Below are 94,630 nucleotides of genomic sequence, written 5' to 3'. Positions count from 1 at the left end.
TCGACGAGCGGCGCGGTTCCGAGGTTCCAGTGAAGCTGGGCGTCGACGTCAAGTCCCTGTTTGTCGAGGCCAAAGGCGGGCGGGAGCTGAGGCACATTGTTCTCCTATACGGGTTAGACCGCAACGGGCGGCCGCCCTCCTAATGATTGGGTGCGTCGATGAGGCTCAAACTGATCGATCGAGCCTCATCCGCGCCTTTAGCTGTTTCTTTCGCGCATAGTTTCAAAGCGGCTGATCGTAAAGAGTGCGCGCGGCATAGTTGAACGCGCATAAGGGCTAGGCTAGTCAGGGTGCACAGTTTCCGGGCCATGGCGTGTAGGCCAACTTCCTTTCGGCCATTTTCTCGGGGAGGCCATCCGGTCCCATGACGCCTACCATCGCTCTGGTCGATGACGATCGCAATATCCTTACCTCGGTCTCGATCGCGCTGCAGTCCGAAGGATTCAGCGTGCGGGTCTATTCCGACGGTGAAGCCGCGCTGAAGGCCCTGCTCGACAATCCGCCGGACCTTGCCGTGCTGGATATAAAGATGCCGCGCATGGACGGCATGGAATTGCTGCGGCGGCTGCGCGAGAAGAGCAGCATCCCGACGATCTTTCTCACCTCGAAGGACGACGAACTCGATGAGGCGCTGGGTCTCGCCATGGGCGCCGACGACTATATCACCAAGCCTTTCTCGCAGCGGCTGCTGATCGCGCGTATCCGCGCGATATTACGACGCACCGAGGCCCGCGCAGTAAGCGAGGACCAGCCCGATGCGCCGCCGGCCGAGAAAATCGTGCGCGGCCGGCTCGAAATGGATCCCGCCCGGCACCGGGTCCAGTGGAACGGGCAGGACGTGACCTTGACGGTCACCGAATTCCTGATCCTGGAGGCGCTTGCGCAACGTCCTGGATTCGTCAAATCGCGCGACCAACTGATGGACACCGCCTATCAGGACGATGTCTACGTCGACGACCGCACGATCGACAGCCACATCAAGCGCCTGCGCCGTAAATTCCGACAGGTCGACGGCGAGTTCAAGGCGATCGAGACCCTCTATGGCGTGGGCTACCGCTTTGCCGAGGAATGATAGCGCGCTCGGCACGCCCGAAGCCGCCGCGCGGACGTCGCTCACGACGCGGATCCTGGCGGTCAACATTTTCGCGCTGGCCATGCTGGCCGGCGGCTTCTTCTATCTCGACAGCTACCGCTCACAGTTGATCGACGCCAGGCTCGAGGAAACGGCGACTCAGGTGCGGTTGATCGCCGAAGCCTATGCGGTGACACCCCCTGGCGGGCGGGCGGCACTGCTCGCCAAGCTCGGGACCGTCACCGATACCAGGCTGCGCGTCTACCATTACCCGTCGCGCCGTTCCCGCGCGGTCGACGTTCGCGCCACGTTCGACAGCTGGTCGATCTCCGGTCCGACTTATCAGCTGCGCGATCCGACTCTCGAGGAATGGCAGAAACGCGCGGCGCGCTTCCTCGATCGATCGATCGATGTCGTTGTTGGGGCAGATCGCCCCCGCCACTATCGCGAACCCCAGGTCGACACGCTCGCGGCTTGGCCGCAGGCCATCGACGCGGTGCGAAGCCATAACATCGTAACCGACGTGCAGCGCGCGCCCGACCGCACGCCCATGATCATCGCCGCAATCGACGTGCGCGGCCCGGACGGCGGCGGCAGCGTGCTGCTATCGACCGAGAACCAGCGGGACATCACCCGTATCGTGCGCGCGGAACGGCTGCGGCTGAGCGTCGTCTTGCTGCTCGTGGTGCTGGTGTCGGTAAGCCTGTCGCTGTTCCTTGCGCGCACCATCGTTCGCCCCTTGCGGCGTCTCGCCCTGGCGGCGCACCGTGTGCGGCTCGGCCGAGCGCGCGAAGTGCAGGTTCCCCGCCTGCCCGACCGCCGTGACGAGATCGGAACCCTCGCCCGCGCCTTATCCGACATGAGTCTCGCGATCCGGCAACGAATCGATGCAACCGAGGCGTTCGCCGCCGATGTCACACACGAGTTGAAGAACCCGCTCGCCTCACTGCGCTCGGCGGTCGACAGCCTCGGGCTTGTGCAGGATCCCAACTTGCAGAAGCAACTGATCGACGTGATCCGCGACGATGTCGGGCGGCTCGACCGGCTGATCACGGACATTGCCGAAGCGTCGCGGGTCGACGCCGAGCTGGCCCGGGCTCGATTCGAGTCGATCGACCTCGGCATCATGATCGAAGGGCTGCTGACGACGCGCGAGGAGCGCGGCCGCAACGGCAATGTTCGCGTCGCCTTCGCGCGGCCCCACCGGGGCACGGCCGTCGTGTTCGGAGACGGCTCGCGCCTTACCCGAGTCGTCGAGAATCTCGTTGAAAATGCGGTATCTTTTTCTCCACCCCAAGGGCTCGTTCAGGTTGCAGCCACGCGCGATGGCGATGATGTGGTGATCCGGGTAGAGGATGAGGGCCCGGGCGTGCCGCCCGAGGCTCGCGAGGCGATCTTCAACCGGTTTCATAGCGATCGTCCGGACGGCGAGGAGTTCGGCCGGCATAGCGGCCTCGGCCTCGCTATCGCAAAGGCAATAGTCGAGGGGCATAATGGCACGATCATGGCTACCGACCGGGACAATGCACCCACCGGCGCGCGTTTCGTGATCCGCCTGCCCGCCTGGAGCCGATGACCGTGCCGCACGCCAATCCTCTGCATGCGACCAGCGTGCTGATAAGGGGTCGAGTGCTGCTGCTGTCCGGCCAGTCGGGCAGCGGCAAATCCGACCTGGCGCTGCGCCTGATCGACCGGGGGGCGCTGCTGATCTCCGACGACTATACCGGGCTGGAGGCCCGCGCCGGCATTCTTTATGCAAGCGCACCGCCGCGGATCGCCGGCCGGATCGAAGTTCGCGGCATCGGGCTCGTCGATATAGGTTGCGGCGGGGAGGGACCGGTAGCGCTGATGCTTGACCTCGATACCGTGCCCGCACGCATGACGGACGAGACGCTGCCAACGGAGAGGCTTTGCGGCATCCCGGTCCCGGTCCTCGCCTTCGCCGCGTTGGAGGCATCGGCACCGATCAAGGCCGAGCAGGCGCTTCGCATGTTCGGACTGGAAACGAGGCCATGAGTGCGCCATCGGGTCCGCGCCGGATCCTGTTCGTCACGGGGATGTCGGGGGCCGGCAAGAAGACCGCGCTCAAGGCGCTGGAGGACATGGGCTGGGAAACGGTCGACAATCTTCCCGTGTCGCTGCTCGACAGGCTGCTTGCCGCCAGCCCGCCCGAGGGGAGCGTCGACAATCATCGCCCGCTGGCTGTCGGGATCGACAGCCGTACCCGCGATTTCGATAGTCACCGGATCGTGCGGCAGGCACAGTCGCTGCGCGACGACGGACGCGATACCTCGATTCTTTTCCTGGACTGTTCGGGCGCCGAGCTTAGCCGCCGATATTCCGAAACCCGCAGCCGCCACCCGCTCGCGCAGGACCGCCCGGTCGAAGATGGGATCACCTATGAACGCGAGCTGCTCGCACCGCTGCGGGAAGCCGCCGACGAGCTGGTCGAGACGACCGGCCGCTCGACCAACGACCTGCAGGCCCTGTTGCGGCAGCGCTTCGGCAATTCCGGCCAGGGCAGCGCGACGCTGACGGTGATGTCCTTCGCCTTTTCGCGCGGCGTTCCCCGCGATGCAGACCTCATGTTCGACATGCGGTTCCTGCGCAATCCGCATTGGGTCGCGGCGCTCAGGCCTCGCACCGGGCTCGATCCGGAAGTCGCAGCCTATATCGCTGGGGATCCTGTCTATCCCGAGGCCAAGGCGCGGATAGAGGAGCTGATCCTGCTACTGCTGCCGCGCTACGAGGCCGAGGGCAAAAATTACATCACCGTCGCAATAGGCTGCACCGGCGGGAAGCACCGATCGGTGCATTTCGCGGAATCGCTCGCAATGCGGTTGCGCGAGGCAGGATTTTCGCCCACGGTTCGCCACCGCGATCTGGCTCAGCCGAAGCTGGACGTCCGGGAGAGCACCTTGCCAGGCTTAGGATCGTGACCATTGGGTTGTTAGTCGAATGATCGGATTGGTGCTCGTTACTCACGGCCGTCTTGCGGCCGAATTCGTGACCGCGATGGAACATGTCGTGGGGCCGCAGACCGCCATAGAGGCGATCTGCATCGGTCCCGACGACGACATGGAAGGCCGGCGGGCCGACATTGCACGCGCGGTCAAGTCCGTCGACGACGGATCCGGCGTCATCCTGCTCACCGACCTGTTCGGCGGCACCCCGTCGAATCTAGCCATTTCGCTGATGGAGCCTGGGAGGATCGAGGTGATCGCGGGAATCAACCTGCCGATGCTGATTCGTCTTGAAGGCGCGCGAAAGATGATGAACATCAAAGCCGCGATCGCAGCGGCACGCGACGCAGGGCGTAAATATATATCGGTTGCATCCGAAGTGCTGGGGGAAGCTGCTGCATGACGCTGATTCAGCGGGAGGTTCAGATTACCAACATTCGCGGCCTGCATGCCCGCGCAAGCGCCAAGTTCGTCACGCTGGCGAGTTCGCACAGCGCTGACGTCGAGGTCGAGAAGGACGGTTCCAAGGTCGCGGGTACCTCGATCATGGGTCTGATGATGCTGGGCGCGGCGAAGGGCGACAGCGTCATCATCTCGGCTCGTGGCGACGGTGCGGAAAAGGCGCTGAGCGCGCTGGTCGAACTCGTCGAGGGCAAATTCGGCGAGGAATAGCATAGTAGGTTGCGCTCATGTCGAGCGCAGTCGAGACATGTTTCACCAAAACAGCGCTCCTCGACTTTGCTCGGGACGCGTGGAACACCAGACGAGAGTCTTCACCCTGCCCCGCCAGATCACCGCCTTTTCCAATCCGCTGATCAAACGCGTGCGTTCGCTGCGCGAGAAGCGGCATCGTCGCGAGGAGGGCCTGTTCTTAGCCGAGGGATTACGCATCCTGACCGAGGCCGCCGACAGCGGAACCCTTCCGGAGATGATCTTCTATGCGAAGGACGGCGCCGAACATCCGCTGACGCAACGGCTGGTCGGCCTGGTCGAACAGGCCGGCGGCGACGTGATCGAAACCGATCGCGACATTCTCGCAAAGCTGTCGGGCAAGGATAATCCGCAGACGGTCATCGGCGTGTATCGTGAGTTCGATACCACCCTGGACCAACTCGACCGTAACGTCGCTGATATCTGGATCGTCGCCCAGTCGCTTCGCGATCCCGGCAACCTCGGAACGATCCTGCGCACCGGCGATGCCGTGGGAGCCGGCGGCCTCATCCTTGTGGACGATTGCGTCGATCCCTTCTCGGTCGAGGCGGTGCGGGCGACGATGGGGGCACTGTTCACCCAGCGGATCGCGACCGCACGATGGCCGGAATTCGTGGCGTGGCTGCGCGCCGGCGCGGGGCAGCTCGTTGGCACCAGCCTAAAGGCCGTCCAGGATTATCAGGCGCCCTGCTATGCAGCCCCGACCTTCATCCTCGTCGGCAACGAAGCGCAGGGACTGCCGGCCGATTACGAGGGGGAATGCGATCTGCTGGTAAAGATGCCGATGCTGGGTAAGGCCGATAGCCTCAACGCCGCCGTGGCAACCGCGGTCATGGCCTATGAGGTGCTCAATCAGCGGCGCGGGCGGTGACCGAGGAACGCGTCAACTATATCACGCCGGCGGGCTTCGCCGCGATGCGCACACGGTATGAGCTGCTGTTCGGGACCGAGCGCCCAGCCCTGGTCGAAGTGATTAGCTGGGCCGCCGGCAACGGCGATCGATCCGAAAACGGGGATTATATCTACGGCCGCAAGAAGCTGCGCGAAATCGATCGTGAGCTCGGCCATCTCTCGCGGCGGATGAAATCGGCCAGGGTCGTCGATCCCGCGCGCCAGACCGACCGCAGCAGGGTCTTCTTCGGCGCGACGGTGACCATCGTCGACGACGACGACGTCGAGCGCGTGCTCACCCTGGTCGGCGAGGACGAGGCCGATGCGAGCCATGGCCGCATCAGCTGGCGCTCCCCGCTCGCCCATGCGTTGAAGGGTGCCGCCGTTGGAGACGTCCGCCGCGTGGCGCTGCCGGGCGGCACAAAAGAACATGAAGTACTCGCAATCAGCTATCCCGGCGCCTGAACAGAGCGGGTCAGACGTGCCGATTCGCGGCATGGCGTCCCTCCCCGGATCACCCGAAAGCATGTCGCTGTTCAGATTCGCATCGACTTGGCCGGCCGATCGGGTAAATTCAGCGCATGGGACATGAGGCCATCACCAAGTTGACCGCGCGGCAGCGCGACTGTCTGCGCCTAGTCCTCCAGCACAAGCAGTCGAAGGAGATCGGCCGCGAACTCGGCATCTCGCCGATGACGGTCGACAATCATTTTCGCAGCGCGATCCAGACTCTGGGCGTGAGCAATCGTCTCGAAGCCGCGCGCTTGCTCGATTCTTTCGAGCGCGAGGAGCCTAGTCAGCGGTTGACTAGTCAACCGTACTCCGTTGCCTCACGTTCCGAAACGCTCATCATGCAGTCACCGGCTTCGGTCGGTGACGGGCATCGAGATGCGATGAGCGCGCTTCGTGAAGACCAGGTTCCCTACAGAACCTACGGCGAAGCAACCTTCATAGATTTCCCGCTGCCCGTGCCTACCAGAGGGAAACCACGCAACGATCTGACGATCGCCCAACGCCTGTTCTGGATCGCGGTACTGATCATCGGAATTGGCATGGGAACCGGCGCGCTACTCTCTGGCTTCGCTGCTCTGTCGAATATTGTCCTGGCGCTGAAGCGCTAGACATCCCGCCAATCGATCTGACGCGCCCTATCCGGCGCATGGGGAGAGTTATGTCCAAGAACCGTGATGATGCGACACTGCGTGTCTATGCCGCTCTCGAAGAATATGAGCGCGCCCTAGATATCGCGGCCAACCGGGGTGCCATGCTCGCGGCGGAACTGCCGATAGCGCGGCTTGATGGCAATTTTGCCATGGAGGTGGCGCAGGGCGCCTTCACCAACTTTTTCGGATCGCTCTCGACCATCATCGCGGCGCGGGGACAGGTTGTAGAAGGTCATCGCCAGCTGGCCGTCGTCCAGCGCAAGTTCAAGCTGCCTGTGGTCGCCGGCGGCGACAAGATTCCGCCCCCGCCGGTGATCGACGATCGCGAGATCACGCCGCTACGCGCAGCATGAGGTGACGGGTCACCCCTTGACGTCAGGCCCCTGGCCGTGATGGGCTCAGCGGGTGACCCGGCAACTAATCTATGGCGCCCTGATGTGGGCCGTTTGCGTTTACGCCTTGCTTCGAGGAGGCACGGCTGAGCGGATCGCGGCGGTCGGCATCATAGCTATGACCTATCTGAGCTTACTCGTCGTGAGTTCGGTGACCTTGCGGTTTCGCCACATGGAATTGTCGGTCTTCATGGTCGACTTTTCGTTTTTTGTGGTTCTGCTCTGTCTCTCGATGACAACGGAAAAATATTGGCCTCTATGGCTCACGGCAATGCAGGGACTAACGGCCCTCACTCATTTCGCGCCCTACGTACCCCATGTGATTCCATGGGCATACGCGAACGCGACAGCCATGTGGGTCTATCCGATGCTCACCACATTGGCCTTCGCGACGTGGCGCCATCATCGGCGCAGGAGGGACGGAACCTTCTTCGCAGGTTGATCTATACGGTCGAGCGCGTTGGGGCCACGCGACTGGCCGATCGGCTCATCGCCGAATTCGGCACATCATCCTCCGCCCTGTCTGCGAGTCCGGACCGACTGAACCGAGCGCTGCCGAACGCAACCCACGTCGTCGAGCTGTTATTGGCCGCCCGCCACCTTCTGCTCCATTCGCTTGGCCAGGAGATTCAGGAGCGGCCGATCCTCGCGGATGACCGCGCAGTTCAACAATATCTCTTTGCACATATGGCCTACATGCCCGTCGAGCAGGCGCGCATACTCCACCTCGACGCCAAGAACAGGCTGATGCGCGACGATGTCGTCGCCTATGGCACCGTCGACAGAGTCAGCCTGACGCCCCGCGAACTCGTGCGCCAGGCGCTGGATATCGGTGCCACAGGCATGATCCTGGCACATAACCATCCTTCTGGAGACTCCACGCCCAGCAACAGTGACATGGTGATCACTCGCGCGATCTTCGAGGCGGCGAAGCTCTTCGATATCCGCCTGCTCGACCATATCATCGTCAGCCGATCAGGCTTTTACAGCTTCCGGGCGAAGGGGCATTTGTGACCCGGCCCGGTGAAGCGGCACGGTCATTCCACCGATAGCCGCTTCACCGCCGCGTCAGTGTCGGACGGCGACTTCGGTGCCGTCGGGGCTCGTCGCGCCGCGCAGGGTGAGCGCCAGTTCATCGGCCTCGGTCCAGTCGATCGCCGTGAGATCACCGGCCAGAGCCAGCGCGAGCACCTCGTCGACATGGCTCACCGGGATGATGGTCAGTCCCTCCCGGATGTTGGCCGGGATCTCGACAAGATCCTTTTCATTCTCCTTGGGGATCAGGACGGTGGTGATGCCGCCGCGCAGCGCCGCCAGCAGCTTCTCCTTGAGACCGCCGATCGGCAAGACTCGACCGCGAAGCGTTACTTCGCCGGTCATCGCGATCTCCTTGCGAACCGGAATACCGGTCAAGGTCGAGATGATGGCGGTGGTAATGCCGATGCCCGCCGAAGGGCCATCCTTGGGAACCGCACCCTCGGGCAGATGGATATGGATGTCCTTGCGTCCGATCAGGCTCGGCTTGATGCCATAAGCGGGCGCACGCGCCTTGACGAAGCTGAACGCCGCCTGGACGCTCTCCTTCATCACGTCGCCGAGCTTGCCGGTCGTGTTGATTGCGCCCTTCCCGGTTACGGTCACCGCCTCTATCGTCAGCAGCTCGCCCCCGACCTCCGTCCAGGCGAGCCCGGTGACGGCGCCGACCTGATCCTCCTCCTCGCCGATGCCAAAGCGGAACTTCCGCACGCCGGCGAAATCGGACAGGTTGTCCGGCGTGATCACCACCCGGCTATCCTTGCCCTCGAGGATCCGGCGCAGGCTCTTGCGGGCAAGCTTGGCGATCTCACGCTCCAGCGTGCGAACACCGGCTTCCCGGGTGTAATAGCGGATCAGGTCGCGCAGCCCCTCGTTGGTGAGTTCGAACTCGGTGGTTTTGAGACCATGCGCCTCGATCTGCTTGTCGAGCAGATGCGCCTTGGCGATCTCGACCTTCTCGTCCTCGGTATAGCCTTCGAGCCGGATGATCTCCATGCGATCGAGCAATGGCTGCGGCAGATTGAGGCTGTTCGCGGTGCAAACGAACATCACGTCGGAGAGGTCGATATCGATCTCCAGATAGTGATCCTGGAAGCGGCTGTTCTGCTCCGGATCGAGCACCTCGAGCAGCGCCGAGGCCGGATCGCCCCGGAAATCCTGACCGAGCTTATCGATCTCATCGAGCAGGAACAGCGGGTTTGAGGCCCCGGCCTTCTTCAGATTGGTGACGATCTTGCCCGGCAGCGAGCCAATATAGGTGCGGCGATGGCCGCGGATTTCGGCCTCGTCGCGCACGCCGCCGAGCGACTGGCGGACGAATTCGCGGCCAGTGGCCTTGGCGATCGAGCGGCCCAGCGAGGTCTTGCCGACGCCGGGGGGGCCGACGAGGCACAGGATCGGTCCCTTGAGTTTGTTGGTGCGCGCCTGCACGGCAAGATACTCGACGATGCGATCCTTGACCTTTTCAAGGCCATGATGATCCGCATCGAGAACCGCCTGCGCCGCCGCGATGTCCTTCTTGAGCTTCGACTTCTTGCCCCATGGCAGGCCGAGCAGGACATCGAGATAGTTGCGCACGACCGTCGCTTCTGCCGACATCGGCGCCATTGTCCGCAGCTTCTTGAGCTCGGCATTGGCCTTGCCGCGAGCCTCTTTCGACAGCTTGAGCTTCGCGATCTTGCCGGCGAGTTCGGCCAGCTCGTCGCCGGCGTCCTCGCCCTCGCCATTGCCGAGCTCGCGCTGGATCGCCTTGAGTTGCTCGTTGAGATAATATTCCCGCTGGGTCTTTTCCATCTGCCGCTTCACGCGGCTGCGGATCTTCTTCTCGACCTGGAGCACGCCCAGTTCGCCCTCCATCAGCGCGAACGCCATTTCGAGCCGCTTGGCGGGATCGAGTTCGACAAGCAGCGCCTGCTTGTCCGCCACCTTGATCGAAATGTTCGCGGCAATCGCATCTGCGAGCTTGGCGGCGTCCTCGATCTGGCCGAGCTGAACCGAAGTCTCAGCCGGCAGCTTCTTGTTGAGGCGCGCGTAATTCTCGAACTGGTCGATCACCGACCGCATCAGCGCGGATACTTCGGCACCCTCCGCCTCGGCTTCCTCGATCAGCTCGACAGCCGCGGTGAGGTGCGTCTCCCCACTCGACAGTTCGTCCAGGCGAGCGCGTTGCTTGCCCTCGACCAGCACGCGCACCGTGCCGTCCGGTAGCTTGAGGAGCTGGAGCACGGTCGCCACCACGCCCAGATCGTACAGCGCATCCCGATCGGGATCGTCCTCCGCCGGATCAAGCTGGGCGACCAGGAAAATGGACTTGTCAGCGGCCATCGCGCTTTCGAGCGCTGCCACGGATTTCTCTCGCCCGACGAATAGCGGCACGATCATGTGGGGGAAAACGACGATATCGCGCAACGGCAATACGGGCAGATTCTCAGTCATGTAGTCTCCGATCGGAGCGCCGTCAGGCGCATCGCTTGCCACCTATATGGGCTGGGCTATCTTCAGGATCAATGAACAGCCGCATGGCAGGCGCTCCACATTGTATTTTTTCGCGTGCACGGTAAGCCCCCGGCGTGACCTCCACCGATTCCAGCCAGACCGGCGGGCCGCGCCCGAACCAGCGCGACTCCAGTATCGACATATTGCGCGGACTCGCGTTGATCACCATTACGATCAACCACATAACCGGGTTCACCGACCGGATGCACATGGTCGGGATGCAGTTCCCTACCCTGACGCTGTGGGGCTTTTCGAGCGCGGCCGAGGTGTTCTTCCTGCTTTCGGGCTATCTTGTCGGCGCCGTTTATCTGCGGGCTGACCGGAATGTGACGCTCGGCGGATTCGCCGCGAAGGTATGGCCCCGGGCCGGCAAGCTCTATCTCTATAACCTCGGCTTGTTCATGGTCCTGCTGCCGCTGTGCATCGAGTCCGCGGATTTGGCTCGGTTGAGCTTCTACAGCTGGTTCATACAGCGCGGCCCGGCTTCGCTGATCGACTTCCTGATCCTCTACATCCAGCCTTACTGCCTGGAGATCCTCGTCACCTATATGGTGCTGCTCGCCACCGCACCGATCTTCGCCCTGCTGCTGCGGATTCATGTGCTGCTCGGCCTCCTCGCGTCGGTCGGGCTCTACTGGTTCGCGCATGAGAATGCCTGGTTCAACATCGTCGGCGGCTCGCCGGTCGGCGATTGGCTGTGGAACTTCAACCCGGCGTCGTGGCAGCTGCTGTTCTTCGGCGCGATGGCAGCCGGCCGCTACCGGCTGCTCGCAAGGATGGAACGCCGCGCAGAGGGCGACTGGCGATGGCTGGTGCCGCCAGTGCTGATCTTCGCCGGGCTCACCATATTGTTCCTGGCTCAGGGCTGGTTCTCGTTCGAGGTCCTCTACCAGAGCAAGATCCGGATCGGGCCGATCCGCGTGGCGCACGCCATGTCGGTCTGCTGGCTGATCATGAGCATATTGTGGATGTGGCCGGGCCTGCAGCGGCTGTGGCTGATGCGGCAGTTCGCGGTGATCGGGTCTAATTCGCTGCAGACCTTCGTCGTGTGCGTAGCGCTCAGCTATGCGGCGGGATTTCTCTGGATCGAATATATGCCCACCCATGCCGCCTATATCGCCCTCTGCATCGGCAGCGCGGTTCTGCTCGGCATTTTCGCTAATCTCTATATGCGCTGGAAGGTTCGGCACCGCTGAGCTCCTACGGCGCCATTCCGCCACGAGTTAATCTTGCGCCGCCCCAATCCACCCTGCGCTTGCCTTTCACGGCCCCCGCGCGCATTGGGAGCGCCCTAAAAGGAAGTGGGACTGGGAATGGCGACGAACTGGACGCCCCAAAGCTGGCGTCAACAAAAAGCGGTGCAGATGCCGGATTATCCGGACGCCACTGCATTGGCCGCGGCCGAGAACGAGCTGTCGAACTATCCGCCGCTGGTGTTCGCGGGCGAAGCGCGCGAGCTGACCGCAACGCTGGCCGAGGTCGCGGCCGGCAAGGCCTTCCTGCTGCAGGGCGGCGATTGCGCCGAGAGCTTCGCCGAGTTCCACCCGAACAACATCCGCGACACCTTCCGCGTCATCCTCCAGATGGCGGTGGTGCTGACCTATGCGTCGAAGATGCCGATCGTTAAGGTCGGCCGCATGGCAGGCCAGTTTGCCAAGCCGCGGTCGACGCCGACCGAGGAACAGGGCGACGTGTCGCTGCCCAGCTATCGCGGCGACATCATTAACGACATCGCGTTCGAAGAGGCGGGCCGCACTCCAGATCCGCGGCGCATGATCCGCGCCTACAGCCAGTCTGCCGCAACGCTCAACCTGCTGCGCGCCTTCGCCCAGGGCGGCTATGCCAACCTTCACCAAGTCCATGCCTGGACGCTCGATTTCATGGGCCGGAGCCCCTGGGCCGCGCAATATGGCGAGGTGGCGAGCCGCATCGGCGACGCGCTCGACTTCATGGCGGCGTGCGGGATCAATCCGGAGACGGTGCCCCAGCTCAAGGGCACTCAGTTCTACACCAGCCACGAGGCGTTGCTGCTCCCTTATGAGCAGGCGCTGACCCGCGAAGACAGCCTGACCGGCGACTATTTCGATTGCTCGGCCCATTTCCTGTGGATCGGTGATCGCACCCGCTTCGAGGGCTCCGCACATGTCGAGTTCCTGCGCGGCGTCGGCAATCCGATTGGCCTGAAATGTGGCCCCAGCCTCGAGCCGGACGCGTTGCTGCGCCTGCTGGACACGCTCGATCCGGGCCGCCAGCCGGGCCGGATCACGCTGATCACCCGCTATGGCCATGACAAGATCGAGAAGCACCTGCCCACGCTTGTCCGCGCCGTGAAGCGGGAAGGCCGCCAGGTGGTCTGGTCGTGCGACCCAATGCACGGCAACGTCGTCAAGGCGGGCAACGGCTACAAGACCCGGCCGTTCGACCGTATCCTGGCGGAGGTGCGCGGCTTCTTCGCGGTGCATCGCGCCGAGGGCACCCACGGCGGCGGCATCCATGCCGAGATGACCGGTCAGAATGTCACCGAATGCACCGGCGGCGCGATGGCGGTGACCGACGAAAATCTCGCCGATCGCTATCACACCCATTGCGATCCTCGCCTCAATGCCGGCCAGAGCATCGAGCTGGCGTTCCTGCTCGCCGAGATGCTCAACCAGGAGATGAAGGAGCGCGATCGGGCAGCCGCCTGATCGCGCCGCGCGCCCATTCTTTATCGGAGTGCTAGCGAACCGATCCGGCGGCGGGGAAACGCCAGGGTTCCTCGAATCGCGCCTCGACGAGTTGCAGGACCAAATCCAGGTTGCGGACCGCCTGGTCATCACACTGCCGGACCGCATCGGCAATGCGACCGACCAGTGTGCCGATCGCATCAGCGCCGTGTAAGGCTATGAGGTTTTCGGCCTCGTCCCGCCAACTGATATCAGCCTGCATCAACCTATGTTAGTCGTCACGATCGATTTAGGCTAGTCTGTAGTTTCCCGGTAAGCCGGGGGAGGTGCTGGCGCCGGCGCCAGCATATGCTGTCGGCCGATATCCGATCCGCCTTGACTTGCCCCATCCCGCCCCATAATGACGCCGCTCCGCTCGCACGGCCCCTTCGTCTAGCGGTCTAGGACGTCGCCCTCTCACGGCGAAAACACGGGTTCGAGTCCCGTAGGGGTCACCATTGCAGACGATTTATCACGTTACTTTCGCGTGGTAAAATAGCGCTCTGCCCAAGTCGGCTCTACATTTAATCCCGCAGTTTGACGCGAACGTAAGCGGTTGCCAGCACGGCGCCGGTCATGGCGATGCCTCAAGCCGAATCGTCGGCAAGGATGAAACCGCTCCCAGCGACGATGCTCATTCGGACCTGCTGCGTACTATCGTCCAATGCGCCATGATGAGCGCGAGAACTCTTCTGGCTGCCATGATTGTCTCTAGCCGATGGGCTCGGCGTGTGATCCGGCAGAGAGCGGCGGCGGCCCGCTAATCGCCCGATTCCGCTAGCCTTCATAACCAGCGCGGATCGGAGGACCGCATTCGCCGATCAGGCATGACCCTTCATGAAGATCGATGCCAACTCCCGCTCGTTCAAGGGTTCGATGAACTTGCAGCCGGCTTCGAAATCCTTCGACCAGATCACGCTTGCACGCACGATGTCGCAGTTGGGGAGCCTCAGCGTGATCTTCGTGCCGCGGGGAAGGTCGCAAAATACTTCGAGCCTGGCGCCGCGCGTCGTCACGTCGAGTACCCGGCACAGCGCACGCTCGGGGCGGCCGCCGGTCCCGTAGCGCGCCCGCACATCGGCAGGGAGCCGCTCCTCCCCCCGGCGATGCTCCAGCACGGTAACTTCTGATGAGAACATCCGCATTCCTTCCGCGATGGAAGCATGCCTAACACGGTGTTTATTACTGTGGGGTAAAACGTTGCCGGAACAACCGCCGGTTGTGCCTGATCATGGCAGCGCCAGCAAAGCGCGGACACCCAAGCTGTCTATGCCACGATTTTGCCTGCTGAAAATCGTCGCGTGGCTGAGATGGACCCACGACGCCTCGAGCGACACGCGCCCGCCGGCCCGCCAGCCCAGCGCCAGTTCCGGTTCGAACGTGACGGGTGAACCAAGATCGACCCGCCGCCCCTCGCGATAGGCCCGCGATGGCCCATCGTTAACCGAAAGGCCGACGCCGGGCCGAACATAAAGCCGGGTTCCGAAGGTCCAGTTGAGTCCTGCGGCAACATAGTTGGTCCCGCCGTTCAAGCTTTTCGAGACCAGCAGGTGCGGCGCCGGCCGGCCGATCGACCGGAACGACTGGATGGGATCCCCGATCCATCCGGCCTTGATGTCCTGCCCGGTTTCGAACCGGGTCTCGGACATGGTAACATCGTGCTGATATGCGCCTATCCACAGTTGGTCCGCGCGCGCCGAGGACACGGAGGTAAAGGCAGCGATCGCCAGCGCGGCGCGAATTGCTTTCATCGCGGGACAACGCGCGTCGCAAGCGACCGATCCGCAACGGACGAAAGCCAGGAAAAAGCCCCGATGGTGATCAGTGGCAGCGCGGCGTCGGCAGAGTCGGGCGGCTTTCCGGCGATCTGATTCTCCTGTACGATTCCGCTGAAGGTTGGCGGTAAACATTTGGCCGTAAACACGGGGTTGCGGCCTCATCCATGTTCGAGCCGCCATGCGCTTTCGCCACACCGGTATTGGATCGTGTCGAGCCGAAGGCGCATATTGCGGATGCTGGCCGGCGACCGCTCCCATCGTGCGTTTCTGGAGAGACAGCAGAGGCATCATCCGCATGAAGCAGTTGACCGAGGAGCATCTGTCCGTCCTTCGCCGCCATATGGTCGAGGTGATCGAGATCGAATATGACCTGATGAGCGAAGAGATCGGACATCCGCGCCCTGCCCCGCAGGTGCGCGCCGCCCTGCTCAAGATCCCCCGTCACCGTTTCGTGCCGCTTCAGTTCGCCCTCATGGCCTATCAGGACCGTCCGCTGCCGATCGGCTTCGACAAGACGATCTCACAACCCTTCATGTCGGCACTGATGGTCGACATGCTCGAACTCACCCCAGCCTCGAGGGTGCTCGAAGTGGGCACTGGACTGGGCTACCAGACCGCTCTGCTCGCCGAACTGGCCGAAGAGGTCTGGAGCGTCGATGTGGTGGAGGAATTCATCGCCGCGGCGGCATCGCTCCTGCAGCAGCTCGACTATGCCAATGTCAGCCTTCGGGTCGGCGACGGAACGCGCGGCTGGGCGGATGCGGCTCCGTTCGATGCCATATTGGTCAGCGCCGCGGCGCGTGAAATCCCCGAAGCGCTAATCCGCCAGCTCAAGCCCGGTGGGCGTCTGGTGCTGCCCGTCGGAGACGAAACCGGGCAACGGCTCGCCCAGATCCGCTGGGACGGCGGCACCGAAGCTACCGTCCGCGAGATCATGAGCGTGATGTTCACGCAGCTGGAAACCGTGTGACGCCCACCCCGTGATCCCCGAAGAAGATGGTGATGATCGAGACCCTCGGTCTCCGCCATGCGCCGCATTCTGGTTGCCAAGGCGGCGGGCGGTTGCCTTGCCGTCATCCTGTTTCCGGTTGCCGACATCCTCCTTGTCGTTTTGCTGAAATCTCCTTTCTTCTCGTGGTCGGCCATTCATTAAACTTGGATCAGAGTGATCTTGCCTCCAGGCTCGGAATCGATCGGAACCGGCTCGGCGCAGTACCGTTGAATCGTTCGAACTCATGGAGGTATTTATGACGGGCAAGCAGCCGATCCAGGCTGACGGACAAGGCAGCCCCAAACGCCATGCCGATGGCGTCAGCGAGGGGGTATCCGGAAAGGCGCCGCAAGGCGAGAGCGGCGGCGGCGCTTATCCGAATGCGCATCGCGGCAAGAAACCCAAAAACTCTCCAGCCGACTTCATGGGTCATGGTGGCCAGACCGAGATTAACTATTATGGCTCCGGCCAGCTGGGCGAGAAGAAGGTCGATAATCAAAGCGGCGCGCGTAAGGCCGCAGCGCGCAAGGAACCATAGCGCGCGCTTTCGACTTACCCATGTTGTTGCGGATATATCACGGATAAAAGCTAGTTTTGTCTGATCGAAACCGGCTTCCGGCGCGATGGTTTTCCGTCTCGCCAGCGCAATGGCGCGGCGCAACATCCACGTCAGGGAACGGAGAAGCTCCATGCGACTTCCACTTATACTGGCCGCGCTTGCGGCATCGATGAGCCATGCCGGCTTTGCACAGGCGCCGACCGAGACTTCGCCGGACCGCAGCGAGCCAGCGGTGAGTTTCGAGCCATATGTCGGCGTGATGGGCGGCTATCATAATTTCGACCGCCGCAGCGAGTTTGGTACCAACGGCAACCGCGGCAAGATGGACGGTGCGCTGATCGAAGGGGTAGCCGGCGTGAACGTGCCTTTTGGGCCGATCTTCGTGGGTGCCGAGGGTAATGCGGCCAAGGGCTTCAAGGATATCGATTGGGAATATGGCGTTCGGGGCCGGGTAGGCGCGCGTGCAGGCCAGAGCGGGATGATCTATGCCTCGGCAGGATATCAATGGGTCAACGGCCGTCGCGGCTTCGCCGACCATAATGACTGGATGTATGGGCTTGGCGTAGAGGTAGGCCCGTCTGACATCGGCCTGGGTGGCGTCCTCGGCGAGGCGGGGCCGCGCCTTCGCTTCCATGCCGACACCTATGATTTCGATAGCATCCGGCCGATGGCAGGTCTGATCCTGGCATTCTGACACCGCAATGCTTCCGTGGACGAGCGCGGGCACCGCTGCCCGTCCACGGGTAGCTTTAATGTGTCAAATCATCGCGGGTCCAACAACCTCCGACGACTGTTTCTCGTAAGCGGACCGCTCCAGGAGCCGTGCACGCGCTCACTCGTCATCATCCTCCAGTTCCGTGGAACCAAATGAGCCCTCTTCATCATCGTGGATGGGCTCGCCGGCAAAGGCATCGAAGTCGAGGCGCCCGCTGGTGACCATCTCGTTCATCTTTTCCACAAGGTCGGGGACATCCTCCGGGATGAGTGAGGCGGGATTGGACGGGCCGCCGCGCTCGCTATCCTCGACCGCGATATGTGCGATGTCGAGCGCATCCGACGCGACGTCCTGTGCCTGGCCCTCATCGCGCTGTTCGTTGTTTGGTTCGATGTCTGCGGGCTCGCGTGGCGTCATCATGCGAAATTCCTCCTTGCCCGCTAAACCCGCGACCAGTTTCCGCGGTTCCGATGGAGCAAGCAGGAAGCCGGATAGGAAAATGCTGCTCACGGTAGAGCGGATGGTGCGATCGGGCTGACCTCTGCGGGTTAGGAGGAAGGCCCCGACGCGATGGACGTCAGCCTCACCGGGGAGGCGCTGTCGCGTTCATAGATGTCCCGGCGGAAAGTTACGCCACCACGATCCGGCATCGCCGTCAGGTAAAGGATATAGACCGGCACCGGCGCCGGCAGGTCGACCCGCCGCTCGCGACCGGACCCGGCACGGGGCACGCCGCTTCCGAACAACCAGCGGGCGAGGCGATCCGGATCCTGGAGCCTGACGCAGCCGGAGCTAAGCCGTCGGTCGGCGCCGGCGAAGAGATCCTTGTGGGGCGTATCGTGGAGGTAGATGCCGAGCGGATTCGGCATCATGAACTTGATCTTGCCCATCATGTTTTGCGGTCCCGGCAGCTGCCGCATGCGCAGTTTCTGCTTCCCGGCGGCGACAGCCGCCCAACCCACCTCGTTGGGCTCAAGGATACGGGCATCATCGCTCCACCCCGACAACATCTCGAGACGCTCGGTTTTCAGGAATGCGGCTCCCTCTTCCAATACCCTTCTCGCGCGCTTGGCGGCCAGATCCGGCGGGACGTTCCAATAGGGGTTGAGCATGACGAAGCTGAGCTGGGCCGCCATATCGGGCGTCTGCTGATCGGCCTTGCCGATGATCACGCGCATCCTGTCGCTGACCTTGCCATCCTCCATCATCAGAAGCCGCGCCGCCGCGGTATCCACCACCAGATAGCGGCTATGCAGGGAAGGCAGTGCGCGCGTCCTGTGCATATTGAGGAGCAGGGTTTTTTCCACATCAGCGCCTCCTACCTTCGCCGCCGCGAGCTTTAGCCTGGGCTCACCGTTCCGGTAGGCGACGAGTGCAGCACGCAAAGCCTGGTAGAATGGGTGAGGCGAATCGATCGCTGCGAGTGAATGCCGGAGCGACGTTTCCCGGGGAATCGATGCGAAAATAGCGCCCAGATCGATCCGCCGCCGTGGCACATGATCGTCAACGAAGAAGATCGTTCCGGACGGTGGATCCACCAGGTCCTGCAGATAGGTCGCGAGTGCTCGCGAAAAAGACAGTTCCGCAATCGCCGATGCCCGCTTGTCCAAGATTTCGGTGGCCGGCAGGCGAAGCTGCGCAAGATAACGTTGCGGCTCAAGTCCTTCGCCGTCGGCGGAGCGCAGCAGCGCGATCAGTTCATGCGTCCGCGGCAGCAATGCGCCATTTTTCACCCAGATGGGCTGGTAGCCCAGCTCGGCGTAAAAGGCTTGGACCTGCGGCGGAAGTCCGGATCTGCGCAGCGTCGCCCGCAGCGCGCGACCAATATCGCTTCCCGATGCAGCTTGCCATCCCGCCGGATGGGAGCAGCCCGGCAAGCCGGTGGCCATCAGTGCAATGCCGACGGCGAAGCCAAGCGACTTCGCCGTCGGTAGAGCGACATAGCGCATCATATAGAGGCCGAGATGCCGATCACAGGATCAGCCACGTTCTCCAGCCTGCGCGTAGCTGCCGGAGCCAGTGGTGCCGCCATAGCTGCCGGCTCCGCTCGTTCCCGACCCAGAGCTCATGCTGCGGGAGGAGGTGGTTCCAGTGCCCGAGCCCGCATAGGTTCCGGAGCCAGTCGTGCCCGTGCCAGTGCTGGCCCCGCCATAGGACGGAGAGGTGCTGCCTGCGCTGCCATAGGTACCGGAACCGGTTGCGCCTGCACTGCCGCTAGTACCGGTCGTCCCAGTAGTATCCGCGGTGGTTCCGCTGCCGGACGTCGTTCCTGTGCCGGTAGCCATGCCGCTGGAGGTGCCTCCGCCAGTGGAAATGTCACCCGACGTGCCCATCGAGCCGCCGCTGCCGGTAGAACTTCCAGTGCCGGAGCTCGATGTGCCAGTGGTTGAGGCGGTCGTTCCGGTGCCGCCGCTGCCGGTCGATGAAGAGCTTGTGCTCTGCGCGTAGGCAACGGCGCCGACCGCGAGGAGAGCGACAGCGCTTACTGTTGCGAGGGGCCTAAACATAGTATATTCTCCAATGACTTAACTGGGGCGCGCCAAAACGTGCCCCTCGATTGAGGGTTCCTTCGGCGGGCTCGTTCAGGGGCTTTTTGGCTGCCAGCCGGGAGCTAATTCCGCTCGCCGGCCTTCGCGGGCAGGCATTTCTCTCAACGGCGGCGCTCGCCGCCTCTTTCGCCGGTCGTGACCGGTGCCGTAGGACCATGCGCTTCAAATCAATCCTGCTTACCATCGCCTGCCTGATCTCCATCGCCTCACCCAGCACCGCCGCAACAGCCATCCCGCTCGTGGCGGTCATCGATAGCGGCGTCGCTCGCACCCCGGAATTGCGCGATCTCGTCATTGCCGAATATGATCTTGCATCTGCCATTGCCCGGCCCTCATTCCGCCCTCGTTACGATCACGGCACGATGGTCGCGACGATCCTGGCGCGCGAACTGAACCGTGAGGTCAGGATGATCTCGTTCCGCATCGACGATCCTTCCGGTTGTCCGCTCGGGCGCAATCCTCCATGCCAGTCCTCGCCGCAGCCCGTAGCCGCAGCCATCGAGCAAGCGGCCGCACTTGGCGTCGACGCCATCAACATCTCGCTCGCCCTGGCCAATGACGAGGAGATCGTGGCCGCTATCGCCAAGGCAGCCGCAAGGGGCATCCCGGTGATATTGGCAGCGGGCAATGACGGGCAGAACCATCCTGGCAATCTCCCCATGGCGCTGGCCGGATATCCCAAGGCAGTGCTGGTTGGAGCGCTCGATATGACTGGACGCCCCTGGCCGAGCAGCAATCGCCCTGACGAGCAGGCCGGGCAGCGCTACCGCTATGCCTGGCAGCGCGGCGTCGACGTACCGACCAACCTAGCTAGCGGTCAGGCGGTGCTGGGAACCGGAACATCCTTCGCCGCTCCGATCGAAACCGCGCGCCTCCTCGCCGGTACCGCGATGTCGAAAAGCGTCGGCGCCTCTCCACCATGAGCCATGCCGCCGACGGCAATATTCTTGCTTAAAGCCCGGCTTGCCGGGCAACGCTGTTTTGTGGGCTTCACTCGGCGAGCTAGATATGTATAGCACCCCCGCGAAGGCCCGCCGGTACGGGTCGACGGGGAGCTTGATCGCGGGATGACCTATCCGCCGAACCAGGGTTTGTACGACTTCCGCAATGAACATGACGCGTGCGGCGTCGGGTTCATTGCCAACATCCGTGGCGCCAAGTCCAACACGGTCGTACAGCGCGGCCTCGAGATCCTTCTCAAGATCGACCATCGCGGTGCCGTAGGCGCCGATCCGCTGCTCGGCGACGGCGCTGGCATCCTGATCCAGATCCCTGATGCGCTGCTGCGCGACTGGGCGGCCGGCGCCGGCCTCACCCTCCCACCCGTCGGCGATTACGCGGTGGCGATGTGCTTCCTGCCGCAAAATGATTCCGCGCGCGAATTCGGCATCGCTCATTTCGAGAATCTGATTGTCAAGGAAGGCCAAAGCCTGATCGGCTGGCGCGACGTGCCCGTCGACACCACGGGCCTCGGCCAGGCCGTTCTCGACGAGATGCCGGTGATCCGGCAAGCCATCATCGGCCGCGGCCCGGACTGCGCCGACCAGGATGCTTTCGAGCGCAAGCTGCTCGTCATCCGCAAGCAGACCCAGAATCCGCTCGCCGAACTCGAAGCGGCGCACGGACTTCCCGGCCTCGCCGAATTCTATATGCCGTCCTTTTCGAGCCGCACACTCGTCTACAAGGGGCTGCTGCTGGCAGGCCAGGTCGGCAGCTTCTACCGCGACCTGGGCGATCCGCTAACCACCTCGGCGATCGCACTGGTCCACCAGCGTTTTTCGACCAATACCTTCCCCAGCTGGAAGCTGGCGCACCCCTATCGCTTCATCGCCCACAACGGCGAGATCAATACGGTGCGCGGCAACGTCAATTGGATGAATGCGCGCCGCCGCACCATGGAATCGGAGCTGCTCGGCGCCGATCTCGACAAGATGTGGCCAATCATCCCGCACGGCCAATCGGACACCGCCTGCCTCGACAATGCGCTAGATCTGCTCGTCGCCGGCGGCTATTCGCTCGCCCATGCCGTGATGATGCTCATCCCGGAAGCCTGGGCGGGCAATCCGATGATGGATCCCGCGCGCAAGGCCTTCTACGAATATCATGCCGCTCTGATGGAGCCATGGGACGGCCCCGCCGCAGTTGCCTTCACCGACGGCCGCCAGATCGGCGCCACGCTCGATCGCAACGGTCTGCGCCCTGCGCGGTTCTGCGTCACCGACGACGATCATGTGGTGATGGCATCGGAGTCGGGCGTGCTGCCGATTGCCGAGGAGAATATCGTCCGCAAATGGCGGCTGCAGCCGGGCAAGATGCTGCTGATCGATATGGAGCAGGGCCGGATCATCGAAGATGAGGAGATCAAGGCCAGCCTTGCCAGCGCCAAGCCCTATGCCAAATGGCTGGAGGCGGCGCAGTACAAGCTGAAGGATCTCGAGGCGCTGGAAACGGCGGAGGCCCCCGCCCTGCCCAATGATCCGCAGACCCTGCTCGATCGCCAGCAGGCGTTCGGCTACACCCAGGAGGACATCGCCAAGTTCCTCGAGCCGATGGCCCGCAACGGCGAGGACCCGATCGGATCGATGGGGACCGACACGCCGATCGCGGTGCTCTCGAGCAAGTCGCGGCTGCTCTACGATTATTTCAAGCAGAACTTCGCGCAGGTCACCAACCCGCCGATTGATCCGATCCGCGAGGAACTGGTCATGTCGCTGGTGTCGATGATCGGCCCACGTCCGAACCTGCTGGGCCGCCAGGCCGGTACCCACAAGCGTCTTGAGGTCGATCAGCCGATCCTCACCAACGCCGACCTCGCCAAGATCCGCTCGGCCGAGGCCCAGCTCGACGGCGCTTTCCGCACTCAGACGATCGATATCACCTGGGAGGCTGCAGCCGGCGCCGCCGGCCTTGCGGCTGCGATCAAGGAAATGTGCTGGGCGGCCACCGAAGCCGTCCTGGCCGACAAGAATATCCTGATCCTGTCCGATCGCGCGCAGGATGCGCACCGCATTGCGATGCCGTCGCTGCTGGCGACTGCGGCCGTCCACCATCATCTCGTCAAGCAGGGCCTGCGCATGCAGACCGGCTTGGTCGTCGAGAGCGGTGAAGCGCGCGAAGTCCACCATTTCTGCGTCCTCGCCGGCTATGGCGCGGAGGCGGTGAACCCGTATCTCGCCTTCGACACGCTGGAAGAGATTCGCGTTCGACAGGCGCTGCCGCTGTCCAGCTCCGAGGTTCGGAAGAACTATATCAAGGCTGTCGGCAAGGGCATCCTCAAAGTCATGTCGAAGATGGGCATCTCGACCTATCAGAGCTATTGCGGCGCTCAGATCTTTGACGCGATCGGATTGTCCTCGTCGTTCGTCGAACGTTATTTCACGGGCACCGCGACGACGATCGAGGGCATCGGCCTTGCCGAGGTCGCCGTGGAAACCGTCCGCCGCCACGCCACCGCCTATGGCGACAATCCGATCTATCGCAACATGCTCGATGTTGGTGGCGTCTATGGCTATCGCGTCCGCGGTGAGGACCATGCCTGGACGCCGGAAAACGTAGCCTCGCTCCAGCATGCCGTGCGCGGCAACAGCCAGGATCGTTATGCCGAGTTCGCCCGCTCGATCAATGAGCAGAGCGAGCGGCTGCTGACGATCCGCGGCCTGATGAGGCTGAAGCCCGCCGATCGCCCGATCGATATCAGCGAAGTCGAGCCGGCGTCGGAAATCGTCAAGCGCTTCGCCACGGGCGCGATGAGCTTCGGCTCGATCTCACGCGAGGCGCACACCACGCTGGCGGTGGCGATGAACCGCATCGGCGGCCGTTCCAACACTGGCGAAGGCGGCGAGGAACCGGACCGCTTCGTGCCGCTGCCCAACGGCGATTCGATGCGCTCGGCGATCAAGCAGGTCGCCTCGGGCCGGTTCGGCGTCACCGCCGAATATCTGGTCAACGCCGATGACATCCAGATAAAGATGGCACAGGGCGCCAAGCCAGGCGAAGGCGGCCAGCTGCCGGGCGACAAGGTCGACAAGAACATCGCCAAGGTGCGCCACTCGACCCCCGGCGTCGGGCTCATATCGCCCCCGCCGCACCACGACATCTATTCGATCGAGGATCTGGCGCAGCTGATCCATGACCTCAAGAACGTCAACACGCGCGCCCGGATCTCGGTGAAGCTCGTCTCCGAAGTCGGCGTCGGTACGGTCGCCGCCGGCGTCTCGAAGGCGCGCGCCGACCATGTGACGATCTCCGGCTATGAAGGCGGCACCGGCGCCTCGCCGCTCACTTCGCTGACCCATGCCGGCAGCCCTTGGGAAATCGGCCTGGCCGAAACCCAGCAGACCTTGCTGCTCAATGGCCTGCGCAGCCGCATCGCGGTGCAGGTCGACGGCGGCATCCGCACCGGCCGCGACGTGGCAATCGGTGCGCTGCTTGGCGCCGACGAGTTCGGCTTCGCGACCGCGCCGCTGATCGCAGCCGGCTGCATCATGATGCGCAAATGCCATCTCAACACCTGCCCGGTCGGCGTCGCCACGCAGGATCCGGTGCTGCGCGCCCGCTTCACCGGCCAGCCCGAGCATGTCATCAACTATTTCTTCTTCGTCGCCGAGGAACTGCGGGCGATCATGGCCGAGATGGGCTTCCGTACCATCCAGGAGATGATCGGCCGGGTCGATCGGCTCGAAACCCGCCACGCGCTCGACCATTGGAAGGCGCACGGCATCGATCTCAGCCGCTTGCTGCACCAGGCCACGCCGGCGATGGGCAATAGCCTGCATCACTCGAAGTTCCAGGATCATGGCCTCGACGGCGCACTCGACAACGACCTGATCGCCGCTGCGGCGCCGGCGCTGGAGCGCGGCGAGCATGTCGTGATCGAGCGGCCGGTGCTGAACGTCAATCGGACCGTCGGCGCGATGCTGTCGGGCGAAGTGGCGCGGCGCTACGGCCATGCCGGCCTCCCGGAGAACAGCATCACCGTGCGCCTGATCGGTGTCGCCGGCCAGAGCTTCGGCGCCTTCCTTGCGCATGGCGTGACGCTCGAACTGACCGGCGACGGCAACGATTATGTCGGCAAGGGCCTGTCGGGCGGTCGCGTCGTCGTGCGCCAGCCCGGCCAGGTCAGCCGCAATCCGCTCGAGAACATCATCGTCGGCAATACGGTGTTGTACGGCGCCATTGCCGGTGAAGCCTATTTCCAGGGCGTGGCAGGCGAGCGCTTCGCCGTCCGCAACTCGGGCGCAATCGCGGTCGTCGAGGGCACCGGCGACCATGGCTGCGAATATATGACCGGCGGGGTGGTCGCCGTGCTCGGCCAGACCGGGCGCAACTTCGCGGCCGGCATGTCGGGCGGCATCGCCTATGTCTATGATGCCGACGGCCGTTTCCGCGACCGCTGCAACCCGGCGATGGTCGACGTCGATCCGATCAGCGGCACGTCCGACGGCGACGAAGGAACGGGCCGGCCGCAGCAACGCCCTTCGAACGTCCAGGACTATGGCATGGGTGACATGCTTCGCCACGATGCCGAGCGGCTGCGCATCCTGCTCGAGCGGCATCATCTGCACACCGGGAGCGCCCAGGCGCGCGCCCTCCTCGACGACTGGCAGACCACCCTCACCCGTTTCGTGAAGGTAATGCCGCGAGACTATCGCCGCGCGCTGCAGCAGCTGGAGGCCGAGCGCCTCGCTGCCGCCAATATCGCTGCGGAATGACCGGAGAATAACGATGGGCAAGGCAACCGGATTTCTCGAGATCGAGCGCAAGGAGCGCAGCTATCTGAAGCCTGCGGAGCGGCTGAAGACCTGGAACGAATTCGTCCTGCCGATGCCGGACAAGGAGCTGCGGGACCAGGCGGCGCGCTGCATGAACTGCGGCATCCCCTTCTGCCATACCGGCTGTCCGGTGAACAACATCATCCCGGACTGGAACCATCTGGTCTATGAGTCCGATTGGAAGAATGCACTCGAAGTACTTCATTCCACGAATAATTTTCCTGAGTTCACCGGCCGCATCTGTCCTGCGCCTTGCGAAGCCGCCTGCACGCTGAACATCCAGGACACGCCGGTCGCGATCAAGTCGATCGAGTGCGCGATCGTCGACCGCGGATGGGAAGAAGGCTGGATCGCGCCGCAGCCGCCGGCGCACAAGACCGGCAAGTCGGTGGCCGTGGTCGGTTCGGGCCCGGCTGGCATGGCCTGCGCCCAGCAACTCGCCCGGGTTGGTCATAGTGTCACCCTTTTCGAGAAGAACGACCGGATGGGCGGCCTGCTCCGCTACGGCATCCCCGATTTCAAGATGGAAAAGCACCTCATCAACCGCCGCCTGGTGCAGATGGAGGCCGAAGGCATTACCTTCCGCACCAGCACCGAAGTCGGCGTGCAGGTTTCCATCGACTCGCTCCGTGAAAATTTCGATGCGGTGGTGCTGTCTGGCGGCGCGGAAAAGCCGCGCCCGCTGGAGATTCCTGGCTTCGAGTTGCCGGGGGTCCGTTATGCGATGGAGTTCCTGACCCAGCAGAACAAGCGCAACGCCGGAGACGAGGAACTCCGCGCCGCCCCGCGCGGCACCCTGACCGCGACCGGCAAGCATGTCGTCGTGATCGGCGGCGGCGACACCGGATCGGATTGCGTCGGCACCTCCAACCGCCACGGTGCCGCGTCGGTCACCCAGCTCGAGATCATGCCGCGGCCGCCCGAGAAGGAGGCAAAGGCACTCTCATGGCCGCATTGGCCGCTAAGGCTGCGCACCTCATCGAGCCATGAAGAAGGCTGTGAGCGCGATTGGTCGGTGGTGACGAAGCGCGCCGTTGGAACCAACGGCCAGCTGACCGCGCTCGAATGCGTCCGCGTGGAATGGGTCGATGGCCAGATGCAGGAAATCCCAGGCAGCGAGTTTACGCTCAAGGCCGACCTGGTGTTGCTGGCGATGGGCTTCGTCGGCCCCAACATAGCGGGCCTGATCGAGCAAGCAGGAGTCGAACTCGATGCGCGCGGCAATGTGAAGGCAGATACCAGCGGCTATGCGACGAGCAAGGACGCCATCTTCACCTGCGGCGACATGCGCCGCGGTCAGAGCCTGGTCGTATGGGCAATCCGCGAAGGCCGGCAATGCGCGCGCGCAGTCGACCTCCACCTGATGGGCAAGAGCGATCTGCCGAGCTGAACTGCAATTCAGGGTGTAACGCCCATCCGCGGAGGCGAGATCTGCGCCGATGAGCGAAGCCTCTCAACTCGTCATTCCCGCGAAGGCGGGAATCCATGGATGGCGGAACATCCACCATGTAGCGTCCCGTTCCCGTGGATTTCCCGCTTTCGCGGGAATGACGGCCTTAAGTAAAGGTCTCGACTGCGCTGGAGCTTGAAAGCCCTTGCCCGCCCAAGCTTCAGACCTATCTTACCGTTGCGGGCCGGGCCCCTCTGGCGATCCCTGCGGATCGTGATGTCGGACCGCATCGAGCAATGCTCGGTGCCACGGGGTCCGTTCTTCCTCACGCGCCGGGCGCTTTCGAGGGAGACGTGAACATGACCCATCCGAATATGAACTGTCCCGTCTGCGCAGTGCCGCTGACGATGAGCGAACGCCAGAATGTCGAAATCGACTATTGTCCGCAGTGCCGCGGCGTCTGGCTGGATCGCGGCGAACTCGACAAGATCATCGAACGAACGGCCGCAGAAGCGGCTCCGCCACCGCCGCGCGGGCAAAGCTATGCGCCGACACCGCAGCAGCATTACGGCCATGACGACCGCTACAAATATAGGCGAAAGAAGTCGTTCCTCGAGGAGCTGTTCGACTGACGCCCTTGTGATGGCATCGGGACAAAAGAAATGGGGCGCCGGATCACTCCGGCACCCCATTTTATGCCTTAAGCCGCCTGCTTCGCCCGGCTCGCGCGCTTGCGCTCGTGCGGGTCGAGGTGGCGCTTGCGCAGCCGGATCGACTTTGGCGTCACTTCGACCAGTTCGTCGTCGTCGACATAGGCGATCGCCTGTTCCAGCGTCATCCGCTTCGGCGGCGTCAGCCGGATCGCATCGTCCTTGCCGCCCGAGGCGCGGAAGTTGGTGAGCTGCTTCGCCTTCATGGGATTGACTTCGAGATCGTCATTCTTGGCGTTCTCACCGATGATCATGCCCTCATAGAGGGCCTCGCCATGCGCCACGAACAATATGCCGCGCTCTTCGAGCGGACCAAGCGCATAGCTGTTCGCCTCGCCAGCGCCGTTCGAGATCAGCACGCCGTTCTTGCGGCCTTCGATATTGCCCTTGTGGGGGCCATATTTCTCGAACAGCCGGTTCATGATGCCGGTGCCGCGGGTGTCCGACAGGAACTCGCCATGATAGCCGATCAGGCCCCGCGACGGCGCCGAGAAGGTGATGCGGGTCTTGCCGCCACCCGAGGGGCGCATATCGAGCAACTCGGCCTTGCGGATCGCCATCTTCTCGACAACGGTGCCCGAATATTCCTCGTCCACGTCGATGACGACGGTCTCATAGGGCTCTTCCTTGCCGCCCTGCTCATTCTCGCGGAACAGCACGCGCGGGCGCGAAATACCGAGCTCGAAACCCTCGCGGCGCATCGTCTCGATCAGCACGCCGAGTTGGAGCTCGCCGCGGCCGGCAACTTCGTAGCTGTCCTTGTCGGCGCTCTCGGTCACCTTGATCGCGACGTTCGATTCGGCTTCCCGGAACAGGCGATCGCGGATCATCCGGCTCGTTACCTTGGTGCCTTCGCGACCAGCCATAGGGCTGTCGTTGACGGCGAAGCGCATCGACAGCGTCGGCGGATCGATCGGCTGCGCGTGCAGCGGCTCGGAAACCGTGGGATCGGCAATGGTGTTCGCCACCGTCGCAACGGTAAGGCCGGCAATCGAGATGATGTCGCCGGCATTGGCCTCTTCGACCGGGACCCGCTCCAAGCCACGAAACGCCATGATCTTGGAGGCGCGACCGGTTTCGACGACCTTGCCGTCCGGATCGAGCGCGTGAATCGCCTGGTTGGTCTTCACCGAACCCGAGAAGACCAGGCCGGTGAGAATCCGGCCGAGAAAGTTGTCGCGGTCGAGCAGGGTCACCAGGAACTTGAAGGGCCCATCCGGATCGGCGGCCGGCGCGGGCACATGGTCGACGATCTTCTGGAACAGCGGCTTGAGGGTGCCCTCGCGCGCCTGCGGGTTCTCGCTGGCATAACCATTGCGGCCGCTCGCGAACAGCACCGGGAAGTCGAGCTGCTCGTCGGTGGCGTCGAGTGAGACGAACAGGTCGAACACCTCGTCCAGCACTTCCTGGGTCCGCTCGTCGGGCCGGTCGATCTTGTTGACGACGACGATCGGACGCAGGCCCAGCGCCAGCGCCTTGCCGGTCACGAACTTGGTCTGCGGCATCGCGCCTTCGGACGAATCGACCAGCAGGATCACGCCGTCCACCATCGACAGGATGCGCTCGACCTCGCCGCCGAAATCGGCGTGGCCGGGCGTATCGACGATGTTGATACGGGTACCTTCCCACTCGACCGAAGTGCACTTGGCCAGAATGGTGATCCCGCGCTCCTTCTCGAGATCGTTCGAATCCATCGCGCGTTCTTCGATGCGCTGGTTGTCGCGGAAGGTGCCCGACTGACGGAATAGCTGATCGACGAGCGTGGTCTTGCCATGATCGACGTGCGCAATGATCGCCACGTTGCGGAGGCTCATGATTCTGATGATCCTGACTGGAGGTAATTTGCCGGCCGCATAGCTGAATTGGCGCAACGCAACAAGGGGCGGAACCGGAGCGACTATGCGGCGGCGTCCATCTCGCAAGTGCGATATGAATAGCGGCAGACAAAAAAAGGGGCCGGTTCGTTGGAACCGACCCTTTAGTTGTTAGGAGAGGATGCCTGAAAGGCCCGTTCCTTCTGCGGTGCAGCGTGTGATTCGACAACTGCTCATGCAACAACGGTGGATGCAAATTTTGCAATCGTTGCGTTTTTAGCAAGTGGCGCGAGCCTGCCGGAGCGCGCTGCAGACCGTATCGCTTGAATAATGCACCTCTTGCCGCCATCTTCCGCCTCGTAAAACATAGGGAGATGCCGGCAATGGCCAGCACGACGATGACCGAAGAACCTGATCTCGTCCTGCAGGCGCCGGCACCGGTCAAGGTGCTCGCCCCGGAGAAGGCCGCTGGTCTCGTCCCTCTCAAGGACGAGCAGCGCAGCCAGCTCGATGAGAAGGTCGACAGCTTCGTCGAAGAACTGGTGGCGCAGGACGTGAACAGCCCCGAATTCGGAAAGCGCGTCGACTCGATCAGCAACATGGGCCGGCGCGAGATTGCCGAAGCGGCGGGCCAGTCAAACCGCTTCCTCGACCGCCCGGTGCGGGCGATGGACGCCGATACAGGCGTCGGCGCGGATCTCGCCCAGCTACGGCGCACGATCGAGGACCTGGATCCTGGCAGCAAGGGCGACCTGTTCACCCGTAAGAAGCTGTTCGGCATCTTCCCGTTCGGCAACCGGATGCGCGACTATTTCGATAGTTATAAGTCGGCGCAAAGCCATATCTCCTCCATCCTGCGCAGCCTGGCGTCGGGCAAGGACGAGCTGATCAAGGACAATGCCGCCATCGATGTCGAACGGCAGAATTTGTGGGCGGCGATGGGCCGGCTCGAACAGATGATCCATCTGTCGAAGACGCTGGACGAGCGGCTCGAGGCCACGGCACTCGAACTCGACAGCAGCGACCCGGAGAAGGCGAAGGCGATCCGCGAGACCGCGCTTTTCTACGTCCGCCAGCGCAGCCAGGACCTGCTGACCCAGATGGCGGTGACGGTCCAGGGCTATCTGGCGCTCGATCTGGTCAAGAAGAACAATGTCGAACTGGTCAAGGGCGTGGACCGCGCCTCGACCACCACCGTCGCCGCGCTACGCACGGCAGTAACCGTGGCGCAGGCGTTGACCAATCAGAGGCTGGTGCTCGATCAGATCACCGCGCTCAACACCACCACCGCGAACATGATCGATTCCACCGGGGAAATGCTCAAGAACCAGACCGGCGAGATCCACAAGCAGGCCGCCGCCTCGACCATTCCGGTCGAAACTCTCCAGCGCGCGTTCCAGAACATCTACGACACGATGGACGCGATCGATCGCTTCAAGATCGAAGCGCTGTCTTCGATGAAGCAGACCGTCGGCACGTTAACGACGGAGGTCGAGAAGTCGCGTGGCTATATCGCGCGGGCCGAAGGCGCGGCGCAAGGCCAGGCCGAACCGTTCCGGGCGCTGGAATAGAAGGCTATGGTCGACAGCCGCGGCACCATCGAACGCGCCGAGGAAATCCTCGAACGAGTCCGCGCGCGCGCTTCTCCTCGGCAGATCAAGGCACATCGGCGGCGCGTGGCCGGCTTTTTCCGGCGATTGAAATATGCGTTCTTCGCGTTGCTTGGCGTGATGCTCGCCGCCGGGCTCATTGGTACCTTCATCACTCCGCTAGGGATCGGCGGCTTCTTTCTGATGCTCGTGGCGATGGCGATCGTCTTCTTCGGTATCCTGGGCTGGCCGCAGGCGGCCGAGCCTACCCCCGAGCAGATTGCAAAGAGCGATCTGCCGCTGCTGCCCTCGCAGACCGAGCGCTGGCTCGAAGCCCAGCGGCCCGCCCTCCCCGCCCCGGCGCAACGGCTTGCGGACGAGATCGGCATCAAGCTCGAGGCAATCGGCCCGCAGCTTGCGACGCTCGATGCCCGTGGGCCCGCAGCCTATGAACTGCGCAAGCTGATGGCAGAAGAGCTGCCGGAGCTGATCGACGGCTACCGGCGCGTGCCCGAAGCGATGCGTCGCGCCGACCGCAACGGCAGCTCGCCCGACAAGCAGCTTGTCGAAGGCCTGCGGGTCGTCGACGAGCAGCTTGTGCGGATGACCGAGCAGCTGGCGAGCGGCGATCTCGACAAGCTCGCGACGCAGGGACGCTATCTGGAACTCAAATATCGCGGCAAGGACGGCGAGACGCTGTAACCAGTTCCATCCGCCCGCCTGATCGCCGCCACCAGCCTGTCGATCGCATCCGGATAGGATGGCCCGCCGCAGGTCGTCAGCGCCTCGGGGATATCGATCCGCCGTGCTTTCGGGATCGCCCGCGACAGTAGGGGATGCTCGAGCATCTCCGTACCCTTGTCGGTCACGCGCCCACCATTGTCGACGATGAGGAAGTCGGGCCGGGCCATCGCCATCTCCTCGATCGACAAATAAGACAGCATGGGCCGGTTCAGCTGCGAGGAAAGGTTCACGAGCCCGACGCGGCGCATCATCTCGTCGATCAGCGTGCCCTGCCCGGTCAGAAAGCCACGGCGCTGATAATAAGCCGCGATCCGGCCCCTGCCCGGCGGATTGCCCAGCTTCGCCAGACGGCCGCGCATCGACGCGATCAGCGCCTCGCCGCGCTGCGGGTGGCCGATCGCCGCGGCGACCATCCTCGTGGTGCTTTCGATGCTCTCGAAACGATCGTTCCGCGGCAGGTCGATCATCTTGACCTTATGGCTTCTAAGTACTGCCAGCGCCGCCGGCGTGCCGAAACCTGACGTAAACACCAGATCGGGCTTCAGCGTCAGCATCTCCTCGGCGCTGCCGCGGATTGCCGCGAAGCGGCGCGCCTTCGCCACGCCCCACGACATTGTTGGATCGTGCGAGAAGCGATTGAGCGCGACGATCTGCGAAGGATCGGCAAGCGCGAGGAGATACTGATCGGCGCACAGGCTCAGCGAGACGATTCGTTTGGGAGCGGCCGCCGCGGCGGGCATCGCGCAGAGCAGCGCTCCGGCCAACAGGAACCAGCGATGATTTCGGAACCGCATCGCCTTCTCAATCGAAGATTGGGCCGCTAGGGTCAAGCAAGCGCGATGACCATCAGCACCCCTATCCGACGTATGTTGCTGATCGCCATCCTCGCGCTGGCGGCGATGCTGCTTGGCATCGGATCGCTGCTAACCGGCCCGACCCGCTTCGGCTCCCGCGAGATCATCGAGATATTCTCCGGCAGCGGCGATCCTATGCTGCGCGCGGTGCTGCTGGAACTGCGCCTGCCGCGCGCGTTGCTGGGGCTATTGGTGGGAGCGATGCTCGGGCTCGGTGGTGCAGTGCTCCAGGGCTATCTCCGCAATCCGCTGGCCGAGCCCTCCGTGCTGGGCACCTCCAATGCGGCCGCGCTCGGCGCCGTGGTTGCGCTCTATTTCGGGCTGACCCAGACCCATCCGCTGAGCCTGCCGCTGCTGGCCATCGGCGGCGCGCTGATCGGACTGGCGCCGCTGATGCTGCTCGCCGGCCGTGCCGAGAGCCCGCTGTCGCTGATCCTGGCCGGCATAGCGGTCGGCACGCTGGCCGGGGCCGGAATCAGCCTTGCGCTGAACCTCGCTCCGAACCCGTTCGCAGCGATGGAGATCATGAGTTGGCTGATGGGCTCGCTGGAGGATCGCTCCTTCGCGCACCTCTGGCTCGCACTGCCGTGCATCGCCATCGGCGCGGTGTTGTTGCTGTGGAACGGCCGGGCGCTCGACGCGCTCACCCTTGGCGAGGACGCGGCGCAGACCCTCGGCGTAGACTTGCGAGCCCTGCGCTGGCGGATCCTTGGCGGCATCGCGATCGGCGTCGGCGGAGCGGTGGCGGTATCGGGGGCGATCGGCTTCGTCGGGCTGATTGTGCCCCATCTGCTACGGCCGCTTGGCGATCGTTCGCCATCGGCGCTGCTGCTCCCCTCCGCACTTGGCGGAGCGGCGCTGCTCAGCGCGGCCGATATCGCTGTCCGGCTGATCCCGACGGACAGCGAACTCCGCCTCGGCGTGCTGACCGCGCTGCTCGGCGTTCCGGTGTTCCTCTATCACCTGGTCCGCGAGCGACGGCTATGGTGAGTCTGGCCATTTCGGCGCTGCAGGTGGCGCTTGGCAAGCGCACCGTACTCCACGGCATCGATGCCCGGATCGAACCCGGTGCGTTGGTGGGGGTGATCGGGCCCAACGGTGCGGGCAAATCGACGCTGGCACGTGCGATCACCGGCTTGATACCGCCCTCTGCAGGACAGGTACTGCTCGACGGATTGGACGTGCAGCGCGTGCCTCGCGCGCGGCTGGCGCGTCGCATCGCCTATCTGCCGCAAGGGCAGATGGTCCACTGGCCGCTGACCGTGGAGCGGCTGGTGTCGCTAGGCCGGCTGCCGCACCTGGCGCCGTTCTCGGCAATCGGCAGCGAAGACCGGGCGGCGGTGGAGCGCGCGATGGAGCGCGCCGAAATCGTCGGGCTACGCGATCGCGTGGTAACCGAATTGTCGGGCGGCGAGCGCGCCCGCGCGCTGATTGCGCGAGCGCTTGCCGTCGAGGCGCCCGCGCTTATCGCCGACGAGCCGCTCGCCGCGCTCGATCCAGGCCATCAGTTGCAGATGATGGAGCTTCTGAAGGCTGAGGCTGCCGGCGGGGCGCTGGTGATCGCGGTGCTCCATGACCTGGCGATGGCAGCGCGCTACTGCGACCGGCTGATCCTGATTCACGAAGGCCGGCTGATCGCGGATGGTCCGTCATCGATGGTGCTGACCGCCGAGCATCTGAGCCGCTGCTATAATATCCGGGCATGGACCGGGACGATCGAGGATCAGGCGGTTGTGCTACCCTTGTCGCGATCCTGACCACCGGGCGCCGCAAAACTCAGATAGGCAAGCCGCCGCACCTCGCGCCGTCCGCGCACCACCGTCGCCAGGATCAGGCCGCAGAAGAAATTGAGCACGGCCAGGATGATCAGGCCGGTAGCCAGCAAGGCCGTCGGCAGCCGCGGCACCAGTCCGGTCTGCAGATAGGTGATACCCAGCGGTATCGCGAGGATGACCGCGAGCAGCGCCAGCAGCCCCCCGATCGCGCCGAAGAACAACACCGGCTTCTCGATCCGGAACAGCGTGCCGATGGTCGACAGGATCCGCCAGCCATCGCGATAGGTCGACAATTTGGAGGTCGAACCCTCCGGCCGGGCGCCATAATGCGTGACGAGTTCGCCGACCGGCATCTGCAGTTCCAGTGCGTGGATGCTGATCTCGGTCTCGATTTCGAAGCCGGCCGACAGCACCGGGAAGCTCTTCACGAACCGTCGCGAAAAGACTCTATAACCTGATAATATGTCAGAAAAAGTCCGCCCGAACAGCCGCGCCAGAAGGCCAGTCAGCATCGCATTCCCGAAGCGGTGGCCGCGGCGATACGCGGCCTCGACCTCGGATCGCCGTGCGCCCACCACCATGTCGAGGCGCTCGTCGAGCATCATCCGGATCATCCCCGGCGCTGCCGATGCGTCATAGGTCGCGTCGCCATCGGCCATCACGTAGATGTCGGCCTCGACATCGGAGAACATGCGCCGGACGACGTTGCCCTTTCCCTGCATCCGCTCCGTGCGGACGATAGCCCCCGCCGCCCGGGCGACCTCGACGGTGCGGTCCTTGCTGTTGTTGTCGAAGACGTAGATCCGCGCGTCAGGCAACGCCGCCCTGAAGCTGGCGATCGTTGTGCCGATCGCGGCCTCTTCGTTGTAGCAAGGCAGGATCACTGCGATATCGGCTGGCATGACGGCGGTGATAGGGCTCATTTCGGCTGTTGTCATCGATCCTCAGGCGGTTGCCAGTTTGGCACGTGATCCCGGCCGCCGGTGAAGGCGCCGCGATAATGGTTTTTCGACGAACAGATACAGCAGGCAGCCCGCTAACACGCTGACTGCAATCGACAGCAGCGTGTATAGCGCCAGCGCCCACAGGTCCGTGGCGAGGCCAAGCGCGCGCCATAGCTGGCTCGTCGCCGAAAGCGTGATCATGTGCGACAGGTAGATCGAATAGGAGGCGTCGCCCAGTCCATGCAGCAGCGCCGATCGAAACAGCCCGTGATGCATTTCGACCACGAGGAGGCCCGCCAGCAGCAACGCCGATGGCACGCCGCTGGCGAGCAGGCGTGGGATGGCGACGGTTTGCGGCAGCAGCATGACGCCCGCGGCGCCGATGGTCAGCATCGTCCAACCGGTGGCGGAGGATAGCCGCGCCAGTCCCTCGCCCCGGGTCGCGATCACGCCGATCGCGATACCCAGTCCGAACTCGAGCAGCATGCCCGATGTGTAGAAGCCACCGACGCTGTCGGGCGCCTGGCCGCTGATCGAGCCGAGCAGTACCAGCAGCGCCAGCGTCGAGATCATGCCTGCGAAACGCCATGAGGTCGGCGCCAGCAGGAACAGTCCGAACAGCAGATAGAAGAACATCTCGTGATTGAGCGTCCAGCCGGGGATGACCACCGGCTCGACCATATGCGTGAGCGGGTGGCCGTAGCCGATGAACAGGAAGGATGCCGCGACATGGGCAGGATCGAAGCGCGAGGATTGTAGCAGGCCAGGCGAGACCAGCATTACCGCGATGACGAAGCCAGTGACGGCCCAGTAGAGCGGGACGATGCGGAGGATGCGGCGGCGCCAGAAGGTCAGTGGCGTATCCTGCGGACGCCCTATCGTGGTCACCCACATGATGAATCCGCTGATGACGTAGAAGATGTCGACGCCGCCCGACAATCCTGCCGGCCAAGGCCCGGCATAGCCCATCCGGCCGAGCTGTACGGGAACATGATAGATGAGCACCATGATCGCGGCGACGCCACGCAGATACTGAATCCCGGCCAGTTCGCCGACATCCCGCAACGCCAAGCGGCTTCGGTCGCCCTGGTCCACGGTGGCTTTCAAAGATTCACCCGCGTCGGGGCCTCCCGCCTGTCATGGCAGGCAAATCGGCGCACGGCGCATGCTGCGCTACCCCCGTCTGTTGCCCGCCAACCCTGCGCCGTCATCAGGGATTAGCGATGGCTTTGCAACGGGTGATCGGGTTAGCACTCTGCCATGCACGAAGATTATGCGCTGTTCGTAGCCATCGTCGAAGCAGGCAGTCTCTCGGCCGCCGGGCGACGGCTGCGCATCTCTCCGGCGATGGCGTCCAAGCGGCTCGCGCGCCTTGAAGCCCGTCTCGGCGCTACGCTCGTCCACCGCACCACCCGGCGACTGATGCTGACCGACGTCGGCCAAGGCTTCTACGAGGATGTCCGTCGTATCCTTGAGGAGACACGCGCAGCGGAGGCACGCGTTGCCGGCCGGATTGGCCAGCCCGGCGGTCGGCTGCTGATATCGGCGCCGACCTCCTTCGGCCGACTGCATATCGCGCCTCACCTCAAGAACTTTCTCGATCTACACCCTCGCATCGAACTGTCGCTGGAACTGGATGACGGATTTACCGACCTTCTCGCCGAGCGGGTTGATATCGCCATACGCATCTCAACGGAGCCGGCGGGTTCGCTGGTGGCGCACCGGCTTGCCGACAACCACCGCATTCTATGCGCCGCACCCGTCTATCTGGCCGAGCATGGTGCACCCGCCAGCATTGCCGATCTTGCCAGGCACCGGTTGCTCGCCGCCGCCCATCAGCTCCCCTGGCGGCTCGAGGGCCCTGCCGGTTCGGCCACTGTCGAGGGCGCCAGCGCGGTGTGCACCAATTCCAGCGAGGTCGCTCGCGAATTGACCATCGCCGGTCTCGGCATCGCGCTGCGCTCGACCTGGGACATCGGCCCGGCCCTGCGCGACGACACACTGGTCCGGGTTCTTCCCGACGTCTGTGGCGCGACCGATGTCGCGATCTATGCGGTTCACCCGCGCGGCGCCGAAACCGCCCCGAACGTGCGGGCATTCGTCGACTATTTCCTGGCACTCTTCTCGCCGCCACCACCCTGGGATAGGTGACCGACATGATCGAACGACTCCGCGACATCATGGCGCGGCTGCGCCATCCCGAAGCAGGCTGCCCATGGGACGTCCAACAGGATTTCCGGACGATCGCCCCCTATACGATCGAAGAGGCCTATGAAGTCGCAGACGCCATCGAGCGCGACGACATGCCTGCGCTGTGCGACGAACTCGGCGATCTCCAGCTCCAGGTCGTCTTCCATGCGCGTATAGCCGAGGAGAAGGGCGCTTTCAGCCTGCAGGATGTACTCGACGGCATCAGCGACAAGATGATCCGGCGCCACCCGCATGTCTTCGGAGAGGGCGCGAGCCCCGGCTGGGAGGAGATAAAGGCCGCGGAGCGAGCCGGCAAATCCGGCGACGAAAGCGCTTTGGCCGGCGTTGCATCGGCTCTGCCGGCGCTGCTGCGCGCCGAAAAGCTCCAGAAACGGGCGGCGCGGACCGGTTTCGACTGGCCCGATCCGGCGGGCGCGCTCGCCAAGATCGAAGAGGAGATTGCGGAGGTCTCCGAAGCGCAATCCGACGAACATCGCGCCGAAGAGATGGGTGACCTGCTGTTCGCGGTGGTCAACTGGTCGCGCAAGCTGGGCATCGACCCGGAATCGGCGCTACGCGGAGCGAATGCCAAGTTCGAGAAGCGCTTCCGGGCAATAGAGGCAATGGCTGGCGATGCCTTCGTGGGGCTTTCGCTGGACGAGAAGGAAGCGCTCTGGGTGGAGGCTAAGCGGGCATAAGAGCGAGCTTACGGACCGACGCCAAGGCTATCGTGCCTCGAAGCGGGCCAGATCGCTATCCGAGAGCCGCACCTCGACGGCCATGTGGTCGCCATCGACCTCCTGCCCGAGCACCTCGCCATTCTGATGCAGCCAGGCCAGCGCCGAGCCGTCCTGTAGCGACACCGACAAGGTCCGCACCCGGTTGCCCGTCGACAGCCGTTCGGAGACCACCCGACGCAGGTTATCGACGCCCTCGCCCGATAGCGCCGACAGGGTAACCACATCCTCCCGTCGCATGGCTTCGGCCTCGATCGCGGCCCGCGATTCCGCATCGAGCATGTCGATCTTGTTCCAGATCTCGATGATCGGCGCGCCCTCTGCGGCATCATGGTCCGGCGCGCGGGGGCCAACACCGATCTCCCCGAGCACGCCGAGCACATCGGCGGCCTGGGGGTCGCTGTCAGGATGGGCGATGTCGCGGACGTGGAGGATGAGATCGGCGCCAGTCACCTCCTCCAGCGTCGCGCGGAAGGCTGCGACAAGCTGCGTCGGAAGGTCCGAGACGAACCCCACGGTGTCCGACAATATCGCCTTGTCGATACCTGGAAGGCTGATCTGGCGCATGGTTGGATCGAGCGTGGCGAACAGCAGGTCCTCGGCCATCACCTTGGCGCCGGTCATGCGGTTGAACAGGGTCGACTTGCCGGCATTGGTATAGCCGACCAACGCGATCACCGGCCAGGGCGCGCGCTGCCGCCGAGCACGGTGGAGGCCGCGGGTACGGCGAACCTGCTCCAGTTCGCGGCGCAGCTTGGCCATGCGGTCGCGAATCAGCCGGCGATCGGCCTCGATCTGGGTTTCGCCCGGGCCGCCGAGAAAGCCGAAGCCACCGCGCTGGCGTTCGAGGTGAGTCCAACTGCGGACGAGCCGGCCAGCCTGATAATCCAGATGGGCCAGTTCAACCTGCAGCCGGCCTTCCGCCGTCGCCGCGCGTTCGCCGAATATTTCCAGGATCAGCCCGGTCCGGTCGATCACCTTGGCCTCGGTCGCCTTTTCGAGGTTGCGCTGCTGGATAGGGGTAAGCGCAGCGTCGACGATGATCAGCTCGGCCTCGCCCATGCGAGCCGCCGTTGCGATCTGCTCGACCTGGCCCGAACCGAACAAAGTGGCGGGCTTGGGATCCCGCAGCCGAAAGGCGAGCTTCTCCACGACGTCCACGCCGATCGCGGCAGCGAGGCCCGCCGCTTCGTCGAGCCGCGCCTCGGCACTGCGCTGGCTGTCGCCCGCACGCTCGGGCAGAGCCACCAGCGCTCGCGCGCCGCGGCTCAGCCCGTCGTCGTCTTCACGGTTGAATACGCTCAATCGTCCTGATCTTCATCGTCGTCATCATCGACCTCGGCGAGGTTGATAGGATGCGCCGGCTGTACCGTCGATATAGCATGTTTATAGACCAGCTGGCTCAGGCCGTCGCGCCGCAGCAGCATGCAGAACAGGTCATAGGCGGCGATCTCGCCCTGGAGCATGACGCCGTTCACCAGGAACATCGTCACCGGCTCACGCGCCTTTCGCACCGCCGACAGGAACACTTCCTGCAGCAGGTGGGACTTCTTCTCCTCGAAGCTCTTGTCGATCTCGCTCATGTCGATCGGATGCGCGGGCATGACCGTCGATATCGCGTGCTTGTAGATCAGCTGGGACTGGCCATCGCGGCGCAGCAGAACCGAGAAATTGTCGAACCAGGTAATGATGCCCTGGAGCTTCACGCCCTTGACGAGGAACATGGTGACGGGAGTTTTGGTCTTACGGACCGAGTTCAGGAAGATATCCTGGAGATTATTGACCTTGTCGGCCATTGCCGGTCTCCGGTCTTGGCGGGTCATGGCCCGCTGGTTGCGCCGTGCTTAGCGTCGTGCAGCCACGCCTTATGCGGGGCTGGGAGGATGATAGCGAAGCTAATCGCCGGCGTCTATCTCGCAGTTGCAGCATTCAATTCGTCGTGCCGCTGGTAGGAAACTGTCGGCCTATTCGACCTCATCCTCGCGAGGATCGACCAGTCCCAGCGTCTTCAGCTTGCGGTGGAGGGCAGACCTCTCCATCCCGATGAACGACGCCGTTCGCGAAATATTCCCCGAAAAACGCCTGATCTGGACACGCAGATATTCGCGCTCGAAGGTTTCGCGGGCTTCCCGCAAGGGCGTTCCCATGATCGATCGAGCGGCTTCTCCCGGCGCGAGGCGCGCTTGGTCGCTCAACACCTCCGGCGGCAGCATATCGAGCTCGATCCGGCCGATGCGGTCGCCAGGCGCCAGGATTATCGTGCGCTCGACAATGTTGCGCAGCTGGCGGACATTGCCCGGCCAGTCATAGGTCTGCAGCGCGCCGACCGCGTCGTCGGTGACCATAGGAGTCGGCACGCGCCGCTCGGATGCGAATCGGGCGAGGAAATGCTCAACCAGGGCAGGAATGTCCTCCCGGCGCTCGTTGAGCGCGGGGATATGCACCGGCACGACATTGAGCCGGTAATAAAGATCCTCCCGGAATCGTCCCGCCTCGATCTCGTCGGCAAGGTTCCGCGCCGTAGCGGACACGACCCGCACATCGACCTTGACGATGCGCTGGCCGCCGACGCGATTGAAGGCCTGCTCGGTCAGCACCCGCAGGATCTTGGCCTGGGTGGTGAGCGGCATATCGGCGATCTCGTCGAGGAACAGCGTGCCGCCATGCGCCTGTTCGAGCAGGCCCGGCCGGAGCAGCTCGCCATTCGCCTCGACACCGAACAGCTCCTCCTCGACCCGCTCGGGTTCCATACGCGCCGCGCTGACGACGATGAACGGCGCCTGGGCGCGGTTGCTCCACAGATGGAGCAGGCGCGCAGCGACTTCCTTGCCCACGCCGGCGGGGCCACTGACGAGCACACGGCTGCCGGTCGCCGCGACGCGCTTGAGGGTGGCGCGGATCGCATTGATGGCACCGGAATTGCCGGTAAGCTCCTCCTCCTGGCCGATCTGGGCCTTCAGCGTCGCATTCTCCCGGCGCAGGCGATCCGTCTCGGTCGCTCGGCCGACGAGCAACAGCAGCTGCTCGGCTTCGAACGGCTTCTCGATGAAGTCGGTCGCGCCGCGGCGGATCGCCGCCACTGCGGTGTCCAGATTGCCATGTCCCGAGATCATCAGCACCGGCAAGGTGGGGTCGCGCCGCTTGATCTCGTCGAGCAGATCCAGCCCGTCGAGCCGCGATCCCTGCAGCCAGACGTCCAGCAACACCAGTGACGGGCGACGCTCATCGAGCGCAGCCAGCGCGGTATCGCTGTCGGCCGCGGTGCGCGCGGCATAGCCCTCGTCCTCGAGGACACCGGCCACCAGGTCGCGAATGTCCGCTTCGTCGTCCACGATCAAGATTTCCAGGGCCATGCCTCAACCAGTTCCACTTCGCGTAAGTTCAGGAAATTTCGCGTCTTCATGATCGTGCGTGGCGTCATCGGATACGCCGAGCCCGCGAAGCGACTCGAGGTCGAAATCCAACTCGACCAGCGTACCGCCGCCGGGCCGGTCGCGCAGCGCGAGCGTCCCGAGATGGTCCTCGACAATCTTGCGGACGATCGCCAGGCCGAGGCCGGTGCCGCGTTTGCGCGTCGTCATATAGGGCTCGGTAAGGCGATTGCGCTCGGCCGGCAGGCCGGGGCCGTTGTCGGCCAGCAGGATACGCAATCGCCGGTCATCGGCGCGGATCGTCATGGCGATGACTCCCGGCGCCTGCTGGGCGGGATTTTCCTCGATCGCCTCGACAGCATTCTTGACGAGATTGGTGAGCGCCTGCCCCAGCTGTCGGCGATCGCACACCATCATCGGCGCAAGCCCCTCGCTGTCCAGGCTGAAGCTGATAGATGGATGCGCAACCTCGTGCAGGAACAGCGACTGGCGCGCGATATCGACCACTGCCTCCGCCCGGAAAGCCGGCTTCGGCATCCGCGCGAAGGACGAGAATTCATCGACGATGCGGCGCATGTCGCCGACCTGTCGGATGATTGTCGCGGTGAGTCGCTCGAACACGCCAGGGTCCGACTGCACTTCCTTGCCATAGCGGCGCTGCAGTCGTTCGGCGGCAAGCTGGATCGGGGTCAGCGGATTCTTGATCTCGTGCGCGATGCGGCGCGCGACGTCCGCCCAGGCAGCCCGGCGCTGGTCGGCGAGACGCTGGGTGATATCGTCGAACGTCAGCACATGCGCGCCCTCCGCTGCCACGCAGCGCACCGCCAGCGTCCGCGGCTCGCCGTCGACAACGACCTGGACGACCACCTCGCGGTCGCCGCTGTCGATGACATGATCCAGTTCGGCCGAGACATCGGCGAGCGCCACCCCCTCGACCATATGCTCGAGGTTGAGCAAGGCGACGGCCGACGGATTGACCAGGGTGATGTGGCGCGCACGATCGACCGAGATGACGCCCGCCGTAACGCCCGAAAGCACCGCCTCGATGAACGCACTGCGGCTTTCGAGCTGGCTGTTCGCTGCGACCAGCGCGCCGGTCTGCTCGCCCAGCTTGCGCGTCATCCGGTTGAACGCGCTGCCGAGCGTGCCGATCTCATCCGGCGTCGGGGCGCTGTGCACCCGCGCGGAGAGATCACCGGCGGCAACGCGCCGAGCCGCGGCGACCAGCTCGTTGACGGGCCGTACCAACCTGTCCGCGACCGTCATCGCCACCCAGATCGCGATGCCGAAGATCAACAGCGACATGATCATCAGCAGGATGTTGAAGCGCAGCTGGAGCGCGCGGGCGCGGTCGACCGTCGCGATATAGTCGCCAAGTGCGGAACGCGCTCGTGCCGCCTGGGACAGCACATCGCGATTGGATTGGCGCGAGATATAGAGATAGGTCCGACTCGCCGAATCGAGCAGGATCGTCCCCTCGATCCGGTCACCGGATTCGGCGGTGACCCGCGGCTGCCCTCCTTGCAGGAAAGGCAGCGTTGCCGGCGGCAGGCGCTTGTCGAGCGGCCGCTTGTCGAGGTTGGCAAGCGCGATCAGCTGGGGCGTGCCGTCACGGTCGATGGTTATGATCGCCGACTCGGAAAGGCCGCGATATGCCACCTGCCGCGCAAAGAATGGCGCAAAACGTGGATCGTCGACCGTCGTGGCCGTCAACGCCCCGCGGAGATCTCCGGACATCGCCAATATGTCGCCGAGCAGCCGTTCCTTGCTTTCCGTGACATAGGCGCGGGCGACACTTTCCGAGCTTTTCAGCACGACGCGCGCTTTGTCCGAGAACCAGAACTGGGTGCCGACCTGGAACAGCAAGGATGCGAAGATGACGACGAGCAGCGTCGGCACGGTGGCGATCAATGAGAAGAAGGCGACGAGCCGGACATGCAACCGCGCCTTGCCGCCGAGTTCCGACCGCGCGGCCCTATGCTGGGCGACGCGGCGGGCGGCCAGCACCATCAGGCCCATGAACGCGACGAGGTTGGCACCCAGCAGCGATGCCGCCACCGATGGCGAGATCGGCACCTCGGGCTTGTCGCTGGCTGTGACGATGCGATAGCTGGCGACGAAGATGAGCAGCGCCGCGACAGGCACCGCAATTTCGAGGAGAGGGATCAGGCGGCGAGGTCGCAACGCTGCCGCCGCACGCCGCTGCAAACGCTTATATGCGAGACCTAAAGCCGCCATCGTTGCCCGAATACCACAAGAGCGTGGCTTCTGGAACACAGTAAACCCGCGACTGGCCGCCTCGGCATGTCGCTTCGACCGAGCTAAGTCAGTCCCCCCGGCGCGCTGCCACCGCGTCTATCGAGAGATCCGTCAGCTTCTTGCGCAAGGTGTTGCGGTTGATCCCGAGCAGCCGCGCCGCGCGCAGCTGATTGCCTTTCGAGGCCGCCATGCTCAGTTCGAGCAACGGCCGCTCCACCTCCGCCAGCACGCGATCATATAATCCGTCGGGCGGCAGATCGCGGCCGAAGGTGGCGAAATAACGGGCAAGATGCTGCTCGACGGCATCCGCCAGTCCGCCGCCATTGCCGCTGGCGATCGGACCGGTGTCGATCATCGCCGGCTGCTGGAACTGCTGCTCGACGAGGGCCGCCGTGATTACGTCCTCGCGGCTCAGGACCGCCAGGCGGCGCATGAGATTTTCGAGTTCGCGAACGTTCCCCGGCCACCCATGCTGCATGAGACGGGTGATCGCGCCCGGATCGAGCGCCTTGCGCGGCAGCCCGTCGGCCGCGGCCCGCTCCAGGAAATAGCGCGCCAGTTCACCGATGTCCTCGCCGCGCTGGCGCAGCGCCGGCAATCGGATCGGCACGACGTTGAGCCGATAGTAGAGATCTTCACGAAAGCCGCCATCGGCGATCAGTCGCGGCAGATCCTTGTGGGTTGCGGCGATGATGCGGACATCGGCGCGTATCGAGCGGGTGCCGCCGACCGTCGTGAACTCGCCGGCCTGGAGCACGCGCAGCAGCCTGGTCTGCGCCTCCATCGGCATGTCGCCGATCTCGTCGAGAAACAGCGTGCCGCCCTGGGCCTGCTCGAACCGGCCGGAAGTGCGCGCCTGGGCGCCGGTGAAGGCGCCGCGCTCATGTCCGAAAAGCTCGGACTCGATCAGTTCGCGCGGGATCGCCGCCATGTTGATCGCCACGAACGGCGCCGCACTGCGCGGTCCGAAATCGTGGATCGCGCGGGCCACCAGCTCCTTGCCCGTGCCTGATTCGCCGAGCACGAGGACGGTCAGGTCATTGGCGACGACACGGGCAATCGTGCGGTAAACCTCCTGCATAGGCGGCGAGCGACCGATCAGCGGCAGATCCTCGGCAGCCTCGGTTTCGCGCAGCGCGCTACCGCTGCTCATCCGCGCGGCGAGCGCATCGGCCACCGCGCGGGTCAGTTCGCCGAGATCGAACGGCTTCGGAAGATAGTCGAACGCGCCCTGCTCGGTCGCGCGCAACGCCGTGGTGAAGGTGTTCTGCGCCGACAGCACGATGATCGGCAGGCCGGGATTTTTTTCGAGCACCTCGGGGATCACGTCGAGGCCATTGCCGTCTGGAAGGACGACGTCGGTGACGAGCACCTGCGGATCGAAACTCGCGAACAGGCGGCGCTGCTCGGCGACCGAGGCCGCCGTTTCAACGACATAGCCGGCGCGGCGCAGAGCCTCCCGAACGACAGTGCGGATCGCGGCGTCATCGTCGACGACGAGCACCCTGCCTCCGAGCGTCGTCATGCCGTCACCCGTGCGCGCGGCAGCAGCAGGCGGAACACCGTCTTTGGCGGTGTGCCTTCGCGCGCATATTCGATGATGCCGCCCTGATCGGACACCAGCTTCTCGACTAGCGCCAGTCCGAGCCCGCTGCCGGTCCGCTTGGTCGTGACGAACGGATCGAACAGATGGCCTTCGATCTCCTCCGGCGCGCCCGGGCCGTCGTCGATCACGCAAAGCTCGATCGGCAGCGGCTGGCGCGCGTCGCCGTCCGCGCGGCGCATCGACACGCCGTGGCGGTAGGCAGTGGTCAGGGTGATCGTCCCTTCACTGTCGGTCATCGCCTCGGCCGCGTTCTTGAGCAGGTTGATGAGGATCTGGACTAGCGAATCGCGGTGGCCGAGCACCGCCGGCAAGGACGGGTCATAGACTTCGCGGATCGTGCGGCCATGGGCAAAGCCCTTGAGCGCAACCTCGCGGGCGTGGCCGAGGATCGCGTGGATGTTCTGCGGAGCCATCTCGATGGGACGGGTATCCGTAAAACCCTGCATGCGGTCGATCAGCGCGGCGACGCGGTCCACCTCCTCGCGAATCAGCCGGGTGAGCCCGCGCGAATCTTCATCGCAGGTGGTTTCGAGCAGCTGCGCAGCACCGCGGACGGCAGATAGCGGGTTCTTGACCTCATGCGCGAGCATCGCCGCGGCCGCCACGGCGGTGCGGGTGCCGCCCTCACGGTCGATCGACCGGGCTCCGAGCGCGCTGCGGGCGTGACCGTGAATCGAGACGGCGCGCCAGCCAAGCCGGTCGGGCAGCGGCGCAACCATAAGATCGACCCGCATCCGCCGCCGATCCGGCAGGGTGATATCGATATCATAGGCGGCAAACGGTGCATCGCTGGGCATGGTGGTCAGCGGATGGCCGATTGCATCGAAGATCGCACGGCCCACGATTTGGGAACGGCTGAGGTTGAACAGCGACTCGCAGGCGGCGTTGATCTCGATCACGCGGCCCTCGGGATCGATGACCAGCACCGCCGTCGCCATCGCCGCCATGATCTCTGCGGGCGACGGAGAGTCGGTCGGCCGTTCGGCCGCGGGTCCCCGCCAGGCGAAGCGGATCAGGCTGCCGCCCGGGAGAGCCATGGCGCATAATATTCGCGGAGCATCGCAAGAACGGTCTCGGCCTGCGGCTCCTGGTTCACCTTGTTGCGGAAATCGGCCGATCCGGGCAGGCCCTTGGTGTACCAACCGATATGCTTGCGCGCCATGTTGACGCCGACATCCTTGCCGTAGAGTTCGAGCATTTCGTGATAATGCGCTGTAATCAAGTGATATTGCTCTTCAAGCAAAGGATCGGGTCGAACCTCGCCGCTTTGCAGATAATGCATCACCTGTGACAACAGCCATGGCCGGCCATAGGCCCCACGGCCGATCATCAGGCCGTCGGCACCCGACTGGTCCAGCGCCGTCACGGCATCATCGATCGAGCATATGTCGCCGTTGACGATCACCGGGATCGACACCGCATCCTTCACCTTCCGGACGAACGCCCAGTCGGCCGAGCCCTTGTACATCTGGCAACGGGTGCGGCCATGGACGGTGATCATCCGCACGCCGACATCCTCGGCGATCCGAGCCAATTCGGGGGCATTGAGGCTGTCATGGTCCCAGCCCATTCGCATCTTCAGCGTCACCGGCACGTCGACCGCCCTGACCGTCGCCTTGACGATCTCGACGGCGAGCCCAGGTGTCCGCATCAGCGCCGAGCCAGCATCGCCATTGACGACCTTGCGCACCGGGCAGCCCATGTTGATGTCGATGATTGCGGCGCCGCGGTCCTGGCTGAGCCGCGCGGCCTCGCCCATTTCTTTCGGCGTGCAGCCGACGAGCTGCATCGACACCGGCTCCTCGGCCGGGTCCCACAGCGCCTTCTGCACCGACTGACGAGTTTCGCGGATCGCGGCTTGGCTGGCGATCATCTCTGTGACGTTCAGGCCCGAACCATAGCGCCGCACGACCTTGCGGAACGGCAGGTCGCTCACGCCGGTCATGGGCGCGAGAATGACGGGCGTATCGATCCGCACGGAACCGATATCGATGGGGCGAAGTCTCGGGGTCATCAGAGCCATATTGCCTAAAAAAGCGGCACCGCCTCTAGCCGCAAAGCGGCTGGCGGGCAAGCACGGCGTCGGCTAAGCCCCGCGGCCATGACGGGGAAAAATCGCATCGCCGGGCTGATAGTCGCCGCCGGCCAAGGCATGCGCGTCGGCGGAGCCGTCCCGAAGCAATATATCGCTGTCGCCGGCCAATCGGTGCTGGCCCACGCGATCGACGCATTGGCTGGCCATCCCGCGATCGACAGCGTGCAGGTGGTAATCGGGGATGGCCAGCGCGCCCTGTATGACGATGCGATCGGCAGCCGCGTTCTTCCGGAGCCGGTCATCGGCGGCAGTGTGCGACGCGACTCGGTCATCGCGGGGCTCGAGTCGATCGAGGCCGACATCGTCCTCATCCATGACGCCGCCCGCCCCTTCCTGTCCGCCACGGTCATCGATCGCCTGCTCGACGCGCTGAACCGGGCCGACGGCGCGGTGCCGGCGCTGCCGGTCGTTGATACCCTGGCTCGAGGGGATGGAATGCTGGGCGACGCCGTCGCTCGCGCCGAGCTTAACCGTATCCAAACCCCCCAAGCCTTTCGCCGCGACGCGATCCTCGCTGCGCACCATGCGTGGGATGCCAACCGGGAGGCGACCGACGACGCGCAGGTCGCGCGTGCTCACGGCCTTGAAGTCGCTTTGGTCGAGGGTGATCCCATGCTGGAAAAACTCACCCTGCCTGCCGACTTTCTTCATGCCGAACGCGCGAGGATGGTCAGCCGCACCGGACTGGGCTTCGATGTCCATGGCTTCGCCCCCGGCGACGCTGTGCACCTCGGCGGCATCACGATCGCGCATGACCACGCCCTCGCCGGGCACAGCGACGCCGATGTCGCGATTCATGCCTTGGTGGACGCATTGCTCGGTACCATCGCAGCGGGCGACATCGGCAGCCATTTTCCGCCATCGGATCCGCAATGGCGCGGCGCGGCATCCGAGATTTTCCTGACCCATGCGCGCGACCTGATCGCCCATCGCCACGCGATCATCGACCATGTCGACCTGACGATCATCTGCGAAGCTCCGAAGATCGGCCCGCACCGGGAAGCAATGCGCAACCGGATCGCGGAGCTCCTCAGGCTGACGGTCGGCCAGGTCAGCGTCAAGGCGACGACCACCGAGCAGCTGGGCTTCACCGGCCGGCGCGAGGGCATTGCCGCACAGGCGATTGCGACCGTGCGCGTGCCGCAAATCTAGAGTATCAGGGACATATTGTGCCACAGCATCAAGACACCATCCTGCCCGCCGAGCTTCTCGATGCGGCCCGCCGCGTGATCGATGCCAATCGCGCCGAGGGCCGGAAGATCGCGCTCGCGGAAAGCTGCACGGGCGGGCTGGTCGCGGCGGCGCTCACCGAGATCCCGGGTTCGTCGGACGTGCTGGGCGCATCGCTGGTGACCTATTCGAACGAGGCCAAGGTCTCGATGCTGGGCGTGTCGGTCGAGCTGATCGAGACCTTCGGCGCCGTATCGATCGCAGTCGCCTGGGCGATGGCGCGCGGAGCGCTCGAACAGAGCGGCGCCGATATTGCCGTGGCGATTACCGGGGTGGCCGGCCCCGGCGGAGGCAGCGACAAGAAGCCCGTCGGCACGGTGGTGTTCGGGCAGGCCCGCAAGGGCGGAGATGCCGAGGATATCGTCGCCGACAAGCGCCACTTCGGCGATCTCGGCCGTGGCGGCGTGCGGCTTCAGGCGGCGCTGTGTGCGCTCGAACTGCTGATGCCGGGGGCGACCCTCGCCGAAGACGCGTAAAGCTTGGCGGCGCGCTCCTCGAACGCGCCGATCATCATCCTGAGCGTGCGATCGAATACCTGCCCGGCGACCATTTCGAACAGGCGCGACTTGAATTCGAACTCGATCGCGAAATCGACGATCGTGCCGCCATGGCCGTCGCTGGTGAATTTCCAGTCGTTTCGAAGATATTTGAGCGGCCCATCGACATAATCGACATGGATTGCCGTCGGCCTGTGCTTGGTTACCTTGGAGGTGAACTTCTCGCGCAGCGCCTTGAAGCCCACCATCAGGTCGGCCACCATCTCGCTCTCGCTGTTCGAACGAATACGCACCGCCGATATCCACGGCAGGAACTTGTCGTAGGACGACACGTCAGCGACCAGATCGTACATCTGCTCCGGCGTGTAGGGCAGCGTGCGAGTCTCGCTGTGACGCGGCATGTCAGGCGACCGAGACGGGTGCCTTGCGCGCCAGTTCGGCATTGCGCGCATCGCGCAGCTTCACGAAATCGTCACCGGCATGATAGCTCGACCGGGTGAGCGGGGACGCAGCGACCAGCAGGAAACCCTTCGCACGTGCAATCGCAGCATAAGCGTCGAATGTCTTGGGCGGCACGAAGTCGATCACCTTGGCGTGCTTGGGAGTAGGCTGGAGATATTGGCCCATCGTCAGGAAGTCGATCCCGGCCGAACGCATGTCGTCCATCACCTGATGGACCTCGAGCCGCTCCTCACCGAGACCGACCATGATCCCGGATTTGGTGAAGATCGTCGGATCGAGCCGCTTGACCGTCTCCAGCAGGCGCAGCGACGCATAATAGCGCGCACCGGGACGAATCGTCGGATAAAGCCTCGGTACCGTCTCCAGGTTGTGGTTGTAGACGTCGGGGCGTGCGGCAACGATGGCTTCGATTGCCGCATCCGCCTTGTTGCGAAAATCAGGCGTCAGGATCTCGATCGTGGTGGTCGGCGTCGTGCGGCGCAGCGCCTCTATCACCTTGACGAACTGCGATGCGCCACCATCGGCCAGATCGTCGCGATCCACCGACGTGACGACGATATGTTCGAGGCCAAGTTCGGCGGCCGCATCTGCGACATGCTGCGGTTCGGACAGGTCGACCGCCCGCGGCATGCCGGTCTTGACGTTGCAGAAGGCGCAGGCCCGGGTGCACGTGTCCCCCAGGATCATCACCGTCGCGTGCTTCTTGGTCCAGCATTCGCCGATATTGGGGCACGCCGCCTCCTCGCATACGGTCGCGAGATTGAGGCGGCGCATCAGCGCCTTGGTATCGTTGAAGGTCTTGCCCATTGGCGCCTTCACGCGGATCCAATCGGGCTTGCGGGGCCGCAGCGCGGCTGGGTTCGGGAGGGCGTCGCTCATGGCAAGCCAGATAAGCCATGTGCCGCCCACTTGCCAGCCCCCGCGACCATCATTAGGGCGCAGCCCATGACCGACTTTGCAGCACTCATCGATGGTTACCGCCGCTTCAAGGAAAATGGCTGGCAGCAGCAGCGCGCGCGCTGGAGCGAACTGGCCGAGGCGCAGAACCCCAAGCTGATGGTAATCGCCTGCTCGGATAGCCGGGTCGATCCGGCGATCATTTTCGACACTTCACCGGGCGAGCTGTTCATGGTGCGCAATGTCGCCAACATGGTGCCGCCGTTCGAAACCACGCCCGGACGCCACGGCGTCTCCGCAGCCCTGGAGTTCGCGGTGACGCAGCTCGAAATCCCGGAGATCGTCGTGCTGGGCCACCAGAGCTGCGGCGGCTGCGCGGCGGCGCTCACCCAGCGGTTCGAGCATAGTGCCCCCGGCGAAGGCGGCTTCATCGCCGAATGGATGTCGCTGCTCGACGAAGCTCGCGAGCGCGTCGTCGCCGAACATGGGCATGGCGAGGAAGCCGTCCGCGCGATGGAGTTCGAGTCCGTCAAGGTATCGATCGCGAATCTTCGCACTTTCCCTTGCGTCCCGATCCGCGAACGCGCCGGCAAACTGCGCATCCACGGCGCCTATTTCGCCGTCGCCACTGGGCAGTTGCACCTCCTCGACGAGCAGCGCGGCACTTTCTCGCCGGCATAGGGCGGCCGCCTTCGGGAACGCGCCCGGGCATCGATCGTTTTGGCTCCGTAGTATCAAAGGAGCTTAGCATGTTCGCCCGTTCCATCCTCGCCATCACTGCGCTGATCGCGGTCGCTCCGCTCGGCGCGCAGTTGAGTAACAAGAGTGATGCGGCCCATCAGGCTGCCGACGCCCGCGAAGTTCCCCAGACCAAGGCGTTGAACAATCAGGTCGGCACCGCGGTGACGCAGGCCCAGTCGGCTGTGGCGGCGCAGAACGATGCCAATCAGGCGCAATATGAGGCCGACAAGGCGGCTTATCAGCAGGCGCTGCGGGACCATCATCGCGAGGTTCTCTCGACCGATGCGACCTTTATCCGCCAGCAGGAAGCCTATGCGATGGCGATGCGCGACTGGCGAGCGCAAGTTGCCGAATGCAAGAAGGGCTACAAAAGCGCGTGCGACCTGCCCACGCCCGACCCAATGAAGTATATGTAAGCTGGACGACTTAACCGTCATTCCGGCGGAGGCCGGAACGACGGTTAGGGCAACAAACCGACGCAGGGCACGGTGCCCGCGCGGCGGACGTTTACCGGGTCAGTTTCTTGTAGGTGCCCGCGCTCGCACGATCGGCGGCGTCGCCGAGGCGGCGACGCTTGTCTTCCTCATAGCTCTCGAAATTGCCTTCGAACCACTCGACATGGCCGTTGCCCTCGAACGCCAGGATGTGCGTCGCAAGCCGATCGAGGAAGAAGCGATCGTGGCTGATCACCACCGCGCAGCCCGCGAAATTCTCGAGGGCATCCTCGAGGGCGCGCAGCGTCTCGACGTCGAGATCGTTGGTCGGTTCGTCGAGCAGCAGCACGTTGCCGCCCTTGCGGAGCATCTTCGCCATGTGGACGCGATTGCGTTCGCCGCCCGAGAGCTGGCCGACCTTCTTCTGCTGGTCGGGGCCCTTGAAATTGAACGCCCCGACATAGGCGCGCGTCGACATCTCGAACTTGCCGACCGTCATGATGTCATGGCCCTCCGAGACTTCCTCCCAGACGTTCTTCTTGGGATCGAGCGCGTCGCGGCTCTGGTCGACGAAGCCGAGTTTGACGGTCGGTCCGATGTCGATGGAGCCCGAATCAGGGGTTTCCTGCCCGGTAATCATACGGAACAGCGTGGTTTTGCCCGCGCCGTTGGGGCCGATCACGCCGACGATGCCGCCGGGTGGCAGGGTGAAGTCGAGCCCCTTGATCAGTTCCTTGTCGCCGTAACTCTTGGTCAGGCCCTGGGCCTCGATAACCTTGCCGCCGAGCCGCTCGGGGGTTTGAATCACGATCTGCGACTTGCCGGGTGCGCGGTTGTTCTGCTTTTCGACCAGTTCGTCGAACGCACGGATACGCGCCTTGGACTTGGTCTGGCGCGCCTTGGGGCTCTGCCGGATCCACTCCAGCTCTTCCTTGATCGCCTTCTGGCGGCCGGCGTCCTCGCGCTCCTCCTGCTCCATCCGCTTCGACTTCGAGTCGAGCCAGGAGGAATAATTGCCTTCATAGGGAATGCCGCGCCCGCGATCGAGCTCGAGCACCCAGCCCACGACATTGTCGAGGAAGTATCGGTCGTGGGTGACGAGGATGACGTTGCCGGCATAATCGATCAGATGCTGTTCGAGCCAGGCGACGCTCTCGGCGTCGAGATGGTTGGTCGGCTCGTCGAGCAGCAGGATATCGGGCTTTTCGAGCAGCAGGCGGCACAGCGCCACGCGGCGCCTCTCACCACCCGACAGATCGGTCACCGGCAGATCGCCGGGCGGGCAGCGTAGCGCTTCCATCGCGATTTCGAGCTGGTTGTCGAGCGTCCAGCCATCGGCCGCGTCGATCTTTTCCTGAAGGACGCCCATTTCCTCCATCAGCGCGTCGAAATCGGTGTCGTCCTTGGGATCGCCCATTTCGGCCGAAATCGCATTGAAGCGATCGATCATGTCGGCGACCGGACGAACGCCGTCCATCACGTTCTGCTTGACCGTCTTGGACGGGTCGAGTTGCGGCTCCTGCGCCAGATAGCCCACCGTCAGGCCCTCGGCAGCCCACGCCTCGCCGACATATTCGGTGTCCATGCCGGCCATGACCTTCATCAAGGTCGACTTGCCGGCACCGTTGACGCCAATGATCGCGATCTTGGTACCTGGCAGGAACTGCAGGTGGATGTTGTTGAATAGCGGCTTGTTCGCACCGGGGAAGGTCTTGGTGAGACCCTTCATGACGAAACTATATTGCACGGCCATCGGGCGCGGACCTCATGGGATGATCAAAGCTGGAAATGTGCCGCCGCCACTAACCGACGGCTGGGCAATTGGCAAATGGCGAGCCGCTGGCTAGCTTCAAGATCATGACGCAATTATCCAAGATCGCGGGCCTTGCCCTGGGCGCCGCCTCCATCACCCTCGCTTTACCTCTTTCCGCGGAGACAACCCCGGAGCAGACCGCCCAACTCCGCGACGCCGCGCTTGGCGACAGTCTGGCGTGGGAGATCACCGAGGGCCTCACGACCGAGATCGGCCAGCGCAAGGCCGGCAGCGAAGCCGAAGCTCGCGCCCGTGACTGGGCGGTGGCGAAGCTCAAGGCGCTGGGCTTCTCCAATGTGCGGATCGAAGGGTTCGAGGTTCCTTATTGGGAGCGCGGCGAGGCGAGCGCGGAAATCGTCGCGCCATACCCTCAATCGCTGACTCTCGCGGCACTCGGCAACAGCGCCGCGACGCCCCCCAAGGGGTTGAGAGCCGAGGTGATCGGCTTCGACAGCCTCGCCGCGCTGGAGGCCGCCGATCCGGCAAGCGTAAAAGGCAAGATCGTGTTCGTTACCCATCGGATGGCGCCGGCGCAGGACGGCTCGCCTTATGGACCGGTGGGTGCGATCCGCCGCACCGGCCCGTCGATCGCTTCCAAGCTCGGCGCTGCAGCGATCCTGATCCGCTCGATCGGCACCGACAAGCACCGCAACCCGCATGTCGGCACGCAGGACTGGGCTGACGGCGCGAGGCCCATCCCGGCGCTGGCGCTCGCGAACCCAGATGCCGATCAACTCGAACGCATCCTTCGACGCGGCAAGCCGGTCTCGATCCTGCTGAAGGCCACGTCGAAAATGGATGGCAAGCGCGCGTCAGGCAATGTCATCGCGGAAATCCCCGGCCGCGATCCTGCCGCCGGCATCGTGGTGGTCGGCGGCCATCTCGATAGCTGGGATCTCGGCACCGGCGCAATCGACGATGCCTCGGGCGTCGCGATTACCACCGCCGCGGCCAAGCGGATCATGGACGCAGGACAGCCGCTGCGGACGATCAGGCTTGTCTGGTTCGGCTCGGAAGAGATCGGCATATTCGGCGGTATCGACTATCGCACCAGGCATATGGGCGAGAAGCACCATGTCCTCGCCGAATCGGATTTCGGCGCCGATCGCGTGTGGCGCTTCCAGACCTCGATCGCGGACGCCGCGCTGCCGCGGATGAAGCCGCTCGCCGAAGCCCTCGCGCCGCTCGGCATCGTCCAGGGTGGCAAGAATGGCGACGCCGGCGGGTCGGACATTTCCGCGATCCAGAAGGACGGCATGCCGGTGATCGCGATGGGCCAGGACGGCACGCGCTACTTCGACATCCACCACACGCCCGACGACACGCTCGACAAGATCGATCCCGTCCAGTTGCGCCAGAATGTCGCGGCATGGACGGCGCTGCTCGACGTGGTGGCGAACGATCCGGTGGATTATGGACCGGTGACGAAGCGGTAGTAGGCATAGCCGCTCATCGTCATCCCGGTCCTCTTACGGTCATCCCGGCGGAGGCCGGGATCTCGATCGCGGTTCGCGACGTCAACTCCGTCCCTGACGACCGAGACCCCGGCCTCCGCCGGGGTGACGGATCAAACAAATCCTTAAATCGCCAGGCTCTTCCCCGCCGCTTCCGGCGCGACCAACATCTCCACCACCGGCTCGCTCGCACGCGTTTCGACCGCGGGCAACTCGTCGATCTCCTTGCCGCCGGTCTCGATGTTGAGGTCGCGGAACTTGCGGCCGGTTACCAGCACGCGTCCCTCGAAGCTCGACACGAATTTGTTGTAGTTCTCGACAGCGCTGTTGAGGCCGCCGCCGACGCGCTTAAGGTGGGTCGCCGCGACCGATAGCCGCTCGAACATCTCCTTGCCGAGCTGGCCGATCTGCCGGGCTTCGTCGGCCATCTTCTCCTGCCGCCAGACGCTCGCCACGGTTCGAGCCAGCGCGACCAGGTTGATCGGCGTCGCGATCAGCACGCGGCGTTCATGCGCCCAGTCCCACAGTTCGGCATCCTGCTCCATCGCCGCCGACAGGAAATGCTCGCCCGGGATATACATGACGACATAATCGGCGGCGTCGCCGAAGCGGTCCCAATAGCTTTTCTGGCCAAGCTGGGTCGCGTGCGTCCGCAAGGCCGCCGCATGCGCCTTCAGGAAGGTCAGGCGAAGCGCCTCGTCGACCTGTTCGCTGGCATCCATATAGGCGTTGAACGAGCATTTCGCGTCGATGATCAGCTTGCGCCCGCCCGGCAGGCGCACAACCACGTCCGGCCGCAACCGCCCGTCCTCGGTGTCCACCGAAACCTCGGTCGCGAAGTCGGCATAAGGCGAAAGCCCGGCCTGTTCGAGCACGTTGCGCAGCGACTGCTCGCCCCAGCGTCCACGCGCCTTGGGGCTGGCGCGCAGCGCGTTGACCAGCTTGGCGGCCTCGTCGCGGACCTGCCCCTGCCCGACCCGGACCTGATCGACCGCCTCGCGCAGGCCTGCATAGCTGTCGACGCGATCCTTCTCGACCCGCTGCAATCCCTCCTCATAGCGCTTGAGCGTCGATTCGACCGGCGTCAGCAACGCCTTGAGCTGAGCTTCGCTCTTCTCGCCGGCCTGATGGAAGCGCTGGTCGGCGCGTTCGAGGAACTGGCGCTGGGCCGCATCGAGCAGTTTTCCGCCGACTTCGGCAAACTGGGCCGACAGTTGCTCCTTCGCCTCCTGGAGTGCACGCAACTGCGCCTCGAATGCCTCGGTCCGCGCCTGCCGCTCGGCGACGAGCCCGGATCGCTCGTTTTCGGAGCGGTTGAGCGCATCGCGCGCCGTTTCGAGCATCCTGCGCAGGTCTGCGGCTTCGGCGGTGCCGCCGGCCTGCATCCGCCCGCGCGCCAACCATCCCAGCGCGAGCCCCAGGAGCAGACAGAGTGGAAGTGCGAGCGCAGCTATCGATGACATCGAGTAAATCCCTGGAACAGATAGCGAACCGTGCCGTGCCTCAGCTGCGAATGCAAGCGCAACTCGGCGCTTCCCATATCCGGCGCAGCCTCTAATATCGAGCCGGGGTTGCGTCAGGGGGATGGGGATGCCGGACAGCGTCGGGGGTGCGTCAATGGCGGCGCGCTGGCACAGGTTTTGGCCGGCGCTGCGCAAGCTGCTCAAGCAGATTGGCACGACCCGCCTCGTCGTCACCGCCATCTTCCTGATCCTTGGCCTGGCGTTCGCGCGCTATAGCTGGAACATGATATTGGCCAAGGACGCCGAACGCGCGCTGTTCGACGTTCGCCTGCTGCTCGCGTCGCCGCGCGTCGAAACCGACCCGCGCATCGCGATGGTGACCTTCACCGAAGACACGCTCCGCCTGACCGGACGTCGTTCGCCGCTCGACCGCTCCATGCTCGCCAAGGGCCTGCTCGCACTCGACAAGATGGAGCCCAAGGCGATCGGCATCGATATTCTCGTCGATCAACCGACGCCCGAGGACCAGGTGCTGATCGACGCCTTCAGGACGATGAAAACGCCCACCTATCTGGGCTTCGCATCGAACGCGACCAACAAGACCTTCATGACGCTCGATCAGGAAACCTTCCTGCGCGACTTCCTGAAGCAGACGAAGCCCGGCAACGTCCACCCAACCAGCATCCGCCTGCTCGCCGATGATGACGGAGTGATGCGCAGCTGGCCGAACCAGCCCCGCGAACTGCCGCCGCTGATGGCCAATTCGCTGACCGGCGGCTTCGAACGCTTCCGCGACTATACCGGATCGATCCGCTACCGATTGCCGAAGTTCGAGGATCGGCCGGTGTTCGACAAGTTCCCGATCGAGGTGATCGCCAATCCCGATCTGCTCGAGGCTTTCAAGCCGCAGATCCAGGGCCGCTACATCATGATCGGCGGCGACATTCCCGATGTCGACCAGTTCATCACTCCCGCCTCGCGCATCCAGAAGGGCGAGACGACGATAGGCCTGGAAATTCACGCCACACTGCTGGCGCAGATGCTCGACAATATCACGCCGAACAAGATCCCGGCGTGGGGCATCTGGCTGATCGCGATTGGCGTGGTGATGCTGGGCGCGCTGACCGCAGTCTCCAACATGAAGATCTGGAAGCTGAGCCTGGTGCTGCTCATCCAGGCGGCGGGCGTGGTTGCGGTGCCGTTCATATGGCAGTTCAACAATGTCGACACCCAGGGGTTGCCGGTGTTCGGCTGGCTGATCGGCTGGGTCTTCGCCTATTCCGCGGTGGGCACGGCGGCCCGCGGCATAGGCTCGGAGCAGCGCAACTTCGCGGCGTCGGCGCTCGGCAAATATCTGCCGCGCGACATCGCCGCCGACATCATGAAAAATCCCGAACGGCTCCAGCTCCATGGCGAGAAGCGCGAGATTTTCGCCCTGTTCAGCGATCTCGAGGGCTTCACCAAGCTCAGCCACCAGATCGAGCCGGAAATGGTCGCCTTCCTGCTCAACCGGTATCTCGACGTGCTGTCGGAGACAGTCCTGGAATATGGCGGAACGATCGACAAGTTCGTCGGCGATGCGATCGTCGCCTTCTGGGGCGCGCCGATCAGCCGGCCAGACGACGCCGACCGGGCCGTTAAATGCGCGATTGCGATGTATGAGGCGGGCGAGCAGTTCCGCCGCGATGCGCCTGAAGGCGTACCGCCGATCGGCGTCACGCGAGTCGGTGTCCATCGCGGAGAAGCGATCGTCGGCAATTTCGGCGGCGAAGGCCGTATCCAGTACACCGCACTTGGCGACTCGATGAACACCGCGTCACGGCTGGAAGGTGCGAACAAGTATCTCAAGACCAAGACCCTGGTCAGCGACACCGTGGTCGAGAAGTCGACAATGGCGTATTTCAGGCCGATGGGGCGCATCGCGGTGTCGGGTCGGTCGACGCCGATGATCATATTCGAACCGGTTCCGCATTTTTCCGAGGAAGCTGTGCAACAGTTCACAGATGCGCTGCGTAGATTCGACGATGGTGATGTCACCGTATTGGCCGAGTTCGAGCAAATGGCCGCGATGAATCCGGATGATAATGCGCTCACCAATCTGGTAGAGCGGCTTCGTAAGGTTGGACCGGGAGGTTATAGTGCTCTGGATAAATAAAAATCGGCCGCACGCTGCAGTCGCGGCACTGATGGGCCTGATGCTGGCTGGAACCGCCGTCGCGGCGCCGCTGGTGGTGCGATCGGCGGGGCCGTCCGCCAAGCTGTACCCGGCGGGCAAGGCGATCCCGGACAGTGCCAAGATCGTGCTGAAGGCCGGCGATTCGATCGTCCTGCTCGACGGCAAGGGCACGCGCACGCTGAGTGGCCCCGGCACTTTCAGCGCAACCGCAACTGCAACGGCGGCGGCTACCACCGGCTCCACGCTCAATGCGCTGGTCTCCGGCGGCGGCGAGCGGCGCGCCCGGATCGGGGCCGTGCGCAGCGTCAGCGGCGCCGACAAGACCGGCGGTCGCAACCCGAACGTCTGGTATGTGGATCTCACGCGCAGTTCGAATATGTGCGTCGCCGATACTTCGACCGTGACGGTTTGGCGGCACGATGCCGAGAAGCCGGCGACCATAACCGTCTCGGGCGCAGGCGCGTCCGGCACGATCGATCTCGCTGCCGGCCAGTCGGCAGCACTGTGGCCAACGAGCGTCCCTGTTACCGACGGCGGCCAGTACAAGCTGAGTTGGGAGGGCGCGAAAGCGCCGACATCGCTCAAGTTCGTCGTGGTGAAGCCGACCACCGCCGGGCTCGAGGATATGGCCCAGTCGCTGATCAAGGCCGGCTGCAACGCACAGCTGGATCTGCTGATCCAGACCGTTGCCTTGCCGGATGGCAATCCGAAGGGCTGATCCACCCCGCAGTGGAGGAGATGAAAACCGGCGGGGCAACCTGCCGGTTTTCCGTGAAATCGCCGAGCGAGCTGTTTATGCAGGGTTACGGAATCGGCGACATAGCCAAGCCTTCGTAATCAACGGATGTCCCGAGCCCCATGCCGACCGAAAAGCGTTTCTTCCTTACAATGACGGTGATTGTTAAGGACGAAGGCCCTTACCTCGCGGAGTGGATCGAATATCATCTCCTGCAGGGAGTCGAGCACGTCTATGTGTACGACAATGGCAGCAATGACAGGCCTTGGGAACTGCTCGCCGACTATCTGACTCAAGGCCGTGCGACGTTGATCCATTGGCCAGAGCATCCGGGGCAATTATCGGCCTATAATCACGCCATCCGTATCTTCGGCCGCGACAGTGAATGGATGGCGGTCATCGACGTCGACGAATTCATCCAACCCCCCGCCAACTGTAACATCCCTGATGTACTCCGTGCACTCGAGCCCGACGTCGATCAGTTGCTGTTGCCGTGGGTCCATTTCGGAAGCTCTGGCCATGAGACCAAGCCTGAAGGTCTGGTCATTGAGAATTTTGTCCACCGCAGTGCGGAGCCCCATACTCAGACGAAGTTCGTGGTCCGACCAGAGGCGACGCGCTTCGTCGGCGTTCACCATTGCCAGACGCGTGCCGGACGCACCGTTGACAGCGCCGGACAACCTGCGTTCGAACGGTGGATCCAGCCCCAGCCAATCGCCGCCACCATGAGGATCAACCATTACTTCACCAAGTCGCGTGCCGAATTCGCGACAAAAATCGCGCGAGGCCAGTCCGATGGCGGCAGTGGCAAGAGTCTTGCGGACTTCGATCGGTTCGAAACACCGGTCCATGATGACAGCCTCGCTGCCATGGGAACCAGGGTCCGGCAGGCGCTGACCGTCACGGCCGCCCGACGCGGTCGCTTATCCGTTCATGCGCCATGGTCCGCGCAGTCCGAACTGACACCGAGCGATGTCTGGCAGAAGACAACCAGCCGGTTGTGGACAACCGCGCGCAAGGCACTGCTCGCCGAGGACGGCCATCTTGACATTGGACCAAGCCACGCGGCGTTGAACGGCGTAGCCTGTACTGCAGAACTCGCAAAACAGACGGTGGAAGAGCTTTGCCGTGGAATCACGGTAACACCGATTGCCGATCTGACTCGCTGGGGAATACCATTCGAACGCAGTCTCGAGTGTCCCTACGCACTGGGTCGGCCGTTCATAATCTGGCACGGACAGAGCGCGCAGAATACAACGCTGATCATTGTAGTCGATGGCACCGATGCAGGTGGCAAGCCTTGGCGAGCAGAACGTCGTCTGGCGATTGACCCCGGCGGGAGCTTCGCCGCCCTCGTCCTCTCCGAGCGAACGATGATCGTCGAGCAGATCGAGATAGAGCAAGCCGAACCAGCCGCGATCGAATGCCAATTCGCAGCGATTTTCAGTTTCGTCTGACCACTTGTCCTTTGCGCCACACTTCGGGATAGGAGCCGCATGACCGACACCGCTCCCTCCGGCGCCCCGCTGATGCTGTTCGACAGCCTGACCCGCGCGGTGCGCGCGTTCGAGCCGATCGATCCCGCCATGGTCCGGCTCTACAGCTGCGGGCCGACCGTCTATAACTTCGCGCATCTCGGCAATCTGCGCGCCTATGTGTTCACCGACACCCTGCGCCGCACGCTCAACTGGAAGGGCTGGCCGGTCAATCATGTCATCAACATCACCGATGTCGGCCATCTGACCTCGGATGCCGACGAAGGCGATGACAAGATGGAGGCCGCCGCCGCGCGCGCGGCCAAGACGATCTGGGAAATCGCGGCCTTCTATACCGATGCATTCAAGGCGGATCTGAAGGCGCTCAACATCATGGCGCCGACGCTGTGGAGCGTGGCCACCGATCATATCCAGGACATGATCGCCTTCGCCCGCGATATCGAGGACGCCGGAGCGAGCTATGAACTCGACAGCGGTCTCTACTTCGACACCTCCAAGGTGCCAGATTACGGCCGCCTCGCCGGCGCCCGTCCCGACGAAACCATCGGTCGCATCGTCGAGGTCGAGGGCAAGCGCAATTCGGCCGATTTCGCGCTGTGGCGGCGATCGGCGCAGGGCGAGCAGCGCCAGATGGAATGGCTGTCGCCCTGGGGCCCCGGCGCGCCGGGCTGGCATCTCGAATGCTCGGTTATGAGCATGAAATATCTGGGCACCCAGTTCGATATCCACACTGGCGGCATCGATCACCGCGAGATCCATCATTGCAACGAGATCGCCCAGAACCAGGCGTTCACCGGCACCGACCGGAGCGGCGCTAATTTCTGGATGCACAACAACTTCCTGGTGGATCGCGGCGGCAAGATGTCGAAATCCAAGGGTGGCTTCGCGACGCTTGCCAGCGTCGTCGAGAAGGGCGTGCATCCCCTCGCCTATCGGCTGCTCTGCCTGTCCGCGCATTATCGGTCGGAACTGGAGTTCTCGGCAGAAGCGCTGGCGGCGGCGTTGACCCGGCTGACCCGGCTGATCATCGCGACCGAGCAGTTGCGTAGCCAGGCAGGCACGCCCGACTGGCTAAGGCTGATCGACGAGGCCGGCGCGAGCAAGGGCGCTTCGGCGACCTATCAGCGCTCGGTCATAGAAGCCGGACTCGGTGCACAGGCACAGGCGCTGCTGGCGCAGTTCGACACGGCGCTTTCGAACGACCTGATGGTGCCGCAGGCCCTGCCACTGCTCGAGCAGGCGCTCGCCGACAAGAGCATCGCGGTGGACGAGAAGCTGCGCGTCATCGCGAGCATGGACATGGCGTTGGGGCTGGCGCTGCTAACCACCGCGCGAATCGACCTCCGGCTGCGCCCGGCGGATGCGAAAATCGACGAAGCCGCCATCGAACTCCGCATCGCGGCGCGGCAGCAGGCGCGTGCTGCGAAGGACTATGCTGCATCGGACAGGATCCGCGACGAGCTGGCAGAATGTGGCGTTGCAGTAATGGATGGGGCCGGTGCGATGCACTGGGACTGGATTCTCGATCTCTGAAACAATCGTGCGGAATCAATCCGCAACAGATTGTAAAAAACCCTGTTCCCCGTCGCCGAAATGACATAGCAATCGCCGATCTTGCGGAACCGCAACAGGGGCGCGGCGCAAAATGGGGGAGCATAGCATGGCGACCAAAGCATCCGATTTGTTCATCCAGTGCCTGGAGGAAGAAGGCTGCGAATATATCTTCGGCGTTCCCGGCGAAGAAAACCTCGACATGCTCGACAGCTTGTCCCGATCCAACAAGATCAAGCTGATCCTGACCCGCCACGAGCAGGGCGCCGGCTTCATGGCTGCCACCTACGGCCGCCATACCGGCAAGACCGGCGTCTGCATGGCGACGCTCGGCCCAGGCGCCACCAATTTCGTCACTGCGGCCGCCTATGCCTTCCTGGGTGGCATGCCGATCCTGATGGTGACCGGGCAGAAGCCGATCAAGAAATCCAAGCAGGGCCGCTTCCAGATCCTCGACGTCGTCGACATGATGCGCCCGATAACCAAATACACCCACCAGCTGGCCTCGTCGGATAACATCCCGAGCCGCGTGCGCGAAGCCTTCCGCCTCGCCGAGGAAGAGAAGCCGGGTGCGACGCATATCGAGTTCCCCGAGGACATTGCCGACGAGCACACCGACAGCGTCCCGCTGAAGCGCAGCCTGGTCCGCCGCCCGACGGCGGACCCCAAATCGGTTCGCGCTGCGGTCAAGAAGATCGAAGCCGCCAAGTCACCGGTCCTCGTGATCGGCGCCGGCGCCAACCGCACGATGACGAGCCGCATGCTGCTCCAGTTCATCGAGAAGACCGGCATCCCCTTCGTCACCACCCAGCTGGGCAAGGGCACGATCGACGAGACTCATCCGAAGTTCCTCGGCTGCGCCGCGTTGTCGGCCGGCGACTTCGTCCACCGCTCGATCGAGCATGCCGACCTGATCATCAATGTCGGCCATGATGTGATCGAAAAGCCGCCTTTCTTCATGAAGCAGGGCGGCTGCGAGGTAATCCACGTCAGCACCAACACCGCGTCGGTCGATCCGGTATATTTCCCGCACATCGAGGTGATCGGCGACATCGCGAATGCGGTCTGGCAGATCAAGGAAGACATCGTGCCATCGGGCGCGTGGAACTTCGACTTCATGACCAAGGCGCGTCAGGCCGAGGTCGACCATACCGCATCGCTCGATAAGGATGCGCGCTTCCCGATCTTCCCGCCCTTCCTGGTCCGTGAGATCCGCGAAGCAATGCCGCCGAGCGGGATCATCTGCCTCGACAACGGCGTCTACAAGATCTGGTTCGCGCGCAACTACCCGGCGCGTCAGGCGAACACCGTCCTGCTCGACAATGCGCTCGCGACGATGGGCGCCGGCCTGCCGTCGGCGATGGCGTCATCGATGGTATACCCCGATCGCAAGGTCATGGCGATCTGCGGCGATGGCGGCTTCATGATGAACAGCCAGGAGATGGAGACAGCGGTTCGCCTCAAGCTCAACATCACTGTGCTGATCCTCAACGACTCGTCCTACGGCATGATCCGCTGGAAGCAGGCGAACATGGGCTTCGCCGATTGGGGTCTGACCTACGACAACCCCGATTTCGTCAAATATGCCGAAAGCTATGGCGCGATCGGCCATCGGGTCGAGAGTTCGGAGCATCTGACCAAGCTGCTCAAGCATTGCCTCGACACACCGGGCGTTCACCTGATCGACTGCCCTGTCGATTATTCCGAGAACGACCAGATCCTGAACAAGGATATCAAGGATCTCAGCAAGAAGGTTTAGGTCTCTCGTCATCCCCGCGAAGGCGGGGATCCATAACCTCTGGCTTTCGAGCATATGGATCCCCACCATTGCGGGGACGAACAATTGGACGACCCAGCCATGAAACTCCAGGATACCTACCCGCTCTACCTCGCGAACGAGGCGCAGCAGCCGAACACCGACCTGAAGGTGACAGACAAGTTCACCGGCGAGGTGGCTACGCTTGTCGCGCTGGCCGATGCCAAGACGATCGACAAGGGCATCGAATGGGCGGTCAAGGCTGCCGAGCCGATGGCAAAGATGGCGAGCTACGAGCGCCAGGCGGTGCTGCAGCACTGCGTCGATCGCTTCACCGAGCGCAAGGACGAACTGGCCTATGCCCTGTGCATCGAGGCCGGCAAGCCGATCAACGATTCCCGCGGCGAAGTCGGCCGGCTGATCGATACCTTCAGGATCGCAGCCGAGGAATCGGTGCGGATGACCGGTGAGGTTCAGCCGCTCGACATCTCTCCGCGGGCCAAGGGCTATCAGGGCATGTGGAAGCGGGTGCCGATCGGCCCCTGCTCGTTCATTTCGCCGTTCAACTTCCCGCTTAATCTCGCTGCGCACAAGATTGCGCCTGCGATTGCGGTCGGCTGCCCATTCGTGATGAAGCCGGCGAGCCGCACGCCGCTGGGCGCTATCATCATGGGCGAGGTGCTGGCGGAGACGAACCTGCCGAAGGGCGCCTTCTCCATCCTGCCCGCCGCGCGTGACGGCGCGGATCTGTTCACCACCGACGATCGCCTCAAGCTCCTGTCGTTCACCGGCTCCCCCGATGTGGGCTGGGACCTGAAGGCGCGCGCCGGCAAGAAGAAGGTCGTGCTCGAACTCGGCGGCAATGCCGCGGTGGTGATCGACGCCGATGCCGATCTGGACGATGCCGTGGAGCGCACCGTGTTCGGCGCCTTCTATCAATCGGGCCAGTCCTGCATCGGCGTGCAGCGCATCCTCGTCCATGAAGCGGTGTACGACGCTTTCAAGGCGAAGCTGGTCGCGAAGACAAGGACGCTGATCGCGGGCAATCCGCATGACGAAAAGACGTTCGTCGGGCCGATGATCGACGTGAAGGAGGCCCAGCGCCTCGACAACTGGATCCAGGAGGCCGTCGGCAAGGGCGCGACGCTGCTGTGCGGCGGCAATCGCGAGGGCGCCATGCTCGAGGCGACGCTGCTCGAAAATGTCGATCCCGAAACCAAGCTGAACCGCGAAGAGGCTTTCGGGCCCGCGGCCTTCCTGGTCAAGTTCAGCGACTGGCACCAGGCCTTGCGGATCGTGAACGACTCCAAATTCGGTTTGCAGGCCGGCATTTTCACGCGCGACATCTTCAAGATCCTGGATGCGTGGGATGATCTCGATGTGGGCGGCGTCGTCGTCAACGACGTGCCAAGCTACCGGGTCGACAACATGCCTTATGGCGGCGTGAAGGACTCGGGCCTCGGCCGCGAAGGCGTCAAGTTCGCGATGGAAGACATGACCGAGATTCGCAATCTGGTGATTCGCCGCCGAAGCGCTTGATAAGCTTTTGAATGATTGCACTTGCGACGCTAAAGAGAGATACAAAGTCATGATAGCGATGACGCCGGGGCAAGCGTGACGTCGCGAACAGGGGTCGGCATTTAGGGAGCGCCGAATTGGGGGGAAAAGTCTCGGGCGGGCTGTCCTTTGTCTGCGGCATCGTCGGTGCCGCACTCGTCGGCTGTGCCCTCTTCATCCTCGCTTTGACGAGCACTGCCGACCGCGCAGCTGCGTCGTCGGCCTCGGCTGCGTCCGCGAATGCCCATGTCGGGGTCGCCTCCTGTTCTGGTTCGACCTGCCACGGCCGCAGCGAGCCCACCGGCAAGGTCGTCCGCCAGGACGAGATCCTGCATTGGCAGGACGCCTCCAGCCAGGGTGGCGCGCATAGCCGCGCCTTCGCGGTGCTCGGATCGGCGCGCGGCCAGTCGATCGCTGCCAAGCTGGGCCTCGGTTCCGCCACCTCTGCCGGCGAATGCCTGGGCTGCCACGCCGATCCCGCTTATGCTGGCAAGGGTCCCCGCTGGCATGTCGAAGACGGTGTGGGCTGCGAAGGCTGCCACGGTGGTGCGCAGAAGTGGCTGTCGAGTCATTATGCGGTCGGGCAGACACATGCGGCCAATGTCGCCAGAGGCATGTATCCGCTCGATCAGCCGCGCGCGCGCGCCGAGAAATGTCTCGACTGCCACTTCGGCAGCGATCGTCCCGGCCAGTTCGTCTCGCACCGGATCATGGCCGCCGGCCATCCGCGCGTCTCGTTCGAACTCGATCTTTTCTCGGCGCTTCAGCAGCACCATGACGAGGACGCCGACTATATCCAGCGCAAGCGCCGCACCAACAATGTCCAGCTGTGGGCTATGGGGCAGGCAACGGCGGTGAGCCGAGCGACGACCCTGTTCGCTAACCCGCGGCTCGGCACAGAAGGCGTGTTTCCGGAGATCTACTTCTTCGACTGCCAGACCTGCCATCGCCAGATCGTCGACGGACCGGCTGGTCGCGCCACCTGGGTCGCCAATCCAGGCCGACCGATCCCGTCGGGCATGCCTGCGTTCAACGACGAGAATATGATCATGCTCTCGGCCGCGGCGAAGGTCGCCGCGCCGGGTATGGCGGCACGTTTCGACACAGACTCGCGCGCCTTCCACGCTGCACTCGCCAAGGACCGCTCCACTGCGGTGGCCGCGGCCCGCAAGCTGGGCGCGTCCGCGAATGCCCTGGCCGACGCGATCGGCAGCAGCGCGCTGGGCCGAACCGAAACCTTCGCGATCATCGACAGCATCGCCGGCAGCGCGATCTCGCCGCGCTTCACCGATTATGAAGGATCGGCGCAGGCCGTGATGGCGATCGATACCCTGCTCAACGCCCTCGTCCACCAGGGCTATGTCAGCGAAGACAGCGCGCGCAGCGCACGCGGCGCCATCGATCGGGCTTACAAGGCGGTCGGCAACAGCAATGCCTATCGTCCCGCAGAATTCCGGACGGCGCTGAGCCAGGCAGCGGCGTCGATAAGGGCTCTCAAATGACCTTCGCTTCGCGTGCTGTAGCAGTTCTTACCACGATCTCCTTCGTCCTCACCTCCTGCGGTGGCGGTGGGAGCTCGACGCCCTCCACGCCCTCTACACCGTCACAGACTCCTGTTTACGCGGTGCCGGCGCAGGAGTCGCTGACGACCGCCGACGTCCAGAAGATCCTGTCGCAGGCGATCGAGGAAGCTTCTGCGCGCAACAAGCCGGCAGTCATCTCCATCGTCGATCGGGTCGGCAATGTGCTGGCGGTGTTCCAGATGAACGGCGCGCCGACCACGCTGACGATCAAGACGACCAATCGCGCAGTAACGCCGACCGACGTCGAAGGGCTGGTCGTACCGGGCAGTGCGAGCAGCAATCCGCTCGTGGCCGCCGCCATCGCGAAGGCAATTACCGGCGACTATCTGTCCTCGACGGGGAATGCCTTCTCGACGCGCACGGCCAGCTTCATCGTCCAGGAACATTATCCGCCGGGCAACAACATGCTGCCCGGTGGGCCACTGTTCGGCGTGCAGTTCAGCCAGTTGCCCTGTTCGGATTTCAACCAGCGTTACACCACGGCCGGCGGCCCGGCGGCGCTCATCGGGCCAAAGCGCTCGCCCTTGGGCCTCTCGGCCGATCCCGGCGGCTTTCCGATTTACAAGAATGGCGTCGCCGTCGGCGGCATCGGCGTGATGTCCGACGGGCTCTATGGCTTCGACGCCAATGTCGATGATTTTGACAAGGACGACGACGAGATCATCGCGACGGCGGCGCTGAGCGGTTTCGAAGCGCCGGAGGCGATCCGCGGCAACAATATCCAGGCGGTCGTCCAGCTGCGCTACAGCGACGCGTCGCCGAGCGACGTGAAGTCGACCCCGGCCAATGCCCGATCCTTCTCGGCACTGAACGGCACGGTCGGATCGCTCGTCTCGGTCAACGGCTATTATGCCCAAGGCACGACGCCGACGATCCTGGCCGGTACGCCCTACGGCACCGAGGCTTCGGGCGTGAGGGCCGCGACGGCCGCCGAACGTGCATCTGGCGTCGTGATCGACAATGTCGACGCCTTCATCTTCACCGATGGCTCCGGCAAGCCGCGCTACCCGATCCGCGCCGGCACCGACGGCGGCGACAATCCGTCGCCGCTGACAGCGGCCGAAGTCAAAGCGGTGCTGGAGGAAGCCTTCAAGATCATGAGCCGCGCGCGCGCGCAGATCCGGAAGCCGCTGGACAGCCCCGCGCAGGTGACGATGAGCGTCGTGGATACCCATGGCTCGATCCTCGGACAGGACCGGTCGCCCGACGCGCCTATTTTCGGCAGCGATGTGTCGATCCAGAAGGCGCGCACCGCGACCTTCTTCTCGGGATCGCATGCCGCCGCCGATCTGCTCGGCAACCCCTCACCCGATGTCCAGTCCTTCGTCCAGAAGGTCCGCACCTTCCTCAACGATCCGACCGCGCTGACCGGCAAGTTTGCGTTTGCCGACCGATCCGGCGGCAATTTGTCGCGACCGTTCTTCCCGGACGGCCAGACCGACCAGCCCAACGGGCCGCTGTCGCGACCGTTCAGCCAGTGGAGCCCCTTCTCGACCGGCCTGCAGAGCGCCCTGATCCTCAACAATCTCGCCGAGCATCTCGGCTTTGTGCTGGGCGCATCGGCCAACGACACCCGCCAACGCTGCACCTTCACCCCGGACGTCGCGGGCAAGGCGCAGAACCGCCTGCAGAACGGCATTCAGATCTTCCCCGGATCCGTGCCGATCTATCGTGGAAACACGCTCGTCGGCGGCTTGGGCGTTTCCGGTGACGGCATCGACCAGGACGACATGATCTCGTTCCTCGGCCTTTACAATGGCGGCGTCCGGGTCGGATCGATCGCCCACGCGCCGGCGGCGATACGCGCCGATCAGATCGTTGTGCCGGTCGGTCCGCAAGGAACGAGGCTGCGCTTTGTAAACTGCCCGTTCGCGCCGTTCCTCGATACGTCCGAACAAGTCGTCTGCGACGGCAAATAATGGCAGCCGCGCTCTCCTCCCTGCTCCTGCACGCGGTTGCCCTCGCATCCGCCGCGCCGGACGATGCTGCGGCGCCTGCGCCGGAGCCGGTAGCGATCGACGCCGCAAGCGATCCGAGTGTGCTGGCCGTGCCCGCCACGGCGCCCGCCGCCACCGTCGAGGATAGTTCGATCGATGGCCGTCGCCGACCCGGCTATGTCGAGAAGCTGCCGGCACCGGTGGTGCAGAACAATGTCGGTGCTGTCTCCGCACCGCCGCCGGAGGCCTTCCCGACCGACGAGTTCCCGATCCCCGATCGCTGGCGGCTCGCCAAGGCGCTGTGCCCGGACAAGAATTTCGTCGGCCTGCAGAATGTCTGCCACTCGCAGTTCGATCCCTATCACCAGAACAGCCTGAAGGCCGATCGGCCGATCCAACTCGACAAGAAGCCGTTCTTCCTGCCCATCACGGGTGACGACTGGTTCTTCGCGCTGAACGCGATTTCGGACACGATCCTGGAGCCGCGCTCCTTCCCGACACCCGTGGCGGACCAGACCAGCGACTATCCCGGCGCGATCGGCCAGTTCGGCCGCGAGCGCAGCCTTGTCGCCGCGCAGACCTTCATTCTCGGCGCGGGACTGACCAAGGGCTCGACCGCCTACAAGCCGCCGGATGTCGAGTACAAGATCGCGCTGGCTTATAACGTGAACTATGTAAACGTGGAGGAACGTCGTGTCCTCAACGTTCGCTCGACCAAACCAAGCCATCGCACCGATGCCTTCCTGGGCGTACAGGAATTCTTCGTCGACAAGCATATGGGCAACCGCTCGGATCGCTTCGATTTCGACTCGTTGCGTATCGGCATCCAGCCTTTTCAGGCCGATTTTCGTGGTTTTCTCTTCCAGGATAATCAGCTGGGCATCCGCTGGTTCGGCAACCGCGACAATAATCGTTACCAATATAATATCGAGCTGATTTGGCGCCTCGATAAGGACACCAACAGCGGGCTGAACGACGTCACCCGAAAGCCGCGCGACGATTATATCTTCCACACAAATGTGTTCGTACAGGATTTCCCGCTACCGGGCCTGACGTCGCTCGCCTCCTTCACCGCGAACATCAATCGTGAGAAGGAGCGCGAGTTCGACCATAATGGCTTCCCGGTGCGCCCTGCCCTGCTGGGCGACCAGCGGCCTCGCGAATATGACGCCTTCTATCTCGGCTACAGCCTCGATGGACGCATCAAGCGCTTCAACATCTCGTCGAGCTTCTATGGTGTGTTCGGGGAGGACCGGAACAGCTTCTTCACGTCCAAACCCGCCAAGATCCGCGCATTTTTTGGTGCGGCTGAACTCAGCTATGACATCGACTGGGTACGGGTGAAGCTGTCCGGCCTCTATGCCAGCGGGGACAGCAAGGCGAAGGACAACAAGGAAACCGGCTTCGACGCCATTTTCGAGAACCCCATCTTCGCCGGCGCCGACACCAGCTACTATATCCGCCAGGGGGTTCCCTTCGCAGGTGGCGGCGTCAACGTCGCGCTCAGCCAGCGCAACGGCATATTAAACGATCTGCGCACGTCGAAGGAGGAGGGCCAGTCCAACTTCAACAATCCGGGCACGATGCTGCTCGGCGTCGGCGCCGACTTCGACATCCTGCCGCAACTGCGCCTGTCGACCAACATCAACCATCTCTGGTTCGCGAATACCGCGGTGCTGCGCGAACTGCGCAACGAGGGCAGCATTCCCAAGTCGCTGGGTTGGGACCTGTCGAGCGCGCTGATCTGGCGGCCGAGCATGGTGCAGAACGCCATCGTCCGGCTGTCGGGCGCGGTGCTCGATCCCGGCAAGGGCTTTGCCGATCTTGTTACGAATTCTCGCGGTGACGACCGATATTATTCGGTGCTGTTCAACGTGATCTTGACCTACTGAGGATGTCGATGGGGGCTTTGGGATCGATGCGGACGATGAGGTGGGCGGCCCGCGGCGCGATGGCGCTGGCGGCGGCGATCACCTTCCTCGTCTCGGCGCCCTCGCCTGCCCCTGCGTCCGAAGGCGAAAAGCCCGTGGCGCGCACCTATGCCAAGGTAGCCGATGCGCCGCGCACCCAGGAATGGACCGACGCCGACAGCAAGAGCATCGGCTGCATCTCCTGTCACACCGCATCCGACCGCAAGACGATGCACAGCACCGAAGCGGTCGTGCTCGGTTGCGTCGATTGCCATGGCGGCGATGCCACCGTCAGCGTCGATGCTGGCCTGAAGGCTAGCGACGCCGCCTATGTCCGCACCCGCGACAGGGCGCATGTCCTGCCGAAATATCCCCACGCCTGGAACTGGCCATCGTCGGCCAATCCCAAGCGCAGCTACACCTTGCTCAACAAGGAAGCGCCCGAATATATCCGCTTCGTCAACCCGTCCGACTATCGTGTCGCGCGGCAGGCCTGCGGCGCCTGCCACCTGGAGATCATCCAGGCGTCAGAGCGGTCGCTGATGGCGACAGGCGCGATGCTCTGGGGCGGCGGCGCCTATAATAACGGCATCGTCCCGTACAAGAACTATGTGTTCGGCGAAGCCTATACCGCGAAGGGTGAGCCGGCACAGATCAAGTCGCCGGGCAGCCCTCCCGGGACAGTTACGCCCGAGCAGAAGGCGCGCGGCGCGCTGCCAGTCATGTACCCACTGCCGACCTGGCACGTGATCCCGCCCGGCGACGTCTTCCGCGTGTTCGAACGCGGCGGCCGCACCATCAACAGCAGCTTCGCCGAGATCGGCCTGCCCAACTCAACGGGCAGCATCCAGCGCCTCGAGGAGCCGGGCCGCCCCGACCTAAAGCAGTCGAACCGCGGCCCCGGCACCGGCCTGCGCGTTGCGATCCCGGTGCTCAACATCCACAAGACCCGCCTGAACGACCCGTTCACCTGGTTCATGGGGACCAACGACCAGCCCGGCGATTATCGCAATTCGGGCTGCGCATCCTGTCACGTCGTCTATGCCAATGACCGGGAACCGACCCACAGCCTGGGCTATGCGCAATATGGCCGCGACGGGCAGACGGCGACGGTTGACCCGACCATCAAGGACAAGCTGGAGCCCAAGGACGGTGGTCACGGCGGCGGGCATGGCGACGCCGATGCGCATGCCGACAAGGCCGAGCATGGCGCCGAGGGCGTGCCGCAGCATCCGATCGGCACGATGAAGGAGAAGGGTCACCCGATCCAGCACGCCTTCACCAAGGCGATCCCGACCGCGCAGTGCATGAACTGCCATATGCACCAGCCCAACATCTTCCTGAATTCCTACCTCGGCTACACGATGTGGGACTATGAGTCCGACGCGCCGCTGATGTGGCCCGAACATCAGAAGAATCCGACCATCAAGGAGCGCTTCGAGGTCCAGCAGCGCAATCCCGAGGCTGCTGCTGCGATCGGCAAATGGTCGGACCTCGATTTCCTGCGTAATGTCTATGACGACATAAATCCGAAGGCGAAGGACACCCAGTTCGCCGACTATCACGGCCATGGCTGGAACTTCCGGGCGATCTACAAGCGCGACCGCGAGGGCAATCTGCTCGACGCCAATGGCAAGATCGTCTCGCCCGATGATCCCGAAAAATTCCGCAAGAACGGTATGGGCGAGTTCGCTCCGGTCGGCGAACAGAAGGGCAAGGCGGTCCACATGATGGACATCCATGCCGAAAAAGGCCTGCAATGCGCCGACTGCCACTTCGCGCAGGACAGCCATGGCAATGGCCTGATCTATGGCGAGGTCGCCAACGCCGTCGAGATCGGATGCAAGGACTGCCACGGCACCCCCGACGCATTCCCCACCCTGCGCACATCCGGCCCGGCGGCACGGCCCGGCGGCACCGACCTGTCGCTGCTGCGCAATTCCGATGGCCGCCGCCGCTTCGAGTGGACGGTGGACGCCAATGGCGAGCGCGCGCTTATTCAGCGCTCGATCGTCGATCCCAAGATCGAGTGGAAGGTTTCGCTCGTGAAGGAGTCGGTCGACCGCAGCAGCGCGCACTTCAATCCGCTCGCGGCGCGTTCCAAGCTGATGGGCAAGGTCGGCGTCGAAACCGGCAAGTTCGATTGGGGACCCGGCATCGCGCCGGAGGACCGCGCCCATAATGTCGACAAGATGGCCTGCTTCACCTGCCACTTGTCGTGGACGACATCGTGCGGCGGCTGCCATCTGCCGATCGAGGCGAACTGGAAGACCAGCAGCCACAAATATGACGGCATCGAGACGCGCAACTTCGCCACCTACAACCCACAGGTGGCGCGCGACGACATGTTCCAGCTCGGCATCCACCAGACCACCAAGGGCAACATCATCGCTCCAGTCCGCTCGACATCGGCGCTGGTGCTGTCGTCGACCAACCTGAACCGCGAGCGCATCTACATCCAGCAGCCGCCGCTCTCGTCGGCGGGCTTCTCGAGCCAGGCATTCGCGCCGCACTTCCCCCATACGGTGCGGAAGACCGAAACCAAGAAGTGCACCGACTGCCACCTGTCGGCGGACGACGACAACAATGCGATCATGGCGCAGCTCAACCTGCTCGGCACCAACTTCGTGAACTTCGTCGGCATGAACGCCTGGACGGGCCTGGAGAAGGGCATCGAGGCGATCCGGGTCACCGAGTGGAGCGAACCACAGGCGGTGATCGGCTCCTATCTCCACAAATATGCCTATCCCGACTGGTACAAGCAGCATCTCGACCATGGCCGCGAGCTGATCGAATGGGTACGCGGCACGCGCTTCGGCAAGAAGCTGTCGGGCGAGCCGGACTCGCTCGAAGAGTTCGCCAACACCCATCATCCGACCGACGGCGCGGCCCGCTGCGTGCAGCTGCGCGGCGAGTATTTCTTCGTTGCCGAGGGCAAGGGCGGCTTCCGCGTCTATGACGTCGCGTCGATCGCCAACAAGGGGACCTCGCAGCGGATCCTCACCGCGCCCTTCTCACCGCTCGGCCAGGACGATCATGTCGGCAGCACCAACGCGACCTGCATGGCGATTCCGACCGACCAGAACATCTCGACCGAGCGCAACGATCACATCATCAAATATTACCCCGAAAACGAAGAGCAGAAGATGGGCGAGATCTATCGCTATGCCTTCGTCACGGACTCGGTCGAAGGCCTGATCGTCGTCAACGTCGAGACGCTGAGCGATGGCGAGCCGCGCAACAATTTCCTGAAGCGCACCGTCACCTGGAACGAGAACAACATCCTCGCCGGCGCGCGCCACATCACGCTGGGCGGTAACTACGCCTATATCGCCGCCGATGTCGGCCTGGTGGTGGTCGACATCAGCGATCCCAAGCATCCGAAGCTCGCTGCCACGGTTCCGCTGCGCGATGCCCGCGCCTCGGCTCTGCAGTTCCGCTATCTGTGGGTGACCACCGCCGAGGGGCTCCAGCTGCTCGACGTGACCCATCTCGACCGGCCGGTGCTGATCCCCTCGGCGACGGTGCCGATCGCCAATGCCCAGCGCGTCTATGTCGCGCGAACCTACGCCTATGTGGCAGCGAAGCAGGACGGTCTGGTGATCGTCAATGTCACGCGGCCGTTGAAGCCGGTGATCTACCAGAAGGTGACGTTCGACGGCAGGCTCAACGATGCCGAGGACGTGATCGTCGGCACCACCAATGCGTCGCTGTTCGCTTATGTCGCCGATGGCCGCAACGGCCTTAAGGTGATCCAGCTCACCTCGCCCGCCAGCCAGCCCAATTTCTACGGCTTCGCACCGGCGCCCAAGCCCGAGCTGATCGCCTGGGCAAGGACCCCCTCGCCGGCGCTCGCGCTGTCGAAGGGGCTGGATCGCGACCGCGCGGTCGACGAGAGTGGCAACCAGATCGCTATCTTCGGCCGGGTCGGATCGCGGCCGTTCAAGCGCAGCGAGATGGAGCGCCTGTTCCTGAACTCGAAGGGCGAGCCCTGGAAGGTCAGCGACACCGCGACGTTTGCGGATTGGGTCGCAGCGCGGAAGTAGGCGGTTAGAACCTGTCCTATCGGCTATGGGCAGGTATAGAGCGGAATGACTTTACCTTGATCCGTTCGTCCCGAGCGAAGTCCAGGGACGTCCGCACGCGGTACGGGCGATGTCTCGACTTCATCCATTGGATGAAGTTCATCCTGAGCGCCTGCCTTGCAGGCAGTCGAAGGGCTCACACGAACGGGTCGAGAGTGTGGGTCAAATCGACGTCATCCCCATCTAGACGTCGAGCGCCTTCTCCAGCACCACCATCTCGAGCGGCGGATCCATCTCGATCGGGAAGGGTCGCCGCTCGCCGGTGAGCCCGTATCCGCGCCGCTCATAATAGGCGATCAGCTCGGAGCGTTGGGAGATGACGGTCAATTCCATCAGATGCGCCTCGAACGCTGCGACGGCGACGGCTTCCGCCGCTTCGATCAGCCTCCTGCCAAGCCCTCCGGCCTGCAGCTGCGGATCGACCGTCAGTAGCCCAAGATAGGCAGTGCCATATTCCCGGTCGCTGATCTGGACGCTGCCGATGATGCGATCACCATCGACCGCAATCAGCAGCCGCTCATTGTCGTCATCGATACTGGCGGCGAGGATATCGTGGCTGGTGCGCTGCCCTTCGCGGATAATGTCGGCTTCATGCGTCCACCCAGCCTTCGCCTCCTTGCCGCGATAGGCGCGCTCGATCAGCGCATGGAGGTCTGCCAGGTCCGCGTGACTGGCTCGCCTTATCGTCAAGGTCCGCTCCATTGCTTCAGGCCCTCGGATGCGCATTGCGATAGACGTCCATCAGATGGGCGGCATCGACACCCGTATAGACCTGAGTGGACGACAGGCTGGCATGGCCAAGCAGTTCCTGCAGCGATCGCAGGTCGGCACCCCGCCCCAGCAAATGGGTCGCGAAACTGTGCCGCAGTGCGTGGGGGGTCGTTCGCTCGCCGAGGCCTAGCCGCACCCGAGCCGCCTGTACCGCGCGGCGGATAAGCTCGGGCGCCAGCGGCCCACCGCGTGCGCCACGAAACAATATCTCGCCACGCGCTGCGCCATAGGGCGACAGAGCCACATAGCGCTCGATCGCGAGCCGGACCGGTTCGAGCATCGGCACGACCCGAGTCTTGGCCCGCTTGCCCGTGACCATCAGCGTGTCGCCCAGCGGCAATATGTCTCCGGTCAGGGCCATCGCCTCGCCGATCCGCAGGCCCGCTCCATACAGCAGCAGCAGCACCGCCTCGTCACGCGCGGCTATCCAGGGTTCGGTCGCGGAGTCCGCAGCATCCTCAGCGATTGCGCTGACATCGTCGGGTGAGATCGGCCGCGGCACGCCCCGTTTGATGCGCGGGCCCTTCACCTTGACCGGTTTGGCCGCACCTTCGCGATCGGCGACATAGTCGAGGAAGGTACGGACTGCCGACAATTCTCTCGCTGCAGAGACATTGGCCAGCCCTTCCGCACGCCGTTCCGCGAGATAGCCGCGGATGTCGCCACGCTCGAGATGCGCCAACAGCCTGCCATCGACCGGCGCGCCGCGGTGGCGGCCGATGAAGGCGATCAGCCGATGCGCGGTGGCGAGATAAGCTCTTATGGTATGTTCGGAGCGCCGCCGGTCGCGACGCAGATGATCCGCCCAGTCCACGGCCAGCGTGCGGGCGGGATGATCATCCAATGTCAGGGCAGCAACCACCGCCCTATCATGCGCGAAAGCATCGCGCCTAGGAAGCCCAGCAGTTCGGAACCCGCGCGGGTGTCGAAACCCTGCGGGCGACGCTGCCCCAGCGCGACCACGCCGCCCGGCAAGGGCGGCTCGGAGGGAAGGCGCACCAGAGCCTCAGCGCGAATGAGCTCTGAAGCCGGTCCGAACAGCGGATGGCCGCGCTCCACGCCGCGCATCACCACGCCCTGGATGTCGGCGATCGACCGCTCGATGATCCGCCGCTCGACGAACTGCATGCCCGACGCATCCGCCCGCAGGCCCTTGTCCCCGACGAACAGGGCGACCGAAACCGCATCCAGCCCGAGCAGATCGGGCCACAATTGGGTGACGATATGGATCAGATGGTCGAGGCCGTCGGCCTCGGTCGCGGCGAGCACTGCGGAATGGATCGAGGAGACAGCGCCGGAATGGCCGCGTGCAAAAGCGATCAGGTCCTGATTGGCCTCCTCGACTTCGGCCATGCGCCGCCTCAGCGAGGCCATCGCACCGCCTTCGAAATCGATCACGCTTCCCATGGACGGCAGTTTAGCGTCCAATGGTTAACGCACAATTCGTTTGTTCGCCCTCACAGGATGCTTTGCCCGGTCTTCGCCCAGTCGGCCATGAAGCCGGCGATGCCTTTCTCCGTCAGCGGATGATTGAACAGCGAGCGGATCACGGCCGGCGGGGCGGTCATCACGTCAGCGCCGATCTTTGCCGATTCGAGGACGTGAACCGGATGGCGCACGCTCGCGACCAGGATCTCGGTACCGAAATCGTAATTGTCGTAGATCTGGCGGATGTCGGCGATCAGGCCCATGCCGTCGAAGCCGATATCGTCGTGCCGGCCGACGAACGGCGAGATGAACGAAGCGCCGGCCTTGCCGGCGAGCAGCGCCTGGTTCGCCGAGAAGCACAGGGTGACGTTCACCATCGTGCCGTCGTCGGACAGCGCCTTGCAGGTCTTGAGGCCGTCTATCGTCAACGGCACCTTGATGCAGACATTGTCCGCGATCTTCCGCAGCAACTCGGCTTCGCGCATCATCGTGGCGTGGTCGAGCGCGACGACCTCGGCTGACACCGGACCCTCTACGAGACCGCAGATCTCGGCGATCACCTCCACGAATTTGCGACCCGATTTCGCGATCAATGAAGGATTGGTTGTGACGCCGTCGACCAGACCGGTCGCGGCCATATCGGCGATTTCGGCAGTGTCGGCGGTATCGACGAAGAATTTCATGGGACGCCCCTTGGCTATATCGATGTTTGCGCCCGCCTATAACGGCGGCTGGCGCATCCGCCTAGGGACTGTCCCGTAAGCACGGAACAAAAGCGGCCGCACGAGTGTTGCGCCCGGTTCTATTGAAACTCAAACCCGGGTTCACCCAAGTTAGCCGATGGCCTGACAATGGAATCTCAGCACCCACAAGCGTCGCTTGCAGCCGAGCATGATGTGGTGATGTTGTTCCTCGGTGGCGCGCATCAGCTGTTTCATCTCGCGCCCGTCGCCGCCATGCTCAGCCGGATCCTCCCCGGCACGCCCATTACCTGCATCGCGGCCGACCCCCATATCGCGCAACTGCTGGGGGAAGTCCGCAGGCGGTTGAATTCCCCCGACATGGCCATTGAGGTGGTCGAACCTCCCCGGTGGGGCCGTCGCCTCGCCGCACTGTTCAGGCGCCATAGCATCAAGAAGCTCGCGCTGCTCTTCGCCCTTGCGCGCCGGCTCTCGTCGGCAGCCGCCATCGTAACGCCGGAGCGGACCTCTGCCTGGCTGCGTATCCTGCACATGACGCGCGCCAGCATGATCCACTTCCGCCATGGTGCCGGTGACCGCGCGCCGTCGTCGGAGCGGAGGCTGAAGGCGTTCGACCTGATCGTCGTCCCGGGCGAGAAGGATGTCGAACGCGCGATAAAGCGGCGCCATGTCGATCCGTCGCGCGTGAGGGTAGGTGGATATGTGAAGCTCGATTATCTGCGCCACCATGCTCATTTCGGTGCTCGCCTGTTCGACAATGACCGGCGGACGATCGTTTATAATCCCCACTTCGATCGCTCCATATCATCGATCGACGTTGCCAGAATGGTGGTAGAGACGATCCGGAAGGATGGCCGCTACAATCTGGTCTTCGCACCGCACATTCGCCTCGCGGAGGATATGAGCACAGACGATCGCGCCGGCTGGTACGCGTTGGCCGAGTCAGGTCATGTCATCGTCGACCTCGAATCGGATCGGCTGATCGACATGAGCTATGTCCGCATGGCGGACATCTATCTGGGCGACATGTCGAGCCAGCTCTATGAGTTTCTGGCGGAACCGAGGCCCGCGGCGTTCGTCAACGCGCATGGCGTCGATTGGAAAGACGATCCTCGCTATGCCGGATGGCATCTGGGCAAGGTCGCCGAGTCGCCGCAAGATCTGATGCAGGCGATCGACAGCGCGATCGCCGAACATCACGAAGTGGTCGAGCGCCAGCGAGAAGCGGTGCGGCGAGCGTTTGGCGAGATCGAGGGCGCCTGCGAGCGCGCCGCGCACATAGTGGCCGAAGCGATAGCCGAATCCTCGTCGAAACCGTTCCCGCTTCGGCGGCCGGCGGGGGGAAGAGTTGCAGCCCTGAGCCCCTCCCCCTAAGCACGGCCGCATGGCTCGTGCCCATGTGCTTCTCCTCAATCCTGCCCTTGGCCCGCTCGATTATCGTGTCGATCGGGAGCATGTAGTTGCGCCCGGCAGCATCGTCCTTGCGCCGCTGGGGCCGCGCCAGATGGTCGGCGTCGTCTGGGAAGAGGAGACGTTGCCGTCGGCCGATCAGGTCGGCGACAATCGGCTGCGGCCGCTGCTCGGCGTTTATGACGTGCCGCCGATCGCAGCGCCGCTGCGCCGGCTGATCGAATGGACCGCCGACTATTATCTGGCGCCGCCCGCGGCGGTGCTGCGGATGGCCCTGCCCTCGTCCAGCGCACTCGACGGCGCGCACACGATCACCGAATATCGGGCGACCGGCGAGCGGCCCGGCAGGATGACTCCGCAGCGTGAACAGGCGCTCGACCGGATCGGCCAGCGCCAAGGGCTGATCCGCGAACTGACCACTATCGCCGATGTCTCCGAAGCGGTGATCCGCGGGCTCGTCAAATCGGGGGCGATCGAAGCGGTGACGGTATCGATCGACACGCCCTGGCCGTCGCCGGATCCCGATCATGACGTGCCCATATTGTCCGACGAACAGCAGCTTGCCGCCGGCCTGCTTGCCGATGCGGTACGAGCAGCCGATTTTCATCCGTTCCTGCTCGACGGGGTGACCGGATCCGGCAAGACGGAAGTCTATTTCGAGGCAATCGCGGAGGCGCTTCGTCTGGGGCGTCAAACGCTGATCCTGCTCCCCGAAATTGCGCTGACCGAGCCCTTTCTGAAGCGGTTCGAGGCACGCTTCGGCCACTTGCCGATCGCCTGGCACAGCGAGCTCCGCCAGTCGCAGCGGCGGCGCGCGTGGCGCGGCATCGCGAATGGCGAGGCGCGCGTGGTGGTCGGCGCGCGCTCGGCGCTGTTCCTGCCCTACCGCAATCTCGGCCTGATCGTCGTCGACGAGGCGCATGAAACGAGCTTCAAGCAGGAGGATGGCGTCCTCTATCATGCCCGCGACGTTGCGGTGATGCGCGCCAAGCTGGAAACCATCCCGATCGTTCTCGCCTCGGCCACTCCAGCCATCGAGACCCGGCAACAGGCGGCGATCGGGCGCTACACCGAACTCAAACTGACCTCACGCCACGGCAGCGCCGAGATGCCTCAGATAGAGGCAATCGATCTGCTCGCCGAGCCGCCGCCCCGCGGCCGCTGGCTGGCGCCCTCGCTCGTGCGCGCGCTGCAGGACCGGCTCGACAAGCGCGAGCAGAGCCTGCTCTTCCTCAACCGCCGCGGCTACGCGCCGCTGACGCTGTGCCGAACCTGCGGACATCGTTTCCAATGTCCGAACTGCACCGCCTGGATGGTCGAGCATCGCCTGCTCAGCCGGCTGCAATGCCATCATTGCGGACACAATATGCCGCCGCCCGCGCATTGCCCCGAATGCAAGGACGAGGACAGCCTCGTGGCGTGCGGCCCCGGCGTCGAGCGCATCGCCGATGAGGTGACGGCGCTGTTCCCCGACGCGCGCATCGCCATCGCTACGTCGGATACCTTGTCGACGCCGGTGCGCGCCGCCGAGTTCGTCGAGCGAATGGAGGCGGGCGATATCGACGTGGTCGTCGGCACCCAGCTCGTCACCAAGGGCTATCACTTCCCGGAGCTGACGCTGGTCGGGGTGATCGACGCCGACCTCGGCCTTTCCGGTGGAGACCTTCGCGCCGCCGAGCGCAGCTTCCAGCAGATCGCCCAGGTGGCGGGTCGCGCGGGGCGAGGTGCGAAGCCCGGCCATGTCTATATCCAGACGCATGCCCCCAAGGCGCCGGTGATCCAGGCGCTGTTGTCCGGCGACGCACATAGCTTCTATGCCGCCGAAACCGAGGCGCGGAAGATGGCGGAGGCGCCACCGTTCGGCCGCTATGCCGCGATCATCGTCTCTTCGGAAAAGCTCGACGAAGCCGCCGTCACCGCGCGTCTGATCGGCCGCACCTCGCCCGCGGTCGAGGGCATGCACGTCTATGGCCCCGCCCCCGCGCCGTTGGCGATGCTACGCGGACGGCATCGGCACAGGCTGCTGGTCCACGCGCGGCGATCGCTCGATGTTCAGCAGGTCATACGGGACTGGCTCGGCCCGCTGGAATGGCCGCGTGGGGTACGTGTGGCGGTTGATGTCGATCCATACAGCTTCCTTTGATTTTTCATCGTCATCCCAGCGGAAGCTGGGATCTCGCTGCCTTTCTCGTCCGCACAAGGGAACTGAGATTCCAGCTTTCGCGGGAATGACGAAGGGAAGAGGACGAAGCGCTTGAAGTTAACCTGTCCAAGTGCTGAAACCGCAGGATGACAGGGGCGCGCCGTATCACCATCCGATCGATTCTGGCCATCGCAGCACTGCTGTTCACCGCTCTCCTGATCGCCGATCCCGCCTTCGCCTCCAACGCCGGGCCTGCTCAGACCGGCGCGCTCGACCGGGCGATGACGACGATTTCGGGCGACGGCAAACCGCTGTCGCTGTCGCTGCAGATCCTCGTGCTGATGAGCCTGCTGACGGTGCTGCCGTCGCTGGTGCTGATGATGACCAGCTTCACTCGGATCATCATCGTGCTGTCGCTGCTGCGCCAGGCGCTCGGGCTGCAGCAGACCCCCCCGAACCAGGTCCTGGTCGGCCTCGCCCTCTTCCTGTCGCTGTTCGTGATGCGGCCCTCGATCGACCAGATCAACGCCAACGCCTTCAAGCCCTATGGCGCCGGGCAGATCACGATGGAGGAGGCGATCACCCGCAGCGGCACCGTGCTCCACCGCTTCATGGTCCTCCAGACCCGCCAGACGGACCTGAAGCTGTTCGCCGACCTCGCCAAGGCGCCGCGCTTCGCCCGGGCCGCGGACATTCCGTTTTCGATCCTGCTGCCGGCTTATGTGACGAGCGAACTCAAGACGGCGTTCCAGATCGGTTTCCTGATATTTCTGCCATTCCTGGTGATCGATCTGGTGGTCGCGTCGACCTTGATGTCGCTCGGTATGATGATGCTATCTCCGTCGATAATTTCCATGCCATTCAAACTATTACTGTTCGTTCTTGTCGACGGGTGGGCACTGACGATGGGCTCCCTGGCAGGGAGTTTCGCGACGTGAGCGGCGCCCAATCTCTACTCGTCACCCCGGCGAAGGCCGGGGTCTCGGGAGAATCACGCGCGCCCTCGCCTCATGAGATTCCGGCCTCCGCCGAAATGACGTGTGGGGTTGGAGCGGCCAATGGATAGCGCCGGCTCGCCCGACTATTTCATCGGCATCGCTCAGCAGGCGATGTGGATCCTCGCGCTGGCTTCGGCGCCGATCCTGATACCCGCGCTCGTCGCCGGCATCATCCTGGGCATGATCCAGGCGGCTACCTCGATCAACGAGCAGACGCTGAGCTTCGTGCCCAAGCTGATAATCGTCGGCATCGCACTCGCCCTGTTCGGTGGCGCGATCATGATGCTGCTCGCCGATTTCACCCGCGAGATGTTCGCGCGGATTCCGGACATGCTCAGATGATACCGCAGGGCCTGGCGGGGCTGGAGACCCAGCTCTGGCTCTGGATGATCGCGATGATCCGGCCTGGCGCCGCTTTCGTCGCCGCCCCGGTGTTCGGCGCACCGCAGGTTCCGCTGCAGCTTCGCGCCGTCGTAGCACTGGCGATCGGCGTGCCGGCGCTGGCCAACACGCCGTTTGTGCTGCCCCTGGGCGGGGTCGTCTCCGTCGCCGGCTTCGTGCTTGTCGCCGGCGAGGTGCTGGCCGGGCTGGCGCTGGGTTTCGCGGTCCAGATCGGCTTTTCCGCCGCGCTGGTCGCGGGCGAAGTGGTCAGCAACGCCATGGGCTTGGGCTTTGCTGCGATGGTCGATCCCGCGAGCGGAGCCCCCACCCCTGCGGTGAGCCAGTTCCTGTCGCTTATGGCAGTCTTCCTGTTCCTATCGACCGGCGGCCATCTCCAACTCGCCGCGATCATCGTCGAAAGCTATCGCGCGCTGCCGCCGGGCGAGGCGTGGCTCGGCGCGAAAAGCATACAGGGACTGGTGCTGTTCGGGGGCGACCTGTTCGCCGCCGGGCTCGCTATCGCCCTGCCGGTGGGTTTCGCGATCATTCTCGTCCAGCTGGTGATGGCCATGCTGGCGCGATCGGCGCCGCAAATGAATATCTTCTCGGTCGGTCTGCCGGCCACGCTCATGGCCGGACTGGTGCTGATGGCGATCGCCGCACCGGTCATGGCCGACGGCATCACCGCCGCGATCCAGCGAGGCCTGGCCGAGGCTCGCCTGTTGGCAGCGGGGAAATAGCCCGTGGCCGACGGTCCCGAGGACGACGAAAAGACCGAAGCGCCAACCGCGAAGCGCCGGCAGGATGCATCCGACAAGGGCGATGTCCTTCAATCCAAGGAGCTTGGCACCGCGCTGGTGATGATTGTCGGCGCCGCATGGGTCGCGATGGCGGGCCCCTGGCTGATCGCGGCGCTCAAGCAGATGCTGTCGAACGCGCTCTCGTTCGACAGCAGTGCCATCCAGAATTTCGATCCGCTCGGCGCGGTGTTGTCCACCGTGACTACCGTCGCCATGCCGATCGTCCTGTTGTTCGGGCTTACCATGGCCGCGGCGATCGCGGCGCCTGCGATGCTCGGCTCGCTCGGCTTCCGCTGGTCGGCGATCAACTTCAATCCAGGCAAGCTCAACCCGGGCGCCGGGCTCAAGCGCATCTTCGGCATGCAGGGGCTGATCGAGCTCGGCAAGTCGCTGCTCAAGATCATCGCCCTCGGGGCGGTCGGCTATTGGCTGCTGATGGACCAGGTCGCGGCGATCGTGACCATGGGGCAGCAGGATATGCGCACCGCGCTCGATCATCTCGGATCGACCTTCATCTTCGCCGTCCTGGTAATGACCATGGCGCTCGCGATCGTCGCCGGCGCCGACGTTCCGGCTCAGATCTTCCAGCGGGCCAAGAGGCTCCGCATGTCCAAACAGGAGATCAAGGACGAGAGCAAACAGACCGAGGGCTCCCCAGAATTGAAGGCGGCGATCCGCCAGAAGCAGATGCAGATGGCAAAGGGCTCGGCGCGCAAGGCCGTGACCGAGGCGACGGTGGTTCTCACAAATCCAACCCATTTTGCCGTCGCCCTGCGCTATAAGCCCGGATATGACGCGGCGCCGATCGTCCTTGCGCGCGGCCGCGGCGCCACTGCCGAAGCGATCCGCGAGCTTGCCGCCGAGCTCGAAGTGCCGCTGCTGCAATATCCGCAGCTCACGCGCGCGATCTATTATACCAGCCGCTCGGGCCAGATGATCCGCGACGACCTGTTCATCGCGGTCGCATCGATCCTCGCCTTCGTGTTCAATCTCGACCGGGCGATGGCGGAGGGGATCGTCCAGCCCGACATCGAGGTGCCGACGGGCGCCCGGTTCGATGAGGATGGGCGGGCCGCTGTTTGATCCTTGAGCTGACACACAGGGTTAGTGCCCGTTAGGGAAATGAAAGGACTTGTCCCGCTAAATACGCCTTCGGGTGCGCCGTTATCGGCAGCAGCAGGATGGTATTTCAGATGGTCACGTCGGTCGGCTCTTCGATTCTCACGGCGCTGGGTGCGTCCAGCATCGATACGGGTTCGCTTGTCGACCAGCTCGCGACGGCCGCGATCGCCGACAAGCAGAAGGCGCTGACCACGCGCGAAAGCGTGAACACCAGCAAGATCTCCGACCTTGCGACGGCGGTCAATTCGATCGGTTCCTTCTCGTCATCGCTGTCGAGCCTGGTGTCGGGCGGCACGCTGTTCACCCAGCCCACCAGCTCCAACAGTGCGATCGTCAATGTCAGCGCCATCGCCGGGGCTCGGCTCAACGGGCTGTCCGCGACGATCAAGGTCGGCAAGCTCGCCGCCGCGCAGACCATGACCGCCGCGCCGCTTCTTAGCGCTGCGACACCCGTCGGGCTCGGTACGCTCAGCCTTAAGGTCGGCAGCCAGACCAAGACCATCACCATCGATGCGACCAATAATTCGCTGGCCGGCCTGGCCAAGGCGATCAAGGATTCCGGCCTGAGCGTGACCGCCAGCACCGTCACCGATGCGTCGGGTGCGCGGCTTGTCGTCAAAGGCACAACCGGAACGGCCAATGCCTTTTCGCTGACCATGACGAGCGGCAACGCCGCCGAACTGGGCCGCTTCGTCTACGATCCGACCACCTATGATCCCGACAACATCACCGGTCTTACACTCCAGCAGGAGGCGGGAAACGCCGAGCTGACCGTGGATGGGGTCGCCGTCACCAAGGGCAGCAACAGCTTCACCGACGTGATCGAGGGGGTGAAGGTCGATCTGGTCTCGGCCGCGCCGGGAACCAGCATCTCGATCGGATCCACCCAGCCTGTCGATGCGATCAAGCAGGCGGTCGGCGATTTCGTCGCCGCCTATAACGAGATGAAGACGACATTGACCGGAATGACCGGCACCACCGGATCGCTCCGCGGCGATGCCGGCCTGCGCGCACTCGTCCAGCGCCTCGGGACGCTGACCTCGACAAAGCTCACCTACGCCACCGACGGCAGCCCCACCACCCTGGCCGAAATCGGCGTCTCGACCAGCCGCGACGGAAGCCTGGTGCTCGACAGCGCGAAGCTGTCGACGGCGATGACGGCGAACCCGAGCGCGATCGAGGCAATGTTCAACCCCGGCCAGCGCAGCGACAATGCGCTGATCAAGATCACCAATGCGGTCGGCAAGGTGAAGGGCGGCATCTACACGGTCACCAATGCGACGCCCGGCAATGGCAGCACCAATGCCTCCGCAACGCTCGATGGCGGCTATACCCTGCCGCTCGGCCCGACGGGCGTCACGGCCTCCTTCGTGTCCGGCGCGAACGGCCTATCATTTGACGTGCTCGGCCCGGTCGCCAGCGCCAAGATCACCATCGATATGGGCCTGCAGGGCGCGCTCGACGCGATCAAGAGCGAAATGACCGCCAGTTCCGGCCAGCTCACCACGTCGCAGAAGAAGCTCGAGAACGAGAAGGCGGCGATCACCGACTCCAAGGAGAAGCTGACCACCAAGGATACCGCCTATCGCGATCAGCTGACCAAGCAGTTCACCCGAATGCAATCGGCGCTGCTCGCCTACAGCTCGACCCAGAGCTACCTCACCCAGCAGGTGAAGCTGTGGACCAACGGCAGCAATTGATCTCGAACCCGACCAAGAAGAGAGAATAAGGCATGTTCACGAACAACGGCTATGGCGCAATGGGCGGTGCGAAGCTGCGCTACCAGGCCGTCGATATCGAGAGCCAGGTCGAGGGCGCGTCGCCGCACCGGCTGATCGGCATATTGTTCGAGGAGCTGATGAAGGCGATCGAGATCATGCTGGCCGCGCAGCGGGCCGGCAATCGCACCAAGATGATCGACAAGCAGGCCCGCAGCTCGACGATCCTCCTCGCGCTCGAAACCAGCCTCGACTTTCGCAATGGCGGCGAGATCGCCCTCAACCTCGCGCGGGTCTATCGCGAGGCGCGCCGGCTGATCCAGGTAGGAGGACGCGGCAACGATGCCGCCATGGTGGAGCGCGCCCGCGATCTGCTGGCCGGGATCGTCGATGCCTGGGAACAGATCGGCTGATCTTTAGGGACTGTTAACGCTGCCGGCTGCATCATGCGGTTGCAGGAGACGATCATGGCGCTGTTCAATCACAAGTCCGCAGGCGAGAGCGCTCCGTTCAGGGAACGGCGCACGCGAGGCCGAGTCGTGGCGTTCAGCGCCGATATCGTAGCCGAACATGTCCCCTCCCCCGCCCACGCGCTCCAGCAGATGCTGGCGGACCGCGCCGTCGACAGCTTCATCGCCGATCCCGCGGAGCGCCGCCGCGCGCTGATCCGCTTCGTCGGCGTCGCCGTCCTGCTGTGGGGCGGCAGCGCCACGGCGCTCGCCACGATGATGATGCTGGCGCGGTAGGACTCAATCCCTCTCCAGCTTGGCGCCATCAAGCAGCCTGGTCGCTCTTTTCGCTTCCGCTTTATCCCTGTCCTTCTCGGCCTTCATCCGCCCGAATTTGACGCGATTCGCGTCCGCCGCCACGCGTGCGTCGAGCTTGCCCTTCGCCTTGCGCGCCTTGTTGAGATTGACCAGATCACCCATTGCTGGATTCTGCCCGCGCGCCGCAGGTGACGCAATCCCCTCGATCCGCTAGGAGCGCGCCGATGAACGACGACGCTCTCCGCGCCTGGATCGAATCCACCCTTGGTCACAGCCCCCGGGACGTGGCAATGTTCAGGCGTGCGCTGACCCATGGCAGCCATGGTCCGGTGCACTATGAGCGGCTCGAGTTCCTGGGTGATCGCGTGCTCGGGCTGATCGCGGCCGACTGGCTATATGCACTGTTCCCCGACGAACCCGAAGGCAAGCTGTCGCGCCGGCTCAACGCGATCGTCAGCCGAGAGGCCTGTGCCGAGATCGGCCGTGAAATCGGCGTCGCAACTCACCTCAAGCTCGGCAAGCAGGCCCGCGACGATGGCGCAGTCGAGAGCGACAACGTGCTCGGCGACGTGGTCGAGGCGCTGATTGGCGCGCTCTTCCTTGAAGGCGGCCTGGCCGCGCCGCAGATATTCGTCCGCCGCGCCTGGGCCGAGCGGGTGACCAGCCAGGACCAGGCCCCCAAGCACCCCAAGTCGGCGCTCCAGGAATGGGCCGCCGCCAACCGTTGCCGCCCGCCGGTCTACACCACCGGCGCGCGCACCGGGCCGCATCATGCCCCGCGCTTCACCGTCACCGTCGCGATCCCCGGCAAAGCCGAGGCCAGCGCCGAGGGCGCGTCGAAGCAGGAAGCTGAAACCGCCGCTGCCCAAGCCTTGCTGGAGAAACTGTCATGACCGAACGTTGCGGCTTTGTCGCCGTCGTCGGCGCCCCTAACGCCGGCAAGTCCACCCTCGTCAATGCGTTGGTCGGCCAGAAGGTCGCGATCGTCAGCGCCAAGGCGCAGACTACCCGCACCCGGCTGATCGGCGTCGCCATCGCCGGCGAGAGCCAGATATTGCTGGTCGACACCCCCGGCATCTTCGCGCCGCGCCGCCGCCTCGATCGCGCGATGGTGGCGGCCGCCTGGAGCGGCGCGCAGGATGCCGACCTGATCGCGCTGGTGATCGACGCCAAGACCGGCATCACCCACAAGATCGCCGAGCTGCTCGACACGCTGGCGGCGCGGCGCGAACCCAAGCTGCTGGTGCTCAACAAGGTCGATATCGCCGACAAGGGCAAGCTGCTCGAAATCGCGACAAAGCTGCAGGAAAAGCTGTCGCCTGAAGCGATCTTCATGATCTCCGCCAGTACCGGCGACGGCGTCGAGGACCTGCGCAAGGCGCTGGCCGAGCGGATGCCCGAGGGGCCATGGCACTTCCCCGAGGAACAGGTTTCCGACGCGACCGACCGGATGCTGGCCGCCGAGGTCACCCGCGAACAACTCTATCACCAGCTCCATGCCGAACTGCCTTATGCATCGGCGGTCGAGACCGAGAAATATGACGAACGCAAGGACGGCTCGGTGGCCATCCACCAGCAGATCCTGGTTGCACGCGATACACAGAAGGCCATCGTGCTCGGCAAGCGCGGCGCCCGGCTGAAGGAAATCGGCTCACGCTCACGCGCCGAACTCGAACGGCTGCTCGATCGCAAGGTCCACCTGTTCCTGCACGTCAAGGTGTCGGAGAAGTGGGAAGAAGATCGCGGTCTGTATCGCGAAATCGGGCTCGACTGGGTGGAATGACGCGAGCGGCCCGGCAAATCAGGCGCCTAGCAGCTCGTCCACCCATTGCGGCACCAGCAAGCTCGCTGGCCCCATCCGGCTCTCATGGAAGAAACAGCTTCCTGCCGACGGATCGAGGTTGAGCTCGAGCGTGTGGGCTCCGACATGCCGCGCCGACTGGACGAAGCCCGCTGCAGGATAGACCGCACCTGAGGTGCCGATCGATACGAACAGATCCGCACGCCGGAGCTCGCGATCGATCAGGTCCATTTCGTAGGGCATCTCACCGAAGAAGACGATGTCGGGCCGTAGCGCATCGATGGCCCCACAGGCGCCGCATTCGGTGCCGTCGAGCATCGCACCGCCATAGGCCGCGCGTACCCCGCATGCTCCGCACAGAGCGGACATCAGTTCGCCATGCATGTGCAGAAGGCGCTTCGCGCCGGCCCGCTCATGCAGATCGTCGACATTCTGGGTAACGATCAGCAGACCGCCAGGCCATTCGCGATCGAGCCGCGCCAGCGCCTGATGGGCCGGATTTGGCGCAACCGAACCGAGCGCCGAACGCCGCTGATCGTAGAAGTCGAGCACCAGGTCACGGTTCCGCACCAGCGCCTCGGGCGTGCAGATATCCTCGACACGATGGCCTTCCCACAGCCCACCGGGCCCTCGGAACGTGCCTAATCCGCTCTCGGCGGAAACCCCCGCGCCGGTGAGGACCACGATGTTTCGGATATTGTTCATGCCGGCATGATAGCGGGCATGTGCGTGCGCCGACAGCGGGCGTTAGGGAGCAGCGGCGGGAATTTGCTTCATGCCGTGGCGGGTGTCGCGATCATAGACTTCCTGCAGCGCGGCGATGCGCGCCTGGGTTCGCTCCGCCAACCTTTTGATCGAGTCACAACTTGCACCGCGCGCCGCCATGTTGAAGTCGTCGCGATGTTGATAAGCGATGCGCGCATGGCCGGCTTCGTGGATCTCGAGGCCATGTCGGGTACGGCGCCAGAAATCGCGCCCCTGGGCTGTGACGTCCTTGGTCACGAGCCTCGGCAGTAATATCGTGATCGACAGACTGGTCTGCGGATCGGCAACGGAGCACCGCGATCCGTAGCGCGATTCTCGCCAGCCAACCTTGATGCTCCAGGCAGTCCGCGCCATGCCATCCCCGCCGCCATTCCGCGGAGCACGTGCCCGCATCGACGCGTAGATTTCAGCGGGCGCCCGGCCCTCCACATCATAATATTCGAATTTGAGCCGCGGAATGCCTTCGAACGGCGACGGTTCAGCAGCAGTCAGGGGCGATGCAAGCGCAAGCCCGATCCCGACCATGAACAAACCCATGCGCACCATCATCGCCCTCCAGCCACAGGGTCGCGCCGCCGGCTCCCCATGTGAAGCGCTTGCGTCGCCCTGCCTCCACGGCCATGAAGCGCGCGACAGAGTGAACGGGGCATGGACATGGCGATCATCGGCATCTTGGGGGCAAATGGGCGCATGGGCCGCGCGATCGCCGATGTCGCGGCCGACCTCGGCGCAACCGTGGCCGGCGGCGTGGATCTGCAGGGCGCCGTCCATGGTCCCTATCGCGACACAGCCTCGCTCGCGGCGGCCAGCGATGTTCTCGTCGATTTCTCGGCGCCGGCCGCGCTCGCCGGCCATCTCGAAGCCGCGCTCGCCGCGAAGGTGCCGCTGGTCGTCGGCACCACCGGGCTGCAACCCGAACATCACAAGCTGATCGACGAAGCCGCTGCGCGCGGTCTGTCGGTCCTGCAGTCGGCGAACACTTCGCTCGGGATCAATCTGCTGGCCCATCTCGTCAAGGAAGCGGCCACCCGGCTGGGCAGCGACTGGGACATCGAAATCGTCGAGATGCACCATCGCCACAAGGTCGACGCACCGTCGGGCACGGCGCTGTTGCTGGGCGCGGCGGCGGCGGAAGGCCGGGGGTCGACCCTGGCCGATCTCAGCCGCTACGACCGTATCGGCCATGGCAACGACAAGCCTCGCGAGCAGGGCACGATCGGCTATGCCTCGTTGCGCGGCGGATCGGTCGCGGGCGATCATATGGTGGTGTTCGCCGGTGAGAGCGAGCGGATCGAACTCGGCCACCGCGCGGAGAACCGCGCGATCTTTGCGCGCGGCGCAGTCAAGGCGTGCCTGTGGATGAAGGGCCGGCCAGCCGGGCGATACGCCATGGGCGATGTCCTCGGCCTATGAAGAAGGCCGACGTCTTCGAATTCTATCGCCGCCTCGCCGAGAGCGATCCGGCGCCGGAGACCGAGCTCAATTATGTGAACCCCTATACGCTGCTGGTCGCAGTGGCGCTGTCCGCGCAGGCGACCGACATCGGGGTCAACAAGGCGACCGGCCCGCTCTTCGCCAAGGTCACGACGCCACAGCAGATGCTCGATCTCGGCGAGGCTGGACTCAAGGAGCACATCAAGACGATCGGCCTGTTCAATACCAAGGCCAAGAACGTTATCGCGCTGTCGCAGATCCTGATCGATCGCCATGGCGGCGAAGTGCCGCAGACCCGCGAGGCGCTGGAGCAGCTGCCAGGCGTTGGACGCAAGACCGCCAATGTGGTGATGAACGTCGCCTTCGGTGCCGAGACCATCGCGGTGGACACCCACATCTTCCGAGTTTCGAACCACACCGGGCTGGCGCCGGGCAAGAACGTCCTCCAGGTCGAGCTCAAGCTCGAAAAAGTCACCCCCCAGCCCTTCCGATCGCATGCCCACCACTGGCTGATCCTGCACGGCCGGTACATCTGCAAGGCCCGGAAACCCGAATGCTGGCGCTGCCCGGTGATCGATCTCTGCGCCTACAAGCCAAAGACGCCGCCGCCTGCGCAAAATGGCAACCAAAAGCTCGCACAAAGCGTATAAGGCGAAGCCGGATCGCGGCCCCCGAAGATGGCCGACTCCGGCAATAGGAGAAGGCGATGACCAGGAACATGGCAGGCGCAATCGCGCTGGTGGCAGCGGCAATCACTATGTCGGCGGACGCCCGGCCGCTCAAACCCGAACAGGAAGCCAGGATCAAACCAGTCGGGAAAGCGCTCGACTGCATCCCCCTGCGGTCGATCAGGAACACCCGCGTGCGTGATGACCGGACGATCGATTTCTATATGAACGGCAACAAGGTGTACCGGAACACCCTTCCATACCGCTGCCCGGAGTTGGGCTTCGAAGAGAAGTTCAGCTATGCCACCTCGCAGTCGCAACTCTGCTCGGTCGACATCATCACCGTGCTGCACAGCCCGCCGGTAATGCGCGGCGCAAGCTGCGGCCTCGGCAAGTTCCAGCCGATCAGCGGCGCGCCCAAATAAGCCTAGCGGCGGCCAGATCGCTTTGCTAAGCGCACCAGCGACGCACCCGTAGCTCAGCTGGATAGAGCGCTGCCCTCCGAAGGCAGAGGCCAGGGGTTCGAATCCCTTCGGGTGCGCCAATCGGACCAAGCAGCTTGAGAGCTCGACTTCGCAAGCCTGCTCGGCTGCCTTGGCGAAGCGCAGCCAGCATTGGCCGGCACGCCGGCACTCGCTCAGCAGGACCACAGATGAAACTCTATCGAAACGGATCGCAGCCAGCGCAGAAGGGCGCGGCGGAATGGTTTACCGGGTCGGTTCGCGTCGATCACCTGACCGTCGCGCCAGCGCCTTCCCGGGTTGGCGTCGCAAGCATCACCTTCGAGCCCGGCGCGCGCACGGCCTGGCACACTCATCCGCTAGGCCAGACTCTTGTCGTGACCGCGGGCATGGGCTGGACCCAGTGCGAAGGCGAGCCGATCGTCGAGATCCGGGCGGGCGACGTCATCTGGTGCCCTCCGGGCCACCGGCACTGGCACGGCGCGTCGCCCACCACGGCAATGACGCATATCGCTATCCAGGAGGCACTGGACGGCAGGATGGTCGATTGGATGGAACATGTCAGCGACGAGCATTATCTCGTCGGCCCGCCTCAAGGCTGAACGGAGACGTTGATCGCAAGCCGCATTCACGTTTGCAGCACGATCTTGCCGCTTGCCGAGTTCACTGCATATCTCCATGAGTCGGGGACGACCGGCATGTGGGGGAGATGTCATGCGCGGACTTGTTACAGTCACTTCGATGGCCCGGAAGGCTCCGCGCAAGCTGATCGTCTGGAGCGCCGTCGCCCTTGTCGTCGGGGCCGCTGCGATCGAGTTGGCCGCAGAGAGCCTCCTTCGTCTGAAGCGCGGCCGGCCGCGCAATTAAGCGGGCTGTCGGCGCCACTCGCTACCGGCTGGTGCCGTTATCGGCATCGCGCTGACCGGATGGTTTTGCGCCGAGCGCACGGCCGATCCCTTTTAACACACGCCCTACGCTGAAACGGCGCGCCTTGGCTTCCGGGGAGCGGCCCCGCTCGATGTCGTGGATCTCGTCCATCCTGCCGCGGTAGATGTCTCCAACGCATTCGGCATCACGACAGCGATCGCGATCCTTGATGAACTCCTCCCGCGACCGCTGCAGCTTGCGCTTCCCCTTGGCATCGACCGCGGCATGCGCGTCGTCATATTGCGATGCCATCCGCCGATCCAATCTGGCCAACTCGGGGGTGGTACAGATCATTTTCTCGACATCCGAACGGGCATAGCGGCAAGGGAAGCTCGGCTTGACCTGTACCGCCATGTCCTTCGCCGTATCCTTTTCTCTGTCCTTTTCCTGTTTCTTCTCTTTCCTTTTCTCTGTCTGCTTGTCCTCGGACTCCTTCCGGCCTGTCGGCTGCTTGGCGGCGACCTTGCTGTCGGATTCCGCCGGTAGCCGCTCGACCCGATTAATGGCTGGCGCGGGTTCAGGAGCGGAGCCGCGCGGCGACAATGGCGGCGCGCTTGTGGCGGGGGCCGCTGTCGGCTCGGCAAGATCGGCCCTGGCCAGCAGATCGATGACCGTCCCGGCCCCCGCCACGCGGTCGATGAGCCCGCTGCCATCGGGCGCGGCGCGCGCCGCATAGTTGATGTCGGCG

At 64.1% G+C, this 94,630-nt stretch carries 89 protein-coding genes and 2 tRNA genes (1 of these 91 only partly in view); 61 read left to right on the top strand and 30 right to left on the bottom strand.

Features of this window, described 5'->3' with window-relative positions; translation table 11 throughout:
- The first annotated feature begins 364 nt into the window (after positions 1-364).
- The 12 genes from AAC645_RS01555 to AAC645_RS01500 all read left to right on the top strand — a co-directional run bounded on the left by AAC645_RS01555 (position 365) and on the right by AAC645_RS01500 (position 8,206).
- The gene (locus tag AAC645_RS01555; RefSeq protein WP_340313312.1) at positions 365-1,072 is read left to right on the top strand and encodes a response regulator transcription factor; all 708 of its coding nucleotides are present in this window, start codon (positions 365-367) and stop codon (positions 1,070-1,072) included.
- On the top strand, positions 1,041-2,648 hold the full coding sequence (locus AAC645_RS01550) for a sensor histidine kinase (RefSeq protein WP_340313311.1): 1,608 nt from the start codon (positions 1,041-1,043) through the stop codon (positions 2,646-2,648). The genes AAC645_RS01555 and AAC645_RS01550 overlap by 32 nt, the downstream gene beginning before the upstream one ends.
- Complete coding sequence (locus AAC645_RS01545; protein WP_340313309.1) at positions 2,645-3,088, top strand: HPr kinase/phosphorylase; 444 nt, start codon at positions 2,645-2,647, stop codon at positions 3,086-3,088. Before AAC645_RS01550 ends, AAC645_RS01545 begins: the two co-directional genes overlap by 4 nt.
- Positions 3,085-4,011 carry an RNase adapter RapZ gene (gene rapZ / locus AAC645_RS01540; protein WP_340313307.1) on the top strand — a complete coding sequence of 309 codons (927 nt, stop codon included), beginning with the start codon at positions 3,085-3,087 and terminating at the stop codon, positions 4,009-4,011. Before AAC645_RS01545 ends, rapZ begins: the two co-directional genes overlap by 4 nt.
- A gap of 19 nt (positions 4,012-4,030) precedes the next feature.
- Entirely contained in the window at positions 4,031-4,438 is a 408-nt protein-coding gene (locus tag AAC645_RS01535) for a PTS sugar transporter subunit IIA (protein WP_340313306.1), read from the top strand.
- Positions 4,435-4,707, top strand: a complete 273-nt coding sequence (locus tag AAC645_RS01530) for an HPr family phosphocarrier protein (protein WP_340313305.1) — start codon at positions 4,435-4,437, stop codon at positions 4,705-4,707. The genes AAC645_RS01535 and AAC645_RS01530 overlap by 4 nt, the downstream gene beginning before the upstream one ends.
- A 106-nt stretch (positions 4,708-4,813) precedes the next feature.
- Positions 4,814-5,617: a TrmH family RNA methyltransferase gene (locus AAC645_RS01525; protein ID WP_340313331.1), complete on the top strand. Its 804-nt coding sequence runs from the start codon at positions 4,814-4,816 to the stop codon at positions 5,615-5,617.
- The gene (locus AAC645_RS01520; protein ID WP_340313303.1) at positions 5,614-6,102 is read left to right on the top strand and encodes a GreA/GreB family elongation factor; all 489 of its coding nucleotides are present in this window, start codon (positions 5,614-5,616) and stop codon (positions 6,100-6,102) included. Before AAC645_RS01525 ends, AAC645_RS01520 begins: the two co-directional genes overlap by 4 nt.
- Positions 6,103-6,218: 116 nt before the next feature.
- The gene (locus tag AAC645_RS01515) at positions 6,219-6,758 is read left to right on the top strand and encodes a helix-turn-helix transcriptional regulator (RefSeq protein ID WP_340313302.1); all 540 of its coding nucleotides are present in this window, start codon (positions 6,219-6,221) and stop codon (positions 6,756-6,758) included.
- A gap of 50 nt (positions 6,759-6,808) precedes the next feature.
- The gene (locus AAC645_RS01510; RefSeq protein ID WP_340313301.1) at positions 6,809-7,153 is read left to right on the top strand and encodes a hypothetical protein; all 345 of its coding nucleotides are present in this window, start codon (positions 6,809-6,811) and stop codon (positions 7,151-7,153) included.
- A 52-nt stretch (positions 7,154-7,205) separates the two neighbouring features.
- The gene (locus tag AAC645_RS01505) at positions 7,206-7,634 is read left to right on the top strand and encodes a hypothetical protein (protein ID WP_340313300.1); all 429 of its coding nucleotides are present in this window, start codon (positions 7,206-7,208) and stop codon (positions 7,632-7,634) included.
- Complete coding sequence (locus tag AAC645_RS01500; RefSeq protein WP_340313299.1) at positions 7,631-8,206, top strand: JAB domain-containing protein; 576 nt, start codon at positions 7,631-7,633, stop codon at positions 8,204-8,206. Before AAC645_RS01505 ends, AAC645_RS01500 begins: the two co-directional genes overlap by 4 nt.
- 54 nt (positions 8,207-8,260) lie before the next feature.
- Here AAC645_RS01500 and lon read toward each other — a convergent pair whose 3' ends face one another.
- A complete protein-coding gene (lon, locus tag AAC645_RS01495; protein WP_340313298.1) occupies positions 8,261-10,663 on the bottom strand; it encodes an endopeptidase La in 2,403 nt (800 codons plus the stop codon).
- A 134-nt stretch (positions 10,664-10,797) separates the two neighbouring features.
- Between lon and opgC the strand changes: the two genes are divergently transcribed.
- Positions 10,798-11,919 carry an OpgC domain-containing protein gene (gene opgC, locus AAC645_RS01490; RefSeq protein WP_340313297.1) on the top strand — a complete coding sequence of 374 codons (1,122 nt, stop codon included), beginning with the start codon at positions 10,798-10,800 and terminating at the stop codon, positions 11,917-11,919.
- Positions 11,920-12,036: 117 nt separating this feature from the next.
- Complete coding sequence (locus AAC645_RS01485) at positions 12,037-13,410, top strand: class II 3-deoxy-7-phosphoheptulonate synthase (RefSeq protein WP_340313296.1); 1,374 nt, start codon at positions 12,037-12,039, stop codon at positions 13,408-13,410.
- Positions 13,411-13,441: 31 nt separating this feature from the next.
- Here the strand turns inward: AAC645_RS01485 and AAC645_RS01480 are convergent, their stop codons facing one another.
- Positions 13,442-13,651, bottom strand: coding sequence for a hypothetical protein (locus AAC645_RS01480; RefSeq protein WP_340313295.1), 210 nt, complete (start codon positions 13,649-13,651; stop codon positions 13,442-13,444).
- Between the two features lie 159 nt (positions 13,652-13,810).
- On the opposite strand from AAC645_RS01480, the gene AAC645_RS01475 reads away from it, so the two are divergent.
- Positions 13,811-13,886 (top strand) — tRNA-Glu (locus AAC645_RS01475).
- A gap of 363 nt (positions 13,887-14,249) precedes the next feature.
- Here the strand turns inward: AAC645_RS01475 and AAC645_RS01470 are convergent.
- Together AAC645_RS01470 and AAC645_RS01465 are read right to left on the bottom strand one after the other, a co-directional pair.
- On the bottom strand, positions 14,250-14,567 hold the full coding sequence (locus AAC645_RS01470; RefSeq protein WP_340313293.1) for a PilZ domain-containing protein: 318 nt from the start codon (positions 14,565-14,567) through the stop codon (positions 14,250-14,252).
- Positions 14,568-14,657: 90 nt separating this feature from the next.
- The gene (locus AAC645_RS01465; protein WP_340313292.1) at positions 14,658-15,077 is read right to left on the bottom strand and encodes an acyloxyacyl hydrolase; all 420 of its coding nucleotides are present in this window, start codon (positions 15,075-15,077) and stop codon (positions 14,658-14,660) included.
- 424 nt (positions 15,078-15,501) lie between these two features.
- Between AAC645_RS01465 and AAC645_RS01460 the strand changes: the two genes are divergently transcribed.
- Together AAC645_RS01460 and AAC645_RS01455 are read left to right on the top strand one after the other, a co-directional pair.
- Positions 15,502-16,176: a protein-L-isoaspartate(D-aspartate) O-methyltransferase gene (locus tag AAC645_RS01460; protein WP_340313291.1), complete on the top strand. Its 675-nt coding sequence runs from the start codon at positions 15,502-15,504 to the stop codon at positions 16,174-16,176.
- Between the two features lie 57 nt (positions 16,177-16,233).
- Positions 16,234-16,359: a hypothetical protein gene (locus AAC645_RS01455; protein ID WP_340313290.1), complete on the top strand. Its 126-nt coding sequence runs from the start codon at positions 16,234-16,236 to the stop codon at positions 16,357-16,359.
- Between the two features lie 7 nt (positions 16,360-16,366).
- Here AAC645_RS01455 and AAC645_RS01450 read toward each other — a convergent pair whose 3' ends face one another.
- Entirely contained in the window at positions 16,367-16,888 is a 522-nt protein-coding gene (locus AAC645_RS01450) for a hypothetical protein (protein WP_340313289.1), read from the bottom strand.
- Here AAC645_RS01450 and AAC645_RS01445 point away from each other — a divergent pair.
- A complete protein-coding gene (locus AAC645_RS01445; RefSeq protein WP_340313288.1) occupies positions 16,887-17,450 on the top strand; it encodes an opacity protein in 564 nt (187 codons plus the stop codon). The genes AAC645_RS01450 and AAC645_RS01445 overlap by 2 nt on opposite strands.
- A 138-nt stretch (positions 17,451-17,588) precedes the next feature.
- On the opposite strand, the gene AAC645_RS01440 is transcribed toward AAC645_RS01445, so the two are convergent.
- Together AAC645_RS01440 and AAC645_RS01435 are read right to left on the bottom strand one after the other, a co-directional pair.
- Complete coding sequence (locus AAC645_RS01440) at positions 17,589-17,891, bottom strand: hypothetical protein (protein ID WP_340313287.1); 303 nt, start codon at positions 17,889-17,891, stop codon at positions 17,589-17,591.
- 128 nt (positions 17,892-18,019) lie between these two features.
- Positions 18,020-19,423, bottom strand: coding sequence for a L,D-transpeptidase scaffold domain-containing protein (locus AAC645_RS01435; RefSeq protein WP_340313286.1), 1,404 nt, complete (start codon positions 19,421-19,423; stop codon positions 18,020-18,022).
- A gap of 292 nt (positions 19,424-19,715) precedes the next feature.
- Here AAC645_RS01435 and AAC645_RS01430 point away from each other — a divergent pair, with 292 nt between their 5' ends.
- The 5 genes from AAC645_RS01430 (at position 19,716) to AAC645_RS01410 (ending at position 27,813) form a co-directional block, all read left to right on the top strand.
- A complete protein-coding gene (locus tag AAC645_RS01430; protein WP_340313284.1) occupies positions 19,716-19,919 on the top strand; it encodes a hypothetical protein in 204 nt (67 codons plus the stop codon).
- A 256-nt stretch (positions 19,920-20,175) separates the two neighbouring features.
- Positions 20,176-20,943: a S8/S53 family peptidase gene (locus AAC645_RS01425; protein ID WP_340313283.1), complete on the top strand. Its 768-nt coding sequence runs from the start codon at positions 20,176-20,178 to the stop codon at positions 20,941-20,943.
- Between the two features lie 144 nt (positions 20,944-21,087).
- Positions 21,088-25,731 carry a glutamate synthase large subunit gene (gene gltB / locus AAC645_RS01420; RefSeq protein WP_340313282.1) on the top strand — a complete coding sequence of 1,548 codons (4,644 nt, stop codon included), beginning with the start codon at positions 21,088-21,090 and terminating at the stop codon, positions 25,729-25,731.
- Positions 25,732-25,744: 13 nt separating this feature from the next.
- Positions 25,745-27,181: a glutamate synthase subunit beta gene (locus tag AAC645_RS01415; protein ID WP_340313281.1), complete on the top strand. Its 1,437-nt coding sequence runs from the start codon at positions 25,745-25,747 to the stop codon at positions 27,179-27,181.
- Between the two features lie 359 nt (positions 27,182-27,540).
- Complete coding sequence (locus AAC645_RS01410; protein ID WP_340313280.1) at positions 27,541-27,813, top strand: TFIIB-type zinc ribbon-containing protein; 273 nt, start codon at positions 27,541-27,543, stop codon at positions 27,811-27,813.
- 68 nt (positions 27,814-27,881) lie between these two features.
- Here AAC645_RS01410 and typA read toward each other — a convergent pair whose 3' ends face one another.
- Entirely contained in the window at positions 27,882-29,705 is a 1,824-nt protein-coding gene (gene typA, locus AAC645_RS01405; protein ID WP_340313278.1) for a translational GTPase TypA, read from the bottom strand.
- A 383-nt stretch (positions 29,706-30,088) separates the two neighbouring features.
- Here typA and AAC645_RS01400 point away from each other — a divergent pair, with 383 nt between their 5' ends.
- Both AAC645_RS01400 and AAC645_RS01395 read left to right on the top strand, forming a co-directional pair.
- On the top strand, positions 30,089-31,276 hold the full coding sequence (locus AAC645_RS01400) for a toxic anion resistance protein (RefSeq protein ID WP_340313276.1): 1,188 nt from the start codon (positions 30,089-30,091) through the stop codon (positions 31,274-31,276).
- Positions 31,277-31,282: 6 nt separating this feature from the next.
- Positions 31,283-31,996, top strand: a complete 714-nt coding sequence (locus tag AAC645_RS01395) for a hypothetical protein (RefSeq protein WP_340313274.1) — start codon at positions 31,283-31,285, stop codon at positions 31,994-31,996.
- Here AAC645_RS01395 and AAC645_RS01390 read toward each other — a convergent pair.
- Complete coding sequence (locus AAC645_RS01390) at positions 31,951-32,832, bottom strand: ABC transporter substrate-binding protein (protein ID WP_340313272.1); 882 nt, start codon at positions 32,830-32,832, stop codon at positions 31,951-31,953. The two genes, AAC645_RS01395 and AAC645_RS01390, sit on opposite strands and share 46 nt — an antisense overlap.
- Positions 32,833-32,877: 45 nt before the next feature.
- Between AAC645_RS01390 and AAC645_RS01385 the strand changes: the two genes are divergently transcribed.
- Entirely contained in the window at positions 32,878-33,882 is a 1,005-nt protein-coding gene (locus AAC645_RS01385; RefSeq protein ID WP_340313270.1) for a FecCD family ABC transporter permease, read from the top strand.
- Positions 33,876-34,649, top strand: a complete 774-nt coding sequence (locus AAC645_RS01380) for an ABC transporter ATP-binding protein (protein ID WP_340313269.1) — start codon at positions 33,876-33,878, stop codon at positions 34,647-34,649. The genes AAC645_RS01385 and AAC645_RS01380 overlap by 7 nt, the downstream gene beginning before the upstream one ends.
- On the opposite strand, the gene AAC645_RS01375 is transcribed toward AAC645_RS01380, so the two are convergent.
- Positions 34,616-35,605 (bottom strand): glycosyltransferase family 2 protein, encoded by a 990-nt coding sequence (locus AAC645_RS01375; protein WP_340313268.1) that lies wholly within the window; start codon positions 35,603-35,605, stop codon positions 34,616-34,618. The genes AAC645_RS01380 and AAC645_RS01375 overlap by 34 nt on opposite strands.
- Before the next feature lie 6 nt (positions 35,606-35,611).
- A complete protein-coding gene (locus tag AAC645_RS01370) occupies positions 35,612-36,706 on the bottom strand; it encodes an acyltransferase family protein (protein ID WP_340313267.1) in 1,095 nt (364 codons plus the stop codon).
- A gap of 165 nt (positions 36,707-36,871) precedes the next feature.
- On the opposite strand from AAC645_RS01370, the gene AAC645_RS01365 reads away from it, so the two are divergent.
- Together AAC645_RS01365 and mazG are read left to right on the top strand one after the other, a co-directional pair.
- Positions 36,872-37,762, top strand: a complete 891-nt coding sequence (locus AAC645_RS01365; RefSeq protein ID WP_340313266.1) for a LysR family transcriptional regulator — start codon at positions 36,872-36,874, stop codon at positions 37,760-37,762.
- Positions 37,763-37,767: 5 nt separating this feature from the next.
- The gene (gene mazG, locus AAC645_RS01360) at positions 37,768-38,499 is read left to right on the top strand and encodes a nucleoside triphosphate pyrophosphohydrolase (RefSeq protein ID WP_340313264.1); all 732 of its coding nucleotides are present in this window, start codon (positions 37,768-37,770) and stop codon (positions 38,497-38,499) included.
- A 27-nt stretch (positions 38,500-38,526) separates the two neighbouring features.
- Here mazG and hflX read toward each other — a convergent pair whose 3' ends face one another.
- The 7 genes from hflX to dusB form a co-directional block, all read right to left on the bottom strand.
- Positions 38,527-39,843 carry a GTPase HflX gene (gene hflX / locus AAC645_RS01355; RefSeq protein WP_340313263.1) on the bottom strand — a complete coding sequence of 439 codons (1,317 nt, stop codon included), beginning with the start codon at positions 39,841-39,843 and terminating at the stop codon, positions 38,527-38,529.
- A complete protein-coding gene (gene hfq / locus AAC645_RS01350; RefSeq protein WP_340313262.1) occupies positions 39,840-40,361 on the bottom strand; it encodes an RNA chaperone Hfq in 522 nt (173 codons plus the stop codon). Before hfq ends, hflX begins: the two co-directional genes overlap by 4 nt.
- A 141-nt stretch (positions 40,362-40,502) precedes the next feature.
- On the bottom strand, positions 40,503-41,891 hold the full coding sequence (gene ntrX / locus AAC645_RS01345; protein ID WP_340313260.1) for a nitrogen assimilation response regulator NtrX: 1,389 nt from the start codon (positions 41,889-41,891) through the stop codon (positions 40,503-40,505).
- 3 nt (positions 41,892-41,894) lie between these two features.
- Positions 41,895-44,147: a sensor histidine kinase gene (locus tag AAC645_RS01340; protein ID WP_422785773.1), complete on the bottom strand. Its 2,253-nt coding sequence runs from the start codon at positions 44,145-44,147 to the stop codon at positions 41,895-41,897.
- An 88-nt stretch (positions 44,148-44,235) separates the two neighbouring features.
- A complete protein-coding gene (ntrC, locus tag AAC645_RS01335; protein ID WP_340313256.1) occupies positions 44,236-45,693 on the bottom strand; it encodes a nitrogen regulation protein NR(I) in 1,458 nt (485 codons plus the stop codon).
- A complete protein-coding gene (locus AAC645_RS01330; protein ID WP_340313255.1) occupies positions 45,690-46,811 on the bottom strand; it encodes a two-component system sensor histidine kinase NtrB in 1,122 nt (373 codons plus the stop codon). The genes ntrC and AAC645_RS01330 overlap by 4 nt, the downstream gene beginning before the upstream one ends.
- On the bottom strand, positions 46,787-47,788 hold the full coding sequence (dusB, locus tag AAC645_RS01325; protein WP_340313254.1) for a tRNA dihydrouridine synthase DusB: 1,002 nt from the start codon (positions 47,786-47,788) through the stop codon (positions 46,787-46,789). The genes AAC645_RS01330 and dusB overlap by 25 nt, the downstream gene beginning before the upstream one ends.
- An 87-nt stretch (positions 47,789-47,875) precedes the next feature.
- Between dusB and AAC645_RS01320 the strand changes: the two genes are divergently transcribed.
- Positions 47,876-49,021, top strand: a complete 1,146-nt coding sequence (locus AAC645_RS01320) for a bifunctional 2-C-methyl-D-erythritol 4-phosphate cytidylyltransferase/2-C-methyl-D-erythritol 2,4-cyclodiphosphate synthase (RefSeq protein WP_340313252.1) — start codon at positions 47,876-47,878, stop codon at positions 49,019-49,021.
- Positions 49,022-49,038: 17 nt separating this feature from the next.
- Positions 49,039-49,575 carry a CinA family protein gene (locus tag AAC645_RS01315; protein ID WP_340313251.1) on the top strand — a complete coding sequence of 179 codons (537 nt, stop codon included), beginning with the start codon at positions 49,039-49,041 and terminating at the stop codon, positions 49,573-49,575.
- On the opposite strand, the gene AAC645_RS01310 is transcribed toward AAC645_RS01315, so the two are convergent.
- The gene (locus AAC645_RS01310) at positions 49,512-49,997 is read right to left on the bottom strand and encodes a type II toxin-antitoxin system RatA family toxin (protein WP_340313250.1); all 486 of its coding nucleotides are present in this window, start codon (positions 49,995-49,997) and stop codon (positions 49,512-49,514) included. The two genes, AAC645_RS01315 and AAC645_RS01310, sit on opposite strands and share 64 nt — an antisense overlap.
- A gap of 1 nt (position 49,998) precedes the next feature.
- Positions 49,999-50,937, bottom strand: a complete 939-nt coding sequence (gene lipA / locus AAC645_RS01305; protein ID WP_340313249.1) for a lipoyl synthase — start codon at positions 50,935-50,937, stop codon at positions 49,999-50,001.
- Positions 50,938-51,003: 66 nt separating this feature from the next.
- On the opposite strand from lipA, the gene AAC645_RS01300 reads away from it, so the two are divergent.
- Complete coding sequence (locus AAC645_RS01300) at positions 51,004-51,636, top strand: carbonic anhydrase (protein WP_340313248.1); 633 nt, start codon at positions 51,004-51,006, stop codon at positions 51,634-51,636.
- A gap of 68 nt (positions 51,637-51,704) precedes the next feature.
- Complete coding sequence (locus tag AAC645_RS01295; RefSeq protein ID WP_340313246.1) at positions 51,705-52,112, top strand: hypothetical protein; 408 nt, start codon at positions 51,705-51,707, stop codon at positions 52,110-52,112.
- A 91-nt stretch (positions 52,113-52,203) separates the two neighbouring features.
- Here the strand turns inward: AAC645_RS01295 and ettA are convergent, their stop codons facing one another.
- The gene (ettA, locus tag AAC645_RS01290; RefSeq protein ID WP_340313244.1) at positions 52,204-53,883 is read right to left on the bottom strand and encodes an energy-dependent translational throttle protein EttA; all 1,680 of its coding nucleotides are present in this window, start codon (positions 53,881-53,883) and stop codon (positions 52,204-52,206) included.
- A 104-nt stretch (positions 53,884-53,987) separates the two neighbouring features.
- Here ettA and AAC645_RS01285 point away from each other — a divergent pair, with 104 nt between their 5' ends.
- Entirely contained in the window at positions 53,988-55,379 is a 1,392-nt protein-coding gene (locus AAC645_RS01285; protein WP_340313243.1) for a M28 family peptidase, read from the top strand.
- A gap of 143 nt (positions 55,380-55,522) precedes the next feature.
- Here AAC645_RS01285 and AAC645_RS01280 read toward each other — a convergent pair whose 3' ends face one another.
- A complete protein-coding gene (locus tag AAC645_RS01280) occupies positions 55,523-56,860 on the bottom strand; it encodes a DNA recombination protein RmuC (protein WP_340313242.1) in 1,338 nt (445 codons plus the stop codon).
- 127 nt (positions 56,861-56,987) lie between these two features.
- Here AAC645_RS01280 and AAC645_RS01275 point away from each other — a divergent pair, with 127 nt between their 5' ends.
- The 10 genes from AAC645_RS01275 (at position 56,988) to AAC645_RS01230 (ending at position 75,608) form a co-directional block, all read left to right on the top strand.
- On the top strand, positions 56,988-59,015 hold the full coding sequence (locus AAC645_RS01275; protein WP_340313241.1) for an adenylate/guanylate cyclase domain-containing protein: 2,028 nt from the start codon (positions 56,988-56,990) through the stop codon (positions 59,013-59,015).
- Positions 58,999-59,754: a hypothetical protein gene (locus AAC645_RS01270; protein WP_340313240.1), complete on the top strand. Its 756-nt coding sequence runs from the start codon at positions 58,999-59,001 to the stop codon at positions 59,752-59,754. Before AAC645_RS01275 ends, AAC645_RS01270 begins: the two co-directional genes overlap by 17 nt.
- Before the next feature lie 140 nt (positions 59,755-59,894).
- Entirely contained in the window at positions 59,895-61,229 is a 1,335-nt protein-coding gene (locus AAC645_RS01265) for a glycosyltransferase family 92 protein (protein ID WP_340313239.1), read from the top strand.
- 39 nt (positions 61,230-61,268) lie between these two features.
- Positions 61,269-62,801, top strand: a complete 1,533-nt coding sequence (gene cysS / locus AAC645_RS01260; protein ID WP_340313238.1) for a cysteine--tRNA ligase — start codon at positions 61,269-61,271, stop codon at positions 62,799-62,801.
- A 127-nt stretch (positions 62,802-62,928) separates the two neighbouring features.
- A complete protein-coding gene (locus tag AAC645_RS01255; protein WP_340313237.1) occupies positions 62,929-64,578 on the top strand; it encodes an acetolactate synthase large subunit in 1,650 nt (549 codons plus the stop codon).
- A gap of 99 nt (positions 64,579-64,677) precedes the next feature.
- Positions 64,678-66,114, top strand: a complete 1,437-nt coding sequence (locus AAC645_RS01250) for an aldehyde dehydrogenase family protein (protein WP_340313236.1) — start codon at positions 64,678-64,680, stop codon at positions 66,112-66,114.
- 116 nt (positions 66,115-66,230) lie between these two features.
- On the top strand, positions 66,231-67,634 hold the full coding sequence (locus AAC645_RS01245; protein ID WP_340313234.1) for a multiheme c-type cytochrome: 1,404 nt from the start codon (positions 66,231-66,233) through the stop codon (positions 67,632-67,634).
- The gene (locus AAC645_RS01240) at positions 67,631-69,634 is read left to right on the top strand and encodes a GlcG/HbpS family heme-binding protein (RefSeq protein ID WP_340313233.1); all 2,004 of its coding nucleotides are present in this window, start codon (positions 67,631-67,633) and stop codon (positions 69,632-69,634) included. The genes AAC645_RS01245 and AAC645_RS01240 overlap by 4 nt, the downstream gene beginning before the upstream one ends.
- Complete coding sequence (locus AAC645_RS01235; RefSeq protein ID WP_340313232.1) at positions 69,634-71,544, top strand: hypothetical protein; 1,911 nt, start codon at positions 69,634-69,636, stop codon at positions 71,542-71,544. The genes AAC645_RS01240 and AAC645_RS01235 overlap by 1 nt, the downstream gene beginning before the upstream one ends.
- A gap of 35 nt (positions 71,545-71,579) precedes the next feature.
- Complete coding sequence (locus tag AAC645_RS01230; RefSeq protein WP_340313330.1) at positions 71,580-75,608, top strand: multiheme c-type cytochrome; 4,029 nt, start codon at positions 71,580-71,582, stop codon at positions 75,606-75,608.
- 222 nt (positions 75,609-75,830) lie between these two features.
- Here the strand turns inward: AAC645_RS01230 and AAC645_RS01225 are convergent, their stop codons facing one another.
- From AAC645_RS01225 to fsa, 4 genes are read right to left on the bottom strand one after another with little or no spacing between them, the layout of a single operon-like run.
- Positions 75,831-76,337, bottom strand: a complete 507-nt coding sequence (locus AAC645_RS01225; protein ID WP_340313231.1) for a GNAT family N-acetyltransferase — start codon at positions 76,335-76,337, stop codon at positions 75,831-75,833.
- Between the two features lie 16 nt (positions 76,338-76,353).
- Positions 76,354-77,280: a tyrosine recombinase XerC gene (locus AAC645_RS01220; RefSeq protein ID WP_340313230.1), complete on the bottom strand. Its 927-nt coding sequence runs from the start codon at positions 77,278-77,280 to the stop codon at positions 76,354-76,356.
- The gene (locus AAC645_RS01215; protein WP_340313229.1) at positions 77,265-77,825 is read right to left on the bottom strand and encodes a DUF484 family protein; all 561 of its coding nucleotides are present in this window, start codon (positions 77,823-77,825) and stop codon (positions 77,265-77,267) included. Before AAC645_RS01215 ends, AAC645_RS01220 begins: the two co-directional genes overlap by 16 nt.
- Before the next feature lie 50 nt (positions 77,826-77,875).
- The gene (fsa, locus tag AAC645_RS01210; RefSeq protein ID WP_340313227.1) at positions 77,876-78,529 is read right to left on the bottom strand and encodes a fructose-6-phosphate aldolase; all 654 of its coding nucleotides are present in this window, start codon (positions 78,527-78,529) and stop codon (positions 77,876-77,878) included.
- A 168-nt stretch (positions 78,530-78,697) separates the two neighbouring features.
- On the opposite strand from fsa, the gene AAC645_RS01205 reads away from it, so the two are divergent.
- The 9 genes from AAC645_RS01205 (at position 78,698) to AAC645_RS01165 (ending at position 87,865) form a co-directional block, all read left to right on the top strand.
- A complete protein-coding gene (locus AAC645_RS01205) occupies positions 78,698-79,921 on the top strand; it encodes a hypothetical protein (RefSeq protein ID WP_340313226.1) in 1,224 nt (407 codons plus the stop codon).
- 10 nt (positions 79,922-79,931) lie between these two features.
- Positions 79,932-82,100: a primosomal protein N' gene (locus AAC645_RS01200; RefSeq protein WP_340313225.1), complete on the top strand. Its 2,169-nt coding sequence runs from the start codon at positions 79,932-79,934 to the stop codon at positions 82,098-82,100.
- 146 nt (positions 82,101-82,246) lie between these two features.
- Positions 82,247-83,038 (top strand): flagellar type III secretion system pore protein FliP, encoded by a 792-nt coding sequence (fliP, locus tag AAC645_RS01195; protein ID WP_340313224.1) that lies wholly within the window; start codon positions 82,247-82,249, stop codon positions 83,036-83,038.
- 120 nt (positions 83,039-83,158) lie between these two features.
- Positions 83,159-83,440 carry a flagellar biosynthesis protein FliQ gene (fliQ, locus tag AAC645_RS01190; protein WP_340313223.1) on the top strand — a complete coding sequence of 94 codons (282 nt, stop codon included), beginning with the start codon at positions 83,159-83,161 and terminating at the stop codon, positions 83,438-83,440.
- On the top strand, positions 83,437-84,219 hold the full coding sequence (gene fliR, locus AAC645_RS01185) for a flagellar biosynthetic protein FliR (RefSeq protein ID WP_340313222.1): 783 nt from the start codon (positions 83,437-83,439) through the stop codon (positions 84,217-84,219). The genes fliQ and fliR overlap by 4 nt, the downstream gene beginning before the upstream one ends.
- 3 nt (positions 84,220-84,222) lie before the next feature.
- The gene (gene flhB, locus AAC645_RS01180) at positions 84,223-85,362 is read left to right on the top strand and encodes a flagellar type III secretion system protein FlhB (RefSeq protein ID WP_340313220.1); all 1,140 of its coding nucleotides are present in this window, start codon (positions 84,223-84,225) and stop codon (positions 85,360-85,362) included.
- Between the two features lie 110 nt (positions 85,363-85,472).
- Positions 85,473-87,101: a flagellar filament capping protein FliD gene (gene fliD / locus AAC645_RS01175; protein ID WP_340313218.1), complete on the top strand. Its 1,629-nt coding sequence runs from the start codon at positions 85,473-85,475 to the stop codon at positions 87,099-87,101.
- A gap of 32 nt (positions 87,102-87,133) precedes the next feature.
- Positions 87,134-87,532: a flagellar export chaperone FliS gene (locus AAC645_RS01170; RefSeq protein ID WP_340313216.1), complete on the top strand. Its 399-nt coding sequence runs from the start codon at positions 87,134-87,136 to the stop codon at positions 87,530-87,532.
- A gap of 54 nt (positions 87,533-87,586) precedes the next feature.
- Positions 87,587-87,865, top strand: coding sequence for a hypothetical protein (locus AAC645_RS01165; protein ID WP_340313215.1), 279 nt, complete (start codon positions 87,587-87,589; stop codon positions 87,863-87,865).
- 3 nt (positions 87,866-87,868) lie between these two features.
- Here AAC645_RS01165 and AAC645_RS01160 read toward each other — a convergent pair whose 3' ends face one another.
- On the bottom strand, positions 87,869-88,048 hold the full coding sequence (locus AAC645_RS01160; RefSeq protein WP_340313213.1) for a DUF4169 family protein: 180 nt from the start codon (positions 88,046-88,048) through the stop codon (positions 87,869-87,871).
- Between the two features lie 62 nt (positions 88,049-88,110).
- On the opposite strand from AAC645_RS01160, the gene rnc reads away from it, so the two are divergent.
- Positions 88,111-88,779, top strand: coding sequence for a ribonuclease III (gene rnc, locus AAC645_RS01155; protein WP_340313212.1), 669 nt, complete (start codon positions 88,111-88,113; stop codon positions 88,777-88,779).
- Positions 88,776-89,669, top strand: coding sequence for a GTPase Era (gene era / locus AAC645_RS01150; RefSeq protein WP_340313211.1), 894 nt, complete (start codon positions 88,776-88,778; stop codon positions 89,667-89,669). Before rnc ends, era begins: the two co-directional genes overlap by 4 nt.
- An 18-nt stretch (positions 89,670-89,687) precedes the next feature.
- Here era and AAC645_RS01145 read toward each other — a convergent pair whose 3' ends face one another.
- A complete protein-coding gene (locus AAC645_RS01145; RefSeq protein ID WP_340313209.1) occupies positions 89,688-90,392 on the bottom strand; it encodes an NAD-dependent deacylase in 705 nt (234 codons plus the stop codon).
- 42 nt (positions 90,393-90,434) lie between these two features.
- Entirely contained in the window at positions 90,435-90,989 is a 555-nt protein-coding gene (locus AAC645_RS01140) for a DUF922 domain-containing protein (RefSeq protein ID WP_340313207.1), read from the bottom strand.
- A 117-nt stretch (positions 90,990-91,106) separates the two neighbouring features.
- Between AAC645_RS01140 and dapB the strand changes: the two genes are divergently transcribed.
- From dapB to AAC645_RS01110, 6 genes are all read left to right on the top strand, one after another.
- A complete protein-coding gene (gene dapB / locus AAC645_RS01135; RefSeq protein ID WP_340313205.1) occupies positions 91,107-91,865 on the top strand; it encodes a 4-hydroxy-tetrahydrodipicolinate reductase in 759 nt (252 codons plus the stop codon).
- Positions 91,862-92,536 carry an endonuclease III gene (gene nth, locus AAC645_RS01130; RefSeq protein WP_340313204.1) on the top strand — a complete coding sequence of 225 codons (675 nt, stop codon included), beginning with the start codon at positions 91,862-91,864 and terminating at the stop codon, positions 92,534-92,536. The genes dapB and nth overlap by 4 nt, the downstream gene beginning before the upstream one ends.
- A 56-nt stretch (positions 92,537-92,592) precedes the next feature.
- Positions 92,593-92,979, top strand: coding sequence for a hypothetical protein (locus AAC645_RS01125; protein WP_340313203.1), 387 nt, complete (start codon positions 92,593-92,595; stop codon positions 92,977-92,979).
- A 42-nt stretch (positions 92,980-93,021) separates the two neighbouring features.
- A tRNA-Arg gene (locus AAC645_RS01120) sits at positions 93,022-93,098 on the top strand.
- A 108-nt stretch (positions 93,099-93,206) separates the two neighbouring features.
- Positions 93,207-93,617, top strand: a complete 411-nt coding sequence (locus tag AAC645_RS01115) for a (R)-mandelonitrile lyase (RefSeq protein ID WP_340313202.1) — start codon at positions 93,207-93,209, stop codon at positions 93,615-93,617.
- Between the two features lie 112 nt (positions 93,618-93,729).
- Positions 93,730-93,882, top strand: a complete 153-nt coding sequence (locus AAC645_RS01110; protein ID WP_340313200.1) for a hypothetical protein — start codon at positions 93,730-93,732, stop codon at positions 93,880-93,882.
- Positions 93,883-93,903: 21 nt separating this feature from the next.
- On the opposite strand, the gene AAC645_RS01105 is transcribed toward AAC645_RS01110, so the two are convergent.
- Positions 93,904-94,630 carry the 3' portion of a lysozyme inhibitor LprI family protein gene (locus AAC645_RS01105; protein ID WP_340313198.1) on the bottom strand. Its footprint extends 371 nt past the window's final position, so the window shows 727 of its 1,098 coding nt (coding positions 372-1,098); its start codon lies beyond the right edge, outside the window — the gene reads right to left on this strand; its stop codon occupies positions 93,904-93,906.

Source organism: Rhizorhabdus argentea (assembly GCF_037861105.1).
Taxonomy (GTDB): Bacteria; Pseudomonadota; Alphaproteobacteria; order Sphingomonadales; family Sphingomonadaceae; genus Rhizorhabdus; species Rhizorhabdus argentea.
The sequence above is the reverse complement of the archived record's forward strand: the minus strand, read 5'-3'. Positions and strand labels throughout refer to the sequence as shown.

Coding starts and splice junctions, on each gene's coding strand:
- AAC645_RS01415 (WP_340313281.1), top strand. CDS start 25,745: ATGGGCAAGGCAACCGGATTTCTCGAGATCGAGCGCAAGGAGCGCAGC.
- rnc (WP_340313212.1), top strand. CDS start 88,111: ATGAACGACGACGCTCTCCGCGCCTGGATCGAATCCACCCTTGGTCAC.
- lipA (WP_340313249.1), bottom strand. CDS start 50,937: ATGAGCGACGCCCTCCCGAACCCAGCCGCGCTGCGGCCCCGCAAGCCC.
- AAC645_RS01340 (WP_422785773.1), bottom strand. CDS start 44,147: ATGGCGGCTTTAGGTCTCGCATATAAGCGTTTGCAGCGGCGTGCGGCG.
- AAC645_RS01400 (WP_340313276.1), top strand. CDS start 30,089: ATGGCCAGCACGACGATGACCGAAGAACCTGATCTCGTCCTGCAGGCG.
- ntrX (WP_340313260.1), bottom strand. CDS start 41,891: ATGGCCCTGGAAATCTTGATCGTGGACGACGAAGCGGACATTCGCGAC.
- AAC645_RS01310 (WP_340313250.1), bottom strand. CDS start 49,997: ATGCCGCGTCACAGCGAGACTCGCACGCTGCCCTACACGCCGGAGCAG.
- AAC645_RS01160 (WP_340313213.1), bottom strand. CDS start 88,048: ATGGGTGATCTGGTCAATCTCAACAAGGCGCGCAAGGCGAAGGGCAAG.
- AAC645_RS01280 (WP_340313242.1), bottom strand. CDS start 56,860: ATGTCATCGATAGCTGCGCTCGCACTTCCACTCTGTCTGCTCCTGGGG.
- AAC645_RS01375 (WP_340313268.1), bottom strand. CDS start 35,605: ATGACAACAGCCGAAATGAGCCCTATCACCGCCGTCATGCCAGCCGAT.
- AAC645_RS01295 (WP_340313246.1), top strand. CDS start 51,705: ATGTTCGCCCGTTCCATCCTCGCCATCACTGCGCTGATCGCGGTCGCT.
- AAC645_RS01145 (WP_340313209.1), bottom strand. CDS start 90,392: ATGAACAATATCCGAAACATCGTGGTCCTCACCGGCGCGGGGGTTTCC.
- AAC645_RS01365 (WP_340313266.1), top strand. CDS start 36,872: ATGCACGAAGATTATGCGCTGTTCGTAGCCATCGTCGAAGCAGGCAGT.
- ettA (WP_340313244.1), bottom strand. CDS start 53,883: ATGGCCGTGCAATATAGTTTCGTCATGAAGGGTCTCACCAAGACCTTC.
- lon (WP_340313298.1), bottom strand. CDS start 10,663: ATGACTGAGAATCTGCCCGTATTGCCGTTGCGCGATATCGTCGTTTTC.
- fsa (WP_340313227.1), bottom strand. CDS start 78,529: ATGAAATTCTTCGTCGATACCGCCGACACTGCCGAAATCGCCGATATG.
- AAC645_RS01470 (WP_340313293.1), bottom strand. CDS start 14,567: ATGTTCTCATCAGAAGTTACCGTGCTGGAGCATCGCCGGGGGGAGGAG.
- fliR (WP_340313222.1), top strand. CDS start 83,437: ATGATACCGCAGGGCCTGGCGGGGCTGGAGACCCAGCTCTGGCTCTGG.
- gltB (WP_340313282.1), top strand. CDS start 21,088: ATGACCTATCCGCCGAACCAGGGTTTGTACGACTTCCGCAATGAACAT.
- AAC645_RS01275 (WP_340313241.1), top strand. CDS start 56,988: ATGCCGGACAGCGTCGGGGGTGCGTCAATGGCGGCGCGCTGGCACAGG.
- mazG (WP_340313264.1), top strand. CDS start 37,768: ATGATCGAACGACTCCGCGACATCATGGCGCGGCTGCGCCATCCCGAA.
- AAC645_RS01460 (WP_340313291.1), top strand. CDS start 15,502: ATGAAGCAGTTGACCGAGGAGCATCTGTCCGTCCTTCGCCGCCATATG.
- AAC645_RS01235 (WP_340313232.1), top strand. CDS start 69,634: ATGGCAGCCGCGCTCTCCTCCCTGCTCCTGCACGCGGTTGCCCTCGCA.
- AAC645_RS01445 (WP_340313288.1), top strand. CDS start 16,887: ATGCGACTTCCACTTATACTGGCCGCGCTTGCGGCATCGATGAGCCAT.
- AAC645_RS01250 (WP_340313236.1), top strand. CDS start 64,678: ATGAAACTCCAGGATACCTACCCGCTCTACCTCGCGAACGAGGCGCAG.
- AAC645_RS01385 (WP_340313270.1), top strand. CDS start 32,878: ATGACCATCAGCACCCCTATCCGACGTATGTTGCTGATCGCCATCCTC.
- AAC645_RS01125 (WP_340313203.1), top strand. CDS start 92,593: ATGACCAGGAACATGGCAGGCGCAATCGCGCTGGTGGCAGCGGCAATC.
- AAC645_RS01395 (WP_340313274.1), top strand. CDS start 31,283: ATGGTCGACAGCCGCGGCACCATCGAACGCGCCGAGGAAATCCTCGAA.
- fliP (WP_340313224.1), top strand. CDS start 82,247: ATGACAGGGGCGCGCCGTATCACCATCCGATCGATTCTGGCCATCGCA.
- AAC645_RS01205 (WP_340313226.1), top strand. CDS start 78,698: ATGGAATCTCAGCACCCACAAGCGTCGCTTGCAGCCGAGCATGATGTG.
- AAC645_RS01230 (WP_340313330.1), top strand. CDS start 71,580: ATGAGGTGGGCGGCCCGCGGCGCGATGGCGCTGGCGGCGGCGATCACC.
- cysS (WP_340313238.1), top strand. CDS start 61,269: ATGACCGACACCGCTCCCTCCGGCGCCCCGCTGATGCTGTTCGACAGC.
- hfq (WP_340313262.1), bottom strand. CDS start 40,361: ATGACCCGCCAAGACCGGAGACCGGCAATGGCCGACAAGGTCAATAAT.
- AAC645_RS01440 (WP_340313287.1), bottom strand. CDS start 17,891: ATGATGACGCCACGCGAGCCCGCAGACATCGAACCAAACAACGAACAG.
- AAC645_RS01265 (WP_340313239.1), top strand. CDS start 59,895: ATGCCGACCGAAAAGCGTTTCTTCCTTACAATGACGGTGATTGTTAAG.
- era (WP_340313211.1), top strand. CDS start 88,776: ATGACCGAACGTTGCGGCTTTGTCGCCGTCGTCGGCGCCCCTAACGCC.
- AAC645_RS01515 (WP_340313302.1), top strand. CDS start 6,219: ATGGGACATGAGGCCATCACCAAGTTGACCGCGCGGCAGCGCGACTGT.
- fliD (WP_340313218.1), top strand. CDS start 85,473: ATGGTCACGTCGGTCGGCTCTTCGATTCTCACGGCGCTGGGTGCGTCC.
- AAC645_RS01535 (WP_340313306.1), top strand. CDS start 4,031: ATGATCGGATTGGTGCTCGTTACTCACGGCCGTCTTGCGGCCGAATTC.
- rapZ (WP_340313307.1), top strand. CDS start 3,085: ATGAGTGCGCCATCGGGTCCGCGCCGGATCCTGTTCGTCACGGGGATG.
- dapB (WP_340313205.1), top strand. CDS start 91,107: ATGGCGATCATCGGCATCTTGGGGGCAAATGGGCGCATGGGCCGCGCG.
- AAC645_RS01200 (WP_340313225.1), top strand. CDS start 79,932: ATGGCTCGTGCCCATGTGCTTCTCCTCAATCCTGCCCTTGGCCCGCTC.
- AAC645_RS01320 (WP_340313252.1), top strand. CDS start 47,876: ATGACGGGGAAAAATCGCATCGCCGGGCTGATAGTCGCCGCCGGCCAA.
- AAC645_RS01140 (WP_340313207.1), bottom strand. CDS start 90,989: ATGGGTTTGTTCATGGTCGGGATCGGGCTTGCGCTTGCATCGCCCCTG.
- fliQ (WP_340313223.1), top strand. CDS start 83,159: ATGGATAGCGCCGGCTCGCCCGACTATTTCATCGGCATCGCTCAGCAG.
- AAC645_RS01530 (WP_340313305.1), top strand. CDS start 4,435: ATGACGCTGATTCAGCGGGAGGTTCAGATTACCAACATTCGCGGCCTG.
- AAC645_RS01255 (WP_340313237.1), top strand. CDS start 62,929: ATGGCGACCAAAGCATCCGATTTGTTCATCCAGTGCCTGGAGGAAGAA.
- AAC645_RS01550 (WP_340313311.1), top strand. CDS start 1,041: ATGGCGTGGGCTACCGCTTTGCCGAGGAATGATAGCGCGCTCGGCACG.
- typA (WP_340313278.1), bottom strand. CDS start 29,705: ATGAGCCTCCGCAACGTGGCGATCATTGCGCACGTCGATCATGGCAAG.
- AAC645_RS01110 (WP_340313200.1), top strand. CDS start 93,730: ATGCGCGGACTTGTTACAGTCACTTCGATGGCCCGGAAGGCTCCGCGC.
- ntrC (WP_340313256.1), bottom strand. CDS start 45,693: ATGACGACGCTCGGAGGCAGGGTGCTCGTCGTCGACGATGACGCCGCG.
- AAC645_RS01390 (WP_340313272.1), bottom strand. CDS start 32,832: ATGCGGTTCCGAAATCATCGCTGGTTCCTGTTGGCCGGAGCGCTGCTC.
- AAC645_RS01555 (WP_340313312.1), top strand. CDS start 365: ATGACGCCTACCATCGCTCTGGTCGATGACGATCGCAATATCCTTACC.
- AAC645_RS01330 (WP_340313255.1), bottom strand. CDS start 46,811: ATGGCTCTCCCGGGCGGCAGCCTGATCCGCTTCGCCTGGCGGGGACCC.
- AAC645_RS01410 (WP_340313280.1), top strand. CDS start 27,541: ATGACCCATCCGAATATGAACTGTCCCGTCTGCGCAGTGCCGCTGACG.
- AAC645_RS01435 (WP_340313286.1), bottom strand. CDS start 19,423: ATGATGCGCTATGTCGCTCTACCGACGGCGAAGTCGCTTGGCTTCGCC.
- AAC645_RS01240 (WP_340313233.1), top strand. CDS start 67,631: ATGACCTTCGCTTCGCGTGCTGTAGCAGTTCTTACCACGATCTCCTTC.
- AAC645_RS01455 (WP_340313290.1), top strand. CDS start 16,234: ATGCGCCGCATTCTGGTTGCCAAGGCGGCGGGCGGTTGCCTTGCCGTC.
- AAC645_RS01450 (WP_340313289.1), bottom strand. CDS start 16,888: ATGGAGCTTCTCCGTTCCCTGACGTGGATGTTGCGCCGCGCCATTGCG.
- AAC645_RS01285 (WP_340313243.1), top strand. CDS start 53,988: ATGACGCAATTATCCAAGATCGCGGGCCTTGCCCTGGGCGCCGCCTCC.
- AAC645_RS01115 (WP_340313202.1), top strand. CDS start 93,207: ATGAAACTCTATCGAAACGGATCGCAGCCAGCGCAGAAGGGCGCGGCG.
- AAC645_RS01425 (WP_340313283.1), top strand. CDS start 20,176: ATGCGCTTCAAATCAATCCTGCTTACCATCGCCTGCCTGATCTCCATC.
- AAC645_RS01480 (WP_340313295.1), bottom strand. CDS start 13,651: ATGCAGGCTGATATCAGTTGGCGGGACGAGGCCGAAAACCTCATAGCC.
- AAC645_RS01485 (WP_340313296.1), top strand. CDS start 12,037: ATGGCGACGAACTGGACGCCCCAAAGCTGGCGTCAACAAAAAGCGGTG.
- AAC645_RS01380 (WP_340313269.1), top strand. CDS start 33,876: ATGGTGAGTCTGGCCATTTCGGCGCTGCAGGTGGCGCTTGGCAAGCGC.
- AAC645_RS01545 (WP_340313309.1), top strand. CDS start 2,645: ATGACCGTGCCGCACGCCAATCCTCTGCATGCGACCAGCGTGCTGATA.
- nth (WP_340313204.1), top strand. CDS start 91,862: ATGAAGAAGGCCGACGTCTTCGAATTCTATCGCCGCCTCGCCGAGAGC.
- AAC645_RS01165 (WP_340313215.1), top strand. CDS start 87,587: ATGGCGCTGTTCAATCACAAGTCCGCAGGCGAGAGCGCTCCGTTCAGG.
- AAC645_RS01170 (WP_340313216.1), top strand. CDS start 87,134: ATGTTCACGAACAACGGCTATGGCGCAATGGGCGGTGCGAAGCTGCGC.
- AAC645_RS01300 (WP_340313248.1), top strand. CDS start 51,004: ATGACCGACTTTGCAGCACTCATCGATGGTTACCGCCGCTTCAAGGAA.
- AAC645_RS01465 (WP_340313292.1), bottom strand. CDS start 15,077: ATGTCCGAGACCCGGTTCGAAACCGGGCAGGACATCAAGGCCGGATGG.
- dusB (WP_340313254.1), bottom strand. CDS start 47,788: ATGACCCCGAGACTTCGCCCCATCGATATCGGTTCCGTGCGGATCGAT.
- AAC645_RS01215 (WP_340313229.1), bottom strand. CDS start 77,825: ATGGGAAGCGTGATCGATTTCGAAGGCGGTGCGATGGCCTCGCTGAGG.
- AAC645_RS01510 (WP_340313301.1), top strand. CDS start 6,809: ATGTCCAAGAACCGTGATGATGCGACACTGCGTGTCTATGCCGCTCTC.